This is a genomic window from Rhizobacter sp. P2_D12 (genome assembly GCF_056404395.1).
The window spans coordinates 1-86,414 of sequence record NZ_JBFUEB010000013.1 but is presented as its reverse complement, the minus strand read 5'-3'; the positions used below and the strand labels follow the sequence as shown (position 1 = coordinate 86,414).

General features: G+C 69.1%; 87 protein-coding genes and 1 pseudogene. 55 read left to right on the top strand and 33 right to left on the bottom strand.

Going from position 1 to position 86,414, the window contains the following annotated elements:
* A partial coding sequence (locus AC1DYN_RS06615) for a PAS domain-containing protein (RefSeq protein ID WP_477958324.1) occupies positions 1-590 on the bottom strand: 590 nt, incomplete at its 3' end.
* A 96-nt stretch (positions 591-686) separates the two neighbouring features.
* Between AC1DYN_RS06615 and ybaK the strand changes: the two genes are divergently transcribed.
* The 5 genes from ybaK (at position 687) to AC1DYN_RS06590 (ending at position 4,226) form a co-directional block, all read left to right on the top strand.
* Positions 687-1,178, top strand: a complete 492-nt coding sequence (gene ybaK, locus AC1DYN_RS06610; protein ID WP_477958323.1) for a Cys-tRNA(Pro) deacylase — start codon at positions 687-689, stop codon at positions 1,176-1,178.
* A 37-nt stretch (positions 1,179-1,215) separates the two neighbouring features.
* The gene (gene plsY / locus AC1DYN_RS06605; RefSeq protein ID WP_477958322.1) at positions 1,216-1,905 is read left to right on the top strand and encodes a glycerol-3-phosphate 1-O-acyltransferase PlsY; all 690 of its coding nucleotides are present in this window, start codon (positions 1,216-1,218) and stop codon (positions 1,903-1,905) included.
* Positions 1,902-2,261: a RidA family protein gene (locus tag AC1DYN_RS06600; RefSeq protein WP_477958321.1), complete on the top strand. Its 360-nt coding sequence runs from the start codon at positions 1,902-1,904 to the stop codon at positions 2,259-2,261. Before plsY ends, AC1DYN_RS06600 begins: the two co-directional genes overlap by 4 nt.
* A gap of 74 nt (positions 2,262-2,335) precedes the next feature.
* Positions 2,336-2,548 (top strand): hemin uptake protein HemP, encoded by a 213-nt coding sequence (hemP, locus tag AC1DYN_RS06595; protein WP_477958320.1) that lies wholly within the window; start codon positions 2,336-2,338, stop codon positions 2,546-2,548.
* 103 nt (positions 2,549-2,651) lie between these two features.
* On the top strand, positions 2,652-4,226 hold the full coding sequence (locus AC1DYN_RS06590; RefSeq protein WP_477958319.1) for a methyl-accepting chemotaxis protein: 1,575 nt from the start codon (positions 2,652-2,654) through the stop codon (positions 4,224-4,226).
* 1 nt (position 4,227) lies between these two features.
* On the opposite strand, the gene AC1DYN_RS06585 is transcribed toward AC1DYN_RS06590, so the two are convergent.
* The 6 genes from AC1DYN_RS06585 to AC1DYN_RS06560 form a co-directional block, all read right to left on the bottom strand.
* Positions 4,228-4,860: an L-threonylcarbamoyladenylate synthase gene (locus AC1DYN_RS06585; RefSeq protein WP_477958318.1), complete on the bottom strand. Its 633-nt coding sequence runs from the start codon at positions 4,858-4,860 to the stop codon at positions 4,228-4,230.
* Positions 4,861-4,871: 11 nt separating this feature from the next.
* Complete coding sequence (locus tag AC1DYN_RS06580) at positions 4,872-5,801, bottom strand: DMT family transporter (RefSeq protein WP_477958317.1); 930 nt, start codon at positions 5,799-5,801, stop codon at positions 4,872-4,874.
* Positions 5,802-5,808: 7 nt separating this feature from the next.
* Positions 5,809-6,681, bottom strand: a complete 873-nt coding sequence (locus AC1DYN_RS06575; RefSeq protein WP_477958316.1) for a 3',5'-nucleoside bisphosphate phosphatase — start codon at positions 6,679-6,681, stop codon at positions 5,809-5,811.
* 74 nt (positions 6,682-6,755) lie between these two features.
* Entirely contained in the window at positions 6,756-7,862 is a 1,107-nt protein-coding gene (locus tag AC1DYN_RS06570) for a PQQ-dependent sugar dehydrogenase (RefSeq protein ID WP_477958315.1), read from the bottom strand.
* A gap of 2 nt (positions 7,863-7,864) precedes the next feature.
* Complete coding sequence (gene recJ / locus AC1DYN_RS06565; protein WP_477958314.1) at positions 7,865-9,589, bottom strand: single-stranded-DNA-specific exonuclease RecJ; 1,725 nt, start codon at positions 9,587-9,589, stop codon at positions 7,865-7,867.
* Positions 9,589-10,521 carry a hypothetical protein gene (locus tag AC1DYN_RS06560; RefSeq protein WP_477958313.1) on the bottom strand — a complete coding sequence of 311 codons (933 nt, stop codon included), beginning with the start codon at positions 10,519-10,521 and terminating at the stop codon, positions 9,589-9,591. Before AC1DYN_RS06560 ends, recJ begins: the two co-directional genes overlap by 1 nt.
* Before the next feature lie 87 nt (positions 10,522-10,608).
* Between AC1DYN_RS06560 and AC1DYN_RS06555 the strand changes: the two genes are divergently transcribed.
* The 4 genes from AC1DYN_RS06555 to sixA are packed head-to-tail and all read left to right on the top strand — an operon-like array spanning position 10,609 to position 15,066.
* A complete protein-coding gene (locus AC1DYN_RS06555) occupies positions 10,609-11,469 on the top strand; it encodes a UDP-2,3-diacylglucosamine diphosphatase (protein ID WP_477958312.1) in 861 nt (286 codons plus the stop codon).
* Positions 11,466-12,533: a glycosyltransferase family 4 protein gene (locus AC1DYN_RS06550; protein ID WP_477958311.1), complete on the top strand. Its 1,068-nt coding sequence runs from the start codon at positions 11,466-11,468 to the stop codon at positions 12,531-12,533. The genes AC1DYN_RS06555 and AC1DYN_RS06550 overlap by 4 nt, the downstream gene beginning before the upstream one ends.
* Positions 12,530-14,605 carry a polyphosphate kinase 1 gene (gene ppk1 / locus AC1DYN_RS06545; RefSeq protein ID WP_477958310.1) on the top strand — a complete coding sequence of 692 codons (2,076 nt, stop codon included), beginning with the start codon at positions 12,530-12,532 and terminating at the stop codon, positions 14,603-14,605. The genes AC1DYN_RS06550 and ppk1 overlap by 4 nt, the downstream gene beginning before the upstream one ends.
* Complete coding sequence (sixA, locus tag AC1DYN_RS06540) at positions 14,605-15,066, top strand: phosphohistidine phosphatase SixA (RefSeq protein WP_477958309.1); 462 nt, start codon at positions 14,605-14,607, stop codon at positions 15,064-15,066. The genes ppk1 and sixA overlap by 1 nt, the downstream gene beginning before the upstream one ends.
* An 18-nt stretch (positions 15,067-15,084) precedes the next feature.
* Here sixA and AC1DYN_RS06535 read toward each other — a convergent pair whose 3' ends face one another.
* Together AC1DYN_RS06535 and AC1DYN_RS06530 are read right to left on the bottom strand one after the other, a co-directional pair.
* Entirely contained in the window at positions 15,085-15,234 is a 150-nt protein-coding gene (locus tag AC1DYN_RS06535; RefSeq protein ID WP_477958308.1) for a hypothetical protein, read from the bottom strand.
* A gap of 96 nt (positions 15,235-15,330) precedes the next feature.
* Positions 15,331-15,786, bottom strand: a complete 456-nt coding sequence (locus AC1DYN_RS06530; protein ID WP_477958307.1) for a type III secretion system chaperone — start codon at positions 15,784-15,786, stop codon at positions 15,331-15,333.
* Between the two features lie 220 nt (positions 15,787-16,006).
* On the opposite strand from AC1DYN_RS06530, the gene AC1DYN_RS06525 reads away from it, so the two are divergent.
* From AC1DYN_RS06525 to AC1DYN_RS06510, 4 genes are read left to right on the top strand one after another with little or no spacing between them, the layout of a single operon-like run.
* Positions 16,007-16,996, top strand: coding sequence for a cytochrome-c peroxidase (locus AC1DYN_RS06525; RefSeq protein WP_477958306.1), 990 nt, complete (start codon positions 16,007-16,009; stop codon positions 16,994-16,996).
* A gap of 25 nt (positions 16,997-17,021) precedes the next feature.
* Complete coding sequence (locus tag AC1DYN_RS06520) at positions 17,022-18,836, top strand: DAHL domain-containing protein (RefSeq protein ID WP_477958305.1); 1,815 nt, start codon at positions 17,022-17,024, stop codon at positions 18,834-18,836.
* A gap of 14 nt (positions 18,837-18,850) precedes the next feature.
* On the top strand, positions 18,851-19,792 hold the full coding sequence (locus tag AC1DYN_RS06515) for a response regulator (RefSeq protein ID WP_477958304.1): 942 nt from the start codon (positions 18,851-18,853) through the stop codon (positions 19,790-19,792).
* Between the two features lie 58 nt (positions 19,793-19,850).
* A complete protein-coding gene (locus AC1DYN_RS06510) occupies positions 19,851-20,639 on the top strand; it encodes an NUDIX hydrolase (protein ID WP_477958303.1) in 789 nt (262 codons plus the stop codon).
* Between the two features lie 380 nt (positions 20,640-21,019).
* Here AC1DYN_RS06510 and AC1DYN_RS06505 read toward each other — a convergent pair whose 3' ends face one another.
* Positions 21,020-22,687 carry a Na/Pi cotransporter family protein gene (locus AC1DYN_RS06505; RefSeq protein ID WP_477958302.1) on the bottom strand — a complete coding sequence of 556 codons (1,668 nt, stop codon included), beginning with the start codon at positions 22,685-22,687 and terminating at the stop codon, positions 21,020-21,022.
* Between the two features lie 59 nt (positions 22,688-22,746).
* Between AC1DYN_RS06505 and AC1DYN_RS06500 the strand changes: the two genes are divergently transcribed.
* Positions 22,747-24,315 (top strand): ABC transporter substrate-binding protein, encoded by a 1,569-nt coding sequence (locus tag AC1DYN_RS06500; protein ID WP_477958301.1) that lies wholly within the window; start codon positions 22,747-22,749, stop codon positions 24,313-24,315.
* Between the two features lie 93 nt (positions 24,316-24,408).
* On the opposite strand, the gene AC1DYN_RS06495 is transcribed toward AC1DYN_RS06500, so the two are convergent.
* Entirely contained in the window at positions 24,409-25,233 is an 825-nt protein-coding gene (locus AC1DYN_RS06495) for an IclR family transcriptional regulator (protein ID WP_477958300.1), read from the bottom strand.
* 154 nt (positions 25,234-25,387) lie between these two features.
* On the opposite strand from AC1DYN_RS06495, the gene AC1DYN_RS06490 reads away from it, so the two are divergent.
* The 5 genes from AC1DYN_RS06490 (at position 25,388) to AC1DYN_RS06470 (ending at position 29,087) form a co-directional block, all read left to right on the top strand.
* Positions 25,388-25,732 carry a hypothetical protein gene (locus tag AC1DYN_RS06490; protein ID WP_477958299.1) on the top strand — a complete coding sequence of 115 codons (345 nt, stop codon included), beginning with the start codon at positions 25,388-25,390 and terminating at the stop codon, positions 25,730-25,732.
* Positions 25,733-25,796: 64 nt separating this feature from the next.
* Positions 25,797-26,561 (top strand): ABC transporter substrate-binding protein, encoded by a 765-nt coding sequence (locus AC1DYN_RS06485; protein ID WP_477958298.1) that lies wholly within the window; start codon positions 25,797-25,799, stop codon positions 26,559-26,561.
* 6 nt (positions 26,562-26,567) lie between these two features.
* Positions 26,568-27,257 carry an ABC transporter permease gene (locus AC1DYN_RS06480; RefSeq protein ID WP_477958297.1) on the top strand — a complete coding sequence of 230 codons (690 nt, stop codon included), beginning with the start codon at positions 26,568-26,570 and terminating at the stop codon, positions 27,255-27,257.
* 10 nt (positions 27,258-27,267) lie between these two features.
* Complete coding sequence (locus AC1DYN_RS06475; protein WP_477958296.1) at positions 27,268-27,957, top strand: ABC transporter permease; 690 nt, start codon at positions 27,268-27,270, stop codon at positions 27,955-27,957.
* An 11-nt stretch (positions 27,958-27,968) separates the two neighbouring features.
* On the top strand, positions 27,969-29,087 hold the full coding sequence (locus AC1DYN_RS06470; RefSeq protein WP_477958295.1) for a succinylglutamate desuccinylase/aspartoacylase family protein: 1,119 nt from the start codon (positions 27,969-27,971) through the stop codon (positions 29,085-29,087).
* Positions 29,088-29,118: 31 nt separating this feature from the next.
* Here the strand turns inward: AC1DYN_RS06470 and asd are convergent, their stop codons facing one another.
* Together asd and AC1DYN_RS06460 are read right to left on the bottom strand one after the other, a co-directional pair.
* On the bottom strand, positions 29,119-29,973 hold the full coding sequence (gene asd / locus AC1DYN_RS06465; protein ID WP_477958294.1) for an archaetidylserine decarboxylase: 855 nt from the start codon (positions 29,971-29,973) through the stop codon (positions 29,119-29,121).
* A gap of 67 nt (positions 29,974-30,040) precedes the next feature.
* On the bottom strand, positions 30,041-30,949 hold the full coding sequence (locus AC1DYN_RS06460; protein WP_477958293.1) for a dienelactone hydrolase family protein: 909 nt from the start codon (positions 30,947-30,949) through the stop codon (positions 30,041-30,043).
* Positions 30,950-31,131: 182 nt separating this feature from the next.
* Between AC1DYN_RS06460 and AC1DYN_RS06455 the strand changes: the two genes are divergently transcribed.
* Entirely contained in the window at positions 31,132-31,980 is an 849-nt protein-coding gene (locus AC1DYN_RS06455; protein ID WP_477958292.1) for a lipase family protein, read from the top strand.
* A gap of 82 nt (positions 31,981-32,062) precedes the next feature.
* On the opposite strand, the gene AC1DYN_RS06450 is transcribed toward AC1DYN_RS06455, so the two are convergent.
* Positions 32,063-32,959 carry an ion transporter gene (locus AC1DYN_RS06450; protein ID WP_477958291.1) on the bottom strand — a complete coding sequence of 299 codons (897 nt, stop codon included), beginning with the start codon at positions 32,957-32,959 and terminating at the stop codon, positions 32,063-32,065.
* A gap of 85 nt (positions 32,960-33,044) precedes the next feature.
* On the opposite strand from AC1DYN_RS06450, the gene AC1DYN_RS06445 reads away from it, so the two are divergent.
* Complete coding sequence (locus AC1DYN_RS06445; protein WP_477958326.1) at positions 33,045-33,317, top strand: DUF3297 family protein; 273 nt, start codon at positions 33,045-33,047, stop codon at positions 33,315-33,317.
* A 3-nt stretch (positions 33,318-33,320) separates the two neighbouring features.
* Here AC1DYN_RS06445 and AC1DYN_RS06440 read toward each other — a convergent pair whose 3' ends face one another.
* On the bottom strand, positions 33,321-33,494 hold the full coding sequence (locus AC1DYN_RS06440) for a hypothetical protein (protein WP_477958290.1): 174 nt from the start codon (positions 33,492-33,494) through the stop codon (positions 33,321-33,323).
* 208 nt (positions 33,495-33,702) lie between these two features.
* On the opposite strand from AC1DYN_RS06440, the gene AC1DYN_RS06435 reads away from it, so the two are divergent.
* The 8 genes from AC1DYN_RS06435 to AC1DYN_RS06400 all read left to right on the top strand — a co-directional run bounded on the left by AC1DYN_RS06435 (position 33,703) and on the right by AC1DYN_RS06400 (position 41,783).
* On the top strand, positions 33,703-34,581 hold the full coding sequence (locus tag AC1DYN_RS06435) for a GNAT family N-acetyltransferase (RefSeq protein ID WP_477958289.1): 879 nt from the start codon (positions 33,703-33,705) through the stop codon (positions 34,579-34,581).
* 124 nt (positions 34,582-34,705) lie between these two features.
* A complete protein-coding gene (locus tag AC1DYN_RS06430) occupies positions 34,706-36,520 on the top strand; it encodes a methyl-accepting chemotaxis protein (protein WP_477958288.1) in 1,815 nt (604 codons plus the stop codon).
* A 13-nt stretch (positions 36,521-36,533) separates the two neighbouring features.
* The gene (locus AC1DYN_RS06425; protein WP_477958287.1) at positions 36,534-37,046 is read left to right on the top strand and encodes a chemotaxis protein CheW; all 513 of its coding nucleotides are present in this window, start codon (positions 36,534-36,536) and stop codon (positions 37,044-37,046) included.
* A gap of 54 nt (positions 37,047-37,100) precedes the next feature.
* Complete coding sequence (locus AC1DYN_RS06420; protein WP_477958286.1) at positions 37,101-37,811, top strand: YebC/PmpR family DNA-binding transcriptional regulator; 711 nt, start codon at positions 37,101-37,103, stop codon at positions 37,809-37,811.
* Positions 37,812-37,820: 9 nt separating this feature from the next.
* On the top strand, positions 37,821-38,834 hold the full coding sequence (locus tag AC1DYN_RS06415) for an RNA polymerase subunit sigma-70 (RefSeq protein ID WP_477958285.1): 1,014 nt from the start codon (positions 37,821-37,823) through the stop codon (positions 38,832-38,834).
* 101 nt (positions 38,835-38,935) lie between these two features.
* On the top strand, positions 38,936-39,538 hold the full coding sequence (locus AC1DYN_RS06410) for a dihydrofolate reductase family protein (protein WP_477958284.1): 603 nt from the start codon (positions 38,936-38,938) through the stop codon (positions 39,536-39,538).
* Between the two features lie 76 nt (positions 39,539-39,614).
* On the top strand, positions 39,615-40,097 hold the full coding sequence (locus AC1DYN_RS06405) for a P-loop nucleotide/nucleoside kinase family protein (protein WP_477958283.1): 483 nt from the start codon (positions 39,615-39,617) through the stop codon (positions 40,095-40,097).
* Between the two features lie 144 nt (positions 40,098-40,241).
* A complete protein-coding gene (locus tag AC1DYN_RS06400; RefSeq protein ID WP_477958282.1) occupies positions 40,242-41,783 on the top strand; it encodes an Lcl domain-containing protein in 1,542 nt (513 codons plus the stop codon).
* Positions 41,784-41,786: 3 nt separating this feature from the next.
* Here AC1DYN_RS06400 and AC1DYN_RS06395 read toward each other — a convergent pair.
* A pseudogene (locus tag AC1DYN_RS06395) lies at positions 41,787-42,630 on the bottom strand (LysR substrate-binding domain-containing protein).
* A gap of 78 nt (positions 42,631-42,708) precedes the next feature.
* Here AC1DYN_RS06395 and AC1DYN_RS06390 point away from each other — a divergent pair.
* Both AC1DYN_RS06390 and AC1DYN_RS06385 read left to right on the top strand, forming a co-directional pair.
* Positions 42,709-43,428: a haloacid dehalogenase type II gene (locus tag AC1DYN_RS06390; RefSeq protein WP_477958281.1), complete on the top strand. Its 720-nt coding sequence runs from the start codon at positions 42,709-42,711 to the stop codon at positions 43,426-43,428.
* A gap of 1 nt (position 43,429) precedes the next feature.
* Entirely contained in the window at positions 43,430-44,227 is a 798-nt protein-coding gene (locus AC1DYN_RS06385; RefSeq protein WP_477958280.1) for an aldolase, read from the top strand.
* Here AC1DYN_RS06385 and AC1DYN_RS06380 read toward each other — a convergent pair.
* Genes AC1DYN_RS06380 through AC1DYN_RS06370 form a run of 3 tightly spaced genes read right to left on the bottom strand, consistent with a single transcriptional unit; the run spans position 44,218 to position 45,625 of the window.
* Positions 44,218-44,517: a hypothetical protein gene (locus AC1DYN_RS06380; RefSeq protein WP_477958279.1), complete on the bottom strand. Its 300-nt coding sequence runs from the start codon at positions 44,515-44,517 to the stop codon at positions 44,218-44,220. The genes AC1DYN_RS06385 and AC1DYN_RS06380 overlap by 10 nt on opposite strands.
* Entirely contained in the window at positions 44,514-45,080 is a 567-nt protein-coding gene (gene ybiA, locus AC1DYN_RS06375) for a riboflavin biosynthesis intermediates N-glycosidase (RefSeq protein WP_477958278.1), read from the bottom strand. Before ybiA ends, AC1DYN_RS06380 begins: the two co-directional genes overlap by 4 nt.
* Entirely contained in the window at positions 45,077-45,625 is a 549-nt protein-coding gene (locus tag AC1DYN_RS06370) for a DUF4291 family protein (protein ID WP_477958277.1), read from the bottom strand. Before AC1DYN_RS06370 ends, ybiA begins: the two co-directional genes overlap by 4 nt.
* A 74-nt stretch (positions 45,626-45,699) precedes the next feature.
* Here AC1DYN_RS06370 and AC1DYN_RS06365 point away from each other — a divergent pair, with 74 nt between their 5' ends.
* The 9 genes from AC1DYN_RS06365 to AC1DYN_RS06325 all read left to right on the top strand — a co-directional run bounded on the left by AC1DYN_RS06365 (position 45,700) and on the right by AC1DYN_RS06325 (position 52,990).
* Positions 45,700-46,431, top strand: coding sequence for an NUDIX hydrolase (locus tag AC1DYN_RS06365; protein ID WP_477958276.1), 732 nt, complete (start codon positions 45,700-45,702; stop codon positions 46,429-46,431).
* A 30-nt stretch (positions 46,432-46,461) separates the two neighbouring features.
* Positions 46,462-47,340: a TIGR02452 family protein gene (locus tag AC1DYN_RS06360; RefSeq protein ID WP_477958275.1), complete on the top strand. Its 879-nt coding sequence runs from the start codon at positions 46,462-46,464 to the stop codon at positions 47,338-47,340.
* A 6-nt stretch (positions 47,341-47,346) separates the two neighbouring features.
* A complete protein-coding gene (locus AC1DYN_RS06355) occupies positions 47,347-48,138 on the top strand; it encodes a hypothetical protein (RefSeq protein ID WP_477958274.1) in 792 nt (263 codons plus the stop codon).
* A gap of 71 nt (positions 48,139-48,209) precedes the next feature.
* The gene (locus AC1DYN_RS06350) at positions 48,210-48,533 is read left to right on the top strand and encodes a hypothetical protein (RefSeq protein WP_477958273.1); all 324 of its coding nucleotides are present in this window, start codon (positions 48,210-48,212) and stop codon (positions 48,531-48,533) included.
* A gap of 58 nt (positions 48,534-48,591) precedes the next feature.
* Positions 48,592-48,888: a hypothetical protein gene (locus AC1DYN_RS06345; protein ID WP_477958272.1), complete on the top strand. Its 297-nt coding sequence runs from the start codon at positions 48,592-48,594 to the stop codon at positions 48,886-48,888.
* The gene (locus tag AC1DYN_RS06340; RefSeq protein WP_477958271.1) at positions 48,885-49,403 is read left to right on the top strand and encodes a hypothetical protein; all 519 of its coding nucleotides are present in this window, start codon (positions 48,885-48,887) and stop codon (positions 49,401-49,403) included. Before AC1DYN_RS06345 ends, AC1DYN_RS06340 begins: the two co-directional genes overlap by 4 nt.
* A gap of 13 nt (positions 49,404-49,416) precedes the next feature.
* Entirely contained in the window at positions 49,417-49,929 is a 513-nt protein-coding gene (locus tag AC1DYN_RS06335) for a hypothetical protein (protein WP_477958270.1), read from the top strand.
* Between the two features lie 87 nt (positions 49,930-50,016).
* Positions 50,017-51,585, top strand: a complete 1,569-nt coding sequence (locus AC1DYN_RS06330; RefSeq protein ID WP_477958269.1) for an Ig-like domain-containing protein — start codon at positions 50,017-50,019, stop codon at positions 51,583-51,585.
* A gap of 106 nt (positions 51,586-51,691) precedes the next feature.
* A complete protein-coding gene (locus tag AC1DYN_RS06325; RefSeq protein WP_477958268.1) occupies positions 51,692-52,990 on the top strand; it encodes a serine hydrolase domain-containing protein in 1,299 nt (432 codons plus the stop codon).
* A gap of 17 nt (positions 52,991-53,007) precedes the next feature.
* Here AC1DYN_RS06325 and AC1DYN_RS06320 read toward each other — a convergent pair whose 3' ends face one another.
* The 4 genes from AC1DYN_RS06320 to AC1DYN_RS06305 all read right to left on the bottom strand — a co-directional run bounded on the left by AC1DYN_RS06320 (position 53,008) and on the right by AC1DYN_RS06305 (position 56,539).
* The gene (locus AC1DYN_RS06320) at positions 53,008-53,436 is read right to left on the bottom strand and encodes a GFA family protein (protein WP_477958267.1); all 429 of its coding nucleotides are present in this window, start codon (positions 53,434-53,436) and stop codon (positions 53,008-53,010) included.
* Between the two features lie 14 nt (positions 53,437-53,450).
* Entirely contained in the window at positions 53,451-53,915 is a 465-nt protein-coding gene (locus AC1DYN_RS06315; RefSeq protein ID WP_477958266.1) for an SRPBCC family protein, read from the bottom strand.
* A gap of 124 nt (positions 53,916-54,039) precedes the next feature.
* Complete coding sequence (locus AC1DYN_RS06310) at positions 54,040-55,353, bottom strand: S8 family peptidase (protein WP_477958265.1); 1,314 nt, start codon at positions 55,351-55,353, stop codon at positions 54,040-54,042.
* A gap of 133 nt (positions 55,354-55,486) precedes the next feature.
* Positions 55,487-56,539 (bottom strand): SDR family oxidoreductase, encoded by a 1,053-nt coding sequence (locus tag AC1DYN_RS06305; RefSeq protein ID WP_477958264.1) that lies wholly within the window; start codon positions 56,537-56,539, stop codon positions 55,487-55,489.
* Positions 56,540-56,620: 81 nt separating this feature from the next.
* Between AC1DYN_RS06305 and AC1DYN_RS06300 the strand changes: the two genes are divergently transcribed.
* The 11 genes from AC1DYN_RS06300 (at position 56,621) to AC1DYN_RS06250 (ending at position 64,989) form a co-directional block, all read left to right on the top strand.
* Complete coding sequence (locus AC1DYN_RS06300; protein WP_477958263.1) at positions 56,621-57,580, top strand: AraC family transcriptional regulator; 960 nt, start codon at positions 56,621-56,623, stop codon at positions 57,578-57,580.
* Positions 57,581-57,621: 41 nt separating this feature from the next.
* On the top strand, positions 57,622-58,017 hold the full coding sequence (locus AC1DYN_RS06295; RefSeq protein ID WP_477958262.1) for a MerR family transcriptional regulator: 396 nt from the start codon (positions 57,622-57,624) through the stop codon (positions 58,015-58,017).
* A gap of 24 nt (positions 58,018-58,041) precedes the next feature.
* Positions 58,042-58,617, top strand: a complete 576-nt coding sequence (locus AC1DYN_RS06290; protein ID WP_477958325.1) for a TipAS antibiotic-recognition domain-containing protein — start codon at positions 58,042-58,044, stop codon at positions 58,615-58,617.
* 53 nt (positions 58,618-58,670) lie between these two features.
* Positions 58,671-59,546, top strand: a complete 876-nt coding sequence (locus AC1DYN_RS06285; RefSeq protein WP_477958261.1) for a class I SAM-dependent methyltransferase — start codon at positions 58,671-58,673, stop codon at positions 59,544-59,546.
* Positions 59,547-59,598: 52 nt separating this feature from the next.
* A complete protein-coding gene (locus AC1DYN_RS06280; RefSeq protein WP_477958260.1) occupies positions 59,599-60,135 on the top strand; it encodes a DUF3806 domain-containing protein in 537 nt (178 codons plus the stop codon).
* Between the two features lie 20 nt (positions 60,136-60,155).
* Positions 60,156-60,863: an L-2-amino-thiazoline-4-carboxylic acid hydrolase gene (locus AC1DYN_RS06275; RefSeq protein ID WP_477958259.1), complete on the top strand. Its 708-nt coding sequence runs from the start codon at positions 60,156-60,158 to the stop codon at positions 60,861-60,863.
* Positions 60,860-61,657: an N-acyl homoserine lactonase family protein gene (locus tag AC1DYN_RS06270; RefSeq protein WP_477958258.1), complete on the top strand. Its 798-nt coding sequence runs from the start codon at positions 60,860-60,862 to the stop codon at positions 61,655-61,657. The genes AC1DYN_RS06275 and AC1DYN_RS06270 overlap by 4 nt, the downstream gene beginning before the upstream one ends.
* Positions 61,658-61,818: 161 nt before the next feature.
* A complete protein-coding gene (locus tag AC1DYN_RS06265) occupies positions 61,819-62,094 on the top strand; it encodes a heavy-metal-associated domain-containing protein (protein ID WP_477958257.1) in 276 nt (91 codons plus the stop codon).
* Positions 62,095-62,157: 63 nt separating this feature from the next.
* Positions 62,158-62,502, top strand: a complete 345-nt coding sequence (locus tag AC1DYN_RS06260) for a hypothetical protein (RefSeq protein WP_477958256.1) — start codon at positions 62,158-62,160, stop codon at positions 62,500-62,502.
* A gap of 6 nt (positions 62,503-62,508) precedes the next feature.
* Positions 62,509-62,733, top strand: coding sequence for a DUF2933 domain-containing protein (locus tag AC1DYN_RS06255; protein ID WP_477958255.1), 225 nt, complete (start codon positions 62,509-62,511; stop codon positions 62,731-62,733).
* Positions 62,734-62,808: 75 nt separating this feature from the next.
* Positions 62,809-64,989, top strand: coding sequence for a copper-transporting P-type ATPase (locus AC1DYN_RS06250; protein ID WP_477958254.1), 2,181 nt, complete (start codon positions 62,809-62,811; stop codon positions 64,987-64,989).
* 63 nt (positions 64,990-65,052) lie between these two features.
* On the opposite strand, the gene AC1DYN_RS06245 is transcribed toward AC1DYN_RS06250, so the two are convergent.
* Positions 65,053-65,973, bottom strand: a complete 921-nt coding sequence (locus tag AC1DYN_RS06245; protein ID WP_477958253.1) for a LysR family transcriptional regulator — start codon at positions 65,971-65,973, stop codon at positions 65,053-65,055.
* 139 nt (positions 65,974-66,112) lie between these two features.
* On the opposite strand from AC1DYN_RS06245, the gene AC1DYN_RS06240 reads away from it, so the two are divergent.
* Positions 66,113-67,522: an MFS transporter gene (locus AC1DYN_RS06240; RefSeq protein ID WP_477958252.1), complete on the top strand. Its 1,410-nt coding sequence runs from the start codon at positions 66,113-66,115 to the stop codon at positions 67,520-67,522.
* A gap of 19 nt (positions 67,523-67,541) precedes the next feature.
* On the opposite strand, the gene AC1DYN_RS06235 is transcribed toward AC1DYN_RS06240, so the two are convergent.
* Complete coding sequence (locus AC1DYN_RS06235) at positions 67,542-69,425, bottom strand: sulfatase-like hydrolase/transferase (protein ID WP_477958251.1); 1,884 nt, start codon at positions 69,423-69,425, stop codon at positions 67,542-67,544.
* A 93-nt stretch (positions 69,426-69,518) separates the two neighbouring features.
* Between AC1DYN_RS06235 and AC1DYN_RS06230 the strand changes: the two genes are divergently transcribed.
* Positions 69,519-70,724: a PQQ-dependent sugar dehydrogenase gene (locus AC1DYN_RS06230; protein WP_477958250.1), complete on the top strand. Its 1,206-nt coding sequence runs from the start codon at positions 69,519-69,521 to the stop codon at positions 70,722-70,724.
* A complete protein-coding gene (locus tag AC1DYN_RS06225) occupies positions 70,711-71,379 on the top strand; it encodes a c-type cytochrome (RefSeq protein ID WP_477958249.1) in 669 nt (222 codons plus the stop codon). The genes AC1DYN_RS06230 and AC1DYN_RS06225 overlap by 14 nt, the downstream gene beginning before the upstream one ends.
* Positions 71,380-71,409: 30 nt before the next feature.
* Here the strand turns inward: AC1DYN_RS06225 and AC1DYN_RS06220 are convergent, their stop codons facing one another.
* From AC1DYN_RS06220 to AC1DYN_RS06190, 7 genes are all read right to left on the bottom strand, one after another.
* Complete coding sequence (locus AC1DYN_RS06220) at positions 71,410-72,159, bottom strand: SDR family NAD(P)-dependent oxidoreductase (RefSeq protein WP_477958248.1); 750 nt, start codon at positions 72,157-72,159, stop codon at positions 71,410-71,412.
* An 81-nt stretch (positions 72,160-72,240) separates the two neighbouring features.
* Complete coding sequence (locus tag AC1DYN_RS06215; RefSeq protein ID WP_477958247.1) at positions 72,241-72,825, bottom strand: TetR/AcrR family transcriptional regulator; 585 nt, start codon at positions 72,823-72,825, stop codon at positions 72,241-72,243.
* A 92-nt stretch (positions 72,826-72,917) separates the two neighbouring features.
* On the bottom strand, positions 72,918-73,352 hold the full coding sequence (locus AC1DYN_RS06210; protein WP_477958246.1) for a VOC family protein: 435 nt from the start codon (positions 73,350-73,352) through the stop codon (positions 72,918-72,920).
* A 120-nt stretch (positions 73,353-73,472) separates the two neighbouring features.
* A complete protein-coding gene (tuf, locus tag AC1DYN_RS06205) occupies positions 73,473-74,666 on the bottom strand; it encodes an elongation factor Tu (RefSeq protein ID WP_477958245.1) in 1,194 nt (397 codons plus the stop codon).
* A 611-nt stretch (positions 74,667-75,277) separates the two neighbouring features.
* A complete protein-coding gene (locus AC1DYN_RS06200; RefSeq protein ID WP_477958244.1) occupies positions 75,278-76,915 on the bottom strand; it encodes an alanine racemase in 1,638 nt (545 codons plus the stop codon).
* Positions 76,916-77,293: 378 nt separating this feature from the next.
* Positions 77,294-84,265, bottom strand: a complete 6,972-nt coding sequence (gene xopAD / locus AC1DYN_RS06195; RefSeq protein ID WP_477958243.1) for a XopAD/skwp family type III secretion system effector — start codon at positions 84,263-84,265, stop codon at positions 77,294-77,296.
* A 398-nt stretch (positions 84,266-84,663) separates the two neighbouring features.
* A complete protein-coding gene (locus tag AC1DYN_RS06190) occupies positions 84,664-85,083 on the bottom strand; it encodes a hypothetical protein (protein ID WP_477958242.1) in 420 nt (139 codons plus the stop codon).
* Between the two features lie 228 nt (positions 85,084-85,311).
* Here AC1DYN_RS06190 and AC1DYN_RS06185 point away from each other — a divergent pair, with 228 nt between their 5' ends.
* The gene (locus AC1DYN_RS06185; RefSeq protein WP_477958241.1) at positions 85,312-85,740 is read left to right on the top strand and encodes a hypothetical protein; all 429 of its coding nucleotides are present in this window, start codon (positions 85,312-85,314) and stop codon (positions 85,738-85,740) included.
* Between the two features lie 126 nt (positions 85,741-85,866).
* Here AC1DYN_RS06185 and AC1DYN_RS06180 read toward each other — a convergent pair.
* The coding region (locus AC1DYN_RS06180) for a hypothetical protein (RefSeq protein ID WP_477958240.1) at positions 85,867-86,414 on the bottom strand (548 nt) is incomplete at its 5' end.

Here is an 86,414-nt window from a genome sequence, read left to right as displayed (position 1 = left end):
CGCGCCTCTTCGAGGCTGTCGAAGCCGTGCAGCGCGAGCGCCGCGCGGTTCCAGTTCGACAGCACGCTGTCGAGCTGGCACATCACCAGCCCCTCGCCGAGGTTGTCGAACACCGTTTCCAGCTGCGCGCGGCTCTCGTACAAGGCCTGCTCGGCGCGCTTGCGCCCGGTGACGTCGGTCAGCACGCCATGCCACACCGTGCCGCCGTCGGCCTCGGGCAGCGGCGTCGAATGCGATTCGATCCAGCGCTCGCCGCGCCGCGGGTGCAGCACGCGGAACTCGCAGCGCCAGGGCGTGCCCTCGCGGCGCGAGCGCGAGACGCTGTCGTTCACGCGCTGCAGGTCGTCCGGGTGCACGCAGCGCACCAGCCCGTCGGCGCATTCGCGCAGTTCCTCGGCCGACAGCCCGTAGACCTCGTCGGCCAGGCGCTCGCTGCCGAACGGGAAGCTGAAATGCCCGTCGGGCGCGATGCGGAAGGTGTGGATGATGCTGGGGGCGATGGCGGCGATCAGGGCCAGCCGGTCACGCTCATCCCGCAGCGCGGCGCGCGCCTCGCGCACCTCGGCTCCGTGTTGACGGTCGTTGTCCATGGCTTGCTCCGCATGCGACACGCCCACCCTGATGCTGCGGCCATGATGTCACGGCCCGCCCGCGGCGAGGGGATGGAAACTCCCTAAACTCGCGGCATGGCACGCAAGGACCACGCGTCGGAGACCCCGGCCACGCAGCTGCTGCGGCAGCGCAGCATCAGCTTCACCGAGCACCTGTACGACTACGTCGAGCACGGCGGCACCACCGAGTCGGCGCGCCAGCTCGGCGTCGACGAGCACCACGTCGTCAAGACGCTGGTGATGGAGGACGAGAAGGCGGCACCGCTGATCGTGCTGATGCACGGCGATCGCCAGGTCAGCACCAAGAACCTGGCGCGGCAGATCGGGGCGAAGAAAGTCGCGCCCTGCAAGCCCGAGGTGGCGCAGCGCCACAGCGGCTTCCTGGTCGGCGGCACCTCGCCGTTCGGCACCCGCAAGGCGATGCCGGTGTACGTCGAATCGACCATCCTCGCGTTGCCGCGCATCTACATCAACGGCGGGCGGCGCGGCTACCTGGTCGGCATCCCGCCATCCGTGCTGACCGCGCTGCTGGCCGCGCAGCCGGTGCAGTGTGCCGGTGCAGAATAGGCGCCCCGGGCCCCAGCCACTTCCTGCCAGACGCCGCATGCAGACCCTCACCACCGTTGCCGCCGTGATCGCGGCCTACCTGATCGGTTCGTTGTCGTTCGCCGTGATCGTCAGCCGGGCCATGGGCCTGAACGATCCGCGCAGCTACGGCTCGGGCAACCCCGGCGCCACCAACGTGCTGCGCTCGGGCAACAAGACCGCCGCCATCCTGACGCTGCTGCTCGACGCGCTGAAGGGCTATGTGCCGGTGCTGCTGGTGCTGCTGTTCGGCGCGCGCTTCGGGCTGCAGGAGGGCACGGTCGCGCTGGTCGGGCTGGCCGCCTTCGTCGGCCACCTGTGGCCGGTGTTCTTCCGCTTCAAGGGCGGCAAGGGCGTGGCCACCGCGGCCGGCGTGCTGCTTGCCTTCAACCCCTGGCTCGGCGCCGCGACGCTGCTCACCTGGGTCATCATCGCGGCGTTCTTCCGCTACTCGTCGCTGGCCGCGCTGGTGTCCGCGGTGTTCGCGCCGGTCTACCAGCTGCTGATCTGGGACGGCGGCGCCATTGCGGCGGCCATCGTCGCGATGAGCCTGCTGCTGATCTGGCGCCACCTGCCCAACATCCAGAAGCTGATCGCCGGCACCGAGAGCAAGCTGGGCAGCAAGAAGCCGGCGCCGCCGGCCGCAGCGGCCACCGCCCACAAACCGAAGAAGCACCCGCCAAAACATCACCACGGAGCCAAGCCATGACCCACGCCGTGCGGCGTTTCCACGTCGAGGACCGCTATTCCGACATGGCCATCCACCATGGCACGGTCTACCTCGCCGGCCAGGTGCCCGACGACACCACGCAGGACATCCGGGGCCAGACGCGCCAGGTGCTGGCGATGGTCGACAAGCTGCTCGCCGAGGCGCACACCGACAACGCGCACATCCTGATGGCGCAGATCTTCCTGGCCGACATGGCCGATTTCGCCGGCATGAACGAGGTCTGGGACGACTGGGTCGCGCCCGGCGACGCGCCGCCGCGGGCCACCGTGCAGGCGAAGCTGGCCAACCCGGCCTACCGCATCGAGATCGTCGTCACCGCGGCACTGAAGGCCTGAGCCGGCAGCGGAAATACCCCTGCCGGCGTCGATGCGGCTTGTGGATGCGAACTGTTCGCATTTACACTGGCCGCATGCACACCATCACCACCACCCAGCCCCTCGCCGCCGGCAGCCTGCCGGTGGCGTCCGCCCGACTGAACGGTGCCTCGCGCACCGGCGTGCCGGTTCGCCGACTCACCAGCGAAGAGGTGCTGGATGGCGAGAAGGAGGTCATCATCAAGCATGGCGACTCCGAATACCGGCTGCGCCTGACCTCGCTCAACAAGCTGATCCTGACCAAGTGATCCGCTGGCGTCGCCCGCACGTGCCGTAAGTCGCGCGGGCCGGCTGACGCCGCTCAAGTCGGCGTCAGCCCCGCCGATAGCCTCCTGATCCTCAGGAGACAACATGAAATTCGTCAACCGAATGAAGATCGGGACGCGGTTGGGGGTGGGCTTCGGCTTCGTGATCCTGTTGCTGGCGCTGATCACCGGCGTGGCCGTGTCGCGCATCCGTGCCATCAACGCGGCGACGGCCGAGATCGTCAGCGACGGCTACGGCCAGATCGCGCTGGCCAACGAGATCGACCGCGGCGTCAACAAGCAGGCCAACCATTTGCGCAGCGCGGTGCTGGCCGTCGGCGACGATGCCGAGGTCAAGGCCTACATCACGAAGGTGAGCGAGGCCACGCGCGAGATCGGCAAGACCAAGGAGAAGCTTGCCGCCACCGGCAGCACGCCCCAAGGCGACGAGCTGCTGAAGGCCTTGCAGGAAAGCGGCGAGGCCTATGTCAAGAAGCGCCAGAAGGTCGTCACGCTGCTGCAGGCCAACCTGCCGGACGCGGCGCGCAGCTTCCTGCTGAAGGAAGTCAAGCCGCTGCAGGACGCCTACCTGGCGGCCTCGCTCGACCTGGTGCGCTACCAGGAAACCCGGATGCAGGAAGCCGCCGCGCAGGCCGAAGCCGCCGGGCGCACCGCCAGCATCGTGACCATCGCGCTGGCCGGCATGGCCGGGCTGTGCGGCATCGTCATCAGCCTCGTGATCAGCCGTTCGATCACCGGCGCGCTGCGGCGCGCGGTGCAGGTGGCCGAGACCGTGGCGGCCGGCGACCTGACCTCGCGCATCGAAGTCCACAGCGGCGACGAGACCGGCCAGCTGCTGAGCGCGCTGCAGGCGATGAACGACAGCCTGGTGCGCGTGGTCGGCACGGTGCGGGCGGGGTCCGACAGCATCGCCACCGGCTCCAGCGAGATCGCCGGCGGCAACGCCGACCTGTCGCAGCGCACCGAGGAGCAGGCGTCCAACTTGCAGCGCACGGCCGCGTCGATGGAGCAGATCACCGCCACCGTGCGGGCGAATGCCGACACCGCGCGCCAGGCCACGCAGCTCGCCAGCTCGGCCAGCCTGGTGGCGGTGCAGGGCGGCGAGGTGGTGGGCCGGGTCGTGACGACGATGGACGAGATCAGCGCCAGCTCGCGCAAGATCGGCGACATCATCGGCGTGATCGACGGCATCGCGTTCCAGACCAACATCCTGGCGCTCAATGCGGCCGTCGAGGCGGCGCGTGCCGGCGAGCAGGGCCGCGGCTTCGCGGTGGTCGCGAGCGAGGTGCGCAGCCTGGCCCAGCGCAGCGCGCAGGCGGCGAAGGAGATCAAGGCGCTGATCGGCGCCAGCGTCGAGAAGGTCGCGGCCGGTGCACAGCTGGTCGGCGATGCCGGCTCGACCATGAAGGACGTGGTGGCGCAGGTGAAGCAGGTGGCGGTGCTGATCGGCGAGATCAGCAATGCCACCGGCGAGCAGACCGCCGGCATCGGCCAGGTCAGCGAGGCGGTGACGCAGATCGAGCAGGTGACGCAGCAGAACGCGGCGCTGGTCGAGCAGTCGGCCGCGGCCGCCGACAGCCTTCAGCAGCAGGCGGCGCGGCTGGTGGATGCGGTGCGCCTGTTCAAGCTGAACGGCGACGAGCAGCTCGCGCCGGCCTGATTCAGGCGACGACCAGGCCCAGCAAGGCCGGGTCGCCCCGGCCGAGCCGCCCCAGCACCGGCTCCTCGCCGGTCAGGTCGACGACCGTCGTCGGCTCGCGCGGACAAGCCCCGGCGTCGACCACCGCCTGCACCTGCCCCTGGAAGCGCTCGCGGATCTCGTCCGGGTCGTTCAGCGGCTCCGTCTCGCCCGGCGGGATCAGCGTGGTCGACAGCAGCGGTTCGCCGAACATCTCCAGCAGCTCCTGCAGCATCTTGTGGTCCGGCACGCGCAGTCCGATGGTGCGGCGCGACGGGTGCGAGACGCGCCGCGGCACCTCCTTGGTCGCCTCCAGGATGAAGGTGAACGGCCCCGGCGTCGCATGCTTCATCAGCCGGTACTGCTTGTTGTCGACGCGCGCATAGCTCGACAGCTCGGACAGGTCGCGGCACAGCAGCGTCAGGTGGTGCTTGTCGTCGACGCCGCGGATGCGACGCAGGTTCTCGGCCGCCGCCTTGTCGTCCAGGTGGCAGACCAGCGCGTAGCTCGAATCGGTGGGCACCGCGGCGATGCCGCCGGCATGCAGGATCTGCGCGGCCTGCTTCAGCAGGCGCTGCTGCGGGTTGTCGGGATGGACCTCGATGTACTGGGGCATGGGCCGCGATGCTAATCCGCGATCGTGTCGGCCGCCACTGTGGACGTCGCGGGTTGCGTCGCCGTCTGCCGCATGTTGAGCCAGGCGCTGGCCGCGCCGCACACCGCGATCACGCCCATGCCGATCCAGGCCCAGCCGTCCGGCACGTAGCGGAACACCGCCCAGCTCACTGCCGCGGCGACGCCGATCTGCAGGTAGATGAAGGGCATCAGCGTCGCCGTCGGCGCCAGCCCCAGCGCGAGGATCAGGAACAGGTGGCCGACCGTGCCCAGCGCGCCGATGGCCAGCAGCAGCGCCAGCTGCTGCGGTGGCGCCGCCAGCAGCACGCCGTCGGTGTCGATCGCGCTGAACGCGAGCACCGGCGTCAGCGCCAGCGCGCCGGTCAGGCCGGTGTAGAAATGCGTGGTGTAGGGGCTCTCCAGCGCCGACAGCTTGCTGGTCAGCACCTGGAAGCTGGCGTAGGTCAGCGCGCCGGCGAGCGGGAACAGCACCGCCCAGCCGAACAGCCCGCTGCCCGGGCGGATCACGATCAGCGCACCGGCAAAGGCCGCGGACACCAGCGCCCAGCGCAGCGCCGACACGCGCTCGTGCAGCACCCAGTACGCGAGCAAGGTCACCACCACCGGCGTCAGCATGTTGATCGCGGTGAACTCGGCCACCGGCATCTGCTGCACGCCGAAGAAGCTGAGCGCGCTGGTGGCCAGCAGCAGCGCGCCGCGCGCCAGCTGGAAGCGCGGGTGCTCGCTGCGAAAGCCTGCTGTCTTCGAGCGCAGCAGCCAGATCCCCATCGACACCGCCTGGAACGCATAGCGCGCCCACAGGATCAGCAGCACCGGCAGGAAGGCGCCGAGGTACTTGATCGTCGTGTCCATGGTGGCGAAGCACAGCGCCGCCAGCGCGATCAGCGCGATGCCCCGCGCGGGGCGCTGCTTCTTCAACACCGCGCTTTCACGAAGGAAGCTGCACCCGGTCGGCCAGCGCCTCCCACACCGGCGTCAGCCGGCCCGGCAGCGGCGGCAGCGTGCCCAGGTCGACGTGGCTCTCGTCGGGGCTGTGGAAGTCGGAGCCGCGCGACGCGAGCAGGTCGAACTCGAGCGCCATGTCGGCGTACTTCAGGAAATCGGCCGTGCCGTGGCTGCCGGTGATCACCTCGACGCCGCGCCCGCCATGGGCCTTGAACTCGGTGAAGAGCGCGTACTCCTCGTTGGCGGTGAACTTGTAGCGGCCCGGGTGGGCGATCACCGCGATGCCGTGCGCGTCGTGGATCCAGCGGATCGCGTCCCCCAGCTTTGCCCAGCGGTGCGGCACGTAGCCGGGCTTGCCCTCGACCAGGTACTTGCGGAAGACCTCGTGCGTGTCCTGGCAGGCGCCGGTCTCGACCAGGAAGCGCGCGAAGTGCGTGCGCGAGATCAGCTCCGGGTTGCCGACGTACTTGAGCGCGCCGTCGTAGGCGCCGCGGATGCCGACCATCGCGAGCCCGTCGGACATCTCGCGTGCACGCTGTTCGCGCCCGCCGCGCGTGGCCGCCAGGCCGGCGGTGAGCGCGGGGTTGTCGGCATCGAAGCCGAGGCCGACGATGTGCACCGTGATGCCGGCGAAGGTGACCGAGATCTCGGTGCCGGTGAGGTAGGGGAGCCCGAGCGCCAGCGCCGCATCGCGGGCCCGCTGCTGGCCGCCGACCTCATCGTGGTCGGTCAGCGCCCACAGCTCGACGCCGTTGGCCTTGGCGCGCGCGGCCAGTTCCTCGGGTTGCAGCGTGCCGTCCGACACCGCGGAATGGCAGTGCAGGTCGGCGTTGGTCCATACAGCAGGTTGGCTCACAGGGGGATTGTAGGGAGCCGCCGTCCGCCGTGCCCCGATAGGGTTGTCGCCCGGATGCCCATCCGGGACGCACGTCAGGGCACGACCCGCAGCAAGCGCCCCGGGCTGTTGTCCGTCAGCAGGTACAGCAGCCCGTCCGGCCCTTGCCGCACGTCGCGGATGCGCTCGTGCAGATCGGCCAGCAGGCGTTCTTCCTTCACGATCCTGTTGCCGTCGAGTTGCAGCCGCACCAGCCGCTGCCCGGTCAGCGCACCGACGAACAGGCTGCCTTTCCAGCCCGGGTAGCGGTCGCTGGTCAGGAAGGCCATGCCGCTGGGCGCGATCGACGGCACCCACACCGTCAGCGGCTGCGCCATGCCGGCCTTCGCCTTGCCTTCGCCGATCGGCGCGCAGCTGCCGTACTCGCAGCCGTAGGTGATGACCGGCCAGCCGTAGTTGGTGCCGGCTTCGTCGAGGTTGACCTCGTCGCCGCCCTGCGGGCCGTGCTCGTGCGTCCACAGCGCGCCGGTCTGCGGGTGCAGCGCCGCGCCCTGCATGTTGCGGTGGCCGTAGCTCCAGATCTCGGGCTTGGCACCGGCGTTCTGGACGAACGGGTTGTCGGCCGGCACGCGGCCGTCGGCCTCGATGCGCACCACCTTGCCGAGGTGGTTGGACAGGTCCTGCGCATCGTCGCGGCGGTTGAAGCGGTCGCCCATCGTGACGAACAGCCGCCCGTCGCGCGCGAACACCAGCCGCGAGCCGAAGTGCGCACTGCTGCGCACCTTCGGGCTTTGCCGGAAGATCACTGCCACGTCGACCAGCCGGTCGCCCTGCAGCCTGCCGCGCGCGACCGCGGTGCCGTTCTTGTCGGCGTCGTCGCCGCTGCCGGCCTCGGCGTAGCTCCAGTAGACGAGCTTGTTGCCCGCGAACTTCGGGTCGATCGCCACGTCGAGCAGGCCGCCCTGGCCGCGTGCATCGACCGCCGGCAGGCCGGCCAGCGGCTCGCCCAGCGTGCCGTCGGCCGCGATCACGCGCATGCGCCCCGGCCGTTCGGTGACCAGCATGCGGCCGTCGGGCAGGAAGGCCAGGCCCCACGGGTTCTGCAGGCCGCGCGTCAGCGTGACGGTGTCCAGCGCGTGCGCAGCCAGCGCCGCCAGGCTCAGCAGCGCCGCCAGCGCGGCATGGATCCAGGGCTTGCGCATGCTCATCCCACTCCTTCGACGACCATCTGGATGCGCTGCTGGCCGTTGTAGTCGTCGACCCGCAGCTGGTAGGCCAGCCGCACGCGCGTGCCGACCGGCTCGGTGTGGCCGAACCATATCGCGTCGCGCAGTGCGCCGGCATGCCGCACCGACAGCTTCAGGTGCTTCTCGCCGACCAGCCGCTGCGACACCACCTCGACCTCGTCGCAGAACAGCGGTGGTTCGAAGGACTGGCCCCAGACCTGCGCATCGAGCGAGCGCACCGTCTCGGCGTTGAAGTACTGCGCCGGCAGCGGCCCGTCGGTCAGCAGCGTGCGCGACAGCGTGGCCGCATCGAGCCACTCGCGCGCCACCTGCTGCAGCGCGCCGTCGAAGGTCTCGAAATCCTCTTCGGCCAGCGTGCAGCCGGCCGCCATCGCATGGCCGCCGAAGCGCTTGAGCACGCCCGGGTGGCGCTTGGTCACCAGGTCGAGCGCATCGCGCAGGTGGAAGCCGGCGATGGATCGCCCCGAGCCCTTCAGCAGGCCGTCCTGCCCGAGCGCGAACACGAAGGTCGGACGGTGCAGCCGGTCTTTCAGGCGCCCGGCGACGATGCCGACCACGCCTTCGTGGAACTCGGGGTCGTAGATCGAGAGTGCCGCCGGCGCATCGCCCTCGGGCATCAGCGTCTCGAGCATGGCCTCGGCCTGCTCGCGCATGCCGGCCTCGACCTCGCGGCGCTCGCGGTTGATGCCGTCCAGCGTCTGCGCCAGCTGCACGGCGCGCGCCGGGTCGTCGGTGAGCAGGCATTCGATGCCCAGCGACATGTCCGACAGCCGCCCGGCGGCGTTGATGCGCGGCCCGAGCGCGAAGCCGAAATCGAAGCCGCTGGCGCGCGACGCATCGCGCCCGGCGGCGCTGAAGAGCGCCGCCACGCCGGCCTGCATCTTGCCGGCGCGGATGCGGCGCAGGCCCTGCGCGACCAGCCGGCGGTTGTTGGCATCGAGCTTGACGACGTCGGCGACGGTGCCGAGCGCGACCAGGTCGAGCAGCGCATCGAGGCGCGGCTGCTGTTCGGCGGTGAACGCGCCGCGCGTGCGCAGCTCGCTGCGCAGCGCCAGCAGCACGTAGAACATCACGCCTACGCCGGCGAGGTTCTTGCTCGCGAAACCGCAGCCGGGCTGGTTCGGGTTGACGATCACGCTGGCGTCCGGCAGCACCACCTGCTCGCCTTCCTTGGCCGGCAGGTGGTGGTCGGTGACCAGCACGTCGAGGCCGAGCGCGCGCGCGTGCGCGACGCCGGCGATGCTCGCGATGCCGTTGTCCACCGTCAGCAGCAGGTCGGGCCGCAGGCCCATCGCCAGGTCGACGATGGTCGGCGTGAGGCCGTAGCCGTGCACCGCGCGGTCGGGCACCACGTGCTGCAGCGTGCCCGGCGCGGCGCCCAGCAGCGCCAGGCCGCGCAGCGCGACGGCGCAGGCGGTGGCGCCGTCGCAGTCGTAGTCGGCGACGACGCAGATGCGCTTGCGCGCGGCGATGGCGTCGGCCAGCAGCACCGCCGCGGCCGGGGCGCCGAGCAGCTCGGTGGGCGGGATCAGTCGTGCCAGGCCGTCGTCGAGCTCGTCGTTGTGGCGCACGCCGCGCGCCGCGAACAGCTGGGCCAGCAGCGGGTGCACGCCGGCCTGCTCGAGCGCCCACACGGTGCGCGGCGGCGCGTYGCGGCGGGTGATCTGCACGCCGGCCGCCATCACAGCGCCTCCAGCACGGCCGCAGGCGCGCTGCCGCCGAAGCGCCGCGCCACGCGGGCCAACCAGCCCTGCGGCTGCGCATCGAAGCGCTGCGCGAAGCGTTCGCCGCACAGCGTCAGCGAGACCGGGGCGCCGGCATCGTGGCGTTCCAGCAGCGTGCGCAGCGGCCCGGCATCGAGCGCGCGCCAGGCCTCGGCCCAGTCGGACCAGTCCTCGCCCAGCAGCGGCGCGCGCAGCCGGCCATCGATGACGAGCCCGGCGCTGTCGGCCGCCGGCTGGGCGCGGCCACAACCGCTGAGCCAGAACGAGTTGACCGGCAGCGCGCCGATGCCGGCGCGGTGGTCGTTCAGGGGCTGCTGGTAGAGCAGCATCTGCACCTCGTTCTGCAGCCGCCGGATCAGCCGCGCCTGCGGGTGGCTGCCCATCCACAGGTCGAGGTTGCGGCCGATCACGCGGTCGAGCGATGCGGTGGGCAGCCCGTCCAGCGAGTCGTGCGACGCGTACCAGCGCATCGGCGAGCCCCAGGCCAGCTGCCAGCCTTCGCCGTCGAACAGCGGGCGCACCGCCTCGAACAGCGCCTGCGATTCCTGCGCGCTCAGGTGCAGCGAATCCGGGTAGCCGACGCTGACGTGCTCGGCGCCGACGTGCCAGTGCACCGGCGTCAGCAGGCCCCAGGCGGCATCGCCGGTGGCCACGCCGTCGGCCGCGGCCGCGTGGGCCGCCCAGGGCAGGCAGCCGTCCGGCGCCTGCCAGCCGAGCAGCCGGGCGTGGGCCTGCTCGGCCGGGGTGCTGAGGGAATATTCGTCGCTGCCCAGCCGGTCGCCGGGGGTCATGCGGGGCAGCAGGCGCTGCAGGTGGGGAAGGGCCAGGCCGCGCAGGGCCGGCAGGCCAGCGTCGGAAAGCGTGCTGGCGCAGGGGATCAACAGGTGCATCGGTGGATTATCGGACGCGCGCACCGTCACCGCCGCGTCATCGCCCTGCCACCACCGCGTCATCCCGCTGGGCGAAGCTGGGCGTCCATGCAAAGAGACGCTTTTCTTCGCGCGTGGACCGGTCCTTCGGACAACCCCGGGGACGACGAAGAACCGTCCGCCGATCGCCGGCGCTACCGCAGCGTCTGGATCTCCGACCTGCACCTGGGCACGCCCGGCTGCCAGGCGAAGGCGTTGCTCGATTTCCTGAAGCACGTCGAGTGCGACACGCTGTTCCTGGTCGGCGACATCGTCGACGGCTGGCAGCTGCGCCGCAGCTGGTACTGGCCGCAGGCGCACAACGACGTGGTGCAGAAGCTGCTGCGCAAGGCGCGCAAGGGCACGCGCGTCGTCTTCATCCCGGGCAACCATGACGAATTCGCGCGCCGCTACGTCGGGCACGAGTTCGGCGGCATCGAGGTGGCCGAGGAGTGGGTGCACGAGACCGCCGACGGCCGCCGGCTGTGGATCATCCACGGCGACCTGTTCGACGGCGTGATCCAGTGCGCCAAGTGGCTGGCGCACGTCGGCGACACGCTGTACGAGTTCACGCTGAAGCTGAACCGGCACCTGAATTCGCTGCGCGCGCGCCTGGGGCTGCCGTACTGGAGCCTGTCGAAGTACCTGAAGCTGAAGGTCAAGCGGGCCGTCAACTTCATCGGCGACTTCGAGCAGGCGGTGGCGCGCGAGGCGCGCCGGCGCGGCATGCAGGGCGTCGTCTGCGGCCACATCCACCATGCCGAGCTGCGCGACATCGACGGCATCACCTATGCGAACGACGGCGACTGGGTCGAGAGCCTGACCGCGCTGGTCGAGCACGCCGACGGGCGGCTCGAGATCGTCGACTGGGCGCAGGTGCTGCGCGACCGCGCGCCGGCACCCACGACCGCTGTGACGGTGGCGGCATGAAGATCCTGCTGGTCACCGACGCGTGGAAGCCGCAGGTCAACGGCGTCGTCACGACGCTGGTCGAGCTGCAGCAGGGGTTGGCGGAACTCGGCCACGAGGTGGTGATGATCGAGCCGTCGGGCTTCAGGCGCTTTGCCTGCCCGGGCTACCGCGAGATCGAGCTCGCGTGGCGACCCGGCCGCGAGGTGGCACGCCGCATCGACGCCGCGCAGGCCGACGCGATCCACATCGCGACCGAAGGCCCGCTTGGCGGCGCGGCCCGTGCGCACTGCCTCAAGCGCGGCCTGGCGTTCACGACCGCCTTCCACACCCGTTTCCCCGAGATCCTGGCGCGTGCGCTGCACCTGCCCGAAAGCTGGGGCTACGCCTGGTTCCGCCGCTTCCATGCGAAGTCCAGCGGCATCATGGTGCCGACCGCCGGCATGTACGACATCCTGCAGGGTTACGGATTCAAGCCGCTGCGCCGCTGGTCGCACGGTGTCGACCTGGGCCTGTTCGAGCCGGTGCCCGGGGCTGACTTCGGGCTGCCGCGGCCGGTGTTCCTTCACGTCGGGCGCCTGAGCTACGAGAAGAACCTGGAGGCCTTCCTCGACCTGGACCTGCCGGGCTCGAAGGTGGTCTACGGCGTCGGGCCGCTGCAGGAGCGGCTGCAGCGCGAGTACCCGCAGGTGCACTGGCGCGGCGTGGTGACGCGGCCCGAGCTGGCCCGCATCTACAGCGCCGCCGACGTGTTCGTGTTCCCCGGCCGCTCCGAGACCTTCGGGCTGGTGATGCTGGAGGCGCTGGCCTGCGGCACGCCGGTCGCCGCCTACCCGGTGGCCGGCCCGCTGGACGTGGTGGCGCCGAAGCACGACGGGCGCGATGGCGGTGTGTTGCACGACGATCTGCGCAGCGCGGCACTGCAGGCACTGGAGATCCCGCGAGATCGCGCGCGCGAGCGGGCGCTGCAATTCGGCTGGGAGCCGGTCTGCCGCGAATTCCTCGGGCACCTGGTGCCGGCCGGTCCCGGCGCTGACATGGGTGTCACGAAACCGTCGCAAAAGCTTCATAAACTCGTCGGATGACCCCGTCGACCGTTTCGCCGCCGGCACCGCTGATGCCAGCGCTGCTGAACCGCGAACGCGCCATCCTCGAATTCAACCGCCGCGTGCTGGCCCAGGCCCGGCGCGAGGACGTGCCGCTGCTCGAGCGGCTGCGCTACATCTGCATCGTGTCGTCCAACATGGACGAGTTCTTCGAGGTCCGCTTCGCCGACTACATCGAGGCGGTGCGCCAGCCGGGCGCCGGCGTGTCGGCGCGCGACCTGGCCAGCGTGGCCGCCGATGCCCACCTGCTGATCGACGACCAGTACCGCTGCTTCAACGACGAGGTGATGCCGGCGCTGAAGCTGCAGGGCATCCAGATCCTGAACCACAGCGAGCGCAACGAGGCGCAGCGGCGCTGGGTCGACAACTTCTTCCAGCGCCAGGTGCGCCCGCTGTTGGTGCCGGTGGGGCTGGACCCGTCGCACCCGTTCCCGCAGGTCGCCAACAAGTCGCTGAACTTCATCGTCCGCCTGGGCGGCAAGGACGCCTTCGGGCGCGAGAACACCATCGCGATCGTCAAGGTGCCGCGCGTGTTGCCGCGCGTGATGCGCCTGCCCGACGACATCGCCGGCAACGGCCAGGCCTTCGTGCTGCTGACGAGCGTGATCCGCGCGCACCTGGCCGATCTGTTCCCGGGGCGCGAGGTCGAGGCCTTCTCGCAGTTCCGGCTGACGCGCGATTCCGACCTGGCCATCGACGAGGAAGACGTCGCCAACCTGCGCCAGGCCTTGCGCACCGGGCTCACGACACGGCATTTCGGGCAGGCGGTGCGGCTGGAGGTGGTCAACACCTGCCCGCCGGAGCTGTCGGAATTCCTGCTGATGCAGTTCGCGTTGCCGCAGGCCGCGCTGTACCACGTCAACGGGCCGGTCAACCTGGTGCGGCTGAACGCGCTGATCGACGGCGCGGATGCGCCGGCGCTGCGCTTCCCGAAGCACGAGGCGCCGTGGCCGCAGGGCCTGCGGCACGACCAGTCGATCTTCGAGCGCCTGCGCAGCGGCGGCGACGTGCTGATGCACCACCCGTTCGAATCCTTCGAGCCGGTGATGCAGTTCCTGCGCGAGGCGGTCGAGGACCCCGACGTGCTGGCGATCAAGCAGACGATCTACCGCACCGGCAGCGAATCGCCGCTGATGGACCTGCTGATCGAGGCGGCGCGGCGCGGCAAGGAAGTGATGGCGGTGGTCGAGCTGAAGGCGCGCTTCGACGAGGAGGCCAACATCAACTGGGCCGAGCGGCTGGAGGCGGTGGGTGCGCAGGTGGTGTACGGCATCGTCGGGCTGAAGACGCATGCCAAGCTGCTGCTGGTGACGCGGCGCGAGGATGGCCGGCTGCGCCGCTACGGTCACCTGTCGACCGGCAACTACAACCCGAAGACGGCGCGCCTGTACACCGACGTCGGCTGCCTGACGGGCGACGGCGACATGACGGCTGACATCGACGCCGTCTTCCAGCAACTCGCCAGCCTGGGCAAGATGCGCCCGCTGCGCCAGCTGCTGCAGGCGCCGTTCACGCTGCACCGGCAGATGGTGCAGCACATCCACCAGGTGGCCGATGCGGCGCGCCAGGGGCGGCCGGCGCGCATCGTCGCGAAGATCAACGCGTTGACCGACGTGCCGCTGATCGAGGCGCTGGTGGCCGCCGGCCAGGCCGGCGCCGACATCGACCTGATCGTGCGCGGCGCCTGCATGCTGCCGCCGGGCATCCCGGGCCAGACCGACCGCATCCGCGTGCGCTCGGTGGTCGGGCGGCTGCTGGAGCATTCGCGCGTGCTGTACTTCCGCTGGGGCGAGGCAGAGGCGGACGAGGCCTTGTTCCTGTCGAGTGCCGACTGGATGGGGCGCAACATGTTCCGCCGCATCGAGGTGGCCTGGCCGGTGCGCGATGCCGCGGTGCGCCAGCGCGTGATCGACGAATGCCTCGTGCCCTACCTGCACGACGGCTGCGATGCCTGGACCCTGCACGCCGACGGCAGCTACGAGCGCGTCGGCACCGACGGACCGAGCGCACAGCGGGCCTTGCTGGCGCTGAAGCAACCGGGAGCGGCGTGATGGACCTGATCCTGTGGCGGCATGCCGAGGCGCATGTGATCAAAGACGGCCAGGACGACCTGGAGCGGGCGCTGACCGCCAAGGGCGAACGCCAGGCGCAGCGCATGGCCGAGTGGCTGAACCAGCGCATCGCGCATTCGACGCGCATCCTGGCGAGCCCGGCGCTGCGCACGCAGCAGACCGCGAAGGCGCTGGACAAGTCGTTCAAGACGCTGGCGGCGATCGCGCCGGAGGCGGCGCCCGAGGTGGTGCTGAAGGCCGTGCGCTGGGGCGAGGCCAGCGAGCCGGTGCTGGTGGTGGGTCACCAGCCGACGCTCGGCCAGGTGGCGGCCTTGCTGCTGACCGGCCAGCCGCAGCCGTGGGCGGTCAAGAAGGGTGCGGTCTGGTGGCTGCGCCAGCGCGAGCGCGAAGGTGGGGTCGAGGTGGTGCTGCAGGCCGTGCAGGGGCCGGACTGCCTGTAGCGCCGGCGCGCTGCCGCGTCAGTGCTGCGCGTTCAGCAGCGCGGTGAGTTCCGCAGAAATCTCGTGATCGCCGTGCAGGCATTGCTGCTGCTGCGCGGGAGTCAGGCGTTGCTGCGGCCCACGCCCTTGGCGCAGGACGTGGCCTTCGAACGGGCAGGTGTTCTGCATGCCCGGGGGGGTTCCAGGCGAAGACACAGGGTGCGCAAGCGCGCTGCCTCGAATCATGCATGTCATGGTTCACTCCTTCGCTTCGTCGGTTGAAACTCAAGCCATCGCCAGCTGGTCATCCATGTCGATGACCTCGGGGTTCTCGATGTCCGGGCCGGCTGCCGCCACCTCGGCCAGCGCACTCAGCTGGTCGAGGAAGGTCTTCAGCCACAGCGCGAACCGCACCTCGTCGAGCAGCGCCACCGGCGCGCTTGCCATCTGAAGCAAGGCACCGGTCGCCGCGTGCCAGCGCAGCGCCGACGAGAAGCCGTCGGCATCCATCTTCTCTTCGCTCGATTGCCAGCGCCCGGGATCGTCGCTCGGCGGGCCGAAGGGCATGCAGCCGGCTTCGGCGAACAGGTGGATGCGCGCCATCACGGGCTCGTGCAGCAGGCTCACGACGAACCTGTCGTCGACCACGAGTTGCACGTGGCCTTCTGCATCGCACTCGAAGCGGCCGCCGCCGATGCGGCGGGAGAAACCGTCCATCAGGATCCGCAAGGTGTCGCTCATGGGAACGTCAATCGGTTGTTGCAAGCCAGTCGTGCGGGCTGAGTAACGACCCGCCGGATCCGGTTCCCGGTGCACGCCAGACGATCGTCCCGGCCGGTTGTCAGTTGTTGACTTTTCGGAGGGCCGACTTGTGCGGCAATTCCTTACAGCGAGTGACACCCAGCGTCGATAGTCCTTGCGTGCAGTGACACATCGCCTGATCAACGACAGAAAGGTTTGCATGGCCTGGTTGAATGCCGAACGATTTGCCGCCGCGGTCCTGTGCGCGACGCTGGCCGGTTTCGCCGCCGGGCAGGCCTGGGCGCAGTCCGAGGAGCCGATCCGCCCGATCCCGCTCGACGTGCGGCTCGATGCGCGCAAGGTGGCTTTGGGCGACAAGCTGTTCCACGACAAGCGCCTGTCCGGCGACGACACGCTGTCGTGCGCGAGCTGCCACGCACTCGACCGCGGAGGCGTCGACGGCCGCGTCACTGCCATCGGCATCGGTGGCGCGGTCGGCCCGATCAACGTGCCGACGGTGCTGAACAGCAGCTTCAATTTCCGCCAGTTCTGGGACGGCCGTGCCGCATCGCTGGAGGAGCAGGCCGCCGGCCCGGTGCACAACCCGAAGGAGATGGGCAGCAACTGGGCCCAGGTGATCGGCAAGCTGTCGCGCGACAAGGCCCTGGTCGGGGCCTTCGGCGAGGCCTACCGCGACGGCCTGCAGCCGCGCAACATCCAGGACGCGATCGCCACCTTCGAGCGCTCGCTCACCACGCCCAACTCGCGCTTCGACAAGTACCTGCGCGGCGACAAGACCGCGTTGCGCGCCGACGAGCAGCGCGGCTACCTGCTGTTCAAGAACTACGGCTGCGTCGCGTGCCACCAGGGCGTCAACGTCGGCGGCAACATGTTCCAGGTGTTCGGCGTGATGGGCGACTACTTCGCCGAGCGCACGCTGACCGACGCCGACCTCGGCCGCTTCAACGTGACGCACGACCCCGCCGACAAGCACCTCTTCAAGGTTCCGAGCCTGCGCAACGTCGCCCTGACGGCGCCGTATTTCCACGACGGCTCGGCGCGCACGCTCGACGAGGCCGTCGACACCATGTTCAGGGTGCAGCTCGGCCGCCCCGCACCGCCGCAGGACAAGGAACTGGTCGTCAAGTTCCTGCGCACGCTGACCGGCGAGCTGCGCGGGCAGCCGCTCGAGCCGCGCAACCTGCCCTGACCGCCCCTGCCTGCGAAAGACACCGATGAACAAGAGACGCTGGTTCAATCTGCTGCTCGCCACCGTRCTGGTGGCGCTGCTCGGCCTGCTGGTCAGCCGCACGGCCGGCCTGGACCGCGGCGAGTACGGCGAGGTCGCCGCCGTGCTGCGCCAGCTCAAGCAGATCGATGCCGAATGGAACGTCGACGTGCTGCGCTCGAAGACGGGGTTGAACGCGAGCTACGACCCGGTCGCGAGCCCGCTGCCGGCGATGGAACTGCTCGAGGGCACGCTGCGCAGCAAGGCCGACCGCTTCTGGGGCGGCCGCGGCGACAGCCTGCAGCGCATCCAGCCGCTGATCGACAACTACCGCAAGGCGATGGACCGCAAGGTGCAGCTGGTCGACCGCTTCAAGTCGCAGCACTCCATCCTGCGCAACTCCACGCGCTACCTGCCCTTTGCCGCCAACGAGGCACTGCAGGCCCTGTTCGGCGAGCCCGAGGCGGCGGCGGGGGTCGATCACGTGCTGCTCAACGTGCTGATGTACGTCAACACGCCCGAGGCGACGTCGGGCCAGCTGGTCGAGGACAGCATCGCGCAGCTGCGCGTGGTCGCCCAGACCCTGCCGCCGGACGCGCAACGCGCCACCACCGGCTTCGCGGCGCATGCCGCGATGGTGCTGCGCCAGGAACGCGCCGGTGCGCGCCTGCTGGCCGAGCTGACCGCGCTGCCCACCGCCGCCGCGCTCGACGAACTGGCCGACATGCACGAGCTGGAGCACGAGAAGTTGCTGGCGGCCCAGCAGACCTGGCGCTGGGTGCTGGTCGCGTACTCGGTGCTGCTGCTGCTGGCGCTGGCGTATGCGGGCTGGCGCCTGTTCGCGAGCTACCGCCAGCTGAACCAGGTCAACCAGGCGCTCAGCCGCAGCAACGAGGAGCTGAAGGAGTCGCAGATGCACCTCGTGCAGTCGGAGAAGATGTCGGCGCTGGGCCAGATGGTGGCCGGCATCGCGCACGAGATCAACACGCCGCTCGCCTACGTGAAGGGCACCTTCGAGGTGCTGCGCGAACAGGTGGCGCCGGTGGCCGACCTGGCCAGCCAGAGCCTGAAGTTCTCGCAGATGCTGCACCTGCCGAGCACGCTGCGCGACAAGGTGCAGCTGCACGACGCCGCCCGCGAGCTCGACCGCAGCACCCGCGAGGTGGCCGGCAGCCGCGTGATGGACGAGATGGGCCAGCTGCTGGCCGACGGCATCCACGGCATCGAGCAGATCGCCGAGATCGTCACCAACCTGAAGAACTTCAGCCGCCTCGACCGCGCCAAGGTCAGCGAGTTCGCGGTCGAGGAGGGCCTGGAGAGCACGCTGCTGCTGGCGCGCAACCTGCTGAAGAACACGGTCGAGATCGAGCGCCGGTTCACGCCCGGGCTGCCGAAGATCCAGTGCTCGCCGTCGCAGGTCAACCAGGTGTTCCTGAACATCATCACCAATGCCGTGCATGCGATGCCCGAGGGCCGCGCGCAGCCCGGCGTCATCACGCTGAGCACCGCGCCCGAGGGCGACGACATGGTGCGCATCGAGATCCGCGACAACGGCACGGGCATCCCGCCGCAGGTGCTGCCGAAGATCTTCGACCCGTTCTACACCACCAAGCCGATCGGCAAGGGCACGGGCATGGGGCTGTCGATCTCGTTCAAGATCATCCAGGAGCACGGCGGCAAGATCCTCGTCGACACCGAGCCCGGCGTCGGCACCGTGTTCTCCATCCTGCTGCCGGTGCGCGCCCGCGAGGCGCAGCCGCGGCCCGCCACCTCCCCCTCGCAACCCCGCATGCAGCCCGCCGGCGAGCTGCAGCCTGCCTGACCGGAGCCCCCACCGTGACCTCGCAACGCAAAGCCCGCATCCTGTTCGTCGACGACGAGGAACGCATCATCAACCTGCTGCGCGTGATGTTCCGCAGCACCTACGAGGTGTTCACCGCCGGCGGCGGCGAGCAGGCCCTGCAGGTGCTGCAGCGCGAGCCGATCGACGTGATCGTCAGCGACCAGCGCATGCCCGGCATGCTGGGCGTGGAGCTGCTCGCGAAGGTGCGCATGCTGTCGCCGGCCACGGTGCGCGTGCTGCTGACCGGCTATGCCGACCAGGAGGCCATCGTCGGCTCGGTCAACGAGGGCCAGATCTTCCGCTTCATCACGAAGCCCTGGGACCAGGACGCGATCCGCGTGACGCTGGCCGAGGCCGCCGACATCGCGCTGATGCAATCGAAGCCCGCGCCCATCGTCACGCCGCCGGGATCGGCCGGGCGCGCCGGTCCGCAGGCGCCGGCGGGCGTGCTGATCCTCGACGACAACGACGACGACAGCGAGATGATCCGCCAGGCGCTCGCCGGCGAGCACCCGCTGTTCCGCGCCGCCAGCGTCAGCGTCGCGCTGCAGCTGCTGGCCCGCGAGAACATCGGCGTGATGGTCTGCGAATCGCAGGTGGGCGGCTGCGACACCGGCCAGCTGCTGCACGCGCTGAAGACGCATTTCCCGGCGCTGATGACGGTGATGCTGGCGCGCCACACCGATGCCGACGAGGTGGTGCGGCTGATCAACCAGGCGCGCATCTACCGCTTCGCCAGCAAGCCGATCCGCCCGGCGGTGCTGCAGCTGGCGGTGTCCGGCGCGATGAAGGAGCACCGGCGCTGCATGGCCGACTCGCGCCACGTCGCGCTGCAGCGCACGGTGCGGGTCGCCGAGCCGGACACCCCGGCCGCGCGCGGGCTGCTGCAGGCGATCAAGGCGATGACCTCGCGGCTGCGGCTCTTCAGCGCCTGAACATCCCCGACCCCCGGGGCCCGTGGGGCCGGCCGGTGCCGATACCATCACGGGCACGATGGACGACACCCCGACCTGGTTGAACGACCTGCTGGCCCGCGCGGACCAGCCTCCCCTGGTGCTGCGCGAACGCCTGTGGCTGCAGGCCACCGACGCGGTGATCGGCTCGATCGAGCCGCTGCTCGCGCGCCACATGGCCGAAGCCGACCTGCCGATCCGCCCGCGCGCCGGCGGCTGGCAGGTCGACGGGCCGGGGGATGCGGCGCTGGCCGTGATCGCCCGCTGGCTGCACGAACGCGAGCTGTCCGGTGCCTGGCGCAACGAGCTGCTGGCGGTGCCCAACGAGCATGGCGAGCGCCAGGCGCTGATCGAGCGCGCCGCGGTGCGCCCGCTGGGCATCACGACGGTGGCGGTGCACCTGGTCGGCTACACCGGCGACGGCCGGGTCTGGGTCCAGCAGCGGGCCTTCGACAAGGCGACCGACCCGGGCCAGTGGGACACGCTGTCCGGCGGGCTGCTGTCGGTGAACGAGACGGTGGCGTCCGCGCTGCACCGCGAAACCTGGGAAGAGGCCGGATTGGAGGTGGCGGCGCTGCGCCAGGTGCGGCCGCTCGGCCGGCAGCTGGTGCGCCGCCCGCTCGACGAGCTGGGCTACATGGTCGAGCAGATGGAGATGTTCGAGGCCGAGATCCCCGAAGGGCTGGAGCCGGACAACCAGGACGGCGAGGTCGAGGGCTTCGACTGCGTGCCGGCGCGGCAGCTGGTCGAGAGCCTGCAGGCGGGGGTCTTCACGCTCGAAGCCGCGCTGGTGCACGTGCACTGGCTGCGGCGGCACAAGTTTCTTTAGGCCCGAGTGGCGGCGCTTGCAAAGGCGCGGGCGGGCAGGCTGGGGCGCGCCGGATGGAGCGGTCATCGCCCTTGGGGGCGATGACTCCCCTGCGCTGCCTGCTTTCAAGGCTCGTCGCCGAAACTCCCGCCGCTCGCTGCGCTCGCTGTGGTCAAACAGTCGGCGACAAGCCAGTCCACGAAGCGTGCTGGCGCACGCGGGCCTTGAAACCAGCCAGCTCCGGCGCTCCATCCTCATTGGCGCGCCCAGCCTGCCCACCCGCGCCTTTGCCGAACCAGCGGTGTCGTGCGAACAACCCGGATTGGCATCCGGGCTACGGGAATTGGTAGCCCGGATGCCAATCCGGGATCGGAGCGAGCGCAGCGAAGCGACTGGTGGGCCTAACTCTCATCCGACGAAAGAGCCGCCAGCTGCGAATGGCGGATGCGCGTCTGCGACAAGGCGCCGGCCGACTCCAGGATCGGGTAGGCGATCGAGCAGATGTGCGAGTTGATGCGCTTCAGGTCGCTGATCAGGTCGATGTGCAGCGAGCTGGTCTCGATGCTCTGCGTGGTGTTCTCCTGCAGCCGCGCGATGTGGCTGGCCGCGTATTCGTGTTCCAGGTCGCGAAAGCGCGCCTTCTCTTCGAGCAGCCGCTTCGCGTCGCGCACGTGGCCGTCGAGGAACACGCTCATGCCCAGCCGCAGGTTGGACATCAGCCGCTCGTGCAGGTGCACGATCTCGGCCATGCCGGCATCGGAGAAGCTGCGGTTCTTGCGCACCTTCTTGTCCTCGATGTCCTGCAGCACGCGCTCGATGATGTCGCCGATCTGCTCCATGTTGATCGTGAACGACACGATGTCGGTCCAGCGCCGGCTTTCGCGCTCGGACAGCGCCTCGCGCGAGATCTGCGTCAGGTAGAACTTGATCGCCGAATACAGCTCGTCGACCACGTCGTCCATCTTGCGCAGCTGCTCGGCCAGCGCCAGGTCGTTGTAGCGCAACACCGGCAGGATGCCGCGCAGCATGGTCTCGACCACGTCGGCCTGGTGCAGCGCCTCGCGCGCCGCGCACGCGATGGCCACCGACGGCGAGCCCAGGGCCAGCGGATCCAGGTGGCGCGGCCGGTCGGTGCCGGTGGCGCGCGGCTGCGGCAGCCAGCGGTCCAGCGCCCGCCCGACCCAGGGCGTGACGGCGATGAACAGCAGCGCACGAAGGATGTTGAAGATCAGGTGGAACACCACCACCTGCTGCAGCACCGTCGGCACGTAATCCTGCAGCAGCACGTGCACCCGCGGCAGCAGCGGCACCACGACCGCGCAGCCGATCAGCTTGAACAGGAAGTTGCCGAGCGGCATGCGGCGCGATTGCACCGAGCCGCGCGCCGTGGCCAGCAGCGGCAACGCCCCGGTGCCGAGGTTGGCACCCAGCACCAGCCCGAGCGCCACCGGCGTCGGCAGCAGCCCGGCGTTGGCCAGCATCGCCACCAGCAGCACCGTGGCCAGGCTGGAGTACGAGACCACGGCCAGCACCGCGCCGATGGTCATCTCGAGCAGCACGTCGTTGGGCAGGCCGATCAGCATCGCACGCACCGCCGGCGAGCGCGTCAGCGGCTCGGTGGCGGCGACGATCAGCTGCAGCGCCAGCGTGATCAGCCCGAGCCCGATGATCACGCGGCCGACGCGGCCGATGCCGCGGTCTTCCTGCGACAGGAACATCACGACGCCGGCCAGGATCAGCAGCGGCGACACCCACGACAGGTCGAACGACAGCACCACCGACATCAGCGCGGTGCCGACGTCGGCGCCCAGCATCACCGCCAGCGCCGCGCCGGTGTCCATCAGGCCCTTGCCGACGAACGAGGTGACGATCAGGCTGGTGGCGGTGCTCGACTGCACCAGCGCCGTGACGCCGATGCCGGCCAGCAGCGCGACGAAGCGGTTGCGCACGCTGCGCGAGATGACGGTGCGCAGGTTCTCGCCGAAGACGCGCAACATGCCGGTGCGCACGATGTGCGTGCCCCATACCAGCAGGGCGATCGCGGCGAGGAGGTTCAACAGGTGCTGCATGAAGTGCGGTTGTAACCCAAAACTTTGCGATCATGGCGGCATCGACCTCGGGGGATGGCATGAAGCGACTGCTGGCGATGGTGACGTTCCTGCTGGCCTGCTGCGGCACGGCAACGCCGGCGCTGGCGGCCAGCCTGCGGGTGGCCAGCGGCTTCGACCCGCAGACCCTGGACCCGCATGCGCTGGCGCTGCTGTACCACACGCGGGTCATCACCCAGGTCTACGAATCGCTGGTGACGCGCGACGAGCAGTTCCGGCTCGAGCCGTCGCTCGCGCTGTCGTGGCAGCCGCTGAACGACAAGACCTGGCGCTTCAAGCTGCGCCCGGGCGTGAAGTTCCACGACGGCTCGGCGATGACCTCCGACGACGTCGCGTTCTCGGTCGAGCGGGCGCGCCAGCCGCCGTCGCAGCGCGCCTTCCAGCTCGGCAGCATCGTCGAGATCCGGCGCGTCGACGCGCTGACGGTCGACTTCGTGCTGAACTCGCCCGACAGCGTGTTCCCCGACAAGTTCCAGTTCATCGGCATCATGAGCCACGCCTGGGCGCAGAAGAACGGCGTCGAGCGGGCCCAGGACTTCAACGGCAAGCAGGAGACCTTCGCGGTGCGCAACGCCAACGGCACCGGGCCGTACCGGCTCGAGCGCTACGAGCCGGACGTCAGGCTGGTGCTGAAGGCGCACCCGCAGTGGTGGGGCCGCGGCGACAAGCGCAACGGCAACGTCGACGAGGTGACCTACCTGCCGATCCGCCAGGATGCGACGCGGCTGGCAGCGCTGAACTCGGGCGAGGTCGACCTGGTGCTCGACCCGCCATTCCAGGACGTGGCGCGGCTGAAGGCCGACCCGGCGCTGGCGGTGCTGCAGATCGCCGACCTGGGCCAGCAGTACCTGGCCTTCGACCAGGCGCGCGACCAGCTGCTCGATGCCGACGTGAAGGGCCGCAACCCCTTCAAGGACCGCCGCGTGCGCCAGGCGGTGTACCAGGCGATCAACATCGACCTGATCATCGGCAAGGTGCTGCGCGGCCAGGCGACGCCGACCGGCGCCTACCTGTCGCCGCTGGTCGACGGCTCGCTGGCCGAGCTGGACCAGCGGCTGCCCTACGACCCGGCGGCCGCGAAGAAGCTGCTGGCGCAGGCCGGCTACCCGGACGGCTTCGCGGTGACGCTGGACTGCGTGAACATCGCGTGGCGCGAGAACGTCTGCCAGGCCGCCACCGCGATGCTGGCGCAGGTGGGCATCCGCACGACGCTGCGCTCGTCGCCGACCAACCAGTTCTTCCCGAAGCTCAGCCAGGCGACCGGCACCTTCGTCGAGTTCGGCTGGACGCCGACCACCGATGCCTGGGCGACGCTGAACGGCGTGTTCCACACCTTCGGCAAGGGCGCCGGCACCTTCAACGTGGGGCGCTACAGCAACCCGGCACTCGACACCCTGATCGACAGCATCCGCGTCGAGCCCGACCTGACGCGGCGGCGCGCGATGGTGGGGGTGGCGCTGCGGCTGATCGCCGAAGACATGCCGTACGTGCCGCTGTACCGCCGCACGCTGAGCTGGGCGATGGCGAAGAAGGTGAAGGCCGTCCAGTGGCCCAACGACGTGCTCGAAGTGCGCTGGGTGAAGATGTAGCCCGGATGCCAATCCGGGTCGGCCGTGCCATTGCGATCCCGGATTGGCATCCGGGCTACGGGAATGACGGCCGTTTGACCGCAGACATGGAACCTACGTTTTCATCTGCAGCAGGCGAGAAATGGTGTCCGCCGCCTGCAGCAGCTTCGGCAGGAACACCTCCAGCATGTGTGCCGGCGGCGTGCGGTTGAGCTGACCGCTGATGTTCATCGCCGCGATGGTGCGGCCCGAGCGGTCGCGGATCGGCGCCGACAGCGACACCAGCCCTTCCTCGAGCTCCTGGCTGACGATGCACCAGCCCTGGCGCCGCACCTGCGCGATCAGCTCCTTCAGCCGCTGCGGCTGGGTCTCGGTGTGCGGCGTGCGCGGCGCGAGCGTCATCGCGGCGACGCGGCGCTCCAGCTCGTCCGGCGGCAGCCCGGCCAGCAGCGTGCGGCCCATCGACGTGCAGTAGGCCGGCAGCCGGCTGCCGATGCCCAGGTTGATGCTCATGATCTTGTGCGTCGGCACGCGCAGCACGTAGACCACGTCCGAGCCCTCCAGCACCGCGGCCGAGCTCGATTCCTTCACCTGCTCGACCAGCGCCTCCATCACCGGCTCGGCCAGGTTCCACAGCGGCAGCGACGACAGGTAGGCAAAGCCCAGGTCGAGGATCTTCGGCGTCAGCCGGAACAGCCGGCCCTGGCTCTCGACGTAGCCCAGCCCCTCCAGCGTCAGCAGGATGCGGCGTGCGCCGGCGCGCGTGAGGCCGGTGCGCTGCGCCACCTCGCTGAGCGTCTGCTGCGGTGCCTTGGCGCTGAACGAGCGGATCACGCCCAGCCCGCGGGCGAACGACTGGACGTAGGTGTCGCCGGGGCGCGGCGACGGCGCTTCGGCGGCGGTGGGGGCGGGCGGGGCGTCGTCGTCGGGCGAGGTCATCGCCGAAGTCTATCGCCCACGCCGCCTCCCATGTCGCCGTGTGGCAGCCAGGTTTCGCCGGGTAAAGCCGGGCCGCCGGCCGGAACGCGGCACCGCCGCGGGCGACCCAACACCCGCCAGCCGCCAGCGTGGCGGCCGGTGAAAGGAACACCCCATGAAGACCCCCTTGTTGACCCTGGCCCTCCTCGTCGTCTCGATCCAGGGTGCCTGGGCCTCCGGCGCCGCGGCCGCCGGCGACGACGCGGCCTATGCCGAGCGCATGCACCTGATCGGCCGCACCCCCGAGGCCGGCGAGCATGCGGTGCCGGTCGAGCCCGACCGCCCGGCGCTCACCGACGCGCAGCGCCGCCGGGACTACGTCGCCCGCATGGCGCTGATCGGCCGCACCGTCGCGTTCGGCGAGGCCAAATCCGCCGCCCGCCAGGAGCAGCCGGTCGACAACCCGCTCAGCTTCGCGCAGCGCATGAAGCTGATCGGCCACGCCGATCCGACGATGTAGCCGCGGCGGCGCTGAGGGCCGGCGCCCGAACGCGGTATGGTTCGGGACTTGCATAGGAGCGCCCATGAAAAGACTGCTTCCGCTGGCCCTGCTGCTGCTTGCCCTTGCCGCGCAGGCGGCCGACCCGTCCCGGCTGCGCGTCGGCGTCGAAGGCGCCTACCCGCCGTTCAGCACCGTCGGCCCCGACGGCAAGATCCAGGGCTTCGACATCGACATCGCGAATGCGTTGTGCGCCGAGATGAAGGCGCGGTGCACGCTGGTGCAGCAGGAGTTCGACGGCATGATCCCGTCGCTGCAGTCGCGCAAGTTCGACATGATCGTCGCGTCGATGGCGATCACGCCCGAACGGCTGAAGGTCGTCGATTTCAGCGACAAGTACTACAACAGCGCGAACAAGCTGATCGCAAGGCTCGGCTCGCCGATCAACGGCTCGATCGCGAAGTTCAACGGCGTGCGCATCGGCGTGCAGCGCAGCACCATCAACGACCGCTACGTGACCGCCAAGTTCACCGGCGCGACGGTGGTGCGCTACGTGAGCCAGGACGAGGTCTACCTCGACCTCGCGGCCGGCCGCATCGACGCGACCATGGTCGATGCGGTGGCCGGCGACGAAGGCTTCCTGAAGACGCCGCTCGGCAAGGGCTTCGGCTTCGTCGGCCCCGACTACCGCGACCCCGAGTACTTCGGCACCGGCGCGGGCATCGCGGTGCGCAAGGGCGACACCGCGCTGCGCGAGCGGCTCAACGCGGCGATCAAGGCGATCCGCGCCAACGGCACCTACCAGAAGCTGGCGGCGAAATACTTTCCGTACGACATCTACGGCCAGTAGGCGGCGATGCTGCACGGCTACGGCTGGAGCCTGCTCGAGGGCCTGCGCCTGACGCTGGGCATGGCGGGCGCCTCGCTCGCGGTCGCGCTGCTGCTGGGGCTGGCGGGCGCGGCGGCGCGGCTGTCGCGCTCGGCGTTCTGGCGCGGCCTGGCGCTCATCTACACCACCGTGGTCCGCGGCGTGCCCGACCTGGTGCTGATGCTGCTGGTCTTCTACGGCGGCCAGCTGGCGGTGAACGAGATCGCGCCGCACCTGGGCATCGACGAGTACGTCGACATCGACCCGTTCGTCGCCGGCGTCGCGACCATCGGCTTCATCTTCGGCGCCTACCTGGCCGAGACCTTCCGCGGCGCGATCCTCGCGATCCCGCCCGGCCAGGCCGAGGCGGCGCGCGCATTTGGCATGAGCGCGCCGCAGGCCTTCCGGCGCATCGTGCTGCCGCAGATGGTGCGGCTGGCGATCCCCGGCTTCGCGAACAACTGGCTGGTGCTGGTGAAGTCGACCGCGCTGGTGTCGGTGATCGGACTCAACGACATGATGCAGAAGGCCGGGCAGGCGGCCGGCGCGACGCGCGAGCCGTTCACGTTCTACCTCGCGGTGGGCGCGCTGTACCTGGCGATCACGACGCTGTCGGTGCTGGTGCTGCGGGTGGTCGAGAAGCGCTGCTCGCCGGGCGTTCGGGCCATCCACCTGTGATGACCGACCCATGAGCCTGGACGCCATCGCCGACAACCTGCCGCTGTACCTGCAGGGCGCGTGGACCACGCTGCGCCTGCTGGCGATGGCGCTGCTGCTGGGCCTGGCCGGCGCGATCCCGCTGGCGGTGCTGCGCGCGTCGAGCAAGCGCCGCTGGTGGGTGCCGGTGTGGGTCTTCACCTGGGTGATCCGCGGCACGCCGCTGCTGGTGCAGCTGTTCCTCGTCTACTACGGGCTCGCGCAGTTCGCATGGGTGCGGGGCAGCGTCGCCTGGCCGCTGCTGTCCAGCGCCTGGTTCTGCACGGTGGCGGCGTTCGCGGTCAACACCTGCGCCTACACCACCGAGATCCTGGCCGGCGCGATCCGCGCGACGCCGCCCGGCGAGGTCGAGGCGGCGCGCAGCCTGGGCATGCCGTGGGGGCTGATGGTGCGCCGCATCCTGCTGCCGTCGGCGCTGCGGCGCGCGCTGCCGGCCTGCGGCAACGAGGCGGTGCTGATGCTGCATGCCACCTCGCTGGCCAGCATCGTCACGCTGCTCGACCTGACCGGCGTCGCACGCGACGTCAACTCGCGCTTCTTCCTGCCGTTCCCGGCCTTCATCACCGCGGCCTTGTTCTACCTGGCCATCACCGGCGTGCTGGTGGCGCTGTTCCGCCGCGCCGAAACCCGTTGGCTGCGCCACCTGGCGCCCATCCGCTGACACTGCCTTCCATGCAAACCCGACACCATCCCCTGCACGGCTCGTCGCTGCTGACCCGGCGCGAGATCATCAGCTTCCACTACGGGCCGGCCGACAGCGGCCACAAGGTCTACGTGCAGGCCTCGCTGCATGCCGACGAGCTGCCCGGCATGCTGGTCGCGCACCACCTGCGGCTGCGGCTGGCGCAGCTCGAGAACGAAGGGCGGCTGCGGGCCGAGATCGTCGTCGTGCCGGTGGCCAACCCGATGGGCCTCGGGCAGGCGCTGCTGCGCATGCCGATCGGCCGCTTCGAGCTGGCCAGCGGCGAGAACTTCAACCGCCACTACCCGGCCCTGTTCGAGCCGGTGCGCGCGCGCGTCGAGCCGCGGCTGGGCGACGACGCGCAGGCCAATGCGCGGCTGGTGCGCGAAGCGCTGCACGGCATCGCGCAGGCGCTGCCCGAGGACCACGAGCTGATGAGCCAGCGCAAGACGCTGCTGGCGCTGGCCTGCGATGCCGACGTGGTGCTCGACCTGCATTGCGACAGCGAGGCGGTGGCCCACCTGTACACCGGCACGCCGCTGTGGCCCGAGGTCGAGCCGCTGGCGCGCCTGCTGGGCGCGCAGGCCTCGCTGCTGGCGCTGGAGTCGGGCGACAACCCGTTCGACGAGGCCTGTTCGCAGACCTGGTGGCAGCTGGCCGACCATTTCCGCGGCCGGCACCCGATCCCGCTGGGCTGCCTGTCGGTCACCGTCGAGCTGCGCGGCGAGACCAGCGTGACGCACCCGCAGGCGGCAGCCGATGCGGCGGCGCTGCTCGATTTCCTGGCGCTGCGCGGGCTGGTCGATGCGCCGGTGCCGGCGCTGCCGCCGCTGCTGCAGCCGGCCACGCCGCTGAACGGCACCGAGGTGGTGTCGGCGCCGGCGGCGGGCGTGGTGGCGTACCACCGCGAGCCGGGCGAGAAGGTGAAGGCGGGCGACCTGATCGCCGACGTGATCGACCCGATCAGCGGCGAGGTGCACGCGCTGCACACCCGCACCGACGGGCTGTTCTTCGCGCGCGACCGGGTGCGCTATGCGGTGGCGGGGCGGGCGCTGTTCAAGGTGGCGGGCAGCGTGCCGATCCGAACGGGCAAGCTGTCCAGTGATTGAAATCCCGGATTGGCATCCGGGAACGCGTGCCTCAGTCCAGGGCGCCGCGGGTCGCCATCGCCTCGCCGAGCCGGATCGCCCGCGCCGGTTGCCACGCCGGGTTGAACTGCAGCGGCCCGGCCGGGAACAGCATCACCACCGTCGAGCCGAGCAGGAAGCGCCCCATCTCGTCGCCCTGTTTCAGCACCACCGGCGCGTCGTCGTAGCGCCACTCGCGCAACTGCCCCGGCCGCGGCGGGTTGACCACGCCGTGCCACACCGTTGCCATGCTGCCGACGATGGTGGCCCCCACCAGCACCAGCACGAAGGGCCCGTGCGGCCCGTCGAACACGCACACCACGCGCTCGTTGCGCGCGAACAGCCCCGGCACGCCGCGCGCCGTCACCGGGTTGACCGAGAACAGCGCCCCGGGCACGTGGATCATGCGCAGCAGCCGGCCGTCGCAGGGCATGTGGATGCGGTGGTAGTCGCGCGGGCTCAGGTACAGCGTCGCGAAATGCCCGTGCTCGAACCGTTTCGCCAAGGCCGCGTCGCCGCCCACCATCGCCGTCGTGCTGTAGCGGTGGCCCTTGGCCTGGAAGATCTGGTCCTGCTCGATGCGGCCGAACTGGCTGATCGCGCCATCCACCGGGCAGACCAGGTCGGCCTGCGCCAGCGGGCGCGCACCCGGCTTCAGCGCGCGCGTGAAGAACTCGTTGAAGCTCGGGTAGCTGGCGATGTCGGGGTTGGCGGCCTCGTCCATGTCGACGCCGTAGCGCCGCACGAACCAGCGGATCAGCCGCGTGGTGGTCGTGCCCGCGCGGGCGGACGCGACGCGGCCGGCCAGCGCCGTCAGCGCTTGCTTGGGGAGGAGGTACTGGGGCAGGACGGCGAGACGATCCGACACGGTGTGGGCTGCAAGGCGGGACGAAGCTGCGCAGTGTAGCCACGCCGCCGCCCGCACCCCCCGCGGATCATCCCGCAGTGCGCAGGTTGCTGTTGAAGAACGCGACGGTGCGCGTCCAGGCCTGCTTCGCCGCCGCCTCGTCGTAGCGCGGCGTGGTGTCGTTGTTGAAGCCGTGCTGCGTGCCGGGGTACTTGTAGGCGTCGAACCTGACCTTGGCCGCCTTCAGCGCCGCCTCGTAGGCCGGCCAGGCGCCGTTGATGCGCTCGTCGCTGTCGGCGAAGAACAGCAGCAGCGGCGCCTTGATGGCCGGCACCTTGTCGAGCGCCGGCGCATTGCCGTAGAAGGGCACCGCGGCGGCCAGCTCGGGCACGCGCGTGGCCAGCATGTTGACCACGCCGCCGCCGTAGCAGAAGCCGACGGCGCCCAGCTTGCCGTTGCCGCCGGGGTGGGCGCGCAGGTAGTTGGCCGCGGCGATGAAGTCTTCGGTCGTCTTGGCCTGGTCGAGCTTGCCGAACAGCTCGCGCGCCTTGTCCTCGTCGCCGGGGTAGCCGCCGAGCGGGAACAGCGCGTCGGGCGCGAACGCGATGAAGTCGTCGAGCGCGAGGCGGCGCGCGATGTCCTCGATGTGAGGGTTCAGGCCGCGGTTCTCGTGCACCACCAGCACCAGCGGCAGCTTGCCGGCGGCACGCGCCGGCTTGACCAGGTACCCGCGCACCTTGCCGTAGCCGAGCGGCGAGGCGATCTCGACYGTCTCCGCGATGAGGCGCGGGTCGGTCCTGGGCACCTGCTCGGCGGCGGCGAACTTCGGGCTCAGGGCCTCGAGCAGGCCGACCGCGGTGAGGCCGCCCACCGCGTACTTGCGCGCGCCGTCGAGGAAGCCGCGGCGGTCGATCTGGCCATGCACGTACTTGTCGAACAGGCGCAGCACCTCGGGGTCGAAGTCGTTCGCGGTCTGGCGGGGCTTGTCGTGGGCCATGGGATCCTCGCGGTCGGTTGATGGAACTGAGGCGCGCAGTTGAGCCGCAAACGGCGCCGCTGTCACGCGCCCTGGGGCTTGCCCCGGTACAGAACTCAGGTTTTGCGGTGGCATCGCGGGCGGCTGAGCGCATCCGCGATGGATCCCCGCAGAATGCGCGATCCCTGCCGCCCGAGCCTTCCGTGATCGCCTACGACCCCAGCCGCACCGCCCTGTACTCGCCCGAGCGGGCTCCCACCTTGTTCAGCGCCGGCATGGATCCGACGCTGCTGCAGCTGGCGACCGAGGCCTCGCGCCTGGCCTATGTGCGCGCCGAGGGCCCGAAGGCCGAGGCCGCGCGGCTGGCCGAGGCGCTGGCGCGGGTCGGCTTCGAGGCGCCGCGGCATTTCGCCGACGCGGCCAGCGGCTCGCAGGCCTTCGGTGCACTGCGTCCGCGCGACGGGCTGGTGCTGGTGGGCTTCCGCGGCACCCAGCCCGATGAGGTGGCCGACCTGGCGAACGACCTGAACGCGTTGACGACGCCCTGGCCCGAGGCCACCGGCCGCGTGCACCAGGGTTTCGCGACGGCCGCGCGCACGTTGCTGCCGCGCCTCGGCCACTGGCTGGATGGCGACGCGAAGCCGCGCAACGCGCTGCTGCTGACCGGCCACAGCCTGGGCGCGGCGCTGGCGACGCTGGCGGCGTCGGTGTGGGCCGACGCCCACCTGGTGACGCTGGGCTCGCCGCGCGTCGGCGACGCGGCATTCGCCTCCGGGCTGCGCAGCGCGGTGAACATCCGGCTGGTCAACTGCTGCGACCTGGTCACCGACCTGCCGCCCAGCCTGCAGACCTACACCCACGTGGCGCCCGCCAGCTACATCACGCGCGACGGCGAGCTGGTCGAGCGGCCCGACGCGGCCCGGGTCGACGAGGACCGCATGCGGGCCCGCACCGCCTATTTCGGCGAGCATGCCGGGCGCGCCGGCACGGTGCTGCTGCGCGACCTGGCGGACCATGCGCCGATCAACTATGCGCGGGTGTTCTTCGGCTAGGGCCTGTTGACACTACGGGAAGGCACCGGCCCGAAGGGTGATCTCACGCGAGCCTTCCCGTAGTGTCAACAGGCCCTGGCCGTCACTGCGCCGGCGGGGGCAGCTCGGCCCCGCAATCCTTGCAGAACCGCGCCGTCGCCTCATGCCCTTCGGACAGGCAGGCCTGGCAGGTGCGGGTGGTCGGCACGCGCGGCCCGCGAAAGCGCAGCGCGGTGAACTCGGCGCTGACGATGCCGGTGGGCACCGCCAGCGTGCCCCAGCCGACCAGCATCATGAACGACGCGATGAAGCGGCCGAGCCCGGTCTTCGGCGTGATGTCGCCGAAGCCCACCGTCGTCATCGTCGAGATCGCCCAGTAGACCGACACCGGGATGTTGGTGAAGCCGTTGGCCGGCCCCTCGACGACGTACATCACGGTGCCCATCACCACCACGACCAGCAGCACGAAGCTCAGGAAGACGAGGATCTTGCGGCGGCTGGCCATCAGCGCCTGGCCGAGCGCGCGGTACTCGTCGATGTAGGCGGCAAGCTTCAGGATGCGGAACAGCCGCAGCAGCCGCAGCAGGCGCACGTCGATCAGCGCGTGCAGCCCCGGCAGGAACAGCGCCGCCCAGGTGGGCAGCACCGCCAGCAGGTCGATCACGCCGAACGCGCTGGTGGCATAGCGCGCCGGCTTGCGCACGCAGGCCAGGCGGGCCAGGTACTCGAGGCTGAAGAGCGCGGTGAACACCCACTCGAGCACGCCGAACTCGGCACCCCACAGCGCATGCAGCGACTCGAAGCTGTCGAGCATCACGACCGTCACGCTGGCCAGGATCAGCCAGACGAGCGCCAGGTCGAACAGGCGCCCGGCACGCGTGTCGGCCTCGAAGATGATCGTGAACAGCCGCAGGCGCCAGCCGCCGAGCGGGCGGCCGAACTGCTCGGCCGGGTCGGGCGGGCGCGTCGCGGGGTCGGAGTCGATGGCGGGCGGGATCATGTGCCGCCGCAGTCTAGCGGCACGCGCCTGCTGGTCTAATGGCGGCTGATTGTTTCCCACCGAAGAGCGAGTTCCCATGAGCGAGATGACCGAGCCCACGCCTGCCGCAGACCCCGCCCCCGCCGCCCCCGCCGCGATGCCCGACCGGCTGTCGATCGACCCGCGCAGCCCGCATCACGTGGCCGCGATCTTCGAACGCGAGATCGGCATCCGGCTGAACGGCAAGGAGCGCTTCGACGTCGAGGAATACTGCATCAGCGAAGGCTGGGTCAAGGTGCCCGCCGGCAAGTCGGTCGACCGCAAGGGCCACCCGCTGCTGATCAAGCTGAAGGGCCAGGTCGAGGCCTACTTCCGGTAGCCGTCACACCGACGGGTCCTTCGTCCGCGTGCGCGACACGGCCATCATGATGCCGATGCCCAGCACGATCAGGCAGGTGATCCCGACGTAGACGGGTGCCAGCCCGGCCGTGACCAGTCCCCAGGCGATTCCCCCGACGAGCAGCACGAGCCCGACGATGTACAGCGCGAATGACATGGCGATGCTCCTTTCGGTCGGCCGGGCGGTTGCCGAGCCACAGACGGACTCTAGGCAGGTTCGCGCGGGCGGCCGATCGGAGGAGGGCGGGGACTGGCGTAGGCAGGCTCCTACCGTGCCATGATGCGATCGATCGACGGAGACACGCCATGACATCGATCCACCGCAGTCCCTCGCACGCCTGCCGCAGGCCGGGAGTCCCGAGCCGGTGACACGCATCTCGCCGCTGGACCCGGCGGCCATCCCCGCGCTGCAGGCGCTGAGCGACGAGCTGTCCGGCGGACGGTCCGCGATGGACCTGCGCGCGGCGCTGACCGACGGCGCCCGCGGCGGCGGGTCGCAGGCCGCGGTCGCCTGGCAGGGCGATCGCCCGGTCGGCTGCGTCGGCTGGGTCGCCCTCGGCATCGAGGAAGACGGGCGCCTGTACGGCTCGCCGCTCGTCGCGCAGGATGCCGGCGTGGCCCGCCGCCTGATCGACCTGCTCGATGGCGTCGGGCGCGAGCTGCGCGCCACGCACCTGCGCGTCAGCAAGTGGGAGGGCGAGGCGGGCAAGGCGAAGGCGCTGGCCGATGCCGGCTTCGTGCGCCTGTTCGAGTGGGTCACGTTCTCGCGCGAGCCCGGCGCGCAGGATGCGCCGCCGGCCGCTTTCCCGCCGCACGGCCTGCACGCCGTGCCACCGGACCGCATCGACTGGGAACGTGCCGCGCAGCTGTATGCCGACTGCTTTCGCGAGGTGCCCAACGCGCCGTGCGTCGGCACCGACATCCTCGCCGCCGAATGGCGCGGTGCCGACTGGGTCTCGAGCCGCCTGCTGCAGGATGCGCAGGGCCGCTACGTGGCCTTCCTGATCGTGCAGGCCGAGGGCCAGGTCGAGGCGATCGGCGTCGATGCGGCATGGCGCGGGCGCGGGCTGGCTGACGGCCTCTATCGCCATGCACTGTCCAGCCTCGCGCTGCAGCACGTGCCGCGCATGACGGCACTGGTCGCGAGCAGCAACGCCGCATCGATGCGCTTGCACCAGCGGCTCGGCTTCGGCGAATCGCAGCCGCGCGGCGCCGTCTGGGAGCGCGAGTTGCCGCTCGCCTGAGGACCGGCTCCGCTTTCTGTCAGACACGCGACGAGACGCAAATCGTTGCGAATGTCCTTCATTGCCCTTCAAGTCAGCACGCAGGCGGCCGAAGAAGCTGCTGACTTCTCAAGGGAGCATTCCAATGTTTGGCAATCTGAAAGTGGCGACCCGTCTCGCCCTGGGTTTCGGCGTCGTCGTGCTGTTGCTGCTGACGATCTCCATCATCAGCGTGCTGCGCCTGGGCACCGTGCACGAGAGCTCGGTGGTCATCATGGAGCAGGTCTATCCGATGTCCGCGCTCAGCGACGACATCGTCAAGGGTGCGCTGAACAACGGCCGCTTCGTGCGCAACCTGCTGCTGTCCGCCTCCGATGCCGAGGCCGACAAGACCTGGGCCCGCATCGAGGAACTGCGGGCGCAGAACGGCGATCGCATGAAGAAGCTCGAAGGCATGCTGCGCACCGACAAGGGCCGCGAGCTGTACAAGGCGATCACCGACAAGCAGGCCGCGCTGGCCCCGAAGTACGAGCGCCTGCGCGAGATGAACCGCACCGACAAGCCGAAGGCGGTCGAGTTCCTGAAGGCCGAGTTCGCACCGTCGAACGAGGCCTACATGGCCGCGCTGGAAGACTTCGCGAAGTTCCAGGACGGCCAGATGGATGCCGCCAACGCGCACGGCGGCGAGGTGTTCGCCGCCACGCGTTCGCTGGTGATCGGCCTGTCCGTCGTCGCGGTGATCGCGGCCGCCTGCATCGGCCTGCTGATCACGCGCAACCTGCTGAAGGTGCTGGGCGGCGAGCCGTCGTACGCGGCCGACGTGATGAAGCAGGTGGCGGTGGGCGACTTCACCGTCGACGTGGCGGTGCGCCCCGGCGACACCGACAGCCTGCTGTTCACCGTGCGCCAGATGGTCGGCTCGGCCGGCGACAGCATCGGCGACGTGGTGCGCGTGATGGGCGCGATCGCGCAGGGCGACCTGACGCAGACCATCGTCAAGCCCTACCAGGGCTCGTTCGGCGAGATGAAGACCTACGTCAACGACACCGTGGCCAGGCTGTCCGAGGTGGTGACCGAGGTGAACAGCGGTGCCGAGGCGCTGGCCGGTGCGTCCGAGGAAGTCAGCGCGACGGCGCAGTCGCTGTCGCAGGCGTCGAGCGAGCAGGCGGCCGGTGTCGAGGAGACCAGCGCGTCGATCGAGCAGATGACGGCGTCGATCTCGCAGAACACCGAGAACGCGAAGGTGACCGACGGCATCGCGACCAAGGCGTCGAGCGAAGCGGCCGAAGGCGGCGAGGCGGTGAAGGCGACGGTGGCGGCGATGAAGCAGATCGCGCAGAAGATCGGGATCATCGACGACATCGCGTACCAGACCAACCTGCTGGCGCTGAATGCCGCCATTGAAGCGGCGCGTGCCGGCGAGCACGGCAAGGGCTTCGCGGTGGTGGCGGCCGAGGTGCGCAAGCTGGCCGAGCGCAGCCAGGTGGCGGCGCAGGAGATCGGCACGGTGGCGAGCAGCAGCGTCGAGCTGGCCGAGCGCGCCGGCAAGCTGCTGGACCAGATCGTGCCCAACATCAAGAAGACCTCGGACTTGGTGCAGGAGATCACGGCGGCGTCGGAAGAGCAGTCGTCGGGCGTCGGGCAGATCAATGCCGCGGTGACGCAGCTGAGCCAGACCACGCAGCAGAACGCATCCAGCTCCGAAGAGCTTGCGGCCACGGCCGAGGAGATGAGCAGCCAGGCCGAGCAGCTGCAGCAGACCATGTCGTTCTTCAAGCTCTCGGGCACCGCTGCCGCAGCCGTTGCGGTCGCGCGCAGCCCGGCGCCCGCCAAGCCGGCGGCGGCGAGGAAGGGGGCGGCCGCGCCGCGGCGCGGCGGCATGAACGGCTTCCAGCTGGCCGGCGGCATGGCGTTTGCCGGTGCCGACCTGCCCGACGAATCGCAGTTCGCGCGCTTCTGAAGGAGGCCTGGCGATGAATGCATTGGTTCCGGCCCGCGCGGCCGTCCCCGTGGTGAGCGCCGAGCCGGCGCAGTACCTGACCTTCATGCTGGGCGGCGAGGTGTATGCGATCGGCATCCTCGCCATCAAGGAGATCATCGAATACCACAACCTCACCGAGGTGCCGATGATGCCGGCCTGCGTGCGCGGCGTGATCAACCTGCGCGGCGCGGTGGTGCCGGTGGTCGACCTGCAGGCCCGCTTCGGCCGGCCCACCAGCGAGATCACCAAGCGCAGCTGCATCGTGATCGTCGAGGCCTCGGCCGGCGGCGAGCGCCAGGTGATCGGCGTCAAGGTGGACGCGGTCAACGAGGTGCTGGACATCGACCCGGCCGAGATCGAGCCGGCCCCGGCCTTCGGCGCGCGCATCCGCGGCGACTTCATCCAGGGCATGGGCAAGGTCAAGGGCAGGTTCGTGATCCTGCTGCACGTCGAGAACGTGCTGGCGCTGGAAGAGCTGGTCCCCGCCGCAGAAGCCGCCGCCTAGAATCGGCGACCCCGGGCCCGTCGGCCCGGGACTCGACGACGAAGGGAAGCGGCCATGGGCGCGCAGTGGAAGGCAAAGCACAAGGACCTGGCCGCCAACGCCAAGGGACGCTTGTTCGGCAAGCTGGCCAAGGACATCATGATCGCCGCCCGTGGCGGTGCCGACCCGGCCGCGAACTCGCGGCTGCGGCTGGTGGTGGAACAGGCGCGCAAGGTGTCGATGCCCAAGGACACGCTGGACCGTGCCATCAAGAAGGGGGCCGGCCTCACCGGCGAGGCGGTGCACTTCGAGCACGCCATCTACGAGGGCTTCGCGCCGCACCGCGTGCCGGTGATGGTGGAATGCCTGACCGACAACGTGAACCGCGCCGCGTCCGAGATGCGCGTGCTGTTCCGCAAGGGGCAGCTGGGCACGTCGGGTTCGGTGTCCTGGGACTTCGATCACCTCGGCATGATCGAGGCCGAGCCGGCGGTGGCCGGAGCCGATCCCGAACTGGCGGCGATCGAGGCGGGTGCGCAGGATTTCGAAGCGGCCGACGAAGGCGCCACGCTGTTCCTCACCGACCCGGCCGATCTCGACCTGGTGAGCCGTGCGCTGCAGGCGCAGGGCTTCAACGTGCTGTCGGCAAAGCTCGGCTACAAGGCGAAGAATCCCATCGATCCGGCCAGCCTCGGCAGCGAGCAGCTGGAGGAGGTGGAAGCCTTCCTGGCTGCGCTCGATGCGGGCGACGACGTGCAGAACGTCTACGCGGGGCTGCAGGGCTGAGCCGGCCCGATGCGCCACCCGGACGAGGCTGACCTGCTGGCGCGTGCCCGCGCCGGGGATCCTGCCGCCTTCGACCGGCTGGCCGCGCGGCACCGGCGCGAGTTGCGCGCCCACTGCTACCGGATGCTGGGGTCGCCGCACGATGCCGACGACGCCTTGCAGGAGTCGCTGCTGGCCGCCTGGCGCGGGCTGGCCGCGTTCGAAGGCCGCAGCTCGCTGCGCACCTGGCTGTACCAGGTGACCACCCATGCCTGCCTGCGCTTCATCGCGCAACGGCCGAAGCGCATGCTGTCGCCCGATCACGGGCCGGCCTTCGAGCAGACGGCCGAGCTGGGCCAGCCGGTGCTCGAGCCGGTGTGGCTGGAGCCGTGGCCGGACGAGGACGTGGCGCACGACGCCGGCGGCGGCGACCCGGCGGCCGGGCTGCAGCGGCGCGAGACGGTGGCGCTGGCGTTCATCGCGGCGCTGCAGCACCTGCCCGGCACGCAGCGTGCGGTGCTGATCCTGCGCGAGGTGCTGGAGTTCTCGGCCGCCGAGGTGGCCGAGATCGTCGACACGACGGTGGCGTCGGTCAACAGCGCCCTGCAGCGCGCGCAGAAGACGATGCGCGAACGGGCGCCGGCCGCCGGTGAGCCGGCTGCGCCGGCCCACGAGGGCATGCAGGAGCTGTTGCACGCCTTCGTGGCGGCCTGGGAAAGCCGCGACATCGGCGCGTTGGTCAGCCTGCTGGCCGAGGATGCCCGCTTCACGATGCCGCCGTTGCCGGCGTGGTTCGACGGGCGCGACAACGTGGCCCGGTTCTTTGCCGAGCGGGTGTTCCAGGCGCCGTGGCGGCTGCGGCCGATCCGGGCCAACGGGCAGGCCGGGTTCGCGTGCTACATGCAGGCACCGGGCGATGACCGCTACCGCCTGGGCGCGGTCAACCTGCTGAGCGTGCGCGACGGGCGGATCGCGGCGATCTCCGCGTTCCTGGACCGGGCCGTGTTCGACCTCTTCGGGCTCGTGCCGGAACTGCCTGCGTAAAAAAAATGCCGCGGACCGATGAGTTCGCGGTCCACCCCGTCTCTACATGCCGGACGGGCCTCGAATGTCTCGGTGCCCGGTTCGACAACACGAGGTGGACCATGGCCAAGCTGATCGTCAGCAACATCATTTCCCTGGACGGCTTTTGTGCGGGGCCGGGCGGCAACCCGATGGCGCTGCCGATGGATGGCGCGTTCAACGCGTACAACGCGCAGCGGCTGCGTTCGGCCGGCACCTTGCTGCTGGGCCGCACGACCTTCGAGATGTTCCGCGGCTTCTGGCCGGGGATGGAAGACAACCCGGCCGCCGAGCCGGTGGTGCAGGAGACCGCGCGGCTGAACCGCGCGATCGACAAGCTGGTGGTCAGCGACTCGCTGGCCCTCGAGCCGGGATCGCCGTGGGGGGATGCGCGCGTGCTGCGCCGCGCCGCCGTGCGCGAGGCCATCGCCCGGCTGAAAGCCGTCGACGGCCCGGACATCCTGGTCTTCGGCAGCCGGACGATGTGGAACGGGCTGCTGGCGTTGGGCCTGGTCGACGAGCTGCACCTGATGGTGGGCAACGTGGTGCTCGGAGGTGGGGTGCCGGCGTTCAGTCCGCAGAGCGCACCGGCGTCATTGCGGCTGGTCGGCGAGCGGCGCTGGGAGGACTCGCACAACGTGCTGCTGCAGTACGCCTGCGCCGTGCGCGCTGCTGGCCAGGCGTGAGCAGATGGGGTCAAATGCCGCCCCTGTGCGACGCTGCGTGCCTGCCCGCGAATCCATGTTGCCGCTGAAGTGAACCATGCCGCTGCCGAATCACATCAACCCCGATCACTTCCTCGACCTGGACCGAGAGCAATCCATCTCCCGGGAAGAGGGCATGGCGGCGTGGGAGCAGGCTTACGCGCGGCTGGGCGCGGCGCTGCATGCGCTGGGTGAATCGGCAACGCTCTATGTCGTGTTCGGCTTGCAGGGCGGCGGCAAGAGCACCTGGGTCGCCGGCAATGCGCCGCGCCTGGGTGATCGGGCTGTCTTTTTCGATGGACCCTTGCCCTCGCGCCGCCACCGCCAGCGTGCGCTGGCCATCGCGTCTGAAGTGGGTTGCCGAGCGGTGGCAGTGTGGGTGAACACGCCGCTCGCGGTGGCCCAGGACCGCAACGCAACCCGCAGCGGCCTGGCTCGCATCCGGGACGAGACGCTGATGCATGTCTACCAGAGCCTGGAGCCGCCGTCGCTCGACGAAGGGTTCAGCGAGATCCTCGAGGTCGTCCCTCGATCGCCATGAGCGCGCGGGTCCGGAAGTGATACCCGTCACGCTTTGCCGCCGGGCGTGCAGTCGTTCGATCAAGCCGCGCCGCTGACAGGCCGATAAGCCCGTTGCCCCGGTCCGTTCCCGGACTCGGGCGCCATCAGCAAAGGGCCGCGGCACATGGATCGGATCAAGCAGTCTTTGATCGTCGCGGCACTCGTCGCGCTCGCCGCATGCGGCGGCAGTGGAGGGGGTGGGGGAGGTGGCAGCAACACCCCCCCGACCGGCGGCAACTCGCTGGGCAATGCCCCCGCCACGAGCACCGTGAGCGGCATCRTCGCCGACAAGAACGGCACCCCGGTCCAGGGCATCGTGGTCACCGTGTTCCACCACAACGACCACACGATCCGGACCGTCACCACCGATGCGAACGGCCGCTACGCGGTCGCGGGCTTGAGCGCCGGCGTCAATGCCGACTACGCGGTCTACGCCGAGAAGGCCGGGTTCGCGTTCTATCCCGCCATCAGCGACCCGGCGGGCGCGGTCACGAAGATGGACTTCAACGGCCTGTACCGCACCGTGATCCGCTTCACGACCTTGCCCACGCACGACGTGGCCAGTGCCGACTTCATCGCCTCGCGCGCCGGCGACCGCATGGCCAGCCTGCCGCGAACCGGGCAGCTGACGAGCTTTGCCGCCGGCGACGACGTCGCTGCCGGCCAAGGCGTGGCGTGGCCCGGCACCCGGTTCATCGACAACGCCGACGGCAGCGTGYGCGACCAGCTCACCGGATTGACCTGGCTGAAGAACGCCGGCTGCTTTGCCGCGACGGACTGGCCGTCGGCATTGGCGTCCGCCGCGCAACTGGCCAGCGGTGCCTGCGGCCTGAACGACGGCTCCACCGCCGGGCAATGGCGCATGCCGAACGCGAACGAACTGGAAAGCCTGGTGGACGTCTCGCAAGTCAACCCGGCGGTGTCCGCTGGCAGCCCCTTCACCGGCATCGACACCAGCCACGCGTACTGGACCTCGACCACCTACATGGCGCTGTCGACCAACGCGATGGCGATCCGCTTCACCGACGGACGCTGGATCAACGGTGCCAACGCGGCCGATGGCGGTTTCAGCAACGTCAAGGCGACGTCGGCGAATGCCCTGTGGGCGGTGCGCTCGGGCCCGGCCGGTGCCGTGCAACTGCTGGCCACCGGCGTGTATGCCGGCATCGGCGGCGGATCCTTCGGTGTTGGCGACGACGCCAGCCTGCAGATCGGTGCCGCGCTGACCTCGCCGCGCTTCATCGACAACGGCGACGGCACGCTGGCCGACACCGTGACGGGCCTGACCTGGCTGAAGAAGGCCGATTGCATCCAGCAGGGATGGGTGGGCGCGCTGGCCGCGGTCAACGGCCTGGCGAGCGGCCAATGCGGATTGAGCGATGGCTCCAGCGCCGGCCAGTGGCGCCTGCCCAACCGCAACGAGATGTTGAGCCTGTCGGACCGCGCGCCGACCTTCGCGCAGGCCGCGTACCTGAACGGCCAGTACCAGGCCAGCAACGCCGTCACCGGCCCGGCGGTCTTCGAGAACTTCGTGGTCTCGGACTACTACTGGAGTTCGACGACGACGGCGGGCGACACCGGCGAAGCCTGGACGATCTACAGCTGCGACTTCGGCGTCTACAACCTGCCGAAGACCGAGCTGAGGTACGCGCTGGCGGTGCGTTAGGCCCTAGCCGAGCTCGGCCACCAGGTGGTCGGCCAACTGCCGCAGCGGGCCGGTCATCGAGACCGCGTGGGCGGTCAGCGCCAGCTCGCTGTGCGGCAGCGCCGGCAGGCCGGCGGCAGCATCGAGCACGCGGTGATCCGGCAGCAAGGCCGTGGTGGGCAGCACGCTGATGCCCAACCCGGCCGACACCGCCGCCTGGATGCCCGTCAGGCTGTGGCTGCCGAAGGCCTGGCGCCAGGGCCGGCCGGCTGTCGAGCAGGCGCACCGCCCGCAGCCGGTAGATGCAGCCGGGCGGAAACAGCACCAGCGGCAGCGGCCCGTCTTCGGGCTCGAAGCCCGCACCGGCGGCCCACACCAGCGTCTCGGGCCAGGCCGCAATGCAATCGCCGCTGCCGGGCTCGCGCTTCAGCAGCGCGATGTCGATCTCGCCGCCGGCCAGCCGGCGCTGCAGCTCGCTGCTCATGCCGCTGACGGTCTCGAGCCGCAGATCGGGCCGCTGGCGATTGAAGCCGGCCAGCATCGCCGCCATGCGCCCTGCGTCGAAATCCTCCGGAACGCCCAGGCGCAGCGCGGGTTGTGCGGCCGTGCCGGCCATCGCCTCTTCGGCCTCTTGCGCCATCGCCAGCAGGCGACGCGCGTAGTGGGTCAGCAACTCGCCGTGCGCGGTCGGCTGGGCCTGCTTGCCGCTGCGGTCGCGCTGCAGCAGCGGGCGGCCGACGCGCTCTTCGAGCTTGAGGATCTGCTGGCTCACCGTCGACTGCGTGCGGTGCACCCGCTCGGCACCGCGCGTGAAGCTGCCTTCCTCGACGACGCAAACCAGGGTTTTGAGGAGTTCGAGATCGAGCATTGGCATATTCTGTTGGCAACTATCTTCGATCTGAAGATTTAATTTTCAAATGATCCAGGGTTTGAGCATGCTTCGCCCATGACGCCGCAACACACCCCCCGCCCGCGCTGGCTGACCTTCGATTGCTACGGCACCTTGATCCAATGGGATGAGGGGCTGCAGGCGGCGGTGCGCCAACTGCTGGCCGCCAAGGGCGCGGCCGGCACGACGCCCGAGCGCCTGATCGAGGTGTACGACCGCCATGAACACGCGCTGGAGCAGACGCCGCCGCACCGCAGCTTCCGCACGGTGGCCGGCGAAGGCCTGCGGCTCGCGCTGATCGAACTGGGCCTGCCCTCGGCGCCGGGCGATGTCGAGCTGCTGACGGGCCGCATCGGCGCGATGCCGCCGTTCCCCGAGGTGGTCGAGGCGCTGCGTGCGCTGAAGGCTGCGGGCCACCGGCTGGCCATCGTCTCCAACACCGACGACGACATCATTGCCGGCAACGTGGCGCAGCTCGGCGGCTTGATCGACCGCGTGATCACCGCCCAGCAGGCCGGCGCCTACAAGCCGGATCGCCGGCTGTTCGACCATGCCCACGCGCAGCTGGGCGTGCGGCCGGACGAGGTGGTCCACATCTGCGCCAGCCCGCACCTCGACCACGCGGCGGCGCGCGACGTCGGCTTTCGCTGCGTGTGGGTCGACCGGGGCACCGGGCGCCGCCTGCTGCCCGGCTACGTGCCCGATGCGACGGTGCCCGACCTGCAGCAGGTGGTGGCGCTTTTCGCGACACTGGGCTGGTTGCAGCAAGGAGGCTGAGATGGCGCATACCCTGGAACCGCTGGTGTCGGCGGTGCGGCCCGAGCGGGGCGGTCTTTCGCTGGACAGCGATGCGGTGATGCAGGCGCGGATCGAACTGGCGGCCTGCTTCCGTGCCGCTGCGCAGCAGGGCTTCGAGGAGGGGATCTGCAACCACTTCTCTGCGATGCTGCCGGGGCGCGACGACCTGTTCCTGGTCAACCCCTACGGCTTCGCGTTCAGCGAGATCACGGCTGCGCGGCTGCTGGTCTGCGATTTCGACGGTCACGTGGTCGCGGGCGAAGGCCAACCGGAGGCGACGGCCTTCTTCATCCATGCACGGCTGCACCGGGCACGGCCGTCGCTGCGTGCCGCCTTCCACACCCACATGCCGAACGCCACCGCGCTGGGCATGCTGGAAGGCCCGCCGCTGCTGTGGGCCGGCCAGACGGCCTTGAAGTTCTACGGCCGCACCGCGGTCGACGAGGACTACAACGGCCTGGCACTCGACGTGGACGAGGGCGACCGCATCGCCGCGGCGCTGGGACAGGCCGACGTGCTGTTCCTGAAGAACCACGGCGTGATGGTGACGGGCCCGAGCATCGCCGAGGCCTGGGACGACCTCTACTACCTGGAGCGCGCGGCCGAGGTGCAGCTGAAGGCCATGGGCACCGGCCGGCCGATCAAGCCGATCGCACCGGAGGTGGCGCAGCGCAGCCACGCGCAGATGCGTGCCGGCGATGCGCAAAGCGCGCGGGCGCACATGGACAGCCTGCTGCGCAGGTGGCGCCGGGACGTCGTTGCGACCGTTCAGTCCTGAGGCTCGCCGAAGGCCGCGAAGAACGCGTCGACGAAGTGCTGCGAGGCGGTCAGCGTCAGCGTGACGGCATGCCAGTCGCCATCCTCGATGCTCACCTGCAGGTCGTGGTCCCAGTCCAGGCCTTCATCCACCGGCCCATGCGAGTGGGGGAAGCGGCGCCAGGCCCAGTCGAGCACCTGCTGCGCCTCGGCCAGCACCGCGGCATGCTGCGCGGCGTTGGTGGAGGCCGAGGCCTCCAGTGTCGTGATGCCGTCGGTGCTGTCGCTGAGGTCGAAGGTCAGGTATTTCATGTCTTCGCGAGAGTCTGCCGCACTTCCATCAGCGCGAAGCCCAGCAGGTTCAATCCGGGCCACCGATGGGGGCGATCGGCATCGGGATGGTCCGCGGCCAGGCCGATGCCCCAGATGGCATCGACGGGGCTGGCCTCGACCAGGACCCGGTCGCCGGTGTCGAGCAGGAACTGGCCCAGCGCCTTGTTCTGCGAAAACTTCTCGCAGTTGGCGCGCACGACGATCTCGAATCGCTCCCGCAACCAGGTTTCGTCCTTGAATCCCTCGACCATGCGCCCCAGCCGTTTCGCCTGCGCTGGCGTGCTGGCCGACAACACCCGCTCATGGATGGCCTGATCGCCGAAGAGGCGCGCCTTCTCGGCCATCATGAAATGCTCTGCCGTTCTGTAGAGCATCCCGTCCACCGAGAAGCTCGCTGCGTACCACTGGCTGAAGCAGCTTTTCGTCACGCTTGCATCCGCCGACGGTTGATGGCCCCAGAAGAACAGAAACTTGGGCCTGGCCTTCTGGGCCATTCGCTTGGCCAAGGTGGATCGGTCTCTCACGTCCGCGAAGACGCTCATGGCCGCTTCTCCGTGACGCAGGGATTGAAGGGGTAGACCGTTTCGGCCGGACACATCAGCTGTGTCGAGTCGTCGGTCGCGAAGGGGCGCATCGCGCCGACGAATGCGGTCATGTCGATCACCTCCAGCAGGCCCTCTTCCGTCATCGCCCTGAGCGTCCGGCCGCGCAAGCCCAGTTGCAGCGCGCGGCGCGGCAGCCGTGCGCCGCTGGGCGCGTGGTCCGGGTCCCACTGCAGGCGCACGTCCGACGCCGCGACCGCGTCGGCCCATGCTTGCCGCGACGCGAAGGACGAAGCCGCGAACGACGACGGCACGGCCTGCCGCAACACGCTGTCGAAGAACTCGCGCCGCAGCCGCAGGGCCAGCACCATCTCCTGGCCGGGCTTCGTCCCCCACCCGCAGCGATACATCAGGATGTGCTCGCCCTCGGCCGGCCAGCCTTGCTGCTGCACAAGGCATGGGGCGACCGGGATCGGAGCCTTCGGTTCGGTGGAGCGAAACGCGACGACCGCGTCCCGCTGTGATTTGTTGTCGTTCTTGAGCATGTTGTTGTTCTGAGTTTGGTTGTACAGTACAACCATTCAAGGTTGCACAATACAACTCAGAAGCGCGAAACGCAATGTCCCCATCGATAGCCAAGCCGAAGCCGCCTTCGTTCCGTCTGCCTTTCACCACGGTCGACGTCGTCATCTTCACGGTGTTGGGCGATGCCCTGCGCGTGTTGCTGGTGCAGCGGCCGCACGACAGCGAGGAACCTTTCCCCGGCGCGTGGGCGCTGCCCGGCGGCTTCGTCGACGTCGATCGCGACAAGGACCTCGAGGCCTGTGCGCGGCGCAAGCTGCTCGACAAGACCGCCGTCATCAGCCCGTACCTGGAGCAACTCGGCAGCTGGGGGGGGGCGAAGCGCGACCCGCGCGGCTGGTCGGCCACCCACGTCTACTTCGCGCTGATCCCGGGCGAAGGGCTGCGGCTTGCCAAGGGCGCCAATGCGGCCGAGGTCGGCTGGTTCGCGGTGGACGAGGTGCTGGGCAGCCGCGACGCGCTGGCTTTCGACCACACCGGGATCCTGCGCACCGCCGTCGAGCGGCTGCGCAGCAAGGTGGAATACACGTCACTGCCGGCCTTCCTGCTCGCCGAGCCGTTCACGCTGCCGCAACTGCAGAAGACCTACGAGATCGTGCTGGGCCGCGCGGTCGACAAGAGCGGCTTCCGCACCCGCATGCTGTCGGCCGGCTTCCTGGACGAGACAGGCAGCGTGGCCGGCGACATGCAGCGCGCGGCCATGGGGTATCGCCTGCGAGAACGCGGTGCGCCGGTGGTGTTCCCGCGCACCTTCAGCCCTCGCGGCTGAAGGCTTTCATCGATCCAGGGAGAAACAGGGATGGGCAGAACAACACGCGCCGCCATCGCGGCCGAGACCTTGGCGATCCTCGAAGCGGGCGGCTACGCGCTGCCGGACGGCACCCGGGTGTCCGTGGCCGAGGCCAGCGAGCGCTGCTGCAACGCCACGCGCCTGTGGGAGGGCCCCGAGTTGCAGGCCTTGCTGGCCGAGGTGAAGGCCAAGCCGCTGTCCGCGCAGGCAGCGCTGGTCGAGGTGCGCAACGAAACCACGCTCGAAGGCATTGCGAGGCTGGGCAAGGTGAGCGATGGGCCGGTGCTGGCGCTCAACTTCGCATCCGCGATGAAGCCCGGTGGCGGCTTCATCGACGGCGCCCAATCGCAAGAAGAATCGCTGGCCCGCAGCTCGGGCCTGCATCCGTCGCTGATGCGCGCCTGGCCCTACTACGAGCGGCACCGGGCGCTGGTGTCGGCGCTGTACACCGACACGATGATCCTGTCGCCTGCCTGCCCGGTCTTCCGCGACGACGACGGTGCGCTGGCCGAGCGGCCCGCCCTCGTGAGCTTCATCACCAGCCCGGCGCCGAACGCCGGCGTGATCCAGCGCGCGTACCCGCATGAGCTGCCGCTGATCCCCGCCACGATGCGGCGCCGGGCCGAGTACGTGCTGGCACTTGCAGCGGCCAGCGGCCACTCCCACCTTGTGCTCGGGGCCTGGGGCTGCGGCGTCTTCCACAACGATCCGGCGATGGTGGCGCAGGTGTTCGCCAGCCTCTTGTTCGATGAAGGATGGGTGCGCCGCTTCGCGCGGGTGAACTTCTCGGTGCTCGACCTGTCGCCCGGCCTCCACATCCATCGGGCGTTCATGGATCGCTTGGACAGGAAGGATTCGGCAACGCGCGACCACGCTGCGGCAGAATGAGTGCCGATGCGCATCCGTCCTTGGTTTCTTGTATTCGCCTTGCTGCTGCAGGCATGCGGTGTTCCGCTGTCGTCGGAGGAGTTCGACAAGACGCCGGAGGGCCAGTACCTCAAGGCGACTGTGAACCGACTCGTTGCGCACGACTACGCATTCATCGAGTCGCAGATGGACGAGCGGGTGAACCAACCGGATGCTCGACAGGTGCTGGAGCGCCTCGCCGGGGCGGTTCCGGCAGGGACGCCGGTCAAGCTCGAGCCTGTCGCCTGGAATTTCGCCAAGATCTTCCACACGGCGAAGAGCGATGCCAGTTCACGGACGGCGAACGTCGCCATCGAGTACACCTTCCCCGAATCGCGATGGCTGCTCGCCTCGGCCACGCTGTCGGGCGAACCGGGCAGTTTCCGGATCCTGTCGTTCAACGTTGAACCTTTGCCAGCGCCGTTGGCCGAACTGCACGCGTTCACGTTCAAAGGCAAGAGCGTTCTTCACGCCGTGTTTCTGCTGTTGACCGTGTCCGCGTTCGGCATCAGTGTCTTTGCCTTTGTCCGCTGCATTCGCACACCAGGCATCAAGCGCAAATGGCTGTGGGCGATCTTCACCCTGGTTGGCATTTGCGCGTTCTCGATCAACTGGTCGAATGGCACAGTCGCTGTCAACCCGTTGAACTTCAATCTTCTCAGCGCCGCTTTCTTGCGCAATGGCTGGTTGGGGCCGTGGGTGATCACCTTTTGCATTCCTGTCGGGGCATTGGTTTTCCTTTGGAAATTCCGTGTGCAAAGGGAGCTGGTGCAACGCTGAACCACGGGGTGGATGACGCGCGGGCTGACGCAGAATGCAGGCCGGCATTCCCGCTCGATCAAGAAGAATCCATGCGCCTGAAGCTTCCGCTGTTGCTGCTGTCCATCGCCACCCTCGTGGGCTGCGCCTACCCGAAGACCATCCGCCAGTACGACGACGAGTGCCAGATCATCGCCAAGAAGATGGTGCTGGACCTGAAGGACGCCGATCACGACACGAACTGCATCAAGAACGACTGCGTGGCCCTGCTGGTGGGCCAAGCCGCGATTCTGGCGGCGTCGACCGTGGTGTCGGGCAGCATCGTCGTTGCGGGCAACGTCGTCTACTGGCTGCAGAAGCGGCGGGACTGCAAGCCCAGGCAAGGGGTGCCGGACGCGGCCGCACCCACTACCTGATCCACCTCGGGAACCTGGCATGTACGTCCTCTCACGGCGCCCGGTGGGTGGGTCTTGAATGGACCTGCTGCTGGGGGCGGCTTACTTCCTGGGCCTGTTCGCGCTCGCCATCCTGACGGCGCTGATCCGGCCGGGTTGGCTGTACGTGGCTGCGGTTCTCGGCTACCTCGTGGGCCTGATGGTGCTGACCAGCTGGACCGTCAGCCAGGAGGATGGGCCGGTCGGGTTCGCGGTCCTGGCCATGCACTCGCTGATGTTCTGGGTGGCCTTGATTGCCAACGCCGTGAAGTGGACGAGGATTCTCTGGCGAGCCTTGGGCATACTTCGCCCGTCAAACAACTCTGGATCCCCATGACGTTTCGCCTCTCGACCGTCTGCAGCGCAGTGTTGATCGGTCATCTGCATCTCCTGGCCATCGCCCAGACCGAGCCCGCGGTGCCTGCGACTCCCGCGGCTGCCGCATCGAGCGTGGACACGGCGGCTTCTGCACCCGTGGCGCCGGCGACCGGCAAGGTCGTCCCGAAGCTGACGCTCAAGTGGGACTGCGGCGACTGCGAGCACAACGAGAAGGTGCTGCCGCTGATCGACGAGGAGTATGCGAAAGAGGCCCAGGCCAAGGGCTACGCGGTCTCGGCCACCGAATCGGCGGAACTCAGCATCGTGGAGTATCGCCAGCGCAAACCCGGCATGCGCGTCGTGTTCGGCCTCTTCGCCGGCAAAGACATCCTCAAGACGCGCATCCAGTTTCGCGGCAAGGAGTACGTGGCCGAGGACTACTCGGCCAACATGCTGTTCGGCATGAACAGCCTGTGCAAGGCCGTCGGCCAGAAGGCCGTCGAGCAGCTTGGCCCGGTCGCCGCGGCGCAGTAGCCCGGCAGACCGCATGCGCTTCCTCCTTGCCCTGCTGCCGGCCCTGGCGCTTGCCCCGGTGCTCGCGGCGGCACCCGACCTGCTGGTGCCTGACCTGGAGCAGCGCCTGGCCCAGGGCGGGGTGGAGGCGGTCAACGCCTACCTGGCGGGGCAGGGAGCGCCGGCCCTGGCCGCGCTGAACCAGAAGACCGCCGGTTGCGAGCTGCAGGCGGTCAGCCTGTCGATGCGCCTGGGCCGCGGCACCCAGGCGCGCGCCGTGCAGGCGCACCGCGAGGCGCTGCGCACGGCCGTCGGCCTGTGCACGGCCTTCGTGCTCGACCTGGCCACGCCGGAGGAAGTCCCCAGGTACTGCATGTCGGTCGCGGCCTGGAGCGTCACGCAGACGGCGCGCGAACTGCGGCGCCGCATGGCCGCCATCGAAGCGGACGAGGCCTTGCGCACCAGCCCGAAGGGCAAGGCTTGCCATGCGGCCTACCACCACGAACTGCACAACACGCGCATCGTGCTGAAGAGCCAGCCCCGCTGAGGCAGGCGGCGTTTCCCGAAGATTGAGGATGCGGCGTGGCGGCGCCCGGGTTGAAATCGCCGGTTCCCCCAACCACCGACACCCCGCATGCACACCCTCGTGGTCGCCCTGCTCGCAGAACTGCTCTGCGTCACCTTCTCCCAGGCCCTCGCGGCCGACGTGGCCCGCGGCCCCGGTCATCCCGCCAACGAAGCCCCCAGCTTCACCGAAGTGCGCCGCGCCGTGCACGCGGGCAGCAGCGTCACGCTGACGCCCTACGTCGAGGACGCGGATCGCGGGGGCCACCTGCGCTTCGAACTGCTCTCCGCGCCGGCCGGCGGTTCGGCCTCGGTCACCGCGGACGGCAGGCGCCTGCTGTATGCCGCACCGGCCGCATCCGGCGTGGACAGCTTCGCGTACCGCGCCAGGGAGCATCGCGGCCCCGGTGTCGATGGCCTGGCCCGGATGGTGATCTACGACGACGCCACGCTGTCCACCTGCAAGCAGGACAGCACGGTCACGCCGGCCGGCATGCTGGACACGCGCACCAAGTCCAACGGCTGCGCGTTCTATGGCCAGACCACCACGCGCGTCGCGGCCGACGGCACGCCGGTGACGATGGACTACTTCGTCAACTGGCCGTCCACCGGCCAGGCACCGAAGGCGGTGGTGGTGCTGATCGGCGGCGGCGATTTCAACATGGCCATCCGCGGCAACCTGGACACCGGCGCGGGCGACGTCACCGGCGGTGCCAACAACTTCGTCGTGCGCACGGCGCAGCTGGTGGCCGACGCGGGCTACCTGACGGTGGCGCTGGACCGGCCGGTGCCGGCGCCGCTGCCGCCGCCGGGATCGGTCGACCCCAACACCGCGGCCGACCTGTACCGCACCTCGGTCGACCACGCGGTCGACATCCTCGGCGTGCTGAAGACCCTCAACGTGCACCACCTGCCGGTGTTCCTGGCCGGCACCAGCCGCGGTGCGCTCTCGGTGGTGGCGCAGAACCGCATCGCCACCGGCATCGCGACGTCCAGCTCGGTCACCGTCGACCGCGCCGACAACGGCCGCCGCCTGTACGTGGGCCGGCCCGACACGCCCAACCTGCTGCCGCAGTACGTGCAGCGGCCCACCCTCGTGCTGTGGCATGGCGAGGATGGCTGCTTCGCGTCGCAGCCGGCAGGATCCCGTGCGCTGTACGACAGCCTGGTGGCGGCGGGCGTCGACGCGTCCTTCGACATCGCCAGCGGCGGCGTGCGGGTCACGGTGCCGGGCAATGGCGTGTCGCCCGACGTCTGCGGGCCGCTCAATTTCCACGGCTACATGGGCATCGAGAACACCGTGATCGGGCGCGTCACCGCGTGGTTCGACGCGCGCGTGGCCGCACTGGGGCACAACAGGGGGCCACAGGCGGAGTTTGCCGAGGTCAGCACGGCCGCCGGAGCGCCGAAGCGCATCCATCTGGGCCAACTGGCGCACGACAGGGACTGGCGCGGGCTCTCGTACGCCTTGCCCGGGTCGGCCACGAGCTTGGGTGGCCAGGCCGTGCTGGCGGATCGCACCGTCACCTACACGCCGCCGCCCGGCGTGAGCAGCGGAACGGACTACTTCGTCTACGTGGTCACCGATGGACGCGGCGGCGTGGGATCCGCGGTGGTGACGGTCCGCATCGAGCCGTAGTTCAGCATTCGTGAGGCCAGGTCATGAATCAAGTGCCACTGGTTCGCTTCACGCAATGACCCGGCGCTCCTACGATCCGTTCACACCTCCGCTGAATGGACGAAACATGATCATCCTCACGAACACCCGCCGCGATTTCCTGCGCCTGGGCGCCGGCGCGCTGGCAGGCACTGCTGCGCTGGCAGGGCTGCCGGCGCGCGCTGCCGATCCGAAATCCCGCCGCGTGCCGCCGGGTCGCTTCAAGGCCATCGACGATGCGCTGGCCCAGGGCGTGGCCGGTGGCACGGTCGCTGCCGCCGTCGGGCTGGCGGCCGACGCACAGGGTGTCTTCTACGAAGGCGCCTGCGGCAAGCGCGACCTGAACCGCCCGGAGGGCGTCGACCCCGACACCGTCTTCTGGCTGCTGTCGATGACGAAGGCGATCACCGCTGCCGCCTGCATGCAACTCGTCGAGCAAGGCCGGGTCGGGCTGGACGAGCCGGCCAGCAAGGTGTTGCCCGAACTCGCATCGCCCCAGGTGCTGGAAGGTTTCGACGACCGCGGCAAGCCGATCCTGCGGCCGGCGAAGCGCGCGATCACGCTGCGCCACCTGTTGACGCACACCTCGGGCTACACCTATGCGAACTGGAGCGACAAGCTGCCGCAGTACGAGAAGGCGACCGGCCTGCCCGACATCGCGTACAGCCTGAACGCTGCGTTTGCGGCACCGCTGGAATTCGACCCCGGCGAACGCTGGCAGTACGGTATCGGCATGGACGTGGTCGGCAAGCTGATCGAAGCGGTCAGCGGCCAGTCGCTCGAGATCTATTTCAAGGACCACCTGTTCGGGCCGCTGGGCATGGCCAACACCGGCTTCCTGATCAATGGCGCGCAGAAGCGGCGCACGGCGACGACCTACCAGCGCCAGGGCGATGGCTCGCTCAGGCCGATGCCCTTCGAGATGAACCAGCGTCCCGAGTTCTTCTCGGGCGGCGGCGGGCTCTTCGGCACGCCGCGCGACTACATGGCCTTCCTCCAGATGCTGCTGAAGGACGGCGCGCACGGCGGTGCGCGCGTGCTGAAACCCGAGACCGTGGCGCTGATGCGCCGCAATGCGATCGGCGAGCTGAACGTGAATCCGCTCAAGTCATCCGCGCCCGTGTGGTCGCGCGATGCGGACCTCTTCCCGGGCATGAGGCAGAAGTGGGGGTTGTCGTTCGACATCAATCCCGAGCCCGGCCCCAACGGCCGCAGCGCCGGCAGCTTCGCATGGGCCGGCCTGCTCAACTGCCACTACTGGGTCGACCCGGTCAAGCAGGTGACCGGTGCGCTGTTCACGCAACTGCTGCCGTTCTACGACGCACGCGTGGTCGACCTCTTTGGAGCGTTCGAACGCGGCGTGTACGCCGGTGTGGCCCAGGGCTGAGCCCACCGGCGCAGGCTTCAGGCGTGCGGCATCCGCTCGAACGCCTGCAACGACGGATCGATGGTGTCCCACGCCAGCCCGCGCACCCGGTAGGTGAGCACCTGCGGCGCGAAGCGGCCCGGCTCGTCGAGGCTGGCCGCCGGGACTGCGATCAGCTCGGGCATCGCGGCAAAGCGCAGGTAGACCGGCGTTCCGCAGGTCGGGCAGAAGGCATGGACCTTCCGGTTGCCGCTGTCGCCCGCGACCTCCCAGTGCGTGGCCTGGCCGGTGATCGCCATCTCGGCCTGCGCGGGAAAGGTCAGCCACGAGCCGTGCCCGGTGCCGCTGCGCCGCTGGCAGTCGCGGCACTGGCAGTGGTTCTGGAAGACGGGTGCGTGCCGGGTCGCGTAGCGGACGGCGCCGCACGCGCATCCGCCGGTGTAGGGCGGGGTCATGGGTTGGGTCATGGGCGGCTCCCGGTTCAGGCCGACTTCGGCTTGGCGAAGACGTCGATGCCCTGTCCCGTCTCGAGCAGGGATTTCAGGCTCGACAGCACGATCGGCCAGCCCTGCTGGATGCCCTTGGCCATCCCGCTGCCGGCCTCGAGCTCGTCGTGCGTGACGGTCAGCCGCACCATCTCTTCGTACGGCGCGACGTCGAAGCTCACGCGGCTGTAGCTGGCCGGATCGGCGGCCTGCGCGGGATCGGCCCAGGTGATGACCAGGCGCGTCGGCGGCGAGACCTCGACCACCTTGCCGACCAGCTGCACCTTGCGCTCCGCGTTGGCGCGCACGTGCTGCCACGGCGACCCGGGCTGCCAGTCGGAGACGTTCTCGTGGCCCCAGTAGCGCCGCGCGACCTCGGGCTTCGTGATGGCCTCGAACACCTTCTCCGGCGTCGAGCGGATGTAGGTCACGTAGACGAAGCTCGTCTTCTCTTTGCTCATCATGTCTCTCCTTCGAGTGGGCTCGGTTGCAGAGATGATAGGCAAGTAAATGCCTGCATGTCAAGCCGCCCTGCGGAGAATGGCAGCACCAACCATCGGGCACAGATCAGTCCTTGACGCGTTCTCACGCGCCCGGTTGCGCCTGCAGCGAGCCGGCCGACGGCAATGCCTGCTGCAGCACCGCGGCCACGTCCAGGATGCCCGTGCCGAACGCTCCCGCGTTCCACCCGGCCGGCACGCGAGCGCACGCCCTCGCCACCGCGCGGAAGGCTTCGACGCGTTGCCAGGGCTGCGGGTAAGCGGCATCCAATGCGGCCGCATGGTGGGCGAGCCACAGGGCGGCCGCGCCCGACGTGATGGCGGTGGCATACGAGGTGCCATCACCGCCGCCGGTGTATTCGTAGCGCGGCCCGTAGCGCGTCGAGGCGCGGCGGATGCCGTCCGCATAGCTGCTGAAGTCGGTCTCGGGGCCGTAGCTGCTGCCGGACCACGGCACGTCGGCCTGCGTGACGCCGCCGACGGCGAGGGTGCGCGCGAGCCTGGCCGGGGCCACCACCGGGTTCACGATGTTGCCCGCGGCGCACACCATGATGACGCCGGCATCGTAGGCCTCGTCGATGGCCTCGCGCAGTTCGTCGACCACCGCCGACAGGAAGACGCCGAGGCTGACGTTGATGACCTTCACCTGCGCCGTGCCGACCAGGTGGCGCACCGCGTCCCTGAACTCGCGCTGCCGGTGGTTGATCCACACGCTGTCGGTGATGCGGGCGGGCACCAGCGGCACCTTCGGCGCGACACCGTAGAACGCGCCGCCGGCGGCGCCCGGGGCATGGCCGCAGATCGTGGCCCCGATGCGGGTGCCGTGGCCGCCCGACACGCCGGTGAGCGTGTCGCGGCCACCACCGGGCTCGTCGACGAACACGCTGGTTTCGCCGGCCGGCGGGGGCGAGATGAAGGTCTTCGCCTGGGCCTGGTCGATCCAGCTGGCGCCCGGGAAACCGAACGCCGGGTGCTCGGTGTACCCGGTGTCGATCTGCCCGACCTTGACGGTACCCCACGCGATCGCGTCGGGCCCGCCGAGCAGGGCCCAGGCGGCCGGCACGCGGGATTGCTGCAGGTGCCAGTCGAGTGCCGCGCCGGCGGGGCGCGGCGTGACGGTGCGGGGCGGCAGCTGGGCCACGTCGCGCAGGGCGACCAGGCTGGCCGAGGTCTCGTCGTCGATGGGGTCGATGCGCGTGACGCCCAGCACCGTGAGCAGCGGGCCGGTGCCGATGTTGGCGTAGTCGGTCTCGATCGCGCGCAGGATCGGCGCGCGCAGCACGGCCTGCGTCGGTCCGGTGGGCCACAGGTGCGCGTCCAGCCCGGGCAGGTAGTGGCGCAGCTGGGCCTCGACGGCGGCGACCGAGCGGCCGTCGGTGGTGAGCAGGTAGTTGTTCATGGCATCCCTGAGCGTGTCGATGCAGGGTACTTGTCCACGGACGAACCGGGATCCTCAACGTGGAGGAGAACCCGGCCCCACGTCGGCCAACGCGCCATGCCCGCCGGCCTCGAGACGTCGATGCCGAAGAGGCTCAGCGCGAAGCCGGGGCGTCGCGCAGCAGCCCGAGGCGATTCAAGCTTTCCGCCGTGGCCACGATCGCCTCTTCGCGCGGGCGCGGCGACCACCCGAGCAGGCGGATGGCCTTCGCGCTGGTGGCGTTGAGGTTCAAGCCCAGCAGCGGCACGGCGCCTCTCAAGGCTGGGTCCTTCAACGCCCCCAGCCGCACCACCCAGTTGGGCAGCACGCGCGTCGAGACCTTGTCGGCGAGCGGCCCCAAGCGGGCCTTCAGCACCTTTGCCACCTCGGCCATCCACATGCTCTCGCCCGCAATGGCCAGGAAGCGCTGGCCCTTGGCGGCCGCGTGCGTCATGGCGCGCAGGTGCAGGTCGGCCACATCCCGGACATCGACAAAGCCGGAGTTGATCTTGGGTGCGCCGGGCTGGCCCGCCAGCATGTTCTTGATGAGGCGGATGGAATGCGAGTAGTCGGCCCCGAGCACCGGGCCCAGCACCGTCACCGGGTTGACCGCGGAGAGCTCCATGCCGCGCCCTTCGCGGGCGATGAAGTCCCACGCCGCCTGTTCAGACAAGGTCTTGGACCGTTGGTAGGCCCAGATGTTCTTGCTCGCGAGGTCGCTCCAGTCGTCGTCGTTGAACGGCCGATCCATGGGGCCATGGCCTGCGCAGATGGCGCCGAAGGCCGAGGTCAGCACGACGCGCCCGACGCCCGCATCCCGGGCCGCGCGCAGCACCCGCAGGTTGCCGTCGACCGCGGGCCGGATCCAATCCTCTTCGCTCGCCTGCCGGCCGGACGGCGTCGGCGAAGCGCCGTGCACCACGTAGCGGCAGTCGGCGGCAGCCTCGGCCCAACCCTGATCCGAACCGAGGTCGGCGGCGACGAATGTGAGGCGATCTCCAGGGTCCGTTCCACCCACGTGGAGGTGGTGGCGGACCTCGGCCTCGCGGGCCAGGGACCGCACCGTGGTGCGCACGCGGTAGCCGTTCTTCAGCAGAACCAGGATGCAATGCTGCGCAATGAAACCGGTTCCTCCGGTGACGAGAACTTGGATGTCTTGGGTGCTCATGGGGTCTTCTGCGGAAGTCCGGGGGCGATGGCCTGTTCCAGACGATGGCCGTCACCTTAAGACCCACGATCCGGATTGTTAATGCGCCGGAGTGCGAGTTGCTTGCGCGATAGTTCGGATATGCGCTCAGATCCGTTCTCCGACATCCTCAAGGTCACCCACGCCGAGTCCCTGGTGACCGGCGGCTTCACGGCCGGTGGCCGATGGGCCCTGCGCTTCCCGGTGCCCGAGAAGATCAAGTTCTTCGCGGTCGTGAAAGGATCCTGCTGGGTCGCCATCGACGGCGAGCCCGAACCGGTCCGGTTCGCCAGCGGAGACGTGGGCCTGCTCGCGGCGAAGCGCTCCTTCGTCCTGTCCAGCGAGCCTGGTGTCGAGCCCTTGGATGCGATGAGCGTGTTCTCGGGCGGCAGGAGCCCCGTGGGCCGCATTGGCGAGGGCGACGACTTTGCCTACATCGGCGGCCACGTGCTGCTCGACCAGGCCAGCGGTCGCCTGCTGTCCGACGTGCTGCCGCCGTGGATCCACGTGCCGGCCGCGTCGCCGCAGGCCACGAGCTTTCGTTGGCTGCTCGAGCAGCTGGTGAACGAGCACGCGGCCGATCTGCCGGGGGCCCAGCTGGCGTCGGCGCAACTCGCGCAGCTGCTCTTCATCCAGATCCTGCGCGCCCACCTGCAAACCTCGAGCCCCATGGCGGGATGGCTGCGAGCCTTGAGCGATCCGCGCATTGCGCCTGCTCTGCGGCTGATGCACGGCGACCCCGCGCGATCCTGGCATCTCGAAGAGCTGGCCGAGGCGTGCGCCATGTCCAGAACGACGTTTGCGCTTCGCTTCAGGACGAGCGCGGGTGTGGCGCCGCTGACCTATCTCGCCGAATGGCGCATGCGGCTGGCCGAGCGCAGCCTGCGGAAAGAGAACCAGCCGATCGCCGTGATTGCGCAGTCCCTGGGGTACGGATCGGAGAGCGCCTTCAGCCATGCCTTCAAGCGCATGACCGGACGCTCGCCGAAGGCCTGGCGGGCCGCCGCGATCGGCGATGCCTGAGGGCGGGGGCGGCCGCAATGCCTGCGATGGATACTTTCCACATGTTCCTCAAAGTCGGCGAACTGGCCAGGCGTTCCGGCCTGACCGTGCGCGCCTTGCATCACTACGACAGCATCGGGCTGCTGCGCCCTTCGGGGCGCTCCGAGGGCGGCTATCGCCTGTACAGCCGTGACGATGTTGCGCGACTGCATGGCATCCAGACCCTGCGCCGCATGGGCCTGCCGCTGGGTGATGTGGCGAAGTTGCTGGACGGCGGCGGCGTCACGCTGCCGGCCATCCTCGCGCAGCAGATCGGCGCGCTGGATCGGGAGATCGCCCAGGCCCAGGCGCTGCGTGAGCGGCTCGGCGTCATGCAATTCATCCTCGCGGGCGGCGGCCAGCCCGAGATCGCCGACTGGCTCGCCAGCTTGTCGATGATGAACACGTTCGAGCAGTAGTTCAGCGCTGCCGAGCTCAAGCTCATCTTCGAGCGGTGGAAGCACAGCCAGGCCGAGTGGCCAGCCCTGTTGCAGGCGATCCACGACGCGATGGACCGCGGCGTGCCGCCCGATTCGATCGAATTGCAGCCCCTGGCGCGGCGATGGATGGACGTGTCGGCGCGTTGGGCCCATGGCGACGTCGCGCTCCTGACGCGCTGGGGCAGCATGTTGCGCGAGCAGCCGGGTCTGCCGCTGCCCACCGGGATGGATCGAGCATTGTTGGCGTACATCGACCAGGCGATTCAGCTGCGGCTGGCCGTGCTTGCCAAGTACATCAGCACGGACGAGCTGCAGCGCCTGGACACGACGCTGGATCCGCACTGGCGGGCGCTCAGCGAGCGTGTCGAGCGCTTGATGGCCGATGGCGTGCTGCCGGATTCCGCGCAGGCGCGCCAGCTGGCGCGCGAATGGCGGGGTCTGCAGGACCGCATGGTGCGACACGACGATGCCTTGCGCGCCAAGCTGCTTGCGGCCTACGAGAACGAGCCGCTGATTCGAGCTGGCACGGTCTTCACGTTGGAAACCATGCGCTACATGGAGCGGGCTGCAGCCGCTTGACCCTCACGCTGCGTGAGGGTGGACGATGGAGCCTCTGACCCCAGGAGGTTCCGATGTCCACCTTGCCGACCCACATCGTTCGCCAGGGCGAGCCGAGCCGCTCGGCGCTGGCAGTGGCCTCGTTGCGCGCCGTGCACCAGTTGCTCGACGAGCCGCTGGTCTTCCCGGACCGGATTGCGCTGCCTTTGCTGGGCGCGCCCGCCGAGGCCGCGCTGCGGGACGACCCGTTCGCGCTGAACGATCCGATGTCACGGGGTCTTCGCGCCGCACTGGTCGCGCGCAGCCGCTTCGTCGAGGATGAACTCTCGCGCTGCGTCTCGGCGGGCGTGCGCCAGTACGTCGTCCTGGGCGCGGGGCTCGACACCTTTGCGTACCGCAGTCCGCACCGCGATGAGGGCCTGGCGGTGTTCGAGGTGGACCATCCCGGCACGCAGCGCTGGAAACAGCGCCTGTTGGCCGAGGCCGGCATCGTCGTGCCTGCGTCGCTGACGTTCGTGCCGTCGGACTTCGAGCGCGACGACCTGGGCGACGCGTTGCAGCAGTCGGGCTTTCGGGCCGATCAGGCAGCATGCATCGGCTGGATGGGCGTGACCATGTACCTGACGGTCGACGCGGTGCTGAGGACACTCGATACGGTGGCGGGCTTTGCCGTGGGCAGCTGCCTGTGCTTCGACTACCGCGTCCCGGCGACGATGCTCGATCCGATCGAGCGCGTGGTCAACGAAGCCCTCGAGCGGCGGGTTGCCGCGGTCGGCGAACCGTGGCTGTCGACCTTCGATCCGCTGCAGTTGCGCAGCCACTTGCTCGCGCTGGGTTTCAGTTCCGCAGAGAGTGCCGCGCCGGAAGATCTGAACCGGCGCTACTTCGCGCGGCGCAAGGACGGGTTGCGCACGGGAGGTGGTGTGCGCATCATGTGCGCGAACAGGTGAGGCCCTGCTATGGTGGGGATTTCGCAAACTTGCAACGCTTCCAGGAATCCCGATGCTGCTTTCCACCACCCGACGAGGAGCCCTGCTTGCAATGTCGCTGATGGCCACCCTTTCCGCATTCTTCAGTTCAAAGGCCCGCTCGGGGGGCGGCGTTGTCGCCATCACATCGACAAGCCCAGATGTCTTGGTCGAGCTGAGTGAACAAGCGAGCCTTGGCCGCGCCTTTGTGCGTCGTTACGTCGGCGAGAAGGCGTCCTATACGGGCGTCGAGATTGACGAAGCGATCGTTGCATGGCGCTCGTCTGCCGATCCAGCGAAGGAGTCCGCCGAGCTCGTGGTAGAGCGGGTCGGCGCATTTTTTGGCGCCTGTCTCAATGACAAGCTCGCGCTGGAATGGGCGGTCTATCGCGATGCACGCGGCAACGATCTTTGCGTCGTTCACAAGAGCTCGTCGGTCTTCGGCTTCCCGCACTCGGCGATCTACAAGGCGGCGGTGCAGGGCAGAGCGGGGGCGTTGGCCGGCGTGGAAGCTGCGTTGGCCGGACAAATCGCCGAAGCGGCCAAGGACCAGCGGGTCATGTCAAGGTGAAGGCGTTGGAAAGGTGCCCCATGGCAAAGATCGTCCATCCCTTCTACGAGTCGCATCGCGGTGCCATGGAGGCCGCCATGAACCATCGCCTCGACCTGGCCGAACCGATGTTGCGCGAGCGTGCGCATCTGTCCGACATGGATGCGCTGCGGCGGCAGGTGATGGACGAGTTCGAGACCGTGCTCGCCCAGATGCCCTATGTCGGTGGCACGGCGAGTCGCATGAGCGATTTCTTCATGCGCCTGATGGGCTTCATGGCCATCAGCCGGGTGCTCCGGCGACACGGCGTACCGCTGTCCGTGATCGGCGACATCGAGCGGGAGACCTACAAGGCGCAATTGCTCACCGTGCCCGATGCCGAACGTCTCGCCTCGGGGCGCGAGTTCATGTCGGTGGAGAACCAGGCCTTGCTGCGCGAGCAGGCTGCCCTGAGCGCCACCGAAAGCCATCGGAACGAGTTTCCGGAAGATTTCGTCTACGATTTCGTCGAGCCGGGGCCGGGTGACAACTTTGAATTCGGCATCGACTACAAGGCTTGCGGGTTCTGCAAGTTCGCGGCCCGGCATGGCGACACGGAAGTCTTGCCGAACATCTGCGGCCTCGATTTCGACGCCTATGCCACGCGTGGCATTCGCCTGGAACGGACGCAGACCCTGGCCGGCGGCGCGAGCCACTGCAATTTCCGATTCTCGCAACTCCCCCCGAACATGAACAAGGACACAAGATGAAATTCCGCTTCTGGTTGGCTCTCGGCGCGGGCGTGCTGCTCTCGCTTTCGGCAGCGGCCCAGGAAGTCACGCTGACGCGGCTCGATTGCGGCACCGGGACCAACGACCCGAGGCGCTTCAGCGACACCTTTGCCTACAGCGAGACGACGAAGCCCTTCACCTTCAGCTGCTACGTCATCCGCCACGGCTCGGACGTCATGGTCTGGGACACGGGATACCTGCCCGGCTCCGTCCCGAGTGCGACCAACAAGCCCCTGGCCGATCTGCTGAAGCAGATCAACGTCAACCCCGAAGACGTGAAGTACGTCGGCATCAGCCATTTCCACGCCGACCACACCGGCCAGCTGGGCCCACTGAAGAATGCGACGCTGCTGATCGGCAAGGGCGATTGGGACGGCATCAATGCCACGCCGCCGATGGCCAGCGCGAACGTGAAGGGGTTCGCCGAGTGGATCGCCGAGAAGCGCAAGGTCGAGCCGCTGAGCGCGGACAAGGACGTGTTCGACGATGGCACCGTCATGATGCTGCGCGCTCCGGGCCACACGCCGGGGCACAGCATCCTGCTCGTGCGTCTGAAGGAGATGGGGCCCGTGATCCTGAGCGGCGATGCCGTGCACTTCCACGAGAACTACGAGCACGACGGGGTGCCGGGGTTCAACTACGACCGCGCGCAGACCCTGGCGTCGATCCAGCGCGTCAAGCAGATCGCGAAGAACCTGAAGGCGACGGTCATCATCCAGCACGATCCGCGCGACATCGGCAAGCTGCCCGCCTTCCCGGCTTCGGCGAAGTGAGTCGATTCCGCTTGGGGTAGAGGCCCATGACAGGGGCCTTTCGTCGTCCGAGTCGCCGGTAGGCGGCCATTGACCTGCATCAACGGTGCCTCAGGACTGCATTGACTTTCCAACCGTGGGCAGGTTCAGGATGCATGCATCAACACCGAAAGGAGTTCGCGATGCTCACCTACCGAGTCGACGACATGACCTGCGGCCACTGCGTCAGCGCCATCACGAAGGCCGTCCGCGCAACCGACCCCGCCGCGAAGGTTCAAGCGGATCTGGCGCAGCACCTGGTTCACATCGAACCCGCCGGATCGGACGCCGATGCCCTGCGCGATGCGATCACCGGAGCCGGCTACACGCCGGTCACGGTGCAGGCCGGCGACCAGCGCGTCGCGGTGCGCTCCGCGGGATGCTGCTGCGGCAGCGGCGCGTCGTCGTGCAGCGCTTGAGGCCATCAAGCCCCTGCCGGCGTCGAACAGCGATCCTGGCCCACACCCCCTCCGGAGACCTCCATGCGCACCATCCTCTTGATCGCGGCGGCCACCGCACTCGCGACCGCCGCCCATGCCCAGCAAGCGCAGGACCACGCGACGCACCATCCTGATGGCGCTTCTGCGCCCGCAGCGGGCATGAAGAAGGGCCCGCCCGCCGCGAAGGCGCCATCGATCCAGGCCAGGGCGGCAGCACCGGCCGCCTCGGGCATGGGCATGGGGGCGGGCATGGCCCCGGGCCAGATGAAGCCGATGCACGAGGAGATGCACAAGCCTGGCGGCATGCACGACCAGATGCATGGCAAGGACGGCAAGATGGCGGGCGGCCCCATGGCCATGCCGCCTGCCTCTGCGGCCAGCCGGTAAGGCCCCATGGACTCGAGATTCACTCTCACGCGCTGGCGGTCGCCGCTGGGCGTCTTCATGCTGGTGGCGGGCGCGGTCGGCGTCTACTACCTGCTCACAGAGCATCTGACGCACTTCACGCAGGCCATTCCGTTCCTGTTCCTGCTGGCCTGCCCGCTGATGCACCTGTTTCACGGGCACGGCCATCACGGCGCCCACCACGATGGCGCATCGAAGGATCCACGACGCTGAAGGCGCTTGACTTTCCCATCTTGGGAAGGAAGAGACTGACCAGCGATCGAGATCGCCATCCTGAAGGAGCCCCCAATGCCGTCGTCCACGCCGAGCAAGCCCGCCACCGGTCCGCATGACCACGCGAGGCAACACGGTGCTCAGGTCGAGTACACCTGCCCCATGCACCCGCAGGTGCGGCAACTGGGGCCTGGCAGCTGCCCCATCTGCGGCATGACGCTCGAGCCCGTGCTGGCAACCGCCGATGCCGGCGAAAGCCCGGAGCTGCGCGACATGACGCGTCGCTTCTGGATCGGCACTGCGCTGACGGTGCCGGTGCTCGGGCTCGAGATGGGGGGGCACCTCATCGACCTCCACGCGCTCGTCGCGCAGCAGACGTCGAACTGGATCCAGCTGCTGCTGGGAACGCCGGTCGTGCTCTGGGCCGGATGGCCGTTCTTCACGCGTGCCCTGGCCTCGGTGCGCAATCGCAGCCTGAACATGTTCACGCTCATCGCGCTGGGCACCGGTGCGGCATGGCTCTACAGCATGGTCGCGACGCTGGCTCCGGGCATCTTCCCTCCTGCGCTGCGAGCCCACGACGGCGCGGTCGCCGTGTACTTCGAGGCCGCTGCGGTCATCACGGTGCTGGTGCTGCTCGGACAGGTGCTCGAGCTGCGCGCGCGCGAGAAGACCTCCGGTGCCATCAAGGCCTTGCTGGGTCTCGCACCGAAGACCGCCGTGAAGGTGAACGCCGCCGGTGGCGACGAGACGGTGCAGGTCGACGGCATACAGGTCGGCGACCTCCTGCGGGTGCGCCCCGGCGAGAAGGTGCCGGTGGATGGCGTGCTGACCGACGGCAAGGGCAACGTCGACGAGTCGATGGTGACCGGCGAGCCGATGCCGGTGGCCAAGTCGGTCGGCTCCAAGGTGACGGCGGGCACGTTGAACCAGACCGGCGGCTTCGTGATGCGCGCCGAGAAGGTCGGCGCCGACACGCTCCTCTCGCAGATCGTGCACATGGTGGCAGCGGCACAGCGCAGCCGCGCGCCGATCCAGCGCATGGCCGACCAGGTGGCAGGATGGTTCGTGCCGGTGGTCATCCTCGTGGCGGCGTTGACCTTCGTGACCTGGCTGGCCTGGGGGCCGTCGCCGGCATTCAGCTACGCGCTCATCACCGCGGTCGCCGTGCTGATCATCGCCTGCCCGTGCGCACTCGGCCTGGCGACGCCGATGTCGATCATGGTCGGCGTGGGCAAGGGTGCCCAGCACGGGGTGCTGATCCGTGACGCCGAGGCGCTGGAGAAGATGGAGAAGGTCGACACGCTGGTGGTCGACAAGACCGGCACCCTGACCGAGGGTCGGCCCAAGGTGGTTCACGTCGAACCCGTGGGCGGCTTGTCGGCGGACGACGTGCTGCAGAAGCTGGCCAGCGTCGAACGGTCCAGCGAGCACCCGTTGGCGATGGCCATCGTCATGGACGCGCAGGAGCGCCGGCTGTCGCTGTCGCCGGTCTCCGACTTCGACTCTCCGGTCGGCAAGGGCGTCGTCGGCACGGTGGATGGCCAGGCCGTCGTCTCGGGCAGTGCGAAGTTCCTGGCCGAACTCGGCATCGACACCGCCGCCCTCGCCTCGCTGGCGGAGACGCAGCGCCAGCGTGCGGCAACCGTGATCTTCGTCGGCGTCGGGGGAAAGCTCGCCGGCTTCGTCGCGATCGCCGACCCCATCAAGGCCACCACGCCCCAGGCCCTGAGGTCGCTGCAGGCGGCCGGCATTCGCGTCGTCATGTTGACCGGCGACGGCAAGACCACCGCCGAGGCGGTCGGTCGCCAACTCGGGATCGACGAGGTCGTCGCCGAGGTGTTCCCGCAGGACAAGGCGGCGGTCGTGAAGCGCCTGCTGTCCGAGGGCCGTGTCGTCGCGATGGCCGGCGACGGCGTCAACGATGCGCCGGCGCTCGCGTCGGCCACGGTCGGCGTCGCGATGGGAACGGGCACCGACGTGGCCATGGAAAGCGCGGGCATCACGCTGCTGAAGGGCGACCTGATGGGCATCGTGCGCGCGCGCACGCTCTCGCAGGCGACGATGCGCAACATCCGCCAGAACCTCGTCCTGTCCTTCGCCTACAACGTGGCCGGCATCCCGCTCGCGGCCGGCGTCCTGTATCCGTTCTTCGGCCTGCTGCTGTCGCCCGTGGTCGCCGCTGCGGCGATGGCGCTCTCTTCGGTGAGCGTCATTGCCAACGCGCTGCGGCTTCGCACGGCGAAGGTGGATTGAGGTGACGCCCTCCTGGCGTCGCTGACGCTGCCACGGATGAGCGCGGTCAACGTCGTACCGCGGTCAAGACACCATCGCCCGCCGATCCCGGCACACCTCGAGCACGACGCCGCGCAGCCAGCGATGCGCCGGGTCTCGATCGAGCCGGGGGTGCCACATCTGCGAGATGGTGATGTGCTCGGTCGGCACCGGCAGCTCGAACGAGCGCAGCATCGGGCTCGCCCGCAGGTGTTCGAAGTACGAGGCGGGCATCAGCGCCACCATGTCGGTCGCGGCCGCGGTCGACAGCGCGGTGCCGAAGCTGGGAACGACGACCGCGACGTTGCGCTTCAACCCGGCCGCGGCCAGTGCGTCGTCCACCGGCCCCGTGAGCCGTCCGCGGCGCGACGTGACCACGTGGTCGCAGGCGGCATACCGCTCGGGGGTGATCTCGCCCTCGGCCAGCAGCGGATGCCCCTGCCGCACGACGGCGATGAAGCGATCCCGGTAGAGCGCCTGGACGCGCACCTCGGGGCCGGATTCGCCGAGCACGCCGACGTCGAGATCGATCAATCCCTCGCGCAGCGGGCGCACGTCCTTGTCGGGCTTGGGCGCGAAACGCAGCCGCACGCCCGGGGCCTCGCGCGCGGTGCGTGCCGCCAGCAGATGCGCGAAGGCCTCGGTGAAGCCGTCGTTCGCCCGCACGGTGAACATGCGCTTGAGCGTGCCCAGGTCCAGGTCGGGCCCGGCCGGCTGCAGGACGGCGCTGGCCTCGTCGACCAGCTCGCGCACCCGATCCCGCAGCGCCAGTGCCCGCGGTGTCGCCACCATGGCCCGGCCCGCACGCACCAGCAGCTCGTCTCCCGTCGTCTCGCGCAGCCGCGCCAGCGTGCGGCTCATCGCCGATTCGCTCAGCCCCAGGCGCTCGGCCGCTTTCGAGACGCTGCCTTCGGAGAGCAGGGCGTTCAACGCAATGAGAAGGTTGAGGTCGGCGTCGGTGGGCATGCGCTGAACCTAGCACGGTTTGGCGGCCCGGGCCCGGCGCCGCATGCAGGGACAAGATGCACGCCACGCTCTGGTGGGGGCGGGGCCGCCGACCTATCCTGATGTGGCGCGATCGAGCGTTTCCCCTCCGGTCCCACCCATGTCGTCCACTGTCCTCGAATCCCGTCCTTCCACGCTCCCGCACCGCGCCGACACGGGCGCGGGCAGCGAGCCCGATGGCCTGCCGCTGCCGCGGCGCCATGCCGCCGTCGCCGCGATCCTCGGTGCCATCGTGCTGGTGGTGCTCGACGGCGCGATCGCCAACGTTGCACTGCCCAGCATCGCGCAGCAGCTGCAGGCCACGCCGGCCGACGCCGTCTGGATCGTCACCGCCTACCAGCTCGCGGTCGTGATGTTCCTGCTGCCCGCTGCCGCCGTCGGCGAGAGGCTGGGCTACCGCCGGGTGTTCACCGCCGGGATCGCGCTGTTCACCGCGGCGTCGGTGTTGTGCGCGCTGGCGCCGTCGCTGCCGTGGCTGGTCGCGGCACGGTGCCTCCAGGGCCTGGGCAGCGCCGCGGTCATGCCGCTGGGTCTTGCGCTGTTGCGCTTCACCTACCCGCGCCGCCTGCTGGGCCAGGCGATCGCATGGAACGCGTTGACGGTCGCAGGCGCCTCGGCCGCCGGGCCGGCCGTCGGTGCCGCCTTGCTGTCCGTCGCGAGCTGGCCGTGGCTCTTCGCGGTCAACCTGCCGGTCGGCGCGCTGGTGCTGGCCGCCTGCGCCGGCTTGCCGCGTCCGCCAGCCACCGGGCGCCACCTCGACGTCACCAGCATCGCGCTCAACGCGATCCTGTTCGCCGCCTTCGTGCTGGGCAGCGATTGGCTGCCGTCGTCTCCGGGGTACGGCGCGGCATTGCTCGTCGTGTCGGCCGTCTCGCTGGTGCTGCTGGTGCGGCGCGAAATGCCGAAGGCGGCCCCGCTGATCCCGCTGGACCTGCTGCGCGTGCCCTCGTTCCGGATGTCGATCGTTGCCTCGGTGTGCTGCTTCACCGGGCAGATGATCGGCTTCGTGGCGCTGCCGTTCTACTACCAGCACGAGCTGGGCCTGAGCGCGATGAGCACCGGCCTCCTGATGACGCCCTGGCCGCTGGCGGTGATGGTGGCCGCACCCTTGTCGGCGCGGCTGGCGCGGCGGGTGCCGACCGCATGGCTGTGCGCGGTCGGCGGGGTGTGTCTCGCGATCGGCCTGGCGCTGTGCGCCGCCTGGCCGCTGAGCGGCGACCCTCATCTGCCGATGGCCCTTTTCACGAGCCTGGCAGGCTTCGGCTTCGGCCTGTTCCAGACCCCCAACAACCAGAACATGCTGCTCTCCGCCCCCAAGGAACGCAGCGGCGCGGCCGGCGGCGCGCAAGGCACCGCCCGGCTCACGGGGCTGACGCTCGGCAGCCTGTCGATGGGGCTCTTGTTCGCGCTGATGCCACCGCTGCACGCCGTGCATTGGGGCCTGGCGCTCGCGGCGCTGGCTGCGCTGGCCGGCGGCGTGGCCAGCCTGCTGAGAAAGGCGATGGCGTGAAGCGCCGTTTCGCCGGCCCTCAGGGCAGCTCGAATTCCTTGAGGTCGCTCCAAAGGTAGGAGAGGTAGGCCTCGCGCACCCCCGGCGTCCGGCATGCCTCCAACAGGCCGACGCAGCGGATTCTTGCCAGGATGTTGGCGGCCAGCCAATCGTCGATGGAGGCGCCTGCGGCCTGCGCGAGCAGGCCGGGCAGGAAGACGAGATCCAAGGCACGCGGTGCCTGGGCCGGCACCCGCTCGGGCCGGTTGCTCGACACCTCGTACCAGGTCTGGTAGCGGGCCGGCACCGTGCCGGTCTCGGTCGGCAACGATCGCATGCGATCCCTCAGCGTGATCGCGTTGGCGAACGGCGGCTGGTGGTCTCCGAACCAGGCGAGCACCGCAGGCCTGGGCGTGCCCAGGACGGCCGCGCGGGTGAGCTCCAGTTCGCGTTCGAACGCGCGGCTGCGCCACACATAGTCGGCCACGCTGCGGGCTTCGTCTGCGGAGGCGAAACCCCGGGATGCTTCGGCGACCAACCCGGCCGGCACCCGTTCCATGTCGACGCCATGCTCCGCATGGTTGAAGATGGTGAGCACGAACAGGAACACCGGCTGGTCGTTCTTGCGCTCGAGCGCAAGAACGCGCCGGGCGGCTTCGTGCACCAGCGCATCCGGCGTGCCCCAGGTCTCGGGCAGGCCCAGCTGCGAAGCGTCGAGGAACTCGTCGAAGCCGTATCCGGCATACGCGATGCGGCCGTTCATCATCCCGCCGCGCGTCGGGTACAGGGCGACGGTGCGGTAGCCGGCCGCCTTCAGCGAGCGCACGAAGGAGCGGTGGACGTGAGGCGCCACGCTGAACGATGCGAACTCGCCCGCGGGCCCGAACGAGTCGTGCGGAACGCCCGTCTGGAACGCGAACTCCGACAGCCAGGTGCTGCCGCCGAAGACATGCACCTGCAACGGCCCGTGCGCGACCGTGCTGCTGCCGGCGCCGAAGGCATCCAGGCCGCACAGCGCGGCCGGGCAGCCTGCCAGGGTCGCCGGGTTGAACTGGCTCTCCTGGAGGAAGACGACGATGTCGGCCGGCGCGGGCCGCGCCTGCGCGGACAGCAGCCTCAGGCTGTCGTGCCGGAACGCCGTCGTGTCCGCGGCCTCCACGCCCCACCGGGGTTCCAGCGAGGCCGTCGCGAAGAAGGCGAGGGCGGGCCGTTCGACCAGGCCTTCTCCGACGAACCAGGCACCCGAGGTGCTCAGCTTGGAGACCTCCTGCGCGACCAGGCTTCCGCTGTGCGTGACGAGGAGCGCGGCCAGCGCCGCGGCAGCAACCGGGGCCGGCCAGCCCACCCGGCGGCCGGGCGGATTCCATCGCCAGGCCATCAGGCAGCCGAGGAGCGCCAGGCCCAGGGCTGCCCCGGCATACCCCAGGAGCGTCGGCTGGGTCGCCAGCACGCCGACGTTGTCCGCGAACTGGCGGAAGAAGAACCGGACGTCCTGCCACGTCAGGGGCGTGCCGGCGAACTGCTGCTTGAGGTGGATGCCTGCCAGCAGCAGCGCAGCCAGCGTGCTTCCTGCCACGGCGGCGAAGCGCGGCCGCAGCGTGAGCAGGTAGACCGCCAGGCAAGCCACCAGCAAGGCGTGCGCGCCGGCCTCGGGATCCAGCCACGGGCCGGCGAGCGGTGGAAGGGCCAGCACGACGGCATCGGCGATGCGCCGCCGGCCGATGTAGGCCACCAGCGCGGCAGCCGCCGAAAGGCCGAGCGGCGCGTCCAGGAATCGCCAGGGATGGGGTGCGAGGAAGAAGCCCCCGCCGACCAGCAGGAGCAGGGCGCAGGCCTTCGCGGATGCGGTGGCACTCACCTGCGGGATGTGGACAAGGGCGTTGTCATGACTGAAGATAACCGATTGCGACACTGATTGCTGCATCGAACTCCAAGCGTCATCCGTGGCCCGAGAACCCCCCAGGGTCTTCGCTGCTCGGGCCGGTGATTTCTCCCACAACCACATGAAGGGTGAGACATGCATCAGATTCGTTTGCGTTCGTTCATCGCTGCGCTGCCGCTTCTTTGCGCGGCCGTTGCGGCTTCCGGCCAGGATGCCGAACCCGGCTGGGCCAAGGGCCGGCCCAAGACCGACACGGCCATGAAGATGGCACCGGTGCCGGCATTTCCGATCCCCACCGCGGCCGACCAGCTGCCGACCCGCAAGTTCAAGCTGCCGCCCGGCTTCAAGGTCGAGACCTGGGCTTCGGGCGTGCTCGACGCGCGCGAGATGCGCCAGGGCGCCAAGGGCAACATCTTCGTCAGCACGCTGTTCGTCGGCAACAAGGTCTACGTGCTGCCCGAGAAGGCGGTCGACGGCAAGCGCGAGCCGAAGGTCATCATCGACAAGACCGAGCAGGCGACCGGCATCGAGTTCTACAAGGGCTCGCTGTTCTTCGCCACCCACAAGAAGATCGTCCGCTACGACGACGTCGAGAACAAGCTCGACAACCTCGGCGAACCGACCGCGGTGCTGAACGACAAGCTGCCGGGGGGCAGCGACCACAGCTGGAAGTTCCTGCGCGTTCACAACAACAAGCTCTACTACAACATCGGCGCGCCCTGCAACATCTGCGACCCGGGCGAGTACGCGAAGATCTACAGCATGAACCTCGACGGTTCGGGCATCGAGACGATCGCCTCGGGCGTGCGCAACACGGTCGGCTTCGACTTCGACCCGAAGACCGGCGACCTCTGGTTCACCGACAACGGCCGCGACTGGCTCAGCGAGGAGATCCCGAACGACGAGCTGAACCACGTCACGCAGCCCGGCAAGCAGCACTTCGGCTATCCGTATTGCCACCAGGGCAACATCCCCGACCCCGAGTTCGGATGGGGCAAGTCGTGCGACGACTTCGTGAAGCCCGCCGCGCTGCTCGGCCCGCACGCCGGTTCGCTCGGCCTCAAGTTCTACACCGGCAAGATGTTCCCGGCGAAGTACCAGGGCGCGATGTTCATCGCCATCCACGGGCCGTGGAACCGCACCCGCAAGTACAACGGCGTCTACGTGGCCCGGCCCGACGGCAAGGGCGGCGCCAAGGTTGAGCCGTTCATGACCGGCTTCGTCGAGAACAACACCTACCTCGGCCGGCCGGTGGACTTCCTCGTGATGAAGGACGGCTCGCTGCTCGTCAGCGACGACCATGCCGGTGCGATCTACCGCATCAGCTATGGCGGCAAGTGACGTGACGGCCCGGCGGCGCAACGCGGCGCTGGCCGTGCTGGCGTCGCTGGCGGTGGCGATGGCCTCGCCTGCGCAGGCGCAGAAGAAGAAGCCCGCCGCGCCTGCGGCCCCGGCCTCTGCGGCCGGGGCGGCGGACTATGCCGAGCGCTTCCGCACCGTGTGCGCTGCCTGCCACGGCGCCAACGGCCGCAGCGACCTGGCGGGCGTGCCGGTGCTGGCCGGCCAGCCTTCGCTTTACACGATCACGCAGCTGTTCCTGTTCCGCGAGGGCCGTCGCAACAACGACGCGATGATTGCGCTGGCCAAGCCGATGAAGGATGCCGACCTGCGAGGCTTCTCCGACTTCATCGGCACGCTGCCGCCGGTGCCCGCGCCGGCGCCCGGCGCACCGCCCGATGCGGCGCGCATGGGCAAGGGGCAGGCCTTGGCGCAGCAGCACAAGTGCGTGTTCTGCCATGGCGCCGACCTGTCCGGCGGGCAGGGGGTGCCGCGCATCGGTGGCCAGAAAGAAGACTACGTGCGCGCGACGCTGCAGGGCTTCAAGTCGGGCGACCGGCCGGGCTACACGCGGGCCATGACCGAGGCACTGAGCCAGGTCCCCGTGGAAGACCTGGACCTGCTGGCCTACTACGTCGCCAACTTCACCGGCAAGTAGCGGCTTGTCGCGAGACAGCCGAGATCTCCGTCAAAGCTTGGTGCCGCCGCTGGCGTCGACGACTTGCCCCGTCGTCCATGCGCCGTCGGGGCCGGCCAGGAAGGCCACCACGCCCGCCACGTGTGCCGGTTGGCCGATTCCGGGCAAGGCCTGCACTTGCGCCAGCGTTTCCTTGCCGCCCGGGCCGTGGATCCAGCTGCTCATGCGCGTGTCGATGGCCCCGGGCGCCACGGCGTTGACGGTGATGCCCCTGGCCCCCAGCTCGGCGGCCAGCTGGAGGGTCAGTGCATCGACGAAGCCCTTGCTGGCGGAGTAGGCGGTGATCCCCGGGAAGGCGATGCGCGTCGCGGCCGTGCCGACGTTGACGATGCGGCCGCCGGCGGGCATCAGGGGCACCACGCCCTGCGTGACGAAGAACAAGCTGCGCATGTTCACGCTGACCAGCGTCTCGAACTCGTCGGCACGCGTTTCGGCCAGCCCGGCGAACAGCGCGACGCCGGCGTTGTTGACCAGGATGTCGATGCGAGGCAGTTGCAGGCCCGACAGCCGCTCGACCAGCTGTTGGCCGCCATCGACGGCCGCCAGGTCGGCCTGCAGCAGGTGGGCCTTGTGACCGGAATCGCGCAAGGCGCCCGCCAACGCTTCGGCTTCGGCGCGGCCGCTTCCGTAGTGCAGGACCAACTCGGCACCGTCGGCGGCCAGCCGTTGGGCGATGGCGGCGCCGATCCCGCGCGAAGCACCGGTGACCAGTGCGATTTTTCCTTCAAGGGGCTTGTTCATGATGGGACTCCAATTGGACCGTTCGGTCAATTTAAGGGGAAAGAAAGGCCGCTTGCGCGGCCGGAGGGAAGGGGCAAGGGCTCAGGCCAGGTCGAGAACCCCCAGTGCGAGCGACACGAGCCGTTCCATCTGCGCCCGGCTGCGCCCGGCGCGTGCAGCGACGCGCAGGCCGCTGGTCAGCGCGATGAGCAGCTCGGCGAGTTCGGCCGAGGGGGCAGGGCTGGCGATCGAGCCGTCGCGCTGCCCGCGCTCTGCCGCTGAGCGCAGCAGTTCGTGGGTGGCTTGCCAGCGGTGGGTCAACTCCCAGTTCAACGGCGCTTCGCCGAGGCCTTCGAGCAGGCCGCTGGTGACGATGCAGTTCTTCTGCGCCGGGTCGGCGCTGGCGCAGCTCTGGACGATGAAATCGAAGTAGAGGACCAGGGCCGCGCGTCCGTCCTTGGCGGCCTGCATGGCCGCGGCCACGCCCGCGGCGCGCTGCACGGCACAGTCGATGGCCTGCAAGTACATGGATTGCTTGTCGCCGAAGGTGTTGTAGAGACTCTGCTTGCCAAGGCCCGTGGCCTCCTGCAGCAGCGCCAGGCTCGTGCCGGCATAGCCGTGCGTGCTGAAGACGGCGGTCAGGCGGTCGAGCACCTCGGGCTCGGAGAAGTCTCGTTCGCGGGGCATGGAGCGGACTCTACAAGGTTTTTGACCTATAGGTCAAAAACAGTGGTGTCGAGTCGGATTTGTGCGTGGGCGCTGGCGCACGATGGCCCGCTTCAGCCGAGTTGCTCGGCGAGCCCGACGATGATGCCCTCGGGCCCGCGAACGTAGGCGAGCCGGTACGCTTTCTCGTACTGCATCTGGCCGATGAGTTCTGCGCCAAGGGCCTGCACCCGCGCAACGACAGCGTCGATGTCGTCGACGGCGAACATGACGCGGCGAAGGCCCAAAGCGTTCACTGGTGCGTCGACGGGCCCGAACCTGATGGCATCGGGCGTGTGGAACTTGTCCAGTTCGATGCCCTGTCCATCGGGCGTCCTCAGCATCGCGAGGGTGGCTCGGACGTCGCCAAGCCCGATGAGCTTTCCGATGGAAGGCCCTTCGACCGTGGTTTGGCCCTCGAGCGCGAGGCCCAACGCGATGAAGAATGCCTTCACCGCTTCGAGATCGTCGACAACGATCAGGACGTTGTCCATTCGCTTGACTGTCATGTCCTTCGGTCCAGGGTCGAGCCAGGAGGGTGACTGTACCGAGGCCGAAACGGTGTGTCGAATGAAAAAGCCCCTGCCGCCCGACAAGCAGGCGACAGGGGCAAGTGCCGGATCAGCCCATCAGCCGAGCACCTCGGTCACGATGCCTGCGCCGACGGTCTTGCCGCCTTCGCGCATCGCGAACCGCATGCCGTTCTCGATGGCCACAGGCTTGTTCAGCTCGAAGCTGATCTGCACCTGCGCGCCCGGCTCGACCACGCCGGTCTCGGTGTCGACGCGAATGACACCCGTCACGTCGGTCGTGCCGAAGAAGAACTGCGGCTGGTAGCCGGAGCCGAACGGGGTGTGGCGCCCACCTTCGTCCTTGCTGAGGACGAAGATCTGCGCACGCCCCGTCCGGTACGGCTTCAGCGCACCGGGCTTCACGACAACCTGGCCTCGCACGACATCGTCGCGCTTGACCCCGCGCAGCAGCAGGCCGACGTTCATGCCGGCCCGGGCCTCGGCGACGTCCTTGTGGAAGGACTGCACGCCGGTGACGACCACCGGCGCGTCGCCGGCCGAGCTGAGCCCGACGATCTCCAGGCTGTCACCGACGCGGATCACGCCGCGCTCGACACGACCGCTGACCACGGTGCCGCGGCCCGCGATGGTGTGCACGCCTTCGACGGGCATCATGAACGGCCCGTCGTAGTCGCGCACCGGGTCAGGAATGCGCGAGTCCAACGCGTTCACGAGCTCGACGATGCATTGCACGTCGGCACCTTCGAGGTCGCCGCGTTCGGCGGCGGCCAAGGCCTTCAGCGCGCTGCCGAAGACGAAGCGGGCGTCGTGGTATCCGTGCGCAGCCAGCAGCGCGCCGATCTCCATTTCGATCAGCTGCTCGATCTCCGCACGGTCACCCTCGGCAACGAGGTCCATCTTGTTCACGAACACCACCATGTGGCCGACGTTCACCTGGCGCGCCAGCAGCACATGCTCGATGGTCTGCCGCGCGGCGCCTTCGGTGCCGTCCACCAGCAGGATCGCGCCGTCCATCTGCGAGGCGCCGGTGATCATGTTCTTGATGTAGTCGGCATGGCCGGGGCAGTCGATGTGTGCGTAGTGGCGGCGGTCCGATTCGTACTCGACGTGCGAGGTATTGATCGTGATGCCGCGCTCGCGCTCTTCCTTCGCGTTGTCGATCTGCCCATAGGACAGCGCACGGCCGCCGATGCGCGCGGCCTGCACGAAGGTCAGGGCAGCCGTCAGCGTCGTCTTGCCGTGGTCGACGTGACCGATGGTTCCGACGTTCACATGAACCTTGTTCATCATGGTTTTCTCCAGTTTCAGGGTGAAAGCCGATTCGATTCGCTGGCCAGGCGAAACGGTCGGCGGGTTGTCGGCGCGCGCGCCAGACTTGGGGTGCCCGTCATGCGGGCGAAAAAAAAGCCTGCGGGGGTGGACCACCCGGCAGGCTTTCTTGCCTGGAGGATGGACCTCCAGGCGCATGGGGGCCTGGAAGCTCTACACGAACCACTCCACGGAGCCGACGCACGGCACCGCGCTGGCAGCGCGTGCGGCGGAAAGAAGTTCTCGTTCGGGGCTCATGTCCAGGTCTCCAACGGGGCAAGCAGAAAACAAAAAACCCGGTGGCTCGAGGCCTACCGGGTCTTGTGGAACTCAGGAGGCCGAGCCTCCGGGTGCAAAGGCTCTACGAAAGCAATTCGGCGCAATAGGCGCGCAGCGAAACCGCCGCAACTGTGCGGGTCATCGGTGCGTCTTGCGTGGTCAGGAACTGCTTCATGGTGCAGTGCGGTGGTCAATCTTTGGGGGTCGCAGACTAACACCGCGATGGCGATCCGGCAACTGGGGCGTTGCACGCACGCAGCGTTGTGTGCTTCCCCGGTCTGGTCGCTGCCGGCGCCGCCAAGAGCCGAGCGTCTTCAGCCGGCAGCGACGGTCTCGTGCTGCGGGCCCCACACGTTCGGCGATGCGCCCGGGTTCGGCTCGTCGTGGGGCTTCGGCGCATTCTTGTCGACGAAGTCCATCACGAGGCGGTCTGAGAACTTCACCTGCGGCTCCGACGGGTTGGTGCGGAACATCGCGCCGAAGTGGTCCGACGTGATGCCGTCGCCGATCAGCGTGACCTTGGCGCCGGGCGACAGCTCGTCGGCCGGGATGTCGGTGAGGTCGAGCGACAGCATGTCCATCGACAGCTTGCTCACCAGCGGCGCGTCGTACTGCCGGCCGGATTTGCCCGTCACCTTCGCATACGGGCGGTTCTGGTCGTCGTTGCCGTTGGCCAGGCGCGGCAGGCCGTCGGTGTAGCCCAGGCCGAAGGTGGCGTGGCGCTCCTGGTCACGCTTGACTTCCCAGGTGCCGCCGTAACCGGCGCGGGCACCCTTCTCGTAGGTATGGATCTGGTCGAGCTTGGCCTCGAGCCGCACGACCTGGGCGAGCGGGTTGGTCTCGGCCTCGAACGGCGCCTGGCCGTGGAAGGTGCCGCCCATGCGCACCAGGTCCTTGTGGAACTTCGGATCGAGGAACACCGTCGACGAGGCGCCGATCGACTTCTTCGCGTCCGGGAACCTGGCCACGACCTGGTCGGCGATCCTGTCGAAGGCCTCGAGCTGTTGCGCCGACTTCTCGCCCGGCTGGCGCACCGTGTTGTTGGGGGCGCCCGGTACGGCCGGCGCGTCGCCCGAGTCGGACAGGTGCGTCATCACGAGCTTGACGTCGATGTTCTGCAGCCTGCCCTCGTCGACATCCTTCAGCAACTGCTCGAGCTCGGAATTGCCGTGCAAGTCCCGGCTCATGCCCGCGCGGCTCATGCCGCTGTCGAACTGGAGGATCGCCGGCAGCTTGCGGTTCTCGGCCGCGCCGGCCGCGTTCCACGCCCTCACTTGGTCGAGCGAGTTGAGCACCGGGGTGATCTTGTGCTTCATCAGCCATTTCGGGTTCGAGCCCGGCACCAGGCCATCCAGAACGTTGATGGCGACTTCATCGACGCGGTCCGGGCGGTCGCGCTTCAACGAGGCGCGCAGGTCAACCGCTTCCGAGGCGCGCGCGACGAAGAACTCGCGGCACCCTTCGGAAACCAGCGTGCGGGCCATGATGTCGGCGCCCAGGCCGTAGCCGTTCGCCTTGACGACCGCCGACGGGCGGGCGTCGCCGATCATCAGCACGCCGTATCGGTAGTTGTCGCGAACCTTGGACAGATCGACGGTGACGATGCCGCCGGCTGCGTCGCGGCGGGCCTGGGCCTCGAACGCGGCGTCCTCGTCCACATGGTCGGTGCGCGCGCCGGTCAGCGGATTGACGCGGTCGATGCGTGCGCCGCCGGCCATCGCGTTCGTGCGCACCAGGTCGGCGGGCGAGCCGGCTCGCAGGCGCGAGGTGGACGCGCCGCCGGTCGTGGACGTGCGTCCGCGAACCGTGGACGCGCTGGGCATGTGGGTGGTGTCGCGCGAAGTGGACTGGCTCTTCGGCTGCTGCAGCGTGCCGGCAGGGGCGTGGTCGGTGAGCTTCGGCGACGCGGCACGCGCGCTGGTCAGGAGCGATGTGGGTGGGAGCGTGGGCATAGGGTCCTCAAATGTGTCGGCGGACTCAGGTCCGGCCTGGCAGGGTTCGAGGCCCCATGGTCACAAGATTGCCGATCCCTTCCCACGCGCCACGCGAAGCGAAGTCGGCGCAAGCGAAGCTTGCGCGATCTGCTGTCCCGCGGGGTCAGGACGCCGCGGGCGTCGAAGCCGGGGCCACCGCCTTCGGGGGTTGGGTGCCGTCGGACTTGCGGCGCTTCCTGCCGCTTGCCGTCTTTCTGACTTGCTTGGCAGAAATGGTTCTCTTGCCGACGCGCTTCTTCTTTGCCAGTGCCATCTCGATCCTTTGGAGTAAAGGGGTCGAGGATACCGCTTGTTCATGCAGCCCTTGACGGGCTCCGGCTCGAACCCGGCGAGCTTTCAGCCACGGCCAACCTCCTTGATCTGCTGCGCGCCGTGCGGGACCTGGACCCCCTGCGCGCGTTGCTGCAGCGCCCGCAGTGCCTGTTCCCGGTCCTCGACGAGCAGGCCCGCGCCGCCTTCGGCTTGCGTGTCCGCCTCTGCGGACATGCCCACGCGCCGCAGCCGTTCGTAGTCCCGGTGAGCGCGCAGCTTGGTGCGCAGGCTCTCCTTGGTGTGCAGCTGGATCTCGAAAGGAAGGCCCCCGGGACTGCTGACCTTGATGTTGATTCCCGCGTAGATTCTCGGCTCCTCCGAGAACCCGTTGCGCACGCGCTCGATGCGCATGTTGCGGGCCTTCAGTTCCGACACGAGCCGCTCGTAGCCGCTCGCGTACTCCTCGGGCTGCAGCGTCATCGTGTAGCGCAGTCCGTCCCGAACCTGCAGTGCGGCCGACTTCCGGTCGAGGCCTTGCTTGCACAGGCGGGCGATCTTCTCGTCGATCGACTTGGGCGACTTCAGGACCTCGGCCAGCCAATGGTCTTCGTTGTGCAGGCCCGCCCCGATCTCCTTTGCCAGGTTTCGGATACCAGGCGACAGCTCCTTTTCCAGCTGTTCGGCCTGCTTTCGCACGCCCTGGGCTTCCGGGGATGCCTTGGCCACTGCCTGCTGCGAGTGCCGTGACGTTGTCTTCTTCTCGACGCGCGGGGCGTCAACGCGCCAGTCGTCGATGTCGTCGATGCCGTCGGGCCTGGCCATCTCCCGCGCGTCCTTCACCGCCTTGGACATCAGGGACTTGCGTGCGGGATCGCGACCGGCCATGTCCATCGCATGCGACTTCTTGTACAGGTCGTGGTTGCCTTCCTTGAAGGCGAAGCTGCTCGGCGTGTGGAACTGCATTTCCAGCAACTGGTTTTCCGGCTGCTTCAGGAAAGTCACGGACACCGCATTGAACGGCTCGTCCTTCTTCTTGAAATGGTTGGTGACCTGCACCCGTTGGAAGCCCTGGTTGTCCAGCTCGGCGATCGCGGATCGGTACTTCGAGCAGAACTCGCCGTCGTCGAAGGTGATGGAATACCGCAACGCGTCGTTCACCTGGTCGGCCGCTTCGTCGAGCGACTTCTGTTTCACGCCGATCAGCCGACTCAGCTTCTGTTCGAGGGACACCGGCGATTTGAGCTTGTGCTTCATGTTCACGAGCGAACCGCCCAGTCGATCGACGATGGGCTCCAGTTTCCCCGTGATGGCCGGTTCGTTCCTGGTTGCGTGCCCCAGGACCTTTGCGGCCTTGGCGGAAATCTGCGCGGGACTGGCCTGCTGCGCGACGCGCGCTGCTGGCGCGACCGGTCGGGCCAGCAGCCCGTAGCGTTGCTGCTCTTCGATCGAGGTCTCCATGACGGCGGCGGCCATCGTCGGCATGCGACGCAAGTCCGCCAGGGCCGCATCCGGATCGAACTTGTCGTCCCGCAGCAGCCGCGCCGTCTGCTTGCCGTGAGGCGCCACCTTGATGCGGTCTTCGTATTGGCGCTCCAGGCGCTCGAAGAGACCGATGGCCGACAGAAAGGTCTCGGTACCGGTGTTGGACTTCAGCGCATCCGTCCCCGTCTTCACGGCCAGCGTGAACAGGTTCCGCATCGTCAGCTCCGGCTCCCCCGGGATGAAGCCGGGCTGCCCCTGCGGATACAGCGCATGGGACAGGCGGCAGGCCGGGTAGTGATCGAGCAGCGCCTCGACACGGGCCTGCGGGGTTGTGGCGCCGGCATAGGCCTGCGCAAGCTCCGGAAAGCGCGCCGCCAGCTTCTCGGACACCGGGTCGGTCGCTGCAGGCTGCTGCGCCGGGTTGTGCCACTGGGCCACGGCATTGCGCAGCAGCGTCGCCGCCTCGATGGCCTGCTCGTGGTGTGCGCGGCCGATCGCCGCCTCGGCCTGCTTCAGCAGTTCCGGCAGCTTCTGCTGCGCCTGCGCAGGCGGGGCGCCCGCCAGGTCCAGCAGCCCGTTTCTCAGGTCTCGCTCGACGCCGTCGTAGGTCCCGAACATCCAGTCCTCCGCCATCTTGTGGCGGATGTCATCAGGCTGCGCGAGGAAGCGCACGGCCGCCATGCTCGCCTTTCCGACCAGCGCGTCGCCTTGCTGGGCGTCGAGAATGTTGCTGGCTCGACCGGGCTGGTAGTTCTGCTCCTTGTCGTAGGCCGTCTGCGCCGTCTTGACCGGCTTGAAGGAGCGTGGCGCGCCCTTGCGCTCGTTGCGCTCGGTCATCGTGGTCTTGACCAGCTCCGTCAGCTTCGGGTAGCCGGCGAAGACGTAGGCATCGTCGCCATCGGTGTCCATGTCGCGCTTGCGCAGCTCGGGGATGGGGATGGCACCCAGCGTTCCCGGCAACAGCAAATCCTTGACGCGCAGGCTGCCCGTCGTCGGCATCGTGGCGGGCAGGGCGTCGCGGTCGCGCTTGGCGATCCAGCCGCTGAACGCCTTCATGTCTTCGGTCGAGCTGGCCATGTCCAGGTCCTGGTACTCCTCGGGCCAATACTCCGGCATCGGAATGATCAGCATGCCTTTGCTCTGCAGCATGTCGGGATCGCTCCCCTTCGACCGGTCGTCGAAGGCGGTGTAGCTGTACTGGATGGCGAAGCAGCCTTCGCTGAGCATCCGGGCCGTCGCATCGTCGGTCTTCGCGGTCGCGACCCGATGCTCCTCGATCGGCAGCAGGTTCTCCTTGTCGTAGGGCGGCTTTCCGAGCAGGATGTCGCCGCCGTGGTCTTCGTGCGGCCGGCTCTTCTGCTTCGGCAGGTGCACGGCATCGTCGGCCGACGGAACGGCCCGCACCTTGACCCCCTCGTAGCCGCCGTTGATCAGCAGCCTGAAGTGCTCGAGCTTGTTGACATCGTCCGGAGCGAGCGGTGCTTCGGATGTCGACGAGCCTGACGGTTCCGGAAGCTCCTTTCCGTGCTTGGTGTGCGAGATGGCGGACAGCTTGCCTTTCATCAGCCGGCGCGCCTCGTCGATCGCCTCTGCGTCGCGGGGATAGTGCTGCAGGGCCTGCGGCGGCATGTAGGTCGCCGTCTGTTCCTGCGACTTCAGCCACTTCTTCTGCTCCGCAGTGGCCGTGCCGGCCCGTTCGGCCTGCCATGCCTCGATCATCTCCTTCACCGCGGGGATCTTCATCGCGGTTTCGTACTTGAGGAAGCCGCAGCCGTCGTTCGGGCACAGGGCGATCGGCTTGCCGTCGGGGCCTTTCAGCTTGAAGGGGTGATCGGGTCCGGCCACGTCCTTGAACCAGCCGACGTTCATCGAGCCTTCGACGACGTGGCTGCGCGGGACCGTCTCCAGCAGCCCGCGCTGGATGCGCGACCAGTCTTCCCGCTGCGGAGCGAGCTTGGCCACGAGCTTCATCATGTCGCTGCCGGGCAAGGTGTCCGAGTACCGGATCGCCGGCAGCCGGCCGTAGCCCTTTGGCGAGTTGGCCATGATGTTCTCGGGCCGCATGCTGGGCACCTTCAGGTGGCTGCCGCCGAACAGGTCGAAGCGCCATTGCTCGCCGTCGTGGTTGATGGTGCGCGCCAGCATGAAAGGGCTCAACGCGCCCGGCAGCCGCACCTCGACCAGCGGATTGCCCGTCAGGCTGGCGTACAGGGAGTATTCGGCCTCGCTGCCCGGCTCGGGCGACTCGCGCAGCTGCGTCCCTTTCATGTCGATCAGGCGGTACTGCGTATCCCCCACGCCGGCATCGAGCGGCCGCAGTTCGCCGGCCATCCGGTCGCGTTGCTTCGCCAGGTCGAACTTCGTCGGCGGATGGCCGGCGGTGAGCGCCGCGCCTTCCCTCTGCATGCGCAAGTCCAACGCGTTCAGGACGTCGTCGCGGAAGTCGATCTGGGCGATGAGGTTCCAGCTCATTTCCTGCAGGTCGCTCTCGATGATGTCGCGCGTGCGCTTCAGAGAGCTGTCCAGCCATTGCCCGAGTTCCTCGCTGCGGGCCTTGACGTCCTGGCGCTGGCCCGCCACGTAGCGGGTTTTCCATTGCCCCTGCACGACGGCATACGACTTGAAGATCTGGAAGAGGGAGAGGGCCGGACGCCGCGTGTCGCTCCTGTCGTCGACGTGCAGCGCGCCCCCGTCCTGCAGGTGCGCCTCGATCTTGCGATCGATGATGGGCTGCATCTTGTTGAACAAGGCCAGCCCCGCCTTGCGGTGCCGGGCCAGGTCGGCGCCGCGGGCGAGCGGCAGCAGGCCCATGCACAGCGTGCCGAGGGACTCGAGGTTCTCGTCTCGCAGGGAGTTCTGGTCGCACAGGGTGTTGATCCGGCGCATGGCGACGGCGGCCAGCGGGCGCATCGACTTCTGCAGCTGGACCGACGCCAGTGCCTTGAAGATCATGCCGATGTGCTTCGCCGACGCGTTCTCGATCAGGTCCTGGTGGGTCTCCAGGTGTCCGGCCAGGCTGTAAAGCTTCGCTTGGGCGACGGCCTTGAGGTCGTCGGCGGAATCGCCCTCTTGCGACGACAGCCGCCCGATGGCATTGGCCAGCTGGGCCAGCGAGACGAGGTTGAATTCGCGCCAGGGCCGCTCTGCGGTGCCGACGCTTTCGGCCACCACCTGCAAGGCGCGCTGGCAGTCCGGATCGGCAGGGAAGCGGCTGAAGCCGTTCGCCAGCGTGGCCAGGGTGCGCGCCTCGAAGCGGGCCGGATCGCGCAGGGCCTCGGCGTTGTCGATGACGTGCATCGCGATCTCATGCGCTGCCGCGGCGCACTTGTCGTTCTGGGGCCACTTGCTCAACGCCACCAGGCTGTTGCTCAAGCCCTGGTCGGTGAAGTCCTTCAGGTCCTGCGGATGCAGGGTCATGCGCTCGGCCAGGTGGCTGGCGGCGTCGGCGCAGACCGCGTCGTCAGGCCACTTCGCCAGCGCGCCCAGCACGTTGCTCACGTCCTGGGGATTGAACGTGGAGGCCAGTTCCGGCTTCCTGGACAGCATGCCGGCGAATTGGGTCACCACCGCCTTGGCGGAGTCGTTCTGGGGCAGCCGCGCGAGCGCATTCATCAGCGCGCTGACCTGGTGCCCGCTCAGGCCCTCGCCCAGGTTCGTCTCCTGAGCCAGGCGCTCGGCCAGGCGCTCGGCGGCGGCCGTGCAATCCGGGCTTTCCGGCCAGCGGGTCAGCCCGTTGATCGCGCTGACCACTTCTTTCTTGTTCAACGCGTCCAGCAGGTCGGGCTCGCCGATGATGCGCTGGGCCAGCATGGCGGCGACTTCACCGTGGGACGGTTCGTCGGGCCAACGTCCCGCGGCGGTGAGCACGTTGCCCACGTCGTGGGCGTTCAGGTCCGCAAGCAAGGCGGCATCGGTCCGGACGCGGTCCAGGAGCGACGAGGCCAGCGTGCGGGCCGCCGGCTCCGACGGCCAGTGGGTGAGCGCGTTGGCCGCCAGGCTCAGGTGCTGGGGCTCCATCCGTGCGACCAGGCCGTCCTCGCTGCCGATGTGCGCGGCCAGGCACAGGGCTGCCTTCCTGCAGGTGGCGTCGGCCGGCCAGGCGGACAGTGCGTGCAACGACTGCGTCAACTCCTGCGGGTTCATCGACGAGCGCAGGGCCGCCACGGCGACGACCCGCTGCGCGAGCAGGCCGGCCGCCTTCTTGCACTGTTCCTGCGCCGGCCATTTCTCCAGCGCACCGAGCACGTTGCTCACCTCCTGCTCGTTGAAGTCATTGCTCAGGCCGTCCGCGGCCAGGATGCGGCCGACCATCCGCGCCGCGACCAGCTTGAAGTCGTTCGGCCACTTGCTGGCCGCGTTGAGCACATTGCTGACCTGCTGCGCATCGAGCCGATCGGCGACGGCTGGCTCCTGGCCCGGCGGGCTCGCGAGGATGCGTGTGAACAGGCGCCCTGCCACGAGCTTGCAGGACTTGTCGTCGGGCCACTTGGACAGCGCGTTGAGCGAGGCCGCCAGTTCCTCGGGATTCATGGTGTCCGCGGGGGTGGCGTCCGTCGCCAGTCGCCGGACGATCGCTTCGGCGGCCTGCCTGCACGCAGGGTCGTTCGGCAGCCGGCTCAGGGCATGCAGGGAGTTGGCGAGCCCCTGCTTGTTCAGGGTCGGGCAGAGCGCCGGAATCCTGGCGGCCAGCTGGCGCATGGCCTCCTGGCAGGCCGGCTCGTGCGGCCACTTGGCGAGCGCATTCAGCGCGTTGCTGACGCCCTGTTCGTCGAACGCCTCCACGATGTCAGGTCGATCGACGAGGCGCTGGGCCAGCTGCAGGCCCATGCGGCTGCAATCGCGCGACTCGGGCGTGGTGCTGAATGCGTTCAATGCGGTGCTGATGCCGATCGGCTGCAGTCCGGACACGAGGGAGGGGTCCGCTTCCATCGCCCTGGCCAGGTGGGCCAGCGGTTCGGTGCGGCGCTCGCGCGGCAGTTTGGAGAATGCATTCAGCAGCAGCGACACCTCTTTCGAGTCTCGCAGCTGCGAGGCCGGTCGGCTCATGACCTGCGTCGCAATCCATGAGATGGCGGCGCTGACGGCCGGATTGCGCTCGTGCGTGCGCAGCTTGTTGGCCAGGTGGGCCAGCTGGCTGACGGACCCCGTCTCGAACCAGCCGGTCTTCACCAGATGGTGCGCGACGTCGTCGAGACAGTGGTTCAGCCGCGTCTGGGTGACAGGGTCGGACGCGTCGCGGGTGGCCTTCGTGAGATGGTCGACATAGGCGTTCAGGTGACGCAGCCCCTCGTCTGGAGACTGGTCCGGGCCGAGGAAGGCCAACGCGCTTGCGCGCCTGCCAGGCTGGGTCAGGACGGGGTTCTTCTCCATGTCGAGCACGCCCCGTATCCCGCGGTACGGTCCGCGGAGCAAGGCGATCTGCTGCGCGCGCGTGGCTTGGGCCTGCTGGCTGGCATGGCCGGTGAATGCCGCCTGCAACTCGGCGGGCGTCGGCCCGGCCTGTTGGATGTCATAGGCCGGGCGGGAGACACGGTGGCGTTCCGGTCGCACCCTTGCCGGGGTCGGCTGGGACATGGCGGTACCCGCGAAACGGGGGCGCAGGCCGGCGGGGGAGGACCGTCCCGCCCGGTTGGCGCTCGCCGTGGACGTCCGCGTCTGCAGGGCCGTGCTGGCGCGGACCGTCGCGGTGCTGGGGGAACTGGACGAGGCGGAAGAAGCGGGGGGGTTCTGTTCGCGTTGAACGGGCGACAAACCGCCTTGCGACCGGTTGCCCTGGCCGACACGGTGGGGATTCGAATGCATGGCGTTCCAATACAAGATGCTTTGGAACATCTTGGCGCCTGGAGGCTACGGCGCGCGCCGCCACGGTGAAGCGGCGTCAGGAAATCCGACGATGCGACCCATCGCGCCTTGGAAGACGAAATTCGGGGGGAGCTCAAAGCCCGATACGGGCCACGCGTCCGCTCGATGGGTCAGCCACCTCTGGACGTGACACGTGAGACCAAGGCGGCGGTGATCCGCAATTGCGAAGCAGGATACGTCACCTCATTGGCGAGGTTCGGTCGAGACACGGCCAAGGCGACGACGGACTGCTCTGAGGTGCCGATGCATTGGCTGGTTTCCTGTTGAGACGCCAGGACCACCTTGCACATGACCGTGCCCTCGAAGTATTCGCCGCGTGCCTGTTGCGCCGGCGTGCTTTCTTCTCGTGCCTTGGCTTGCAGCCCGCGAAGTTGGAGGACCCGCTCAGGCACTGCCTGCGAGAGGATGATGGACACCACGCCGTCAGAGGCGGCACCCGGCGTTCGGAACTGATACTTGCAAGCCTGCACCCCACCTGGCTGGGACTCGCGCGACGGTACTGAATCCTTCGGCAGGCCCAGCTCGACCATCTCAGCATCCGAGAGGAGCGAGCAAGGGTCAATCGCATCCGCGCTCGCTGCAGTTGCGAGCGACGAAGCAAGTACCGTGATGGCGAAAGCGCGACGGCGCATGACGGACACCCCTGGCGGCGGCTGACAGGAAGTGGGCGGCAAACCTGCCGCCTTGCACAACGACATTATTGCGCGGCCCTCTTGGCTCACACTTGTGCCTACAACGCCAAGCCTTCGGAAAACGCCATGAGCATTCTTGCTGATCTGTTCGTCGCAAGCGCGGAAGACGCGCGCCAATACGCGATGCCCGACTTTCACCAGAGCATCAAGGCCCGGCTGATCCCGGCCGAATACAAGGGGCTCACGACCCTTGAGCTGGGCACCTTCTGGGCGCTCCTGGAAGGCTCGGCCTGGAGCCCGGAGCGCCACGACTTCATCGACGAGTCGATCGAGGGCGACGACGGTTCATGGCTGTATCGCTTTCCCAAGAGCTTGGTTCATCTGCTGGCCACTGCCAGCGAAACCCGCCTGGCTGAGGCTCGAACTGAATGGGCCGCGACGGACGAGATCTCTGGCACGCCCGAGGGCCTCGAGCCTCTTGTTTCGGACTTGCGCAAGCTCGCACAGCGGGCTCAGCAAGCGGGGCTGTCCTTGTATCTTTGGGGTTGCACCTGAATCCTGCCTGGCGCCGGAGCCCATCTGTCGACAGCGCTGCGTTCACACGCAGCGAGGTCACGGAAAGAACGCCCCGATCACGCTACCAGCCCGGCGTTCCGTTGGCGGTTCGTCGCCGCGGCAGCATCACGCCGAGCGCAGGCGCTTGGCCTGGTCGCCGATGAGTTCGAGCGAGGCGATGCACAGGCCGCGCATGGCGGTGTCTTGCGACTGCCGAACCCGGGGCGGCATGCCGTCTGCATCGGGCGGGGTGGGGGGAGGCTCTCGTTCACCGACTTCTAGCCACGCGGCCACGCCATCGCTGACGTCGATGACGTGCCCCAGCAGGCGATTCACCTGGTCGACCTTGAGCGCGAACTCGAGGCTGCCGATGCAGCTGGCGGGGAAGGGGGCGAAGGGGGATGAGGAACCCGCTTGGTCGGACTGCGGTGAAGAAGCGGGAAAGGTCGGCGGCCTGGGGGCGCCAACAGGGGTACCAGCCATGTGAAGGGCTCCTTGGTTGCGGTTCAAGGCCACCACGCGCGCTGTCAAACACGGGTTGTTGATTTCCATCCAGAACTGACCCACTGAGCCCGAGGATTTCCATCCAAAACTGACCCACGCAAGAACCCTAACCTGCTGCTTTTGGTGGCAGGGAGCGAAGGAGTGATTGACGTGGCGACACTGAGTGTCAT

Coding starts and splice junctions, on each gene's coding strand:
- AC1DYN_RS06220 (WP_477958248.1), bottom strand. CDS start 72,159: ATGAACAAGCCCCTTGAAGGAAAAATCGCACTGGTCACCGGTGCTTCG.
- AC1DYN_RS06385 (WP_477958280.1), top strand. CDS start 43,430: ATGGCGCATACCCTGGAACCGCTGGTGTCGGCGGTGCGGCCCGAGCGG.
- AC1DYN_RS06245 (WP_477958253.1), bottom strand. CDS start 65,973: ATGCCCACCGACGCCGACCTCAACCTTCTCATTGCGTTGAACGCCCTG.
- AC1DYN_RS06390 (WP_477958281.1), top strand. CDS start 42,709: ATGACGCCGCAACACACCCCCCGCCCGCGCTGGCTGACCTTCGATTGC.
- AC1DYN_RS06490 (WP_477958299.1), top strand. CDS start 25,388: ATGAAGACCCCCTTGTTGACCCTGGCCCTCCTCGTCGTCTCGATCCAG.
- AC1DYN_RS06355 (WP_477958274.1), top strand. CDS start 47,347: ATGCGCATCCGTCCTTGGTTTCTTGTATTCGCCTTGCTGCTGCAGGCA.
- AC1DYN_RS06190 (WP_477958242.1), bottom strand. CDS start 85,083: ATGGTCGAGCTGGGCCTGCCGAAGGATTCAGTACCGTCGCGCGAGTCC.
- AC1DYN_RS06495 (WP_477958300.1), bottom strand. CDS start 25,233: ATGACCTCGCCCGACGACGACGCCCCGCCCGCCCCCACCGCCGCCGAA.
- AC1DYN_RS06330 (WP_477958269.1), top strand. CDS start 50,017: ATGCACACCCTCGTGGTCGCCCTGCTCGCAGAACTGCTCTGCGTCACC.
- sixA (WP_477958309.1), top strand. CDS start 14,605: ATGGACCTGATCCTGTGGCGGCATGCCGAGGCGCATGTGATCAAAGAC.
- AC1DYN_RS06320 (WP_477958267.1), bottom strand. CDS start 53,436: ATGACCCAACCCATGACCCCGCCCTACACCGGCGGATGCGCGTGCGGC.
- AC1DYN_RS06215 (WP_477958247.1), bottom strand. CDS start 72,825: ATGCCCCGCGAACGAGACTTCTCCGAGCCCGAGGTGCTCGACCGCCTG.
- AC1DYN_RS06450 (WP_477958291.1), bottom strand. CDS start 32,959: ATGATCCCGCCCGCCATCGACTCCGACCCCGCGACGCGCCCGCCCGAC.
- AC1DYN_RS06345 (WP_477958272.1), top strand. CDS start 48,592: ATGGACCTGCTGCTGGGGGCGGCTTACTTCCTGGGCCTGTTCGCGCTC.
- AC1DYN_RS06225 (WP_477958249.1), top strand. CDS start 70,711: ATGGCGGCAAGTGACGTGACGGCCCGGCGGCGCAACGCGGCGCTGGCC.
- AC1DYN_RS06590 (WP_477958319.1), top strand. CDS start 2,652: ATGAAATTCGTCAACCGAATGAAGATCGGGACGCGGTTGGGGGTGGGC.
- AC1DYN_RS06410 (WP_477958284.1), top strand. CDS start 38,936: ATGGCCAAGCTGATCGTCAGCAACATCATTTCCCTGGACGGCTTTTGT.
- AC1DYN_RS06325 (WP_477958268.1), top strand. CDS start 51,692: ATGATCATCCTCACGAACACCCGCCGCGATTTCCTGCGCCTGGGCGCC.
- AC1DYN_RS06255 (WP_477958255.1), top strand. CDS start 62,509: ATGGACTCGAGATTCACTCTCACGCGCTGGCGGTCGCCGCTGGGCGTC.
- AC1DYN_RS06530 (WP_477958307.1), bottom strand. CDS start 15,786: ATGAGCGACACCTTGCGGATCCTGATGGACGGTTTCTCCCGCCGCATC.
- AC1DYN_RS06275 (WP_477958259.1), top strand. CDS start 60,156: ATGGCAAAGATCGTCCATCCCTTCTACGAGTCGCATCGCGGTGCCATG.
- AC1DYN_RS06440 (WP_477958290.1), bottom strand. CDS start 33,494: ATGTCATTCGCGCTGTACATCGTCGGGCTCGTGCTGCTCGTCGGGGGA.
- AC1DYN_RS06365 (WP_477958276.1), top strand. CDS start 45,700: ATGTCCCCATCGATAGCCAAGCCGAAGCCGCCTTCGTTCCGTCTGCCT.
- AC1DYN_RS06230 (WP_477958250.1), top strand. CDS start 69,519: ATGCATCAGATTCGTTTGCGTTCGTTCATCGCTGCGCTGCCGCTTCTT.
- AC1DYN_RS06485 (WP_477958298.1), top strand. CDS start 25,797: ATGAAAAGACTGCTTCCGCTGGCCCTGCTGCTGCTTGCCCTTGCCGCG.
- plsY (WP_477958322.1), top strand. CDS start 1,216: ATGCAGACCCTCACCACCGTTGCCGCCGTGATCGCGGCCTACCTGATC.
- AC1DYN_RS06500 (WP_477958301.1), top strand. CDS start 22,747: ATGAAGCGACTGCTGGCGATGGTGACGTTCCTGCTGGCCTGCTGCGGC.
- AC1DYN_RS06405 (WP_477958283.1), top strand. CDS start 39,615: ATGCCGCTGCCGAATCACATCAACCCCGATCACTTCCTCGACCTGGAC.
- AC1DYN_RS06335 (WP_477958270.1), top strand. CDS start 49,417: ATGCGCTTCCTCCTTGCCCTGCTGCCGGCCCTGGCGCTTGCCCCGGTG.
- AC1DYN_RS06415 (WP_477958285.1), top strand. CDS start 37,821: ATGCGCCACCCGGACGAGGCTGACCTGCTGGCGCGTGCCCGCGCCGGG.
- hemP (WP_477958320.1), top strand. CDS start 2,336: ATGCACACCATCACCACCACCCAGCCCCTCGCCGCCGGCAGCCTGCCG.
- AC1DYN_RS06550 (WP_477958311.1), top strand. CDS start 11,466: ATGAAGATCCTGCTGGTCACCGACGCGTGGAAGCCGCAGGTCAACGGC.
- AC1DYN_RS06425 (WP_477958287.1), top strand. CDS start 36,534: ATGAATGCATTGGTTCCGGCCCGCGCGGCCGTCCCCGTGGTGAGCGCC.
- AC1DYN_RS06310 (WP_477958265.1), bottom strand. CDS start 55,353: ATGAACAACTACCTGCTCACCACCGACGGCCGCTCGGTCGCCGCCGTC.
- ybiA (WP_477958278.1), bottom strand. CDS start 45,080: ATGAGCGTCTTCGCGGACGTGAGAGACCGATCCACCTTGGCCAAGCGA.
- AC1DYN_RS06600 (WP_477958321.1), top strand. CDS start 1,902: ATGACCCACGCCGTGCGGCGTTTCCACGTCGAGGACCGCTATTCCGAC.
- AC1DYN_RS06585 (WP_477958318.1), bottom strand. CDS start 4,860: ATGCCCCAGTACATCGAGGTCCATCCCGACAACCCGCAGCAGCGCCTG.
- AC1DYN_RS06240 (WP_477958252.1), top strand. CDS start 66,113: ATGTCGTCCACTGTCCTCGAATCCCGTCCTTCCACGCTCCCGCACCGC.
- AC1DYN_RS06470 (WP_477958295.1), top strand. CDS start 27,969: ATGCAAACCCGACACCATCCCCTGCACGGCTCGTCGCTGCTGACCCGG.
- AC1DYN_RS06285 (WP_477958261.1), top strand. CDS start 58,671: ATGTCCACCTTGCCGACCCACATCGTTCGCCAGGGCGAGCCGAGCCGC.
- AC1DYN_RS06280 (WP_477958260.1), top strand. CDS start 59,599: ATGCTGCTTTCCACCACCCGACGAGGAGCCCTGCTTGCAATGTCGCTG.
- AC1DYN_RS06555 (WP_477958312.1), top strand. CDS start 10,609: ATGCAAAGAGACGCTTTTCTTCGCGCGTGGACCGGTCCTTCGGACAAC.
- AC1DYN_RS06480 (WP_477958297.1), top strand. CDS start 26,568: ATGCTGCACGGCTACGGCTGGAGCCTGCTCGAGGGCCTGCGCCTGACG.
- AC1DYN_RS06315 (WP_477958266.1), bottom strand. CDS start 53,915: ATGAGCAAAGAGAAGACGAGCTTCGTCTACGTGACCTACATCCGCTCG.
- AC1DYN_RS06525 (WP_477958306.1), top strand. CDS start 16,007: ATGGCCTGGTTGAATGCCGAACGATTTGCCGCCGCGGTCCTGTGCGCG.
- AC1DYN_RS06200 (WP_477958244.1), bottom strand. CDS start 76,915: ATGCCCACGCTCCCACCCACATCGCTCCTGACCAGCGCGCGTGCCGCG.
- AC1DYN_RS06370 (WP_477958277.1), bottom strand. CDS start 45,625: ATGCTCAAGAACGACAACAAATCACAGCGGGACGCGGTCGTCGCGTTT.
- AC1DYN_RS06445 (WP_477958326.1), top strand. CDS start 33,045: ATGACCGAGCCCACGCCTGCCGCAGACCCCGCCCCCGCCGCCCCCGCC.
- AC1DYN_RS06505 (WP_477958302.1), bottom strand. CDS start 22,687: ATGCAGCACCTGTTGAACCTCCTCGCCGCGATCGCCCTGCTGGTATGG.
- AC1DYN_RS06535 (WP_477958308.1), bottom strand. CDS start 15,234: ATGCAGAACACCTGCCCGTTCGAAGGCCACGTCCTGCGCCAAGGGCGT.
- AC1DYN_RS06185 (WP_477958241.1), top strand. CDS start 85,312: ATGAGCATTCTTGCTGATCTGTTCGTCGCAAGCGCGGAAGACGCGCGC.
- ybaK (WP_477958323.1), top strand. CDS start 687: ATGGCACGCAAGGACCACGCGTCGGAGACCCCGGCCACGCAGCTGCTG.
- AC1DYN_RS06235 (WP_477958251.1), bottom strand. CDS start 69,425: ATGCAGCAATCAGTGTCGCAATCGGTTATCTTCAGTCATGACAACGCC.
- AC1DYN_RS06260 (WP_477958256.1), top strand. CDS start 62,158: ATGCGCACCATCCTCTTGATCGCGGCGGCCACCGCACTCGCGACCGCC.
- AC1DYN_RS06295 (WP_477958262.1), top strand. CDS start 57,622: ATGTTCCTCAAAGTCGGCGAACTGGCCAGGCGTTCCGGCCTGACCGTG.
- AC1DYN_RS06265 (WP_477958257.1), top strand. CDS start 61,819: ATGCTCACCTACCGAGTCGACGACATGACCTGCGGCCACTGCGTCAGC.
- AC1DYN_RS06560 (WP_477958313.1), bottom strand. CDS start 10,521: ATGCACCTGTTGATCCCCTGCGCCAGCACGCTTTCCGACGCTGGCCTG.
- AC1DYN_RS06475 (WP_477958296.1), top strand. CDS start 27,268: ATGAGCCTGGACGCCATCGCCGACAACCTGCCGCTGTACCTGCAGGGC.
- AC1DYN_RS06270 (WP_477958258.1), top strand. CDS start 60,860: ATGAAATTCCGCTTCTGGTTGGCTCTCGGCGCGGGCGTGCTGCTCTCG.
- AC1DYN_RS06305 (WP_477958264.1), bottom strand. CDS start 56,539: ATGAGCACCCAAGACATCCAAGTTCTCGTCACCGGAGGAACCGGTTTC.
- AC1DYN_RS06430 (WP_477958288.1), top strand. CDS start 34,706: ATGTTTGGCAATCTGAAAGTGGCGACCCGTCTCGCCCTGGGTTTCGGC.
- AC1DYN_RS06380 (WP_477958279.1), bottom strand. CDS start 44,517: ATGAAATACCTGACCTTCGACCTCAGCGACAGCACCGACGGCATCACG.
- AC1DYN_RS06420 (WP_477958286.1), top strand. CDS start 37,101: ATGGGCGCGCAGTGGAAGGCAAAGCACAAGGACCTGGCCGCCAACGCC.
- AC1DYN_RS06250 (WP_477958254.1), top strand. CDS start 62,809: ATGCCGTCGTCCACGCCGAGCAAGCCCGCCACCGGTCCGCATGACCAC.
- AC1DYN_RS06350 (WP_477958273.1), top strand. CDS start 48,210: ATGCGCCTGAAGCTTCCGCTGTTGCTGCTGTCCATCGCCACCCTCGTG.
- ppk1 (WP_477958310.1), top strand. CDS start 12,530: ATGACCCCGTCGACCGTTTCGCCGCCGGCACCGCTGATGCCAGCGCTG.
- xopAD (WP_477958243.1), bottom strand. CDS start 84,265: ATGTCCCAGCCGACCCCGGCAAGGGTGCGACCGGAACGCCACCGTGTC.
- AC1DYN_RS06340 (WP_477958271.1), top strand. CDS start 48,885: ATGACGTTTCGCCTCTCGACCGTCTGCAGCGCAGTGTTGATCGGTCAT.
- AC1DYN_RS06570 (WP_477958315.1), bottom strand. CDS start 7,862: ATGCGCAAGCCCTGGATCCATGCCGCGCTGGCGGCGCTGCTGAGCCTG.
- AC1DYN_RS06210 (WP_477958246.1), bottom strand. CDS start 73,352: ATGACAGTCAAGCGAATGGACAACGTCCTGATCGTTGTCGACGATCTC.
- AC1DYN_RS06360 (WP_477958275.1), top strand. CDS start 46,462: ATGGGCAGAACAACACGCGCCGCCATCGCGGCCGAGACCTTGGCGATC.
- tuf (WP_477958245.1), bottom strand. CDS start 74,666: ATGATGAACAAGGTTCATGTGAACGTCGGAACCATCGGTCACGTCGAC.
- AC1DYN_RS06300 (WP_477958263.1), top strand. CDS start 56,621: ATGCGCCGGAGTGCGAGTTGCTTGCGCGATAGTTCGGATATGCGCTCA.
- AC1DYN_RS06510 (WP_477958303.1), top strand. CDS start 19,851: ATGGACGACACCCCGACCTGGTTGAACGACCTGCTGGCCCGCGCGGAC.